A 113,886-nucleotide genomic window follows, 5' to 3' on the forward strand; every position below is an offset into this window, starting at 1 on the left:
GACTTCACCGCGAGCGTGCCCCAGGGCAGCATCACTGGGCTGATCGGTCCCAACGGCGCGGGCAAGACCACCTGCTTCAACATGGTCACGGGTTTTTACCGTCCCTCCGAGGGCCAGGTCTTCTTCGAGGGCAAGGAACTCACCGGCATGAATCCGCATCAGGTCTGCCGGGCCGGCATTGCCCGCACCTTTCAGAATATCCGCCTTTTCGGCAACGAGACGGCGCTGGAAAACGTCATGATCGGCAGTTTCGTGCGTCAGCGCACAGGCTGGATCCAGTCCGTGCTCATGACTCCGGCGTCGCTTCGGGAAGAAAAGGAGATCCGCAAGAAATCCATGGAACTCCTCGAAATCGTCGGGCTTGGAGACATTGCCGCTGAAAAGGCCAACAGCCTGCCTTACGGTGCGCAGCGCCGCCTCGAGATCGCTCGCGCCCTGGCCACCGGGCCTCGCTTCCTGCTGCTCGACGAGCCTGCGGCGGGCATGAACCCCCAGGAGTCCATGGAACTCATGGACTTCATCCGCACCATCCGGACCCGCTTCGACCTGACCATCCTGCTCATCGAGCACGACATGAAAGTGGTCATGGGCGTGTGCGAGCACATGTGGGTTCTGGACTACGGTGTGACCATCGCCGAGGGCGGTCCGGAATCCATCCAGTCCAATCCCAAGGTCATTGAAGCCTATCTGGGTGAGGAGTACGTGAAATATGCTTAAGATCAGTGACTTGCATGTATATTATGGGGGCATTCATGCCCTCAAGGGCATTTCCCTCGATGTGCCCACGGGCCAGATTGTGACCCTTATCGGAGCCAATGGCGCGGGCAAGAGCAGCACGCTTCGGGCCATCTCCGGGCTGATCAAGAACAAGAAGGGCACCATCACCTACAACGATCGCGACATCACCACCCTTGATCCGGTGGAGATCGTCAAGGGTGGGATCGTCATGTCTCCGGAAGGGCGGCGCATCTTCCCGCACCTCTCGGTGACCGAGAACCTGTATCTGGGGGCTTACAGCCGCAGCGACAAGGACGGGATCGAGCGGGACAAGGAGTGGGTCTTCGACCTATTCCCGCGCATGCGTGAACGCCAGAACCAGAAGGGCGGCACCCTGTCCGGCGGCGAACAGCAGATGCTGGCCGTGGGCAGGGCGCTGATGAGCGCTCCCGACGTGGTCATGCTCGACGAACCCTCTCTGGGTCTGGCTCCGCTCCTGGTCAAGGATGTTTTTGAGATCATCAAGATCATCAACGCCCAGGGCAAGACCGTCGTTCTGGTCGAACAGAACGCCTTCGCGGCCCTCAAGGTTGCCCACTACGCCTATGTGCTTGAAACCGGGGCCATTGTCCTGCAGGGGTCCGGCGAGGAACTGCTCAGTGACGATCGTGTCATCCAGGCCTATCTTGGTGGCTGACGTCAATGCCGTGCGGCGGCAATGATCCCAAAAGGAACATGTGCGCGGCCAGCCTTCAGAACGAACACGAACCCTCCCACTCTTATGAGTCGGAGGGTTTTTTCATGTGGACCGTGTGTCGATTTGCGCCAGCAAGGTACAAGCGCATCGAGCCAAACCCAGGTGAATCCTGGTTTCCCGCATGGTCAAATTGGACTTCTCATGACGGGCGCAACCGGGTATGGTGCGACATTGACGCATTTTCAGGCAAAGGCTTGCCTGCCGGAAGGATGATCCATCCGATGATCGAGGCGACCGCGACACATCCATCGTTCCGGTCCGCATTATCACGAATGTAACGGGAGACAATGGTATGTTCAAAATAGTCAAACGAGAGGAAATGGCCGGGGGCACGGTCATCCTGAATGAGATAGACGCGCCGCGCATTGCCGCCAAGGCTCGACCGGGCCAGTTTCTTATCTTGAAGGCCAACGAGGACGGCGAGCGCATCCCGCTGACCATGGCCGAGACCGATCCGGTCAAGGGCACCGTCACGGTCATCTACATGGTGGTCGGCAAGAGTACCGAGCTTTTTTCCCGGCTTCAGGTCGGGGATTCCTTCCAGAACGTCATCGGACCCCTGGGCCAGCCGACGCACATCGAGGGTGGCAAGAACGTCGTCTGCGTCGGCGGCGGGACAGGGGTGGCGGTGCTGCATCCCATTGCCCGCGGCATGAAGGACGCCGGCTGCAAGGTGACATCCATCATAGGGGCCCGCAACAAGGATCTGCTTATTCTGGAAGACAAGATGCGCCAAGCCTCCCATGACCTGCACGTCTGCACCGACGACGGCAGCCACGGACGCAAGGGCTTCGTGACCGAAGTGTTGCGGGAACTCCTGGAGCAGGGCGGGATCGACCAGGTGGTGGCCATCGGCCCCGTGCCGATGATGAAGTTCGTCTCGCTTCTGACCAAGGAATTCGGTGTCCCGACCCTGGTCAGCCTCAACCCGATCATGATCGATGGCACCGGCATGTGCGGCGGGTGCCGGGTTTCCGTCGGCGGAGAGACAAAATTCGGCTGTGTGGACGGCCCGGAGTTCGACGGCCACAAGGTGGATTTCGATGAATTGATCCTGCGTCTGCAGGCCTACACGGAACAGGAGAAGCTTAGTCGGCACCTGTGCAAATGCGAAGGAGAGCGCTAGATGGAGGGTACGAACAAGAAGTCACGTCTGGCCATGCCGGAGCAGGAACCCAAGGTCCGGGCCAGGAATTTTGAGGAAGTGCCCTTGGGCTACACTCCGGAGATGGCCATTGCCGAGGCGGGCCGCTGCCTGCAGTGCAAGAACCCGCTCTGTGTCCAGGGATGCCCGGTGGGCGTCGACATCCCCGGTTTCATAAAACACATCGCGGACGGGAAGTTCGATCTGGCCATCGGCAAGATCTGGGAGCGCAACAGCCTCCCGGCAGTCTGCGGCCGGGTCTGCCCGCAGGAGATCCAGTGCGAGGGCAACTGCATCCTGGGCCGCAAGGGCGAGGCCGTGGCCATCGGCAATCTGGAGCGTTTTGCCGCGGACTGGGAGCGTGCCCATCATGTCTGCGAACTGCCCTCCCGTGAAAAGGCCACGGGCAAGAAGGTCGCCGTGGTCGGCTCCGGCCCCTCGGGCCTGACCGTGGCCGGAGACCTGATCCTCAAGGGACACGAGGTCACCATTTTCGAGGCTTTTCACAAGCCCGGCGGCGTGCTGGTCTACGGCATCCCCGAGTTCCGGCTGCCCAAGGACATCGTCGCCTCGGAGGTGTCATGCCTTCAGGCTCAGGGTGTGAAAATCGAGTGTGACGTGGTCGTGGGGCGCACCGAGACGGTGGACGAACTCTTCGAGCTGGGCTTTGACGCCGTATATCTGGGAGTGGGCGCGGGCCTGCCCCGGTTCATGAACATTCCCGGCGAGAATCTGGTCGGGGTGCTTTCGGCCAACGAATACTTGACCCGGGCCAATCTGATGAAAGCCTACCTTTTCCCGAAAGTGGACACGCCCATCCCCCAGGGGCGGCATGTGGTGGTGCTGGGCGCCGGCAACGTGGCCATGGATAGTGCCCGCACGGCCATGCGCCTGGGCGCGGAGAAGGTCAGCATCGTCTATCGTCGCTCAAGGGCGGAGATGCCGGCCCGGAGCGCGGAAATTCATCACGCCGAAGAGGAGGGGCTCAATTTTGAGTTGCTGTCCAATCCGGTGCGCTATCTTGGAGACGAAAAAGGACGCCTGACGGGCATCGAATGCGTGCGCATGGAACTGGGCGAGCCTGATTCGTCGGGACGCAGACGTCCGGTGACCGTCCCCGGTTCGGAGTTTGTCATCGAGTGCGATCTGGCCATAGTGGCCATCGGTTCCGGGGCAAATCCGCTGCTGACACGCTCGACCCCCGACCTGCCCCTGGGCAAATCCGGGTACATCCTTGCCAATCCGGAAACCGGCAAGACCGGCAAGAAGGCCGTCTGGGCCGGAGGCGACATCGTCACCGGGGCGGCCACCGTAATCCTGGCCATGGGCGCGGGACGTAAGGCCGCGGATTCGATCCACGAATACTTGACCTGGGGCTGGTAGAATCATCCTTTTCAGATAAGACACCCTTCACGACCTCGAAAAGCTGCTCCCGGCAGGCGCCACAACGGATGTTTCCGCCTTGTGTCCGTCTGCCGGGAGCAGCTTTGTTTCATCAGTTCGCCATCTCCCTTGGAATATCACATACGCCAGACTCGTAGCTTTGGATTGTTGCATGCAGGACGAAAAATTGGGGCTGCACACCCGGCAACGATTCAGCAAACGATGCCTGGCTCAGTCAGACAGCCGACGCGCCTCAAGACCATGACGCCCCCGACCTTGAGGTCTTGGTGGGCGGTGTTTTTGTTTCGGTTGGTTGTGGGAAGACCGTTTTGTGCTGGTTTGGGAAGGCTTGAGGAGATGTGTGCGGTACGCGGTCCGGGGTCGCCATGGCCTTGAGTCGCGCCGGAACTCCTTCGCTGGCCTCGTAGAGCTGAATCGTTGCATGCAGGACGAAAAATTGGGGCAGCGCATTCGGCAACGATTCAGCAAACGATGCCTGGCTCAGTCAGACAGCCGACGCGCCTCAAGACCATGACGCCCCCGGACCTTGAGGTCTTGGTGGGCGGTGTTTTTGTTTCGGTTGGTCAGGGGGGGGATTGTTTTGTGCTGGTTTGGCGAGGCATCAGGAGTTGTGTGCGGTACGCGGTTCCGGGTTGAGATGGTCTTCAGGTGTTGGGCGGATTTTTTTTGCTGTGCCCGCTTGGTGGGTGAAGTGGGCGCCTTGAGCCATGGGTGGCACATGAAGCGCAGTGGGTCTGAATTATTTTCATTTTTACGCGGGGAATACAGTGTTCTGGTGATCAATATTCAGCTGAGAGGGAAAAATTTATTTTGAGAGTGGAATTTGTCTGAAAAATCGGACATATTTCAGGGGCAAGAAAGGTCATTTTTTTATGTACTGCTGAAGTTTCTGCAAATATTACGTTCGTAAAATTTATATATAATGGTAATATTATGATTTTTTTTAAAACAATTTTTTGATTTTTGTACTTGATTAAATTGTAATCAAAATAATTGTACGTTTTGATAAATTTATCACGAACAAAACTGGTTGTGCGAACAGTTTGGAAAGCGGATTTTTTTTGTTCATTTATGAAAAAAAAGGGCAATTTATTCATAAATTCTTGCAGTAAAGCATCTCAAAGAGTACTTCCGTCCAAACTAATTTAACCGTTGGAGGGTATTTGGAATGTTGAAACTGAAGACCATTCTTGCGTTTGCGGTGGGTGCGGTTTTTCTTTGTGCTGCGTCCGCCATCGCTGCTCCCATCGTCATCAAATTCTCCCACGTTGTTGCCGAAGATACCCCCAAGGGAATCATGGCCAACAAATTCCGCGATCTTGTGGCTGAGCGCCTGGGCGACAAGGTCGTGGTCGAAGTCTACCCCAACTCCCAGCTCTTCGGTGACGGCAAGGAACTTGAAGCCCTTCTTCTGGGTGACGTGCACCTGCTGGCTCCGGCCCTGTCCAAATTTCAGAAATACACTCCCTTGCTGCAGATCTACGATCTGCCCTTCCTGTTCAAGGACATGGCCGCCATCGACAAGTTTCAGCAGGGCCCCCAGGGCCGGGCGCTGCTAACGTCCATGAAGGACAAGGGCATCATCGGACTTGAATACCTGCACAACGGTTTGAAGCAGATTTCCGCCAACGACCCCATTCATGGTCCTGGCGACGCCAAGAACAAGAAATTCAGAATCATGACCTCAGACGTTCTGGCCGCCCAGTTTGAAGCCGTCGGCGCCATGCCGCTTAAAAAGCCCTTCGCCGAAGTCTTCACCCTGCTTCAGACCCGGGCCATCGACGGTCAGGAAAATTCCTGGTCGAACATTTATTCCCAGAAGTTTTACGAAGTGCAGCCCTACATCACCGAGACCAATCACGGCATCCTGGACTATCTCGTCATCAGTTCCACGGAATTCTGGGATGGCCTGCCGGCCGATGTGCGCCCCGTGCTTGAAGAATGCCTGAAAGAATCCATCGTTGCCGGCAACGCCGCAGCCGCTCGGAAGGATCTGAACGACAAGCAGAGAATCATCGACTCCAAGCGCAGCGAGATCATTACGTTGACCGAAGAAGAACGCGCCGCCTGGGTCGAAGCCATGAAACCGGTCTGGAAGAAGTTCGAGGACGCAGTGGGCAAGGAAAACCTCGAAGCAGCCATCGCCGCCAACAACTAGTCCCGTCAGATCATGAATACACTTATCAACAAAGTGGAGGAGGGGATCATTTCCCTCCTCCTTGCTTCCATGACGCTGCTTGTTTTCATGGAAGTGCTCATGCGGTTCGGGTTCAACGTGGGCATCCACTGGGCCCAGGAATTGACCCTGCTGCTGTCGGGCTGGATGGTCATGTTCGGGGTTTCCTATGGCATCAAGGTAGGGTCGCACATCGGTGTCGACGCCTTGGTCAGGCTGTTTTCGGTAAATGTGCGCAGGGCCATCTCCATTGTGGCCATTCTGCTGTGCCTGCTCTATTGCGGGCTTTTTCTCGTGGGCAGTTGGACCTATCTTGGGAAGCTCAAAAGCATAGGAATCCACCTTGAGGACATTCCCGTCCCCAAATGGATCGCCAACAGCATCCTCTTTGGTGGCATGGTCATGCTCGCCATCCGTCTTTTGGATCTCCTCTGGGCGGTCATCCGAGGCAAACAGGAAGGGTTCAAGCTTCTGGATGAGGCCAAGGAGAGCATGTATCTGGCGCAAAAAGAGGGTACTTCCCTGGATGGAGACGACGAATGACAACTGCGGCACTGTTCACCCTGCTCTTCCTCTTTATTGCCACGGGGATGCCCATCGCCATTGCGCTGGGTCTTTCGAGCATCACGACCATCCTGTTCTTTTCCCACGATTCCCTGGCGTCCATAGCCTTGAAGCTTTTTGAATCGGTTTCCGAACACTATACCCTGCTGGCCATTCCGTTTTTCATTCTGTCCTCCCAGTTTTTATCCACGGGAGGCGTGGCCAAGCGTCTCATCAATTTCGCCCTCGACTGCATCGGGCACGTCAAGGGCGGCCTGGCCATGGCCTCGGTCCTGGCCTGTATGCTCTTTGCCGCCGTATCCGGGTCTTCACCGGCCACGGTGGCCGCCATCGGCAGCATCGTCATCGGCGGCATGGTCCGTTCGGGCTATCCCGAATCCTTTGCGGCCGGAGTCATCTGCAATGCCGGAACGCTCGGCATTCTCATTCCGCCGTCCATCGTCATGCTCGTATATGCGGCGGCGACCCAGGAGTCGGCGGCACGTCTGTTCATGGCCGGATTCATTCCCGGCATCTGCCTGGGGCTGCTGCTCATGATCGCTATCTACATCGTGGCCCGGATCAAGAATTATCCGGCTCTGGCCTGGCCCGGATTCAGGCAGGTTTTCAGGTCCGGTTTCACGGCCATGGGCGGATTGATGCTGGTCGTCATCGTGCTTGGATCCATCTACGGCGGCATCTGCAGCCCTACGGAAGCGGCGGCCATTTCGGCCGTGTACGCCTACTGGATCGCCGTCTTCGTCTATCGCGACATGGGGCCGCTCAAGGAAGTGCCCCTGCGCAAGGTGGACGAGCCCCTGTCCTCGGCCCTGTTTCGCGGGTTGTGGCAGACTTTCGTGGCCATTCCCAAATCCTGGGTCCATCCGGAAGTGCGCCACGTGGTCCTGGATGCGGCGAAGGTCAGCATCATGCTGCTCTTCATCATCGGCAACGCCATGCTCTTCGCCCACGTGCTGACCACGGAGCGGATTCCGCATCTCATCGCCGAGACCATTGTCGGCTGGGGATTGCCGGCCTGGGGTTTCCTGATCGTCGTCAACATCCTGCTGCTTGTGGCGGGTAATTTCATGGAGCCTTCGGCCATCACCATGATCATGATCCCGATCCTGTTTCCCATCGCGGTCAAGCTTGGCATCGATCCCATTCATCTTGGCGTCATCTGCGTGGTCAACATGGAGATCGGACTGATCACTCCGCCGGTCGGGCTCAACCTCTTTGTCACGGCCGGCATCACCAAGCGCGATCTGACCTGGGTCGTGCGCGCGGCGCTGCCGTGGCTCATGATTCTGCTCTTCTTCCTCATCCTCATAACGTACATTCCGCAGATATCCCTGTGGCTGCCCGAGTACATCGACAAACTCAAAGGGTATTGAGGCGGGTGTCGGAAAAAAAGGTTTTGCAACCGGGCTTCGTGAGAAGCCCGGTTTTTTTATGCATTCCTAGTCGGGCGGGGAGCATCAGGCGGACTGGTGGCAGGTGTCGCTTCATCCAGCTTGCGCAATTTTTTCTGGCAGGCGGGGCAGATTCCTTCCAGGCGGATATCGACGTGGCGGATGTCGAGAGAGAGATCGTCCAGGGCGTGGCGGTCCACGGGCAACTGCCGGGCATCAAGGCAGAGGTAGCAGTCGCAGCGGGTGCAGTGGAAGTGCGGGTGCTCGTCTTCGTGGGCGTCTCGCAGGCAGAAGCGCTGGGATTTTTCGCCGAGCCCAAGCCGGTTCAGGACGTTGTGCTCCACCAGCAGGTCCAGGATGCGATACACCGTGACCCGGTTGATATCGTTCTTGGCGCTGATTTTTTCCAGAATTTCCTGAGCGCTGGACGGGTGTGCCGTGTTGCCGACGGCCATGAGCACTTGCAGGCGGTGTTCGGTGCTCTCAAGACCGGCTTCCTTCAAGCGGTTTACGGCCGCCTTTGCGGACATGCGCGCTTTCATGTCCGCCGCCAAAGTGTTTTGCATCCCCAGGCGACGATGTATCCGGCCGTGGCCACGGCGATGATGGACGCTCCGGAGGTCAGGTCCAGATGATAGGATACCGCCAGTCCGCAGAGGCAGAAAAACAGGCTGGCCAGGGTCGCGAGGACCATGGTTTTCCACAGGGAGTTGGTGAAGAGCTCGGCCAGCATGGGCGGGATGGTCAAAAGCGCGATGACCAGAATGAGGCCCGCGACCTGGATGACCATGACCACGGTCACGGCGGTCATGACCTGCATCAGGACGTAGAGCATGCGCACGGGCACGCCCGTGGAACGTGCGAATTCCATGTCGAAGGACAGGGACAAAAAGTCCTTGTACCAGAAAAGGACCACGGCCAGGATGAAGAGATCGAGCAGGAGCATGATCCAGATATCGCTTGCGGGCACCGCCAAAAGGCTGCCGAAGAGGTAGCTCATGAGGTCGACGTTGTAGCCTGGGGTCAGGTCCAATAGAATGATTCCAAAGGCCATGCCCGCGGCCCACATGATGCCGATGATGCCGTCGCTGCGTTCGCTGCGGCCAAAGGAGGCCAGGGCCATGATCAGGGCGGCCAACACCGTGAATCCCACGGCGCAGGGCAGCACCGGAAGCCCCAGGAAAAAGGCCAGGCCCACTCCGCCGTATGCGGTGTGCGCCACCCCTCCAGCCATGAAGACCTGCCGGTTGACGACCACCAGCGAGCCGATGATCCCGCAGGCAAGGCTTGCCAGCACTCCGGCCATAAGGGCGTTTTGCATGAATTCCATGCTCAGCACTGAATTCATATGGAACCCCTTGGCCCGGCCTGGCCGAAGATGGAGGACATTTCCCTGATGTAGGTGTCCAGGGGACAGGATGCGTCGTGAGTGCCGTAGATGAGTTCGAGCATGGATGGCGTGAGTTCCCGGCTTTGGTTCTGGATAAGTGTGCGGTTGACCACGGCCACGCTTGAGATGCGCGTGGAGGCGGAGATGAGGTCGTGACTGACCATGACGATGGTGATGGAGGAACTGAGCGCCGAGAGCAGGTCGAAGAGGCAGACCTTGCCCTGGGGGTCAATGTTTGAGGTGGGCTCGTCAAAGAGCAGAAGAGCCGGGTCCGAGACCAGGGCCCGGGCCACAAGCACGCGCTGCTTCTGACCTCCGGAAAGGGCGTCGAAGCGGCGCGTGGCCAGTTCGGCCATGTCCACCATGCGCAGGGTCTCCATGGCTTTGGCCTTGTCCCTGGCGCGGTATCCGGGCCAACGCCCGGTGGAGAACAGATCCCCCTTGCGGCGCAGCCCGAGCAGGACCACTTCGTGGACAGTTACCGGAAAACTCGGCTGGATGAGCGCGTGTTGCGGCACATAGCCCACGGCGGGCCGCACGGAGAGCGGATCGGCGCCGAGCACCCGCACTGTTCCGGCCTTGGGCGCGAGCAGCCCGAGGATAAGCTTGACGAGGGTGGTCTTGCCTCCGCCGTTGGGCCCGATGACGGCCATGAAGTCGCCGCTTGAGACCTTCAGGTCGACGCTGGAGAGCACTTCCCGATCGTCGTAGGCGAAGCTCACGCCCTGAAGCTCGATGACCGGAGTTCCGGTGCCCGGCAGGGGCCTGAAATGCGGCTCGGGGATGTTCGGATGGCTGTGTCCGGAGCAGGTGGAGCAGGAATGGTCGTGCGTGTTCATGCGCTTCCCGGTTGCTTTGTTGAAGATGCCGGGCCCTCAAGCGGCCCGGTGTCATGATTCGTTTTGATGTCGTTTATTTGAGCGCGTCGGCAAAGGCTCGGGCCGCACTGCGCAGGTTTTCGGCCCAATCCTCGGCCAGGGGGTCGAGACGCACAACCGTGGCCCCGATCTGCTTGGCGATGACGGCGGCGCTTTTCTGCGAAAACTGCGGCTGCACAAAAATAACCTTGGCCCCTGATTCCTTGCCGGCTGCGATGATCCGCGCCAGATCCCTGGGGCTTGGCTCCTTGCCATCCACCTCGATGGATGCCTGGGTCAGCCCGTAGGCCCTGGCAAAATAGCCCCAGGACGGGTGGAAGACAAGGAAGGTGCGATTTTCCTGGGGCAGCGGCTCCAGAATGGACCGGATTTCCCGGTCGAGCTCATCCAACTCCTTGTCGAAGGCGGCGGCATTGGAGGCGTAGAAGGCCGCCCGCTCGGGATCCACAAGGCTGAGCCCGTCGCGGATGTGGGCTACCTGAACCTTGACCAGCGCGGGATCGAGCCAGATGTGCGGATCAAGCGTGCCCTGATCAGCGCCGTGCTCATTGTCGAGATGGTCGTTGTGCCGAGCGCCATGGGCATCATGCGCTTCCGCCTCGTGCCCCTCCCCGGCGTGTTCCCCTTCATGATGATGTTCGTCACCGTCATGGTGCATTTCGCCGTCGTGATGCACTTCGCCATGGTCATGTTCCTCGCTCATGGGGATCTTGTCGATGCCTTTAGCCGTGTGCACGACGGTCATTCCCGGACTGGCGCCCATGATCCGCTCAAGCCAGGTCTGGTCGAAGCTGTCGCCGATGGTGAAGTAGATGCTCGCCCTGGCCAGTTCGGCCATCTGTCTGGGTCTTGGCTCGTAAGCGTGGGGATTGGCTCCGGGTTCGACCATGATCGAAACGGGAACCTCGCCGCCGCTGACCTTGTCAACAAAGTATTTTTGCGGGGTTATGGTCACGAAGGCGGTTGGAGCGGCCTGGGCCGAGACTGCGAGCAAACTCAGCAACACAGTGAACAGGCAAAGATTATTTCTCATTTTTCCTCCATGATTTTGGAAGGATATTTATGCAACAGGATTGCACGAAGTCAAGGTGCATGCAACAAAGTTGCGTGTTCTTGCCGCACTTGTGCATCCACCGATCACGCCGTAGGAGGGGATTGTTCACAGGTCACGACTTTTGGAGGAAGCATGCTTGATTTCATCATCGACGAAACCCGTTGCGTACAGTGCGGAGAATGCGCGGCCGACTGTCCGGTGTCCATCATAGACATGGATGGCGGCTTGCCGCGCATCCCCGAGCACCGGGAGTCGTATTGCATTGGCTGCCAGCACTGCCTGGCCGTCTGTCCCACAGCGGCCCTTTCCATTCTGGGCAAGGATCCCGACAAGAGTGCCCCCGTTTTGCCCCCGTCTCCGGATGCGCTGGAAAATCTGATCAAAAGCCGCCGCTCCGTGCGCCGCTTCCGTCCTGATCGGGTTGAAGAGCATATCCTGGGCAGGCTCATGGACGTGGTCGCCCATGCGCCAACGGGTAAGAATCAGCGCAGGATTCGTTTCACCCTGGTTGACGACCCGCAGGTCATGGAACTGATCCGGACAGGGACCATGGATGGAATCCGCAAGGCCGTGATCGACGACAGCCTGCCCGACGGCATGGAATTCTTCGCCAAGATGGTCGCCCCATACGATCAGGGCAAGGACATCATCTACCGTAAGGCGCCGCACATGATCATCGCTTCCGCTCCCAAGGATTCGGCCGCTCCGGACGCGGATCCGTTCATCGCCCTGTCCTATTTCGAACTGATGGCCCAGAGTCTGGGCCTTGGCACCGTCTGGTGCGGCTTTGCGCGCTGGGCCCTGCAGAGCGTGGTTCCGGAGTTTGGCCGGGCCCTTGGCATTCCGGCCGATCACCGGTCCATGTACGCCATGATGTTCGGCTACCCGGCGGTCAGTTACGCCCGTGCCGTGCAGCGCGATGTCGTGGGCGTGCACAGGGTCGGCCAGGCCGATCTGGAGGGCGGACGGTGAAGCAGCACATTCTGACGGCTCTTGGCGAGCGGGTGGTGGTGGCCGACGGGGCCATGGGCTCGCTGCTGTTCGATCGCGGCGTGGACAGCTCGTCCTGCTACGATGTCCTGAATCTGACCGATCCGGCTTTGGTCCAATCCATCCACAAGGCCTATGCGGGCGCGGGTGCGGAGATCATCGAGACCAACACCTTTGGAGCCAACAGGGTCAAGCTCGGGCGCTTCGACCTGGCGCACAGGGCCCGTGAGATCAATCTGCGCGGCGCGGAATTGGCGCGTAGTCAGGCCGGACCGGGGCGCTGGGTGGCCGGAGCCATGGGCCCGCTGGGACGCATGGGCATTGATCCGATCAGCCAGGAGGAGCTGGAGGATATTTTCAGCGGGCAGGCCTTGGCGCTGGTGGAGGGTGGCGTGGATTTCATCATGCTTGAAACCTTCGCCAGCCTGTCGCTGCTCCTGACCGCCCTGCGCGGGGTCAAGGCCTCGGTATCCGTGCCCGTGGTCGCACAGATGGTCTTTACCCAGCGCGGACGCACTCATTCCGGGCGCACGGCCCGTGAATGCTTCGACGCCCTGATCCGGGCCGGAGCCGACGTGGTGGGGCTCAACTGCGGCATCGGTCCCAAGAACGCCCTGGAGGTGGTGCAGGGGCTGGGCCCCGTGACGGTCCCGCTTTCGGTGCTGCCCAACGCGGGCTTCCCCGAATCCTCGGGCGACCGCCTCATCTACGCGTCCTCTCCGGAGTATTTCGCCCGCCGCACGGCGGCTTGCGCGGCGCATGGGGCACGTCTGTTGGGCGGGTGCTGCGGCACCGCGCCGGAGCACATCGCGGCTCTGGTGCGTGCCCTCGACGCTGGTCCTCCTGAAGCGCGGATCGTTTCCGCATCGCCGGACGAGGTCAATACGCAGACGGCCGCACCGACGCGCCTGTCCCGCCGCCTTGTCGAAGGCAAGGTCATTCTGGTGGAGCTCGACCCGCCCAAGCATCTGGATGTCGAGCCGGTCCTGGCCGCGGCCGAGGCCTTGAGCGCTGCCGGGGTGGACGCCATCACCATCGCCGAAAATCCGCTGGCCGTGCCTCGCCTGTCCAATATCGTGCTGGCAGGTATGGTCCGGGCCAGGACCGGCGTCGAGGTAGTGGTGCACATGACGGGCCGCGACCGCAATCTGGTCGGCATGCAGTCGACCATCATGGGCCTGGCCGCGTCGAATCTGCACAACGTGCTGGCCGTGACCGGCGACCCGCCTTCGGCCGGCAGCGCGGAGCGGGTCTCGGGAGTCTACGACCTGCGTTCCCTGGAACTCATGGCTCTTTTGTCCGGGTTCAACGAAGGGCGCAACCACTACGGGGACTCCATGCGTCTGCCCGTCAATTTCTGCATCGGCGGCGCCTTCAACCCGAACACACGCAACATGGCCCTGCAGGTCGGGCGCATGGAGAAAAAAATGGCGGCCGGGGCGAGCTATTTTCTGACCCAACCCGAGTATTCCAGAGAGCGCGTGGACGAAATCCTGGCCGCGACGGGGCACATTAAAGCGCCCATCGTGCTTGGCATCATGCCGCTGGCCAGCAGCCGCAACGCCGAGTTCCTGCACAACGAGTTTCCCGGCATCGAGATTCCGTCCGAAACCCGTGAGCGCATGGCCCGCGCCGGAGAGCATGGTCAAGAGGAGGGCGTGAACATCGCCTGGGAACTTCTGGAATATGCCTGGCCCCATTTCGCCGGGGTGTACATCATCCCGCCCTTCAACCGCCACGCCATGGCCCTTGAGTTGATGCGACGTCTGGGGCGCTGAAAATGAAAAAAACGGCCGGAATTATTTCCCGGCCGTTTTTTTTGCAATCAAGGACAGCGTCAGCCCCGGGCGTTGCCCTGGCTGACGTAGCGCTCCATGACCCACCCGCGCATGTCTTCCTCCCCGTCCATTTCCACGTAGAACCACCCCGGCGCGCTGCCGAGCACGCGCAATGTCGTGTAGCGGCCGACCTGGGCGATGACGGCCTCGCTCGTGTCCGGGCCGTAGCGGATGTTCAGGAGATCGATGATGACCTCCACCCGGTCCGGCCGGTTTGCGCCGTGACCGCGTATCGGTTCCACGACCTGGTAGCCCGAGGGCACGCGGCGGTAATGGACGTCACCGAAGACATGGTAGGTGATGCCTGCCGAGATGACCATGCGGCTGCCCAGCGGAATGTTCAGCACGACCAGGCCGATCGGCGGGCGCACCAGGATGAAGCCGTTGTTCCAGGGGCGGTAGAACCGGCCGGAATAATAATGATATCTGTCCCGGCCGTGCAGGACTACCGCGTGGCGTGAGGGGATCGTGTGGACAACGTGCTTGACGGTCACGGCCCGGTGGTTGTTTCCGCCATGGCGAATCCGCGTGGAGTGCCTGTCGCTGCCGCCCCGGGACCGGTAATCGTAACGCGTGTCGACCTGCGGCCGTCTTACGTCGTGGCGGTCATCATGCCTGGTTGTCTCGCGGGAGATGACAAGGCTTTTCTGCACCGGGGGTTGCTGTCTCGGGGCGACGGTACGAGAGTGGCGGCGATCCTTGTCCCGGTGTTGATCGGAAGAATCATGCCTGGACCACTCCGGGCCCGTGTGAAGGCGCATCAAGTCGGCCGGAGGAGTCACCGTGCCGAGGCTCACAGATGCCTGTGACTTTGGCGTGTCCCTCAAGGCACGCTGCATTGCCGCAGAATCATTGGACCGGGCCTTGCCCATGTTGTCAGGGCTGCTTTTGCCGCGCGGCGAGCGCTGTTTTGGGCTTGCTCCCTGATCCTGTCTGTCGTGGCCGTTTCGCGTGGCCTTGAAGTCGGCGCGGTTACGGTTGTCCGTGCGGGAATTCTTTTTTCCCACTTTTTGTTCGGCAGAATTTTGAGAATCCAGGGGCAAGCCTTGCGCCCCCTGGACCGGCGCGGCGAAAAAATGAAGACAGAGCAGGGCCGCAAGGAGCGGCAGGCGTGTGTTTTTGAATAAGGTGTTCATGGTTCCTCCCGGGGTTATGGAAGGATTCCGGGGCAAGGGGCGTGCCAAGCCGGGTAGGTGGCGCATTCCGGGAAAAATGTGGCCCCGGGGGGCGCCGGAAAAAGTGATGGGTGGATAAAATTTGTGCGCTTAAGGCCTGCTTGAGCACTCTTTTCACATCTGAAAAAAACGTTCCTATTCAATCCCGAGGCGTTTGAGCTTGTAGATGAGTCCGCGTCTGGTGATGCCGAGCAGCTGGGCCGCGTGGGTGCGGTTGCCCTTGGTTTGTTTCAGGGCGGTGGTGACGGCCTCGATTTCGTGCTGTTCAAGGGTCCTGGGCTGGGCCGGGGCTTCCTGCGGCTCGGCGTTGCGTGATGCCGGAGCTGCCTTGCCCGCGGACTTGCGCACGGCGGGCGGAAGATGTTCGGGCAGGATGACGTCGGTCTGGCTCAGCAGGCGCACATGGGCCATGGCGTTGGCCAGTTCGCGCACGTTGCCCGGCCAGGGGTGGCTTACGAGGACCTGCATTGCCGCGCGCGAGAGTCGTCGTGCTTCGGTCTTGTCCTTGTTCAGGAAGGCGCGCGCCAGGGGCGGAATGTCTTCCGGGCGCTGCCTCAGGGGCGGGATGTCGATGGTGATGACGTTCAGGCGGTAATAGAGATCCTGGCGAAAGCGACCCTCGGCCACGTCGGTTTCAAGGTCATGGTTGGTGGCCGCGATGAGCCTGCAATCGATGAGGGTCTCCTTGTCCGAGCCCACGGGGGTGATGCGTCCCGTTTCCGTGGCCCGCAGCAGGGACGGCTGCAATTCCAGGGGCATGTCGCCGATTTCGTCGAGAAAGAGGGTCCCTTCGTGGGCCTCGCGGAAATACCCGTTGCGCTTGTTCACTGCCCCGGTGAAGGCGCCCCGTTCATGCCCGAACAGCTCGCTGGCCAGAAGGGCCGGGGCGATGGCCGCGCAGTTGACCGGAACCATCGGCTTGTCGCGACGGGCGCTGTTGCGGTGGATGAACTGCGCTACGACCTCCTTGCCGCTGCCGCTTTCGCCGGTCAGAAGGACCGTGGCGTCGCTCGGGGCAACGCGGTAGGCGTCGCGCAGCACGGAACGCATGGCAGGACTTGCGGCCACTATGCCCTCCAAAGATCCGGCGGGGATCTCCGGGTCCGCGTCCGCGCTCACGCCCAGGGTGTCGCGCACGGCCGCCAGAAGTTCGTCCAGATCCACGGGTTTGGCCAGATAGTCCACGGCTCCGAGCTTGAGGGCGTCCACGGCCTCGCGCACGTCGGCGTAGGCAGTGACCAGAAGAAAGGGCAGCTCCGGTTTTTCGGTCCGCACCCGGCGGAGCAGATCGAGCCCGGTCTCTCCGGGCATGCGCACATCGCTGACGATCATGTCCAAGGGCTCATGGCTCAAGAGGTCCAGGGCGTCGGCCGCGTTTTCGGCCTCAAGCACTTCAAGGCCCGCGTCGCGCAGCACGCGGGCATAGAGTTCACGGTAACGGACCTCGTCGTCGACGACCAGAATGGATCTTTTCATGGAGCCTCTCTTGCGGGTTTGATGCCGGAAATGGTCATGGTCGTGCCCTGGCCCCGGGTGGAGGCGGCGCTGATTTTCCAACCATGAGCCTCGACCACGCGTTTGACAATGGCCAGTCCCAGTCCGTGCCCCGTGGGCGATCCGCTGACGTAGGGCTTGAAGATGTCAGGCAGCAGATCGGAGGGGATGCCGCGACCCTGATCCTCCACGGCGAGGAACAGTTTGCGCTCCTGTTTGCCGAGCACGATCCTGACCGTCGTGCCCGCCGGGGAGGCGTGCAGGCTGTTCAGCAGCAGATTGACCAGCACCTGGCGCAGCATGGCTTCGTCGGCGCTGATGGTCGTGGCCTTGACCTGGGTGAGCAGGTCCACGCCGCCCGCGTCGAAGTCGGGCCCAAGGATGTGGACGACTTCCCGGCAGAGTTTGTCGATGCGGACGGGTGCCATACTTGGCTTGCGCTGGCGGGCGAAGTTCATGAAATTTCCCAGGCGGGACGAGGCCTTGTCCACCTCGTCCATGATGTGCCCGAGCATGGTTCGGCTTTCGGCCGGAATGTCATGCCGGGCTTCGATCTGCTGCGCCATGCCCATGATGATGCCGAGCGGGTTCTTGGTCTCGTGGGCCAGTCCGGCGGCGGCCAGTCCGAGTTCTTCCAGATGGGCGCTGCGGATGCGCTCGGCGGCCAGTTCCCCGGCCAGAATGCGGCGGCGTATGCCCGTGATCCAGACGGCCGTGACGGCCAGGATGCAAACAAGGGCGGAGGCGAAGATGGGGCCCTGGCGCTGCCAGAACCAGGATGAGATGAAGTTTTCCGGGTTGCTTCGAAAGCCCAGGTACATGACCGGGTTGCTGCGCGGCCACAGGCCAAGGCCAAGGTTGGTCGATTCAAGCGCTTCGGCCCAGTTGGCGGGGATGTGGGCAGGTTGCAGGGGAGACCACATGACATACATGTCGTCGGTGTCGATTTCGCCCCGGGTGCTGTTGGTCATCAGAAATTCCGGCATCGTCCCGGTCTGGACCAGACGGCCGTGGCGGCCCTGGACCACGACAAAGAGGGTGCGCGAACCGCGAATGACGCTTGAGAGCACTGTCTCGACCTGTTTCCAGTCCGTCAGTTCGCCGTTGCTCATGGATGCGATGACCGCGTTCAGTGTCGCGAAGCTGTCCTGGGCGCGCTGTCGCCGCCACTCCATGGAGCGTTCGGAATATCCCTGCCAGGACGAGAGGGCCCAGACGCTCAGCGCCATGATCAGCACAAGGGCCGTCAAGAGCGGGATGCGGTACAGGCGAGTGTCGTGTTTCATTTTTCCTCCTTGCCGGCTTTTGGCCTAGCAAAGAGTGTGCTGAAGATTAGCCCAGCAGCATCCGGTCCGAAACTTCCGCGTCCGCCTGGCTCTGGAACTTGTCCAGCAGGACCTCGACGGTAAGCTCCTCTTTCTCCTGTCCGCGCACGTCGAAGATGATGCGACCCCGGTGCATCATGATCAGCCGGTTGCCCAGGGTCAGGGCCTGATGCATGTTGTGGGTGACCATGAGCGTGGTCAGGCCGTGTTCGGTGACGATGCTTCGGGTCAGCTCCAGGATCTGCCCGGCTGTCTTGGGATCAAGGGCCGCGGTGTGCTCGTCCAGGAGCAGCAGTTCCGGCCGGACCAGGGTGGCCATGACCATGGTCAAAGCCTGACGCTGTCCGCCGGAGAGCAGGCCTGCCCGGTCCTGGAGGCGGTCTTCAAGTCCCAGTCCCAGTACGCGCAGGTGCTGGCGAAAGGCTTCCCTGTCGGCCGTCTTGACGCCCCGGGACAGGCCGCGCCGCTGGCCCCTTTTTTGGGCCAGGGCCATGTTCTGGGCAATGGAACCGCTGGCGCAGGTGCCCATGAGCGGGTCCTGAAAGACGCGCCCGATGAAGCGGGCGCGCTTGTGTTCGGGCCAGCGGGTCACGTCCGTTCCGGCCATGGAGATGCTCCCGGAATCGAGGGCATGGGTCCCGGCCAGGCAGGACAGGAAGGTCGATTTGCCCGCGCCGTTGGAGCCGATGATGGTGATGAAGTCACCCTGCTCGATATCGATGGACAGGTCCCGGAGACTGTGCACTTCGTTCACGCTGCCCCGATGAAAATACTTGTTGATGGCCTGGACGCGTATCATCGGGTGAACCTCCGCTTGAGCATCGGTGAGGTCAGGGCCGCGATGACCAGAAAGGCGGTGATCAGGTTCAGGTCGCTGGGGGTGAAGGAGAAGCTGCCGAGTCTGGACCCCAGCGCCAGGGCGATGGCGGTGCGGTAGAGGATAGAGCCGACGATGACGGCGATGCAGGCCCGGGCGATGGTCGCCTTGCCGAAGACCGTTTCGCCGAGGATGACCGAGGCCAGCCCCGCGACGATGGTGCCCACGCCCATGTTCACGTCCGCCGCGCCCTGGTTTTGGGCTATGAGCGCGCCGCTGAACGCGACCAGGGCGTTGGAGAGGCCCACGCCGAAAATGATGACGTTGTCCGTGTTCACGCCCAGGGAGGTGATCATCTGCCGGTTGTCGCCGGTGGCCAGCATGGCCTGCCCGTACTCGGTGTGCAGGAACCAGATCAGCCCGGACGTGATGAGGACCGCGACAACAAAAAAGAACACGGGGGTGAGCTGATAGAGCGGCAGCCCCAGGTTTTCGAGGTCCGTCAGCACCGAGGGCGTACCCAGGAGCGCCACGTTGGGGCCGCCCATGATCCTGATATTGATGGAATACAGCGAGATCATGGTCAGGATGGACGCCAGAAGATGCAGTATTTTGAGCTTGGTGTTCAGGATCGCGGTCACCGCTCCGGCCAGAAATCCGGCCGCCGAGGCCAGCGCAAGGGCCAGGTACGGGCTGTATCCGGCGGTGATGGTCACGGCGCTGACCGAAGCCCCCAGAGGCAGGCTGCCGTCAACGGTCAGGTCCGGAAAGTCGAGTATCCGAAAGGTCAGATACACCCCGAGGGCCATGATGCCGTATAAAAAACCCTGTTCCAGGGCTCCGAGAAAGGCGTAGAGGGTCATGATTCGTGTTGGTGCTGGATGTGGATGGAAAAGGGCGCGTCCGCCCGCAGAGCGGGACATACATGGGGGCGGGTGGAAGGACAAGCCCGTGGGGAGTCATGCTTTTGGCCCGGAGAGATCCTAGTCGTACCGGTTGCTGATCGCCAGGAATTCGAGCTGTGTTTCTTCGAACGCATCGACCACGTCCGGATCGAAATGGGCGCCGCGTCCGGCAAGGATGATTTGAAGCGCCTCTTTATGCGGCATGGCGTCCTTGTAGACGCGCTTTGTGACCAGCGCGTCATAGACATCGGCCAGCGCCATGAGCCGGCCTCCAAGGGGGATGGCCTCTGCTTTGAGTCCTTGTGGATAGCCGGAGCCGTCCCATTTTTCATGGTGTGAGAGGGCGATTTCGCGCGCCAGACCCAGGAAGGAACGGTCGCCGCTGTCCGTGCTCTGACGTTCTGCTTCGGCCAGGGTTTCGGCTCCGAGGAGAGTGTGTCGCTGCATCGCCTTGAATTCTTCGCGGGTCAGCGAGTCTGGTTTGAGCAGGATGCTGTCTGCGATGCCGACCTTGCCGATATCATGCAGGGGCGCGGATTTGTAGAGCAGTTCGATGGTATCCCGGTCGAGATATTTTTTGAATTTTGGTTTCCGGGCCAGGACGCGGGCCAGGACGAGGACATACTCGCGGGTGCGCCGGATGTGCCCGCCGGTTTCGGGGTCGCGGGTTTCGGCCAGCGCGGTGAGGCTCATGATGGTGGCGTCCTGGGCGTGCAGCAGCTGCCTGCTGCGGATGCGCAATTCGCGCTCCTCCATGCCATATTTGATGAGGCTTAAAAGAGCCATGTTGCCCAGTAGGATTATTTCCGTGGACAAAGGCGAAATCCAGTAGCCTGGGCCGTTCAGGAGCCAGAGGCTGGCGCTCCACACCCCTGTCGCCCCCACGAGCAGGCCGGCCGCACAAGTCAAGGGACCGGCGGACATCATCAGCAGACTCGACAGGAGGCCTACAGCCGCGATGGCACATGCTTCCGCCCCGATGGCCCAGGCCGGACGGATGAGGGTGTCTTTCTGGAGCAGGTTGTCGAGCAGGGTGGCATGGACTTCGATGCCCGGAAAGACGCGGTCCACGGGAGTGGCGTGATTGTCCCCAAGCCCCGAGGCTGTGGGTCCGACAATGGCCACGCGTCCCTGCAAATCCGGCAGGGGGCCGCCGAGGATGTCGGTCGCGGAGTACGTGGTGAAGGTTCCGCTTGGGCCTCGATATCTGAGCAGCACGTTGCCCTGTGCGTCGATGTGCGTGCGCTTGCGGCCTAACTGGACGAAGTTTCCGTCTGCATCTTGCCCCAGGCCAACGGCGGTTTCGCCCCGGGTCATGACCGTGGCCAGGATCAGGCTTGGCAGCAGTTTGTCTGCGTGCAGCGCAATGAGCGGGGTCCGCCGGATGACTCCGTCGGAGTCGGGCAGGGCGTTGATGAAGCCTGAATTTGTCGCGGCCGCGTTCAGGATCGTCAGGGGGCAGACGGCGGTCTCGGCCGTGTGCAGCGATAATCCGGCAGGTATGGATTGTCCGGAGAGAATCGGATGAACTTCGCAGAAGGGGGCTTTGTCGTGATTGGGGGTAAAGAGCAGCTTGTGACCCAGAACGGTCGGCATTTTCGCCAGAGCTTCCGCCAGCAGACGGTCATGGTCCAGCCTGTTCTGAGGCAAACCTTCAAGATCAATCGAGAATCCTGTTGTTTGGCGCAACTCTTCCTGCACCAGCAGCGGCGAGGTCCTGTCGCGGGCCGAAAGGATCAGGTCCAGGGTCACGATGTCTGCGCCGGCTTCGTGCAGGCGGGTGATCAGGCTTGCAAGCACATGTCGCGGCCAAGGCCATTGACCCAGAGCGGTCAGGGATTTGTCGTCGATGGCAATGAGCACCGGCACAGGACTCGGAGGCCGCTGACTGGTTTGGGACAGCAGTACGTCATAGACCTTGCGCTCGAAATGGGTGAGCAACTCCGGGCGCACGACATGCAGGATCACGACGCAGAGCGTGATGACGCACCCGGTGCCCAGCAGGCGAAGGATGTCCCTGCGGCGGTATCTTTGTCGCTTCATTTATTGACGCCTGGACGTGCGGGTGGTCAGCGTACCAGTACCTCCACGCGACGGTTCCTGGGTTCGGGAGTATCGTCGGCGGTGGGGATGAGGAGATTGCCCTCACCGTGGGAAAACACTTTCATGATGGACGGATCGATTCCCTGCCCGGCCAGGATACCTCGCGCACTTTCAGCACGTTCCAGAGACAGGCGGGCGTTGTCCTCACGCTGTCCGACCGTGTCCGAGTGGCCGTTGATGCGCACATCGCGGGAATTGCGTCGGTTGATGGCTTCAATGATCATGGATGGAACGGGCTTCGATTCGGCGGTCAGTTCCGCTCTGCCGTATTCAAAATAGAGCAGGAAGGCTTCAGGCGGATTGGGCATCGCCTGGAGAATCTGGCCGTACTCCTGCTCGATCTTTTTCTGGTCGAGGGTTTGCAGTGCGCCAGGTGAGGCCGAGGCGTCGCTGACTCTTGTGCTGTGTCCGGCAGCGGAAAGCTGTTGCGTTCCGGTCGGAGTGCTGACCGTTACCTGTCCGACCGAGCCGTCCGGGTCTTCGAGCAGGACTACGGTCGTGCCCTTGGTTGCGCAACCGGCAAAGGCCAGACAAAGGATGAGCAGGAGAGTCCGCGCGATCATTGTTCCACCACCTTGACCAGAAAACGTGTGCCATGAACGGCGATGACCGCATCCGGCGTTTCGATATGAACTTTCTCGGGAGCAAGGCGAGCGATGACTCCGGACATGTAGGCGAAGGATCCTTTGAGCAGACGTATGGCGATGGACAATTTCTCTTCCTGGGGAGCAAAGGCGAAGTCGCTCAGTTCGAGACGGCTGTTTGGACCCAGAGAAAGAATCGTGTCATCTTCAAGCATGATCCCGAGAGTGCTTTGATCCGAGGTAATGACAATGTCTTCTACGTAAAGAATGTCTCCAGTCCTTGCTGGGATGGTATTGCCCGCCCGCACAATTTGTCCGCTTCCCTCGGCGGCCTTGATGAAGCCTGCCACGCCAGGTTCCGCGTAAACCGTGCCTGTGTGCACAACAATGCTCAGGATGAGGAGCATGAAAAGATGCATGGAGTTCTCCGAGGGCTTGGGTTGGACAATAATTTTTTCACAATACGTCACTCTTTGATTTTATTCAAGTAATGTGTGCGAGACCATGCGTATCCCTGTTTTTTTGGGTTGTGATGAAGACCGCTGATGGACCGTGGTCGCGATGACTCATTTGCCGACAATAGTTTCATTTTTGATCATTGGCATGAAATGTTGAATTTTTTGGATTCCAGGCCAAGGGGATGGACTCCTTGCAATGATCCCTCGCCGGGTCTAAAAGCCTTGATCATCCAGCGCCTTGCCCAAGGATCATCCGCAAGATTGTTCCTTGGGGTCCACAGAAGGGGCGCGTGGGCATATATGGTGGGGTGCGGCGACCATAAAGCGGGGTCAACGCGGATGTCCTGCCGTTTTGACCTGCGTACTTTGACAGAAGCTCAACGCTTTGAGTAGGGCAGAGCCCAAATCACATTTGACCGAGGTCTTCATGCCCAAGCCCATTGATGTTCTGCGTACGGTTTTCGGTTACGACGGGTTCGTCGGACCGCAGGAATCCATAATCGAAACCCTGTTGGCCGGGCGCGATGCCGTCGTGCTCATGCCCACCGGCGGGGGAAAATCCCTGTGTTATCAGATTCCCGCCCTGATCCGGCCCGGCACCGCCGTTGTCGTCTCTCCGCTCATCGCGCTCATGCGCGATCAGGTGCAGAGTCTGACTCAAAATGGCGTGCGCGCGGCTTATCTGAACTCCTCGCTTTCGGCGGCCGAGGCCCGGGGGGTCGAGGCCGAGCTGCTGGCCGGGCGGCTGGATCTGATCTATGTCGCCCCGGAACGCCTGTTCCTGGCCGGTTTTCTGGAGCAGCTCGGGCGTATCCCGCTGGCGCTCTTCGCCATCGACGAAGCGCATTGCGTGTCCCAGTGGGGCCACGATTTCAGGCCCGAATACACCCGCCTCGGAATGATCGCCGAGCGTTTCCCCGAGGTCCCGCGTCTGGCCCTGACCGCCACGGCCGACGACTTGACCCGGGCGGACATCATCCGCCAGCTTGGCCTGGAGTCGGCGCGGGTCTTTGCCTCGGGTTTTGATCGGCCGGGTATCCGTTATCTTGTCGCGCTCAAGGACCACCCCGAGCAGCAGCTTGCCGATTTTCTGCGCGCGCAGCCTGCCGGAGATGCGGGCATCGTCTACCGCATGTCCCGTAAGAAGGTCGAGGCCACGGCCGCGAGCCTTGGCAAACAGGGGTTTACGGCCCTGCCTTACCACGCGGGGCTGGATCCGGCCACGCGTGAGCGCAACCAGGAGCGTTTCATGCGCGAGGACGGGGTGATCATGGTCGCCACCGTCGCTTTCGGCATGGGCGTGGACAAGCCGAACGTGCGTTTCGTGGTTCATCTCGATCCTCCCACGAGTCTTGAGGCCTATCATCAGGAAACGGGCCGCGCGGGCCGGGACGGCCTGCCTGCCGTGGCCCTCATGACCTACGGCCTGGGCGACATCGCCATGCTGCGCCGGCTGGTGGCCATGGACGCGGGATCGACCCGCCTTCCCGCCGACACGCAGGAAGGAAGGGGGGAAAGCCGGGTGCGGCACGAACGCCTCAAACAGCAGAAGCTGACCTCTCTGCTCGGATTCTGCGAGACCACCAACTGTCGGCGGCAGGTGCTGTTGCGCTATTTCGGCCAGGAGCTGCCCGAGCCTTGCGGAAACTGCGACATTTGCCTTGACCCCGTCGAGTCCTGGGATGGAACAGTGGCGGCCCAGAAGGCCCTGTCGACCATCTTCCGGGTCCAGGAAGGCTTTGGCGCGGGGCATCTGGCCGACGTGCTGGTCGGCAAGCAGACCAAGGCCGTCGAACGCTGGGGTCACGAGGCGGTCTCGACATTCGGCATCGGCACGGAACTGTCCCGGCCGGAATGGCTCAGCGTCTACCGCCAACTGGTGGCGGCCGGGCTGGCCGACGTGGACATGGAAGGGTATGGGGCCCTGAAGCTCAATGCCCACAGCTGGGAAGTCATGAGGGGCGGACGAACCGTGGCCCTGCGCCGCGATCCGGTTCAGGTCAGGGGAGCGCAAAAGCCCCTAGCGCCCAAGATGGCGGAGGTGTCCTCGCCCGAGGCCCGGGAACTGTGGGAAAGCCTGCGCGCGTTGCGGCTGGAAATTTCCCGCGAACAGGGCGTGCCGCCCTACGCGGTTTTTTCGGACCGGACTCTTTTGGAGATGGTTCGCTACAGGCCGCGGGCTGTTGCGGACCTGCATGGCATCAGTGGAGTGGGGCGGATGAAGCTTGGGGCCTATGGGGAGCGCTTTGTCGAGATCTTGCAACAACACGAGTCCGAACACGGCCGCCCCGAGGACGTGCCCGACGTTCCCGCGCCGCGCGTCCAGAAGACCAAACCTGGAGCGCAGGTGCTGTCCGGCACGGAACAGACCAGCTTGGATCTGTTCCGGGAAGAGGGGGGCGTCGAGGCGGTGGCCGGAGCCAGGGGGCTGAAGCCCGCCACGATCTATGGCCATCTGGTCAAGGCCATCGCCCTGGGACATGTCTCGGCGGCGGAGGTCACGGGCCTGACCCGTGGGCAGCTCTCGCGCATAGAGGACATGATTGGGTCCATGCGGGCGCGCGGCGTGGCCTCTCTTGGCGCGGTGATCGATGCGCTCGATGGGGAATTCAGCTACGAGATCCTGCGTTGCGTCCAGGCCGGGATGCTGAGGGAACAAGCGGAGCAGGCATGAAAATCTATCTTGTCGGCGGGGCGGTGCGCGATCAGGTGCGGGGTCAGGGCCCCGTGGATTTCGATTTCGTGGCCATCGGCGGAGATGAACGCGAACTGCGCAGGCGGGTGCCGGGCCTGACCAGGGTCGGGCAGGGCATCCCGGTTTTCGTGCGTGGGAGCAGCCAGTACACGATCTCGGAGTTTTCGAGCATCGAGGACGACCTGTGTTCCCGCGACCTGACCATAAATGCCCTGGCCAGGGATGATTCCGGCCAGATTGTGGCCCATCCCCTGGCGCTTGCAGACCTGCGCGATAAGATTCTGCGCCCCGTGGCCCCGGCCAATTTTCTGGCCGATCCCTTGCGGGTCATTCGCGCGGCCCGTTTTGCCGCTGCGTTTCCCGATTTCACGGTGCACGAGCGATTGCTGGAGGCCATGCGCGGTGTCGCCCCGGATGCGCTTGGCCGCGTGGCGGCGGAAAGGGTCGGACAGGAGGTTCTCAAAGCCTGCGCCGCACCCGCGCCGGGAAATTTCCTGCGCGTGCTGCAGGCCGGGGACAGGCTTGCGCCGTGGCTGGCCGAATTCACGGACGCGCACTCCATACCGGCCGGTCCTCCGGAGTTTCACGATGCGAGCGTGCTGGAACATACCGCCAGGGTCATGGACAGGTGCGCCGGAGACGGCCTTGGGGTCTGGATGGCGCTGTGCCACGATCTGGGCAAGACCGTGACGCCAGCCGAGCTTCTGCCCCGGCACCACGGGCACGAGGCGGTCGGTCCGGACATGGCGCAAAGCCTGGCCCTGCGCTTGCGCCTTCCGAACCGTCACGGCGCGGCCGGACGGTTGGCAGCGCGCTGGCACATGGCCGCCGGACGCTACGCTGACCTCAAGCCGTCAACCCGGGTGCGCCTGCTGCTGGAACTCGACAAGGCCGGGATCATGAAGAATTTTTTCCGGCTGGTGGCGGCGGATCGTGGCGGCGAGCAGCTGGAACTGGCGCGGCGTGAACTGGCTGTGATCAAGTCCGTTCGTCTGCCGGAAAAACATCGCGACCTGGGTCCAAGGAGCGCGGACATTCTTTTGATGCTGCGTTGCGAGGCGCTCAGCGAGAATTCCAGGGCCGAAGGGGCGAGCGAAGATGGAAGTGCTGGCATGCGGGGGTGAATCCCGGAGGAGGTTTCATGAAGTGGTCTGTTGCAAGCGGCATGGCGGTGATTCTTGTTTTCTGTCTTTTTGCGCTGGGGGGGCATGCTGCTCCGGGGGCGGCGGACGATATCCTGGTCTATGAGCGTCAGGGCTGGATCTGGAGCTGCGATGGCGAAGGCGGGAAGCAGAAGCGCCTGACCCGGGGCGCAAGGCCTGGTGTCAGCCCGGACGGAGGGCAGATCGCCTTTTTCCGGCCAAGCGAGGCCGGGCATGAAGAGATGTCCGACTTGTGGATCATCGCTCCACGGAGCGGTACGGAAAAGAGGATCGCTTCGTCGCTTTTCGCCGCCTCCGCTCCGGTCTGGTCCGTAAAGGGCGCCTGGCTTGCCTTCCTGGCCCGCGACGCCCGCGCGCTCACCAGTCTTGTGGTCATGTCCGCCGACGGTTCGGCAGTGACCACTCCCTTGCGCGAGGACGGCGAGGGCGTGGGATTTCTCTGCGCGCTGTCCGTCACTCCGCAGGACTCCCTGCTGGTGCACGACATGGCCAATGCCTACTGGGTGAACCCTGCCGGCGGGGTGCTCAAAAGCGTTCCGCTGGCGAAGATCATGGGCTCAAGGGCGCAAGGCGTCACCAGCATGGACAGTTTTTCGGTCTGTCCGACGGACCCGACGGTGCTTGTCTTCAGCCACGCGGTTTCCGGCACCCCGCGTTTCGAGAGCATCATGCACGAGCCAAGTTCCGCCCTGTCCCTGCATGACAGCTGGGTCGGCGTGGGCAAGAACATGCAGATCACGCCGCGTGAGATCACGGCCTTTGATCCGGTCTGGTCCATGGACGGCAAGCGAATCTATTTCGTCGGCTACCGGGACACCCTGGCCACCGATGCGGAGCTGTTCCGGATTTTGCGTGTCGACCGTTTCGGTTCGGGGCTCAAGGAATTGGTGTCTGGGGAGAGCGTAAGCGTCGGGTCAGGGTCCGCCGGGCGATGACCATGGCTTTGGTCTTTCTTATCTGATCTTGCGTCTGAAGGCCGCGAAACACAGGAACAGCCCCGCTGCCAGGATGGCGACCTTGCCGAGGTCAAAGCGGGCGTCCTTTTCAAGGGCGTTTACGTAGGGCAGGGCGGGCAGGTAGAAAACGGCGCTTCTGCCCTTGGAGATGCCTGCGCTCATGGCGGTGCCGATGGTCTTGGTGTTGCCGGGGATGACCCGTCCGTCGGGGAGGGTGAATTCAAAGCCCACGGAGTAGCTGTAGCTGTTGGCCACGGGGGCTTGGCGGTCGCCGAGTTCGCGGCGGATGACGGTGATTTCGCCGGACGCCCGGGCGCCGATCACGGGTAGCAGGGGAATTATCACGCCGTAAAGAGTCAGGAGCAGTCCCACGACAAAGACGATGATCCTGGGGAGAAGGGGAGTGTTTTTCGGGGTCTTGGGCATGTCGTTCTGCTGTGAAGTCCAGGACTATTTTTGATATGTCCTCGGCATGGGCAGTCGCCATTTTTCGTAGATCGGGGCCAGCTTGCCCTGATCGGCCAGTCCGCGCATGCCCTCTTCAAAGACCTGGCGCAGCTCCCGGCCGCGCTTGGATGTGGAGAAGACGGGGAAATACTGGCGGAATCCCACGGATTCGATGCGGTAATCATTTTTATCGAGGGGCGTTTTGAGACCCCGCATGGATTCAGTGATGAGGTTGCGGTCGTCGACGTAGAAGTCGGCCCCGCCGCGAACGACCCGCTCCAGGGCTTCGGTTCCGCTGGTGGTTTCGCTGAACTCGATAGGCACCGGGAAATCCTTGGGGCTGTAATACCCGAGCCTCCAGACCAAACGTTTGTTCGTCATGGAAGACACTCCATCCCAGAAGGGGCAGGCGGCCTTGCGGAAGACGGCGTGGAACTCGCCTTCATACATGGGTTCTTTTGCCAGCTCCAGGCCGTCCACGGGGTCCGGCAGGCACGTGTAGATGTCGATCGTGCCTTCGCGGACCATGATGAGCCCTCGCTTGGCCGGCACCTCCAGGTGACGGACCGTATTTCCACCGGGGCCGTAGATGGCGCGCATCAGGTCGTGGTATAGTCCCTGGCCGTCGTCGCTGGTGAAGCCATCCCACAGTGGGGACCCGGTGAGCACCTGGTCGGCGCGAACGGACGCAGGGAACACCAGGAAAACGAGCATGGCAAGGAGGAGCAGGTGCGGGTTTCGGGGGATGATCATGAACAGTGCGTCTACCGCACCATGCGTTCGCGAACAAGAAGAATCTGTCCTTTTATGCGGATTGTCGCCATTGCGGGCTTGCGTCCGCGCTCCCGACGTGATTTGTTTTGCCTCGCCCCAAAAGGGACATATCGGTCCCGGTCGGCGTTGATTTGTTTTGCGCCAAGGTCAAGGCCGCCCTTGTTTCATCATTCAACCGTTGAAGGCTTGCATGCAGGATATTCTGAATCGATCCGGGCAGATAATGGTTTCGCTTCTGGATCTGACCTCCCTGACCGGCGTCGAAACCGAGGCCGATATCGAGGCGCTTTGTTCCCGGGCGTCCGGACCGTGCGGCCAGGTTGCCGCCATCTGCGTTTTTCCCCGTCATCTTCCCTGGGCGAAGGCCGGGCTCAAGCGTAGATCTCTTGAAGGGGTCGGGCTGGCCACCGTGGTGAATTTTCCGGGAGGCGATCTCGACCCCGCTGGGAGCGTGCGCGAGATCGAAGAGGCCCTTGTTCTTGGGGCCACGGAAGTGGATCTTGTCTTTCCTTACCGGGCGTTTCTGGATGGCCGGGAAAAGGAGGTGGCGAAATATCTCGACGCCTGCCGCGGGGCCTGTCCGGTACTGCTCAAGATCATTCTCGAGACCGGAGTGCTGGGGAGCCCGGAGGCGATCCAGGCGGCCTGCAGTCTGGCCGTGGATCACGGCGCGGATTTTTTGAAGACCTCCACGGGCAAGGCCGCGGTCCACGCCACGCCCGAGGCGGCCCGGGTCATGCTCCAGGTTATCGCCCAAAAGGGCACTCCGACAGGCTTCAAGGCTTCGGGCGGATTGCGCACCATGGCCGATGCCCAGGTCTATCTGGATTTGGCGGAGGAGATCATGGGCAAGGACTGGATCGGTCCACATACTTTTCGCTTCGGAGCCAGCAGCCTGCTGGATGATATCCTGGCCCGGACAAACTCGACGGAGAGTGCATGAGGCGGGTCTGCCTGCTTGTGCTTGATTCCCTGGGAGTGGGCGGAGCCTTGGACGCGGCACAATTCAATGACCTTGGTGCGGACACGCTGGGGCACATCGCCACGGCCTGCGCCCAGGGATTGGCCGACGTCGGCCGCAAGGGGCCGCTTCGGCTCCCGACGCTTTCTGACCTGGGACTGGGGCTGGCGGCCGAATTGTCCACGGGAGAGCTTCCTCCCGGCCTTGAGGTGCCCGGACGTATTTTGGGCAGGTATGGATGCGCCTCGGAAATCAGCCGGGGCAAGGACACTCCGAGCGGTCACTTTGAAATGACCGGCGCTCCGGTGTTCCTTGATTGGGGGTACTTCACGCCGGACACGAGCTCCATCCCGAAGGATCTGCTGGACGAGCTGTCGGCCCGCGCCGGTCTGCCCGGAGTGCTGGGCAACTGCAAGGCGTCGGGCATAGAGATCCTGACCCGCCTCGGCGAGGAACATCTGCGCAGCGGCCGGCCCATCGTCTACACATCCGTGGACTCCGTGTTGCAGATCGCGGCCCATGAGGAGGCCTTTGGTCTTGAACGTCTGTACGAGGTCTGCGCCATCGCTCGGGAACTGGCCGACAAATATCGCATCGCCCGGGTTATCGCCCGGCCCTTTATGGGGCGGGATCGCGGCTCCTTTGTGCGGACCGGCAACCGTCGCGATTATTCCATTCCCGCCCCCTCGCCCACCATCCTTGATCTTCTGACGGCGGCTGGAGGAACGGTCTTGTGTGTTGGCAAGGTCGGAGATATTTTCGCCCATCGGGGAGTAGGCAGAAGCATCCGCGCCCATGGCCACGACCGCCTCATGGACGCGACCCTGGCCGCCTGGGATGGCGCCGGGGACCGGACCCTGGTCATGACGAATTTCGTTGATTTTGATTCGGTTCATGGTCATCGTCGGGACGTGGCCGGATATGCCCGCGCGCTCGAGTCCCTGGATGCCCGCTTGCCCGAACTCCTGTCGCGACTCATGCCGGGGGACCTGTGCATTCTGACCGCCGACCACGGCTGCGACCCGACCTGGCCCGGCACGGACCATACCCGGGAGCGGGTGCCTGTTCTGGCGGTGGGTCCGGGGATTGCCCCCGGATGCATGGGCGTCCGTGACTCGCTGAGCGATATCGGGGCCTCGGTGGCGCATTTTTTCGGTATCGACGGAACCGGACATGGCCGGTCGTTTTTTGCTCAAGATGAGCTCTCAAACATTTCCTAAGGAATACTCATGACCCCTGATTGCGGCCAAGGACCGGCCAATTTTGCCGAACGGCTCATGCCCGCGCTGATCAGAATCCTGGTCTGGGGCGGCGTGTTCGCAGTCGTTTTCATCCTGCGTTCCTTCTTTTTGCTTCTCTTTTTGACCTTTGTGTTCGGTTATATCCAGAATCGCGGCGTGAACAGGCTGCAGGGACTGATTCCGAACCGGTCGCTTCGGGTCGTGCTGGTGGCGAGCATATTCCTGGGCGTGCTCATTACCGTGGGAGTGTTCCTGGTGCCCCGGGCCAAGGATCAGACCGTTCTTTTCGTCACCGAACTTCCCCAATATGTGGAGCGCCTGGACCAGGAACTGGGCGTCCTGGGCGAACGCTACCCCATGATCGCCAATGCCATCCCGGAGCTTGGGGCCCTGGCCGATCACTCCTCGCCGAGCCTCGGCAGTTCGAGGGTCGCGGCCCTGCTGCAGCAGATCTTCGGCATGATCGACCATCCCGAAGGGCAGCGCAAGGTCAATCAGCTGCTTGATCTGGTGCGCGGCGTGGGTGGCCGGATCGCGGCCATCGCCTCGGCCTTTCTATTGGCCCTGCTCTTCTCTTTTCTCATAGTTCTCGATCTGCCCCGGCTATCGGCCAGCGTGTGCTCTCTTGAGAATTCCAAGCTCGGTTTCGTTTATCGCGAGGTGGCCGGCAGCATACGGGATTTCGCCATGGTCCTGGGCAAGGCCTTGGAGGCGCAGTTCTTCATCGCCCTGGTCAACGCCGTACTCACGGCCATAGGCGTGTCGTTGCTGGGTCTGGGGTCGGCCATGGCCTTTTTGACGGTCATCGTCTTTTTGTGCAGCTTTATTCCGGTCTTGGGCGTTTTCATCAGTTCGGTGCCCATCTGCCTCATCGCCCTGCAGAGTTCGGGGCTGACCACCATGCTGCTGGCCATCGTCATGATCACGGTGATTCACCTGCTTGAGGGATACGTGCTCAATCCCAGGATCTATGGCTCCTACATGCGCATAAATCCCGTCATCGTGCTCGTCATTCTGACCATCGGGGCCAAGCTGTTCCAGATCTGGGGCCTGGTGCTGGGCGTGCCCATCTGCACCTATATTTTTGGACATGTCATCCAGCACAAGGAAGAGGAGACGCAAGCCCCCCTTGAGTGTGCCCGGGAAGACATGCCGGATTGAAATCGGGTCAGCCGTGCGCGTTCGCTACAGCCTGTGCAAAAATGCAGCGGACGACGCATGACTGGTAAATATCGACGGAGCCAAGAGTGGAAAATGCACTGCACATCGTGATTGTCGAGGAGCCCTGTCTGTCGCGCAATGTTCTGGTCAAGGCGCTCGGGAGTTGGGGCTATTCGTGTGAGGTTGTCGAGGACGAGGACGGGGCCTGGAAAGCTGCCCTGGCCGCGACTGTTCCGGTGCTGATTCTGGCGGACTGGCATTCGGACTTCATGGGCTGTGACGAGTTTTTCTGGCGGGTGCGTAACGAGCAGGCCTTGCAGGGTGCGTATCTGCTGGGCGGAATCCCGCGCGGGGCCGTGGGGGCGATCCGCCAGTGCATCTCTTCCGGAGCCGACGATTACGTCTATCGTCCCTATGACCTCGACGAAGTGCGCGTGCGGCTGCATCTGGCATCCAAGGTCATGGGCCTGTCACCGGCAGGGGACGTTTTTCCGGACTGATCCCCTCCCGTTCCCTTTTTCACCTTGTGGCGAAATCAGCCGGCCCTGGGCCAGCGGATTTCGCCTCTTTTTTTCAGAGCGTCGTGGACCAGAAGAGGGCGTTTTTCTGGATCGCCATGTTCATCTCGGGCTGTACGAATTCCCGGGGACCTTCGACAAAAGGCAGGTATTCGATGCTTGCCTCGCCTGCGCGCAATGATCCGCCCTGGATTTTGGGAAACAGGTTCTTGCGTGCCGGAGCCAGGCGACCAAGAACCACGGGCAGGGCCTGGAACGCCTCTTCCCTTGGCAGGGTCACGGGATGCAGGGGCGTGCGGGGCAGGACTTCAAGCGCCGGAGCCTCGGGCTGGTACAGGCTGACCTGGGCGCTCAGGTTCAGGAAAAGTCCGGGCCTGATCTTGAAGGCCGGGACTCGAAAGGAAAATGCCGTCGATTCCATCCAGGGCAAAAGGGCGCGGGGCAGGTTGGTCAGACGGATCAGGTCGGCCCAGGTCTGGAGCCTGAATCCCTTGGCCCGGACGCTCAGATTCCAGAAGGGCAGGTAGATGTCCGGTTTCTCCTGCGTGTGCAGAAAATGAGGGGTGATGGGCTGGCCTCCCTCGGGGCCGGGCTCCCATGCCGTGTCGCAGTGCGGGCAGGTCTGCACCAGGCTCTGGCGGTCCCCGATCAGGTCCCATCCGCATTTGGGGCACAGGGTCGAGCTGAATTTGAGCTTGCCGGGAGCCTTTTGCGCCTCGGCCGGGTCGATACAGGCTGGCCCCAGATGCTCGCCGGTGATCGCGTCCACAAGCTCGTGGCTTTGAAAGACGGGTTGGTAGACAAGCGAGAGATTGTCGCCCACGCAGGCCGTGAGTTTGGGTCCCCGCTGGGCGGGCAGGCCGGGGAGGGCGCGCAGAAGCCGGGACTTGAAATCAACGCTTGGGATGGTCGGGGGCAGGAAGAGGCCTTCCGTAGCCGGTTCCACGAAGGACAGCTCCATGGCCTGGGCGCGCAGCCCAAGAGAGGGCGGCAGGGCAGGGTTGGTCACGGCCAGGAGATTCGAATCGAGAATCTTGTGCTGCGTGTTTTGCGGCCCAAGCACAAAGGCGTTGCCCCTGAACCGCCAGTACGGGACATGAATGAGCGTGCCAGGATGGCTGATGCGCGGCTTCAGGCGGTATTCGAAGGGGCCACTGGAGTGGATGAACAGGCGGACCTGACAAAACGGACAGGAAAAAATCCTGTCCGTTTCCTCAAGCGCCACCGGCGCGCCGCATTGCGGGCATTGATGGGAAAGATGGCCGGTCATGGTCAGGCCATGCGCTCCCCGCAATGGTTGCAGAACGTGGATGAGGCCAGATTTTCCTGACCGCAGGACGGGCATTTTGCCGTTTCGCGGACGCTGCCCGCCTGTCTGCCGCAACGGGGACAGAAGCGCGTGCCAGGAGCCAGGTTTTTCCCGCACCCCTTGCACTGTTCGAAAACAACCAGCTGGTGTCCGCAGGAGGGGCAGAACTTGTCGTCCTGGCGGATGGGCTGGCTGCATTCCGGGCATTTGAGGCCGTCTGGCTGCGCGGTCGGCGCCGTGGCGGACTGCCCTGCCATCTGCATGGCCTGGGCCATGAGCGAGGGCATCATGAAGCCCACCCCGAGGCCCATGGACTCGCCCGCGCTGCCGGGGTTCGCGGCCGCCTTTTCCATGGCGGACGCAGCCTTGAGCTGCATCAGCTTGTTCATGTCGTCGAACATGCCGAGCTTGGTCTTGTCGTCCATGGCCTTCTGGACTTCGGGCGGCGGCGTGATGGCGTTGATGAAGAGCTGGTTGAGCGACAGCCCGAAATGGCGGAAATCATCCTGCAGCCGTTCGCGCAGGCCTGCGGACCACGCTTCGTAACGGCTGGGCAGGTTCAGGATGGTGTCCATGTTTTCGCCCAGGTAATCGTTGAACCTGGAGACGATGACCTTGCCCAGATAGTCGCTTAAGTCCGTCACGGAAAAAGAGCCCATGGTGCCCACCAGGGAGTTGATGAAGAGCAGGGGCTGCACGATCTGGATGTTGAACATGCCGTAGGCGCGCAGGCGGATCAGTCCGAGCTCCGAGTCCTTGAAGGCCACCGGCTCCCGGGTGCCCCATTTGAGATTGGGGAAGACCTTGGTGTTGACCATGTAGGCTTCCGCCCGCAGCGGGCTCTCAAGCCCCCAGGGGATGCCCATGATCTTGTTCAGGATGGGGATGTTGGCGGTCTTCAGGGTGTGCCTGCCCGGACCGAAGACATGCACTGCCTTGCCGTTGTAGAAGAAGATGCCGGCCTGGGATTCGCGCACGACCATCTGCGCGCCGTACTTGATTTCGCCGGAGCCCTCCTTTGGAAATCGCTGCGCGAATTCCTGCCCGCTGTCGTCAAACCACTCGATGAGCTCAAGAAAGAAAAGATTGTCGACGCCCATGTATCCTCCTGAATGTCCCGGAAATTTGTCGTCAGGAACCATAGGACGATTCACTTGCAATTACAACTTGGGGCCCTTAGTGAACAAGGCTTGTCACACGAAATGGAGGGGATCCCATGCACCGCAGCAAGGAAATCATGGCCGCTCGCGATATCGAGCGCACACTTGACCGTCTCGCCTGTCAGATTCTGGAACAGATCACGGACCACGAGTCCATTGCCCTGGTCGGCATCCAGCGGCGTGGCGCGGACCTCGCATGCAGGCTGTGCGGCCTCCTGTCGGAACGCACCCGGCGGAAAATTCCCTGTGGTGAACTGGACATCAACCTGTACAGGGATGACTGGACCTCTTCCACGGCCACTCCGAACATCAACGCCACGCGCATCGATTTTTCCGTGGAGGACAAGACCATAATCCTCATCGACGATGTGCTCTTCACCGGGCGGACCATCCGCTGCGCCCTGGAGGCCATTCTGGATTTCGGCAGACCCGAGGCCGTGAAGCTTCTCGTGCTGGTCGACCGCGGGCATCGCGAACTGCCCATTCAGGCCGATTTTATCGGCAAGAGCGTGCCCACCGAGCGGGATCAGCAGATAAATGTGTTCCTGCAGGAGCGCGACGGAAAGGATCAGGTCGTGCTGAGCTGAGCTCTTTTCACGTCAAAAAAGAGAAAGGCCGCCTCCCCGTTGGGGAAAGCGGCCTTTTTTTCATGTGGGGCCAAGTGGATCAGAGCAGTCCCTTCTCGGTCAGGAACCCGCGCAGGACCTCGGCGTTGGCCGGGCTCATGGGGGTCAGGGGCAGACGCATCTCAAGGTTGATGCGGCCCATGAGAGAGAGGGACGTCTTGACCGGAATGGGGTTGGTTTCAATGAACATCATGCGTGAGAACGACGCCAGCAGGAAGTGCATCTCGCGCGCCGTGGGCAGGTCGGCCGCGAACCAGGCCGAACACAGGGCGCTCATCTTGTCCGGAAGAATGTTCGAGACCACCGAGATGACTCCGCATCCGCCCACGGACAAAAGCGGCAGCACGGTGAAATCATCGCCGGAGAGCACCTGGAAGTCGGGACCGCAGAATTCCAGAACCTGGGAAACCTGATTCAGATCTCCCGTGGCTTCCTTGATGCCGACCACGTCGGGGATGTCCTTGTTCAGCCTGGCCACGGTGTGCGGAAGCATGTTGACGCTGGTGCGACCGGGGACGTTGTAGAGGATGAAGGGCATGGACACTTCTTCGGCGATGCGCTTGAAGTGCTGGTAAAGACCTTCCTGGGTCGGCTTGTTGTAGTAGGGCGTGATCAGCAGCGCGCCGTCGGCGCCTGCTTCCTTGGCAAATCGGGTCAGTTCCACCGCCTCGGCAGTGTTGTTCGATCCGGCTCCGGCCAGGACCGGCACCCGGCCCTTGACCTGGTCCACGCAAATTCGGATCACCCGCTTGTGTTCGTCGTGGCTCATGGTGGCGGACTCTCCGGTGGTGCCGCAGGGCACTACGCCGTTGATCCCGCTCTGAATCTGCCATTCGATCAGTTGTCGATAGGCTTCCTCGTCAAGCTGGCCGTTTGAAAACGGGGTGACCAGGGCTGTAAACGCTCCTTTGAATTGCATCGTTTCCTCCCGGATTGGGGCTGTGGTTTATAAGCTGGCCGTCTTGCGCCTTAAAGGCCCAGGGCGGCGGGGCAGAACTCGCCCTTGTAGACGAGCTGGGCTTTGCCGCGCAGGAAAATGTCCGAGCCCTGAACCTTGATTCCGAGCACCTCGGATCCCGAGGTGGTCACCCGGGCCTCGGCATCGCAGAGATTCAGCGCGTGGGCCACGGCCACGGAAGCGGCGGCGCCGGTTCCGCAGGCGTAGGTCTCGCTTTCCACGCCACGCTCATAGGTGCGCAGCAGGAGCTCCTGGCGGCTTAAGATCTGAATGAAGTTGGCGTTGGTCCCGGCCGGGGCGAAGCGGTCGTGATAGCGGACCTTGGCTCCAAGATCCTTTACGTCGAGATTCTTGACGTCGTCGGTGACGATGACCGTATGCGGAACGCCGGTGTTGGCGAAATGGGCCGTGAAGGTCTCACCGCCAAGATCGAGGGTGAAGTCAAGGGCCATGTCCCGAGCCGGGGTCAGCTGCACTTCGACCTCGCCCGCTTCGGGGAACACCTGGGCGTGCACGGTGCCGGCGTCGGTGAGCATGAGGTGTTCGGCCGGGGCCATGCCCAGCTTGTGGGCCAGCAGGGTGGCGCAGCGCGAGCCGTTGCCGCACATCTCGGCGCGGGAGCCGTCGGCATTGAAAAAGTGCCAGCGCGTCGCGGCCTGGCCGGAGTCGTCGATTTCCAGAAATATGATGCCGTCCGCACCGATGCTGAAGGCGTGCGGGCACAGCGCCTTGGCCCAGCGGGGCATTTCGGCGGGGGATATGGTCTTGGCGCGGTTGTCGATGACGATGAAATCGTTGCCGCTGCCTTGCATCTTGTAAAAAAATTGGGTCGGACCCGTGAAAATGGACATGCGTGTTCCTTCAGATATAATTTATTATGCGTGTCAAATTATGGGGAATTGCGCCAAAATGCAAGGAATTGGCTAGGGATTGAAGATGGCGTTGATTTCCGGGTCCGATGCGACCTCGCCGCCAAGTGGCGCGGACGCCGTCAAAACCGTCGTTTGCGGTTCCCAGATGATCTTGGTGCCGGGCTTGGGCAGACTCGGGATGGTCACGGCGAGGATGCTTCTGCCCTTGGTGAAGGCCCGCACCCAGAGCAGCGAATTTTCGCGCATGTAGAGGCCGGCATAGCCCGGACCGGGGCCCGATCCGAGAATGATGTCGAAAGCCGCGCCGTGACGGTCGATGAAATCCTGTTCCCGGTTCGCGCCCCAGGTGCTGACTCCGATGATCAGGTTGTACTTGCCGTCCTTGCGCACGGACTCGGCCAAAGCGGCGGCCTTGTTCTCGATTTCGGCGTCGTGCAGTCCGCTGTCGGGGAAAAGGACGAAGGCCAGGCTGCCGCCTTGGACTTTACGGGTGACCAGTTGCGGTTCGTTGAACGGTCCGACCCACTGACCGGCTTCGAGACCGGCGTGTTCAAAGGCGACGGCGTCGTTGGGCGCGCGAAGTTTGATATCGTAGCCAAGCAGGTCGTACGCCTTTTTGAGCTGCGTGATGACCGAAGGATGCCTGTCCCTCTCCAGACCGAAGGGGGAAAACTCGTATCCGCCGCTGACCATGACGGTGTCCGCGTTCTCGCGCGCGGTTTTGAAATAGGTGGCCCGCCGGGCCAACCCCCCGTAGGTTTTACCCCCTCAACTGGGACACGGGGCGAATTCGCCCAGGCTGTTCGCGGAAAATATGATTGTCGTCTCGGCTCCGGCCAGGGGGGGCGCGAAAAGGCCCAGGGCCACAATGATCCAGAGTGCGGCGCGGATGCTTTTTTTCATGAAAGCCTCTTTAGATCAGGGGTTTGAGAATTGGGCTGCGGGAGATGAGATCTTTTAGTCTGATGCGGCGTTCCATGATTTTCTTGGCGATCTCGCGAATGTCCTGCGCCGCCTGACAGGTGGGGGCGAATTTCAGGAGCGGAACCTGATGGCGAACGGATTCCGTGACCATGGGGTCGCGGTGAACCACGCCGAGCAGGCTGATGGGCAGGCTCAGGAAATGTTCGCAGGCCTGGGCCAGGCGGTTGAAGGCGTTTTTGGCCTCCTTTTGCGATTCGGCCATGTTCACGATGACCTGGAAATTTCTGATCTGGCGCTGGGTGCAGAGCACCTTGATCAGGGCATAGCTGTCCGTGAGGGATGTGGGTTCGGGGGTGATGACCACGATCCGTTCCTGGGGCATGGCCGCGAACGAGAGCACCGTCGGACTGATGCCCGCGCCCAGATCGAGGATCAGGAAGTCGTAGCGCCGGAACAGGGCGTCGAGCTTGCCCAGCAGCAGACTCTGGACGTCATCGTCCATTTCCACCAGTTCGGCCACGCCCGAGGCCGAAGGGAGCAGGACAAGACCGTCTCCCGCCAGGGGAATGACCACGTTTTCGGCCGAGGCGTCGCCGAGCAGGTCCTGCAGGTTTTTTTCAGGAGAAAGGCCAAGGAGCACGTCCAGGTTGGCCAGTCCGAGGTCGGCGTCCAGCAGGACGAGAGTGTTGCCGAGTTCATGTAGGGCAAGACAGAGATTCAGGGCGAGATTGGTTTTGCCCACGCCGCCTTTGCCGCTGGCGACTGAGATGCTGAGTGTCGTGTTGGTTTCGGTCATGTCGGTCCTTGTTCTACTCCGCGCTTGAAGATGGATCGGAGAATGAGGAAAAAAGAAAGCGTTTTTCGTTCTGGTGCACCAGCGACTGTTCCTCTCCGTGGACGAGGTCCAGGATGGGCGAGGTCTCGATCCTGTTTTTTCCGGCCCGTTTGGCGCGGTACAGGGCCTTGTCCGCCTCGGCCAGAAGTTTTACCGGGTCGGGCGTGAGTTTGCCCCTGTAGCTCGCCACGCCCATGGACATGGTCATGGTGAACTGTGTGTCGCCACAGATGATTCTGGTGTCCTGAATGACCGCCTGGACGCGCTCCAGGAGCTTCAGGGCCCGTGCCTGTCCCGTGCCCGGAAGCAGAAGTGCGAACTCCTCGCCGCCGATGCGGGCCGCCGTATCAATCATTCTCATTTCGGTAAGCAAGATCGACGCCACGGCTTTTAGAACATCGTCTCCGCAGGGATGCCCGTAAATGTCGTTGACGGCCTTGAAGTTGTCCAGATCCATGATGCACAGCGTCAGGGGCGTCTTGAAGCGCGAGGAGCGTTCCACCTCCATGGCCATGGCCTGGTCGAATCCCCGGCGATTGGCCAGGCCGGTCAATGCATCCTGGCCCTGCAGGACGGTCAGATGCTCGATGTGCTTCTTGAGTCCGACCAGCGCCGGAAATTTGTCGCCCTGCAGGGGCAGGACGACCCACTGTTCAAGTTTTTTCTGACGCAGCCGTTCGGTCCAGGACGGGTCGGAGCCGATCAGCCGGACCAGGGCCGCCACTTCGGAGCTTGCCTGAGGCAAGCGCAGTTCCTTTTCCAGGGTCTCCAGCTCTTCCAGCAACGCTTCGTCGGGGGGGAGATTATGATTTGCCATGCAGATACAGGAGATAGTTGTGAATGAATGCGTCAATGTTGCCGTCGAGGACCGCGTCGACATTGCTTGTGTCCGTGCCTGTGCGATGGTCCTTGACCAGGCGGTAGGGCTGCAGGGTGTAGGTCCTGATCTGGGAGCCGAACGCGATGGCTCCCTTGGCGATATACTCGGCCTGCCGCTCGCTCGCTATTTTTTGCAGTTCAAGCTCGTAAAGGCGGGCTTTCAGGACTTTCATGGCCGCCTCCTTGTTCTTGTGCTGGGACTTTTCGTTCTGGCACTGGGCCACCAGGCCCGTTGGGATGTGCGTCACGCGCACTGCCGAATCCGTCGTGTTCACGGACTGACCTCCCGGTCCGCTGGAACGGAAGATGTCGACCCGGATGTCCTCGTCGCGGATCTCGATTTCGATGTCCTGGCCCGCGTCGGGGTAGACGTCGACGGAGGCGAAGGAGGTGTGCCGACGACCGCTGGAATCGAAGGGCGAGATGCGGATCAGGCGGTGGGTTCCCTTCTCGCCCTTGAGCTGGCCATATGCGTAAGGGCCGTGAATGTGCAGAGTCACGCTCTTGATGCCCGCCTCGTCGCCGGGCAGAAGATCCAGAAGCTCGACCTTGAAACCCGTCCGCTCGGCGAAACGGCGATACATGCGCAGCAGCATCTCGGCCCAGTCCTGGGACTCGGTCCCGCCCGCGCCGGGATGAATTTCGAGGATGGCCTCGCTTACATCCTCGGGATCGCTCAGCAGGGTTCGCATCTGGGCGGCCTCCAGCTTGGCGCTCAATTCCTCAAGGGCTTCGTCCAGGGCATGCAGCATCTCTTCGGTCTGCTCCGAGGCGGCCATCTCGACCCATTCCAGGGCGTTGTCACGGGCTTGCAGAAGGGCTTCCCATTCGTCAACACGGCTTTCAAGCTGGGTTTTTTCCTGGAGTACCGGGGTCAGCAGTTCGGGTTTGTCCCAGGCTCCCGGCGAGGACAGTTGTTTTTCAATTTCGTTGAGGCGTTCCTTGCTCCTGCGCAAGTCAAAGCCGCCTCCAGAAGTCGCTGAAGCGTTCGTCCAGTTGCGCGGCCCTGGCCTTGAGTTCTGAATATTGCAGCATGATGTTCTCGTTTATGTGTGTATTTTTAGACCTGTCCGCCATAACATCCAAAGAAAGGCGATCGTCAGGATGGGAAAGGCCATGTGAATCAAATAAAAATGTTCGTGGTAAAAGGTCTTCTCTGTCAAGAGCGGTATGGCCGGATCATGCGCGATACTGGTCGAGAAGAGTGTCGTTGGTCCGCGCAGGCTTCCATCAGGGCCGATGAAGGCGCTCACGCCGGAGTTGGTGGAGCGGATGATGGCCCGGTTCTGTTCCACGGCGCGCAGCACGGAGAGATGCAGGTGTTGCCACGGCGCCGACGAGTGGCCGAACCAGGCGTCGTTGCTGATGTTGACCAGCACGTTGGCCCCACGCTCGACCTGCTTTTGGGCCAGTTCCGGAAAGATTGCTTCGTAGCAGATCAAAAGGCCCATTGCCAGCGGGCCGGACTGGAGCGGTTCGGTGTTGCGGCCGGGCCTGAATTCGAACTGCCCCGGGACCAGCTTGGTGATGAAGGGCAGCCATTTGCCCAGGGGCACGTATTCGCCGAAGGGTACGAGGTGCTCCTTGTCGTAGGCGGCCAGGGGTTCCCCGTTTGCGCCCAGAAGATAGGCGCGATTGTGCAGGACATACGGGGGCGCGTCCGGTTCCATCGGGATGGAGTAGGCCGGGGCTCCGGCCAGGACCGGCACCTGCATCCGCGCCACGCCCAGGCGCATGTTCGTGGTCAGGTCGGACGGGTCCTGGAAATAGAAGGGCATGGCTGTTTCCGGCCACACGACAAGGTCCGGCGCGTTTTCGGCGACGGCCTTGAACGAAAGGTCCAGATAGGTTTTAAGGATGTCCGCCTGCATGCCCACATCCCATTTGAGGCCCTGATCGATGTTGCCCTGGATCATGGACACCGAAGCCGTGGCCTCGGGATTACGGGGGCTGGACGTCAACCCGGGCAGCAGGCACAGGCCGATCAGGGGGAGTATGGCCATGCGTGCGGCACTATTGCCGATGAGAAGGCTATGGCTCACGCACACAATCAGCCCGGATATCCCGAAGCCGCCCACCCAGGCGGCCAGACCCAGGGTAGTAGGCCAGGGGGCCAGGGCCTGGGCCAGGGGCAGCCAGGAAAAGCCGGTCAGGAAGTGGTTGCGAACCAGTTCCAGACTGGCCCACAGCAGCCCAAGGGTGAGCATGGCCAGGGGCTGGAATATCTGGGGTTTGATCAGGTGCACGCCCATGCAGAAGACCCCTGCGTAAGCGGCGAGCAGGGCTCCGACCAGGACCGGGCAGGGCAGGGCCAACACCCATGGCAATCCGCCGTGGTCGTGCACGGGTATCGCCAGCCAGTAAAGGCTGGCGGCATATCCGGGCAGCGCTGTCAGGAACCCGTTTTTGAAGGCCTGAGCATGGCTTTTGGCCCAGAGCGCGGACAGGATGAGCGCGGCGGGCAGCAGCAGTATGGCCATGGGAAAGTGCAGGAGCGGATTGGCAAAGCCGAACCAGGTCCCAATGAACGCCATGCCCATGGGACCGAAACGGTTCAAGAGAGAATCATGACACTGGCTTTGAGACGATGACCCATTGGATTTGTTTGACATCTGCTTCCTTGATGAGAAACGTGTAACCCTGCAACTCCAGGGATTCGTCGGTCTCGGGAACGCGGCCGAGCTGTTCGCTGATGTAACCGCCCACGGTTTCAACCTGTTCGGATTCCAACAGGATGCCGCATTCCTCGTGCAAGTCTTCAAGGATGGTTCGTCCGGAAACCAGATACGTGCCTTCATCCATGGGCTGGATATCCTCGGGGCGTATGGGATCGTATTCGTCCTCGATGTCGCCGACGATTTCTTCCAAGACGTCTTCGAGGGTGACCAGCCCCGCCGTTCCGCCGTACTCGTCCAGAACGATGGCCATGTGCTGTTTGTTGCTCTGGAAATCCAGCAGAATGTTTTTGACGTTCTTGGTTTCCGGAATGAAATATGGCGGCCGCAGGACGGACGCCAGGTCCGTCGGGGCCTCTTCGTCGCCTACAAAAAAGCGCAGCAGCTCCTTGCAGTGCAGCACGCCTACAATCTGATCCTTGGTTTCCTTGTAAATGGGCAGGCGTGAGTGCCCGCTTTCAAAGAACTTTCTGGCGACTTCCGTGATTGTTTCGTCGATTTCGGCACAGACAATGTCCGTGCGGGGGATCATGATTTCGTATGCTTGTTTGTCATCAAGCTGCAGAACGTTCAAAAGCATGGACATTTCGTCGTTCTGCAGTTCACCGCCGTCTTTGGCTTCTTGTATGGCTTCTTCCAGATGGCATTCGCCCCTGCGTGAAAAAAAGCGTCTCAGTGTAGTCCAAAGTCGACTGTCAGGGCCCTCATCCATAGATACGTTGTCCTCCAATGGAAGGTTTGCAGGTTGAAAAACGATTGTTCATCTAAACAATTTCCCGTTCCCGGTAAAGCTCCAGGTGGCGCTTGAAAACCCAGGTGACCAAGTCGTCGATGCCGCGGTCGGGATCGATCTTGACCCAGTCGATGGTTTCAGCGCCATCGGTCGAGCAGCATTCCACGAATTCGTAGCCGAGCATCATGACGCCCTGCTCGGGGTCCTGGACCTTGGTGCGCAGTCTGGCCGCCATGAAGTACGGCGGAAATTCCATTTGATCGGTCTGCTCAAGCTCCAGTCGCATGAACAGGACCGGATTCCTGGCCACGAAATCATCCAATCCGTCGTAGAGGTGCGGATCAAAGGACAGCTTGATGCCGCCACCGGAAAGGTCAAGCACCTTCAGCCCGACAGGGACGTCCCGGGTATAGACGGCCAGGGGGGCGGGCCAGTTTTTGGGGTCTGTCTCGAAGTGGAAACTGCCGTCCTCGGTTGCCGGCCAGATGCGAAAATCCTTTATGTCTCTGGGCGGAAGTTCCAGCCGCAGATGCCTGCGTTTCTGGCCAAGTTCGACCTTGGGAGGCAGGCCGAGGATTACATAGGAGATATCGCCTTTCTTCCAGACGCCGACCACCGGGGCCACGAAGGTGTAGTAATAGGGCTGTTTGTTCTCCCGGGGAATGCGGAAATAGCAGACCATGAGCTTGCCGATCCATGCGTCTGACGGGTTCACGCCAAGGGGCATCTCCAGGGTGATGCCCGTGTCCGCCAATTCGAAAAGCGTGCACGAGATGGTCTGGCGGGATGTGGCTATGGGATGGAAGCTCATGTCGATGCGGCTGCGCAGGACCATGGCCTGTTCCAGAATGGAGGAGATGTCCTTGGGTATGACGGTGGACCCGGACTGCCGGTTCCAGGGCGCCCCTCCGCCGAGGCGTTTCCAGATGATGTAGACCAGAATGGCCGCCCCGACCAGGATTGCCGTGGTCACGATGCGGCTTTCTTCAGGCTGATGTCCGCCGGAATTGAAGAAGGCCAGGGATATCTGCCGCAGCGGGTTTTCCGAGGCCTGAATTGAAAACAGGTCGATCATCTTCTGTCTCGCTCAAGGTTGTTCCGGTCGGTGAATGGCGGCCTATGCGCATACTGGGGCGTCCGGCGAATGTTTTGCGGTGGCCAAAGGAGGATCATGCTCCGGCGCACCGTTGCGCGCCCCTTTTTTCTTGCAGTTGCACAGGCCCTTTTGCATGGCCGGATATGCGAAAAAAAGCAAGAATTGAAGCAACAAGGGGCGGACTCGAAAGAATGTGTCCGCTTGCGATGGGAGGGCGCGCGGGCGCAAAAGCATCCTAGAGCAGGGCAGGCATTGCTCCGGGAGTGCTTCGGTCCAGCGCTCCGGTTTCAAGAAGTTCGTTCAGTTCCTCCACAAGTCTGGCCTTGTCGCGGGGCAATCGGCCGGCGAGGGGCAGGATGTTTGAGCTGTGGTCGGCCCGGAACACGGTTCGCGCAAGCTCCAGGTTCAGGAGAATGTCGCGCAGCTCGTGCACGGACTGCTCTTCGGTGAGTTCCGTGAAACTCCCGTCCGCGATGCGGCGCGCAAGGGCCGTGCCCGCAATGGGGACCAGGCGCAGGCAGGACAGGAGGGACGGCTGCATCGCGTTCAGCGCCTCCGCGGTCTGCCGGGCATGCAGCGCGGACAGCTCCCGGCCGCCGAGGCCGATGAGGACCATGACCGAGACGGTCAGCCCGGCGTTTTGGGCGCGCAGGCAGCCGTCGATCATTTCGCGGACCGTGCCGCCCTTGGCCATGCGGCGCAGGACTTCGCCGGAACCGCTTTCAAGGCCGAGATACAGCGTATGCAGGCCGTTTTGGCGCAGGCGCTCAAGCTCGGCATCGCTCTTGCCCGCCAGGGCCTGCCCGGAGGCATAGCAGTTGACCCTTGAAAGTCTTGGAAAGGCCGCGTGCGCCGTCTCCAGAATAGTTTCCAGTATCGTGGCGGGCAGGGCCAGCACATCGCCGTCGGCCAGAAAAATCCGTCGGGTACCCGGGTCCCGCGCGGCGGCCAGGGCGATGCTCCGGCTCACGGCCGCCTGGTCGTGCACGCGGTAGGCAACGCCCCTGTACATGGCGCAGAAAGCGCAGGAATTGTGCGGGCAGCCGTCGGCCACGCGGATGAGCGCGCTTCTTGCTTCGGCGGGAGGCCTGAACATGGTGTGTCCGTTTTGGGTCATGCCTGCCGCGCCGTCGGCATTGAGCGCAGGAACCGCTCCAGATCCTGGCGCGAGATGGGTTTGGCCAGATGCCCGTTCATTCCCGCGGCCATGAAACGCTCGGTGTCGGAAGGGAACGCATGGGCGGTCATGGCAACGATGGGCGTCTCCCCACCCTCGGATTTGGGCCAGGACCGAATGATGCGGGTCGCTTCCAATCCATCCATTTCCGGCATCTGGATGTCCATGAGCACCAGATCGAAAAACTCGCTGCGCATGTATTCAAGCACCTTCAGCCCGGTTGTGGCCAGGGTGGGTGTGTGCCGCATGCCCTCCAGGAACTTCATGGCGATGGTGCTGTTGACGGGATTGTCTTCGGCCACGAGCACCTTGAGAGGAGCCATGGGCTGTGCGTCGTCCGGTTGCGGCGCCGGAGTGTTTCTGAGCGCGAGCGGCGGCGCGGGTTGCAACGGCAGGCAGACGGCAAAAAGCGACCCGCTCGGGCTTGATTCAAAGGCAAGGGAGCCGCCCAACAACACGACCAGATGTTGCGTGATGCTGAGGCCAAGGCCCGACCCCTCGAATTTGCGGGTCTGAGTCGAGTCGGCCTGCGCAAAGGGCGCGAACAGGCCGGTCTGAGCCTTGTCGGGGATGCCCACCCCCGTATCCTCCACCTCGATGAAGATGCGGTGCTCTCCGGGTTTGACGGGAGTCAGGCTTGAGACGCGAATCTCGACCTTGCCGCGCAGGGTGAATTTGACCGCGTTGCCGATGAGATTGGTCAGGATCTGCCGGATGCGCACCGTGTCCCCGAACAGGGCCGTGGGGACGGTTTCATCGACAGTGCCGCGCAACGCAAGCCCCCGGTCCAGAACCACGGCCTGAAAGCTGTCCGTCAAATCCTCCATGAGTTCGCGGATGTCGAAGGGCTCGTGCATGACGGGCATGCGGGAGGCCTCCAGCCGGGACAGGTCCAGAATGTCGTTCAGAAGCCGGAGCAGGCTGCGGGAGGAACGCATGGCCGTTTGCAGATACTGCTGGATGACGGCCGGATCGGAGTTGTCCATGGCCAGCTGGAGCATGCCCATGACTCCGTTCATGGGCGTGCGGATTTCGTGACTCATGTTGGCCAGGAATTGTGTCTTGGCCAGGGTCGCGCTTTCGGCCTGTTCCTTGGCCTGGGAAAGTCTCGATTCGGCGATGCGCCGTTCTTCGACCTCCTCGCTCAGTTTGGTGAAGGCCTCCAGCAGTCCGCGTCGCATTTTCTCCAGCGAAGCGGTGACCTGATCAAGTTCGTCGTTTCGAAATTTTTTACCCAGGGCGATGGGTTGCTCAAGGTTAACGGGAGAGATGTCCCGGACCTGGGCGGCCAGGGAGTGCAGGTGCATGCCCACCTGGCGATGGAAAAGAAAAAGCAGGGCCGAGACCAGAACCAGGGCGACAATGACCTCGCCCATGAGGAGGTCCAGAAATTCGCGGCCAACCTGGGCCCTGATCCCGTCGAGGGACGCGACCAGCACGAGTTTGCCAAGCGCATAGGGCTGATCATTGAAGGAAAAGGTGAGCTCGAATTCACGCCTTATGGATCTCTTGGCATCGACGCGGCCGGCCTCGGCGATGGTCTTGCCGGATTGGACAATGGCTGCATGCACGAAGTTCGGCCGCGCGACGAGCCCTTGTAGCTGGATGTCCAGCAGCGTTGTGTCGAGCTGCCACAGGCTCGCGGAGATGCTCTTGAGATCGCCGGATGCGACCTGATTCATCGATCCGTGCACGGCCGCGATGTTGCTCTTGTATTTGAAATGAAGCTGGGCGGCGGCCAGGATGGTGCTGGCCGCCAGGCTCAAGAGCCCCATGGAGATGATCAGGCGCAGGCTGAGACTGCGGCGGGTAGAAAACATGAAAATCCTTGGAGTGGTGCTCCAGTGAGGGATAACGGCGATAACGGGGTCCTTGCCGCGTGCGCTGTTTCAAGGGAAGGCGAACGCTAGCGTTTCATGTTTTTTTTGACAAGAGCGCAATTTTTGCCCGGGTCTCTCTTTTGCCAAGAGGGCTGTGTGCTGGTAAGGCTGCTGGTCATGAAACACGGCATGCGCCTTGGCGACTATCTCGACCTGGAATGGTTCCTGGAAAAGGACAGGATCCTGGACCCCGGAGAAATCCTGGACCGGGATCGTAAAATCGGGCTGGCGGCCCAGGCAGGCGCCCTGCCTCCAAAGCTGCAAGGCGCATACTGGCTGGAACGTCGCCGGGACGGCAGCTCCGGAGGGCTGCCCTCGCGTTCGCTTTGCTCGGTCCTGATCGCGCTGCGTCTGCTGTTCGGCTTCGGCGGCCTTTTGGCTGGCATATCCCTGGTGCGGGCGCTGCTCCTTTATTCGGGAATCGAGCCGGTCAATGTCTCGGTTTTTTTGCTGTTGGCCGTCTTGCCCCAGGCCGGGCTCAGCCTGCTGGCCGCCGGGCTGCTGGTGTGCAGAGGGCTGCGCCGGACCGAATTTCGCATCCCGCTGCGTCCCCTGTTCGATCTTGTCTGGCGCCGGCCCGGCAGCCTTTCGCCCCAGGCCGGATTTGTCCGCGCGCTCATCCTGCGCCGAGGCTGGCCGGCCCGGATGCTGGGTTGGGAGAGCTTGCGGCTCCTGCATCTGGGCGGCTTCTGCCTGGCCTTCGGTTCCCTGGCCGCTTTGGCCGTCAGCGTCGCGGTCACGGATCTGGCGTTTGGCTGGCAGTCCACCCTGCGGATCGGAGCGCAGGGCATGCACACACTGGTCACGGCCCTGTCCGCCCCGTGGTCCTGGCTGCCCGAGCCGTGGGGCCTGACGCCGACGCTGCTTCAGATCGAGGGCAGCCGCATCGTCCTGAAGGACGGCATCCAGGCCCTGGCCAGCGCGGATCTCGTGGCCTGGTGGCCGTTTCTGTGCATGTGCCTGCTGGTCTATGCCCTGCTGCCCAGATTCATTCTGCTGGCGTCGGCCCACTGGATGCTGCGCCGCGCGGAGCGCCGCTTTGTCCATCCCGACCTCGGGCGCATCGTCGATCGCATGCAGGCGCCGTTGCTCGGCTCGGCCAGGGCCGGGGAAATCCCGGCCGCCCCCTTGCACCTTGGCGTCAGCGCGGCTGCGGGCACGGAGCAATCCGAACTGCAGGGTCAGGCCGGGATCGGTTGCGTGCTGCTCTTGCCGCCGGAGCTTGTGGGGCGGATCAGGGATGATCTGCTTTCCGGTTTGACACGGCGGGTCTGCGGCTATCCCCCCGGGCGCGTGATTCCCGTCAGCCTGGACATGGATGGAATCCGGCAGATGCTGGACGATTGCGCCGGAATCGACTGGGCCGGAGGTTTTGAGCGCTACGTGGTGCTCATCGAGGCCTGGCAGCCGCCCATCCGTGAAAATCTGCTGGCCCTGACGCTGCTTGGTCAGGAAAACGGCCGCGGCCGGAATCTGATCCTTGTTCTCTGCGGCCGGCCCTCCGGAGGAGACTGGATGACCGCCCCCGATGCCGCCGCGCGGGAGGTCTGGTCCGATGCAGTGGCGCGCCTGGCCCCGTTGCGTGTTGACATTTTTGGAGCAAGCACATGAATTCCATGCCCGTTTTTGCCGTCATAGGTCATCCTAACGAAGGAAAATCCTCGGTGGTGGCCACCCTGGTCGAAAACGACCGCATTCGCATCAGCCCACGTCCGGGCGAGACCATGGAGTCCATGACCTATCCGGTCAGCATCGACGGAAAAGACGTCATCGCCTTCGTGGACACCCCGGGTTTTCAGAACCCGGTGCAGACCCTGGGCTGGATGCGAAAGTTCCGGGGATCGGAAAGCGAGGTCTTCGAGGCGTTCCTGGCCGAGTTCAGGGACGATCCGGGCATGGCTCACGAGTGCGAATTGCTGACCCCTGTGCGCGACGGAGCCGGGATCATCTATGTGCTCGACGCCTCCCGGCCCCTGCGGCAGGTCGACAAGGCCGAGATGGAGATTCTGCGCCTGACTGGCAGGCCACGCATGGCCATCCTCAACTGCAAGACCGGGGAGGAGCAGTTTCTGGAGGAATGGAAGACCGAGCTGCGCAGGCATTTCAACATGGTGCGGACCTTCAACGCCCTGCGCGCCACCTTTGCCGAGCGCATGCGTCTGCTTGAAAGCCTGCGCGCGCTCGAACAGGACTGGGAGGACGCGCTGGGTCTGGTGGTGGATGTCTTCGCGCGTGACTGGCGGCGCAGGAACGCGGAGTGCGCGGCCCTGGTCTGCGATTTTCTGCGGCGGGTGCTTGGCATGGCCGAGACGGCGCACCTCGCCGACCCAGGCCGCAAGGCCGAAGTTGAGGCCCGTCTGGTTTCACGTCTGGAGGAGCGGATCAGACAGGAGGAGGAAACGCTGCACGAACAGGTCTGTCTGCAATTCCGCCATGACCGGCGCTCCTTTGTGCTGCCGGAACAGTCGGTGCTGCGGCAGGATCTGTTTTCCCGCACCACCTGGACCGTCCTGGGCCTCAGCAAGGGCAAACTCGTGGCCGCGGCCGTGGCCGCCGGAGGAGCGGCGGGGGTTGCGCTGGACCTGGCGACGCTTGGCAGCAGCCTGGGGCTTTTCGCCGCCGTGGGTGGAGCCACCGCCGGACTCGCGGCCCTGTTTCAGGGCGAGCGGCTGGTGCGGGGCAAGGTGCTGGGGCTGGGCATCGGGCAGCGCAGCGTGCAGGTCGGTCCCCTGGACACGGTGCAGTGGGTGTTCGTTTTGCTGGATCGTTTCCTGCTGCACTATTGGTACGTGATTCACTGGTCCCACGCCTGGCGGGGCGAAGACTTTCTGCCGGCCCTCGTCGACGAGGGTGGCAAGCAGGGCTTCACCAGCACATGGAGCAGGGAGGCGCGCGGTCTTTGCGCGGAGTTCTTCAAGGTCGCCACCGCGGGAGACGACTCAAGGGCCATGGAACTTGAAGCGGACCTGCGTCGTTTTCTGGAGGAGGAGCTGGAGCGAATGTCCAGGCTTTAGGGCGATTTGGTCCGTCCGGCAGGCCGGAGCGTGGAGTGTGTCATTTCCTGCTCGCCGCCCACAGGTGCAGCGACAGGACGAAGGTGGCGGCGGTCTCGAAGCGCAGGATGCTCGGACCCAGACTGACCGGGGTGAAGCCGTGATCCAGGAAGATGCGCGCCTCCCTGTCGTCCAGGCCTCCCTCGGGTCCCAGAACCGCCACGCTGCCCCGCGAATCCATCAGTGTGTCCGGGTCCATGAGGCGCGCGTCCTCTTTTTCCCAGCACAGCACCCTCGATCCCATGTCCCCGGCGGCCTGGGCCACGTCGAGAGGTCCCCTGAAGGTCCGGATGCCCGGCAGCCAGACGGCCCCGCATTGCTTGGCCGCCGCCGCGAGTTGCCGGTCCCATCCCTGTTTTCCTTCATCCGGGATATCCCCTTGCGATCTGGCCGCCTGCCAGAACCAGACGGCCGAAGCCCCTAGTTCCACGGCCTTTTCCAGCAGAAATCCGCGCCGCAGCCCTTTGGACCAGCCCACAGCCAGGGTCAGGGGCGAGGCCGGTTCAGGTACAGCGTGTTCCTCGATGAGGTTCAGGCCCGCGTCCCGTTTGTCCAGCCGATCGATGCGAAAAAGCCCCCAGCGTCCCCGTCCGTTGAAGAGGCGGATCGTTTCTCCGGCCTTGGCGCGCAGCACGCGGGTCAGGTGGTGGAACTCCTCCCCATCGAGCAGAAAAGGCTCCCGCCACAGGGCGGGAGCCAGATAAAAGGAGTTGAGGCGCGACATCTAGGCCAGTTTCCTGCGGGCAGTGCCGGCAGTGTAGAAGGGCATGTCCGCGCGTGCGGCTTCAAGGGTGGTGCGCGGTCCCTTGACCGTGAAGGTTTCGGCGTCGGCCATGTCCGCGCGGACAAAGGCCATTGCTACGCAGTAGCCGAGGCTTGGCGCGATGGAGCCGCTGGTGACCGTGCCGACCCTGGTCTCGCCGACGTAGACCTCGTCGTGATGGCGGGCGCTGCGGCGGCCGTCGATGCGCAGGCCGATCAGTTTCTCGCGCACATTGCCGAGCCCGGATTTGCCGATGTACTCCGCTTCGCTCTTGAGCATGCCTCCGTAGCCAGCCTCCACCGGGGTGTGCTGCGTGTCCAGGTCCTGGCCGTAGAGGGGCAGCCCGACCTCAAGGCGCAGGGTGTCGCGTGCGCCAAGGCCCGCCGGGCGGACGGTTTCGTCGGCCATGAGCTTTTCCCACAGCACCTCGGCCTTGCTCCAGGGCAGGTAGAATTCGCAGCCAAGCTCGCCCGTGTAGCCCGTGCGGCTGACAATGAGCCTGAATCCTTCAAACTCCACTTCGCGGAAGGCGAAGTAGCCAAGGCTCGTCCAGTCACCGGGCATGACGCGGGCCAGCACGTCGAATGATTCCGGACCCTGCAGGTCGATCTTGGCTATGTCGAAGCTCTGGTCGATCAGGGTCAGGCTTGCCGGAAGGTGGCTTTTTATCCATGCGAAATCGGACTCGATGCATGCTCCGTTGACCACGAGCATGTATTTTTCCGTGTCCAGCCGGTAGACGATGAGGTCGTCGAGCACGCCGCCTGTTTCATTGAGGAGGAAACCGTAGCGGCACTTCCCCGGGGCCAGGGTGGCCAGGTTGTGGGTCACCACGGTGGCCAGCGCTTCGGTCGCGCCGTCGCCTTCAAGCAGGAATTCTCCCATGTGGGAGATGTCGAAGATGGACGCGTTGGTTCTGGTGTGCTTGTGTTCCTCAAGGATGCCGACATATTGGACAGGCATGTCCCAGCCCGCGAAAGGGACCATTCTGGCCCCGTTGTTCTTGTGCCAGGCATGAAGGGGGGTGGTCAGCAATTCGGACATAGGTGTTTCCCGCTGTTATAGGGTGATGGGTTTACGCTTCGGTCTTTGTCTTGCGTATGGCTTTGAGTTCGTCAACCAGGGAGACCAGTCTTCGATACAGCTTTCTGATCGTGACGCCGTTTTGGGTCAGTTGGTCTTCTTTTGGCGTCATGTAGGTCTTGATCAGATAGCGGTCGTTGAGCATGGCTTCGGAAAAAAAGATGGCCTTGGAGACCAGTGGGTCGAAATAATTGGCGAATTCAAATTTCAGGTCGGCCAGGATGCCGGTGCTCAGGCGCAGCATCTCAAGATAGGAGATCTTTTTCCCCTTGTGGATGCGGTTCTTCAGGTCCTCCAGTTCTTTGATCTCCCTGGCCTGCTTGATGTAACTGTACGTGGTCCAGACTTCCTGATGGAGTTCGTGGTGCTCGCCGAATTCCTCGGCCAGCGCGGGGTCGGTCAGGTATCCGTCCAGCACGCGCACGATCTCGGCGTAGAATTCATCGGAATACCCGATCATGCGCCGCTGATGCTTGCTCAGCCACGAGTGCAGGAACTTGAGGCGCTTCTCGTGGGTCTCGGTGTTTTCGATGATGTCGTTCTTCTTGTAGACCACCCGGCCCAGAAACTCCCCGCGCACGATGTCGTTGAGCTTGAGGCTCATGGTATAGGTGTCCTTGAGCAGGTTGACAGAGGTGCAGACCTGGCCCGTGAGGGGATGGATGATCTCCTGCCGCCAGACGGACAGGGCGCGGTCCTGGCGGACGTTGTTGATGTCGAACTTGTGCTGCCGGTACACCACCCGCAGGATGACCGTGCGTCGCTTGCGGTCGAAGAAATAGCCTTCCTTGTCCAGGTGATCGATCACATCCAGGCCGCGAATTTCCACGGGAACCAGGGCTATCTTTTCCACTCGCGGGTAGGGGTGTCCGGACTGCGTGCTGAAAATGGAGGTCAGGGTCCGGTCCGACTGGCCCAGGGCCTTGATCAGGAAATTCTCTCCCATCTTGTGCAGACGTCTGGCGAAAATGGCGGCCGAGGTCTTGCGCTCCGAAGAGATGGGGTAGCCGTATAGCTCCATGAGAAACTGGTACACGAACTCGCGGTTGTTTTCGTAAAGCAGGTTGTCGTTGGACTTGAATTTGCGGCTCCTGAGTCCGAAACGCTTGAGCTCCGTGTCCAGATCCGAGGGCAGGGACGCGTAAATCCCGGACAGGTAGAATTGGCCGTCGCGGTCCAGCGAGAGGACGTGGGCGCGGTCCATGCGGCTCAGGAATCCGACAAGCAGGGAATAGGAGGAGATGTCCGAGATCTGGTGGTCTTTTGTCGCCTCCTTGAACTCCTCGCGCATCTCTTTTGGCATGTGGGCCAGAAAGCAGGCCAGGTTTTTGTCGTGCAGCGAGGTCTCAAGCACGCAACTTTCTCCGAGCACCCGGCTGTCAGGGTCGCGGCAGGTGTGCAGCAGGTCGAACTGGAAAATTTCGTTGAAGTAGTCCAGAGAGCGCCCGAAGGCGACCATGGAGAAGCCCGGCAGCTCCGGGAATTCGGTCAGGGACGGCTCGAACGAAGGCAGGAGATCTCGTGCGTCGACCACGGGATAACCCTTGATCTCGGCGTATGGTTTGAGCAGACAGAACTTGATGTGGATGAAATCCAGGAAGCGCCGCAGCTCATCCAGGTCGCGCAATGGAGATTTCGGCAGCAGATGCCCGCTTTTCAGGGTCTTGAAGGTCGGGATCTTGGAGAACGCGTTTTGCCATTTCATGCTGGTGCCAACTATCTCATTGTGTTTGTTACGGTTGTGTGTAGACTATTTTTCATGTTTTGCGTTGCCAGTAAACAGGATTTTCAGCTCGTGCCACCGGCCCCTCCGGTGGTTGAAGAGCGTTCTCATTCCCTGTATGTTCGAATCTTTGCCTTGATGCGTGTTTCGAACCATAGGCGCGCCGTGAGAGTGTCCATCCCATGACCATGAAATACCCTTCCCTGGACAGATTGCTGGAGAGCATCGGCAGCGTTTTTGACGCCTATTCGGTGGTTCTCTTTTGCCGCAATTCCGCCGGGACATTCGATTTGATCACCTCCTTCAGTCTTGGGGACTCCATCCGCAAAGGCGCGAAGATCGAGCAGGGGCAAGGACTGGTGGGCTGGATTCTCAAGAACGATTCGCCGCTTGTCGTCGAGAAGTTCGACGAGAAGAACACCTTCCTTGGCTACTATGGCGCGGAGCAGGACGAGCAGATCAAGGTTTTCGTGGGCTGCCCCCTGCCCGGTGGACTGGGGGCCCTGTGCATGGACAGCAAGAAGACCTATGCCTTCACGTCCAAGGACCAGCGCCTGCTGTCCCTCTTCGCCCTGGTCGTGGCCGCCATCATGGACGATGTGGGCGAGGGCGGGGTCTCGAATCGCGAGCAGGCCTTGTATCGCGTGCTGCAACAGGTCTACGCCCTGCGCGAGGCGCATCCCAAATGGACGGATTTCCTGAACCGCTATCTGGCGCTTCTGGCTGGGGCCAGCGGTTACGAATACGCTTTTCTCGTGGTCAGCGACGAGTGGGGGAACAACTACCTCCTTGAAGGCAGCAACAAGCCCTTCATGCCCGAGAATTTCACTGCCAGGCAGTCGTTCAGCACGGGCAGCGGGCTTCTGGGCTGGGTCTTCAAGAAGAATCAGCCTGTCTTTTTTGGCGACGGCAAGAGCGAGCTTGGCCGCACGCCCCTTTTTGGCCGCGACATCCCGGGCCCGGTTTTGAACACCCTCATGGCTTTCCCCCTCAAGGTGCATACCCGTTGCCGGGGCGTACTGGTCTTCGGGGATCGCGAAAGCCGGGTCATCAGTAATGAAATCCGGGCCTTTGCCAACATGGCCGCGGATTATTTGGCTCTTTTTCTGGAGAATCTGTATCTGAGGAACAAGGTCAGGCGTTTTGCCCCGCCCAGCGTAACCGACCCGGGCGACGCCACCGATTTCGACAATTCCGATTATCACCCTTAAGTCAGGCAGGGCGAATATGTTTTTCAGCAAGCTTTTCGGTTTTCTCGGTAAAAATCTGGCCATGGACCTCGGCACGGCCAACACGCTCCTGTATTCTCCCAAGGACGGGATCGTGCTCAACGAACCTTCGGTGGTGGCCCTCGACATCCGCAACGACGCCATTCTGGCCGTGGGCCGGGAGGCCAAGGAATATCTGGGCCGCACCCCGGAGCGGATTCGCGCCGTGCGCCCTCTGAAGGATGGCGTCATCGCCGACTTCGAGGTCACCAAGGCCATGATCGCCTACTTCATCAAGAAGGTCATTACCGGCATGCGTATCGTCAAGCCGCGCATGGTCATCTGCGTGCCAGCGGGGATAACCCAGGTGGAGAAGAGGGCGGTGATCGAGTCGGCGCTGCAGGCCGGAGCGCGAGAGGTCAAACTCATCGAGGAGCCCATGGCCGCGGCCATCGGCGCGGGCCTGCCCATCCACGAACCCAGAGGCAACATGGTGGTCGATATCGGCGGGGGGACCACGGAGGTGGCGGTCATTTCACTTTCCGCCGTGGCCTATTCCGAATCCGTGCGCATTGCCGGGGACGAGATCAACGATGCCATCCAGCGCTACGTGCAGGATGAATTTCAGCTTTTGATCGGTGAGAACATGGCCGAGGCGGCCAAGATCCACATCGCTTCGGCCGTGCCCCTGCCCGAGCCTTTGCAGTACCGGGTGGCGGGAAAGAACCTGGTCGACGGCAACCCCAAGTCCATCATCCTGAACGACTACGTGCGCGAGGCCATCAAGGAGCCCGTCGCGGCCATAGTCGCGGCCGTGCGCAGAGCCCTTGAGAAGACCCCGCCCGAGCTGGTCGCGGACATCGCCACCAACGGCCTGCTTCTGGCCGGAGGCGGGGCGCTCCTGAAGGGCCTGGACAAACTCATCACGCAGCAGAGTTCGCTCATGGTGCATATCGACGACGACCCCCTGACTACGGTGGTGCGCGGGACGGGGCGTTCCCTTGAGGACGAGGCGTGTTATTCGAAGGTCTATATCAACTAGCGGCGTCCGGACGAAGCAGGCGTGCGTTCCATACGGTCAGCAGCGTCGGGGAGAGCTGGTCCGGGTAGGATGTGGCCAGGGCGCCGAGCTCGTCCGGGTCCACGGCCATGAAGGAGAGGTCCTGAAGCAGATGCCGGGCGGCCTGGCTTGAAAGTCCGGCGCAAAAGACCTCCACGATCTCGTTGCCCGTTCCCGCCCCTTCGGTCAGCGTTCGCGCATGCCGCAGATTTCCGGTCAGATCGGCCGTGACGGGGGGCAGATGCCGCTCGGCGGCCTCCTCGGCGGCCTCCGTGGCCATGATGTGCCCGCTTCCCACGATGTCCCAGCGCCCCGGATACAGAGGGTGGCTTTTGCTCAGCCTGCGCAGCAAGAGGCGGCCCTTTGCATCCGTCAGCAAGAGCAGAAAACCCCTGTGCCTGAGTCCCTGCAGATGGACCTGCTCCGAAGCCATGATGGCCAGGGGCAGGTTGTTTTCGTCCACGACGTGGATTTTTTCCTGGCCTGTTTCCAAAAACATGAATTCCCGCGCTGGTAAGAGGTGGAGATGGTTGAAAAGGGTCTTGAGCTGCGCTTGCTTGAGCCTCGGGATGCATCGGCGCTTGCCGCCCTGGAGGCCCGGGTTTTTGCCGACGCCTGGGACGCGGAGCATTTCAGAGAGCTTCTTGGGCAGGATCGCTTTTTGGCCGTGGGCGCCTTTGACCCTGACGGACTGTGCGCATATCTGACGGCATACAGTGTGGCGGGAGAGCTTGAAATAGTCAACGTGGCTGTGGCTCCCGCGCTGCGCGGTCAGGGCATTGGCCGGTCGGTGCTGCATTTTTTTCTGGAGCAGGGGCGCCTGGGCGGCGCCCGGCGCGCGGTTCTTGAGGTTCGCGCCGGAAATGTCGCGGCCCGGGGCCTTTACGGGAGCTGCGGTTTTGTGCAGGTGGGGGTGCGCAGGGCATATTACGCCGACAGCGGCGAGGATGCCCTGGTGCTGGAGTGGACGCCGTGCCCCGGCTCGTGAAAGATCCGCACGCCAGTTTTCGTGCCCTGGCTCCGGACGGGGAACTGGGCCTGCAAGGGCTGGCCGATGAGGCCGCCGCGCGTGGGATTCCGGTCATCGGGCCGGTCATGGGCGGGCTGCTTGCGCTGCTGTGCCGGATCATGGGAGCCGTGCGCGTCCTTGAACTGGGCGCGGCCGTGGGCTATTCCACGACGTTTCTGGCCCGGGCCGTGCGGGATACGGGCGGGATTGTCCTGGGCGTGGACATGCACGAGGCCCATTGCCGCGAGGCGCGGGCCAATCTCGCGTCCTTCGGATTGGAGGAGAGCTGCGCCCTGCTGTGCGCCGACGCCCGCGCCCTGCCTTTCGGTGCTGCGGGCTTCGATCTGGTCTTTCTGGATGTGGACCAGCGCTACTACGCGGAGCTTGAACCCGTCTGCCATCGCCTGCTTCGTCCCGGAGGGCTGCTGGTCGCGGACAACACCGCCTTTGCCGACGCCCAGGCCTTCAACGTCCTGATCCGGGACGGCAGGCGCTGGGACGCGGTCAACATTTACGCATTCTTACCGAATCATGCGCCGGAGCAGGACGGAATCTGCCTGGCGCGCAAGAAACAAACAGGAGACTCAAGAAATGATAGTAATGGAAACTTCCAAGGGTACGCTGAAGATTGAACTGTTCGCGGACAAGGCCCCCCTGACCTGCGAGAATTTTCTCAATTATGTGCGCGAGGGCTTTTACGACGGAACGATCTTCCATCGCGTCATCCCCAATTTCATGATCCAGGGCGGCGGGATGACCGAGACCATGAGCGAAAAGAAGACCGGCGATCCGATCAAGAACGAGGCCGACAACGGCATCAAGAACCAGCGTGGCACCCTGGCCATGGCCCGCACCCAGGCCGTGGATAGCGCGACTTCCCAGTTTTTCATCAATCTGCGCGACAACGCGTTCCTGGATCACGGCTCGCGAGATTTCGGCTACGCCGTGTTCGCGCGGGTGGTCGAGGGGATCGAAGTCATGGACGCGATCGCGGGCGTGCCCACGGGCAGCTTCGGCTTTCATCAGGACGTGCCCAAGGAGCCGGTCATCATCACCCGGGTCAGCGTGGAGGAATAGGCGTTGGTGCGGCTGGCGAGAGCCTTCCCCTTCTCCTCGGGGCATGTTCAGACGCTTTTTCCGCCGTTGTTCCGCCCCATGGCGGACGCGTGCTACGAGCGGGAGCGTCTTGAAACCTCGGACGGCGACTTCGTGGACCTGGACTGGTCCCGGGGGGATGGGAGCCGCGGTCTTGTCTTCATCATGCATGGCCTTGAGGGGCACTCCAGGCGCAAATACGTGCTGGGCATGGTCAAGGCCGCTCGGGAGCATGGGCTTGACGCCGTGGCCATGAACTTCAGGGGGTGCAGCGGGGAGCCGAACCGCAAGGTCTCCATGTATCATTCGGGCTGGACCCGCGACCTGCACGAGGCCCTGCTCATGATCGAGGCCCTGGGTCGCTACAGCTGTGTGCACCTGGTCGGATTCAGCCTTGGCGGAAACGTCATCCTCAAGTATCTCGGAGAGGACCCGTCTATCATTCCGGAGTTCGTGCGCGGGGCCGTGGCCATTTCCGTGCCCTGCGATCTGGAGGATTCTGCCCGGGCCCTGGCCCGTCCGCAGTGCGCGCTCTACACCCGCTACCTGCTTGACCAGCTGCGAAAGAAGATTATCGAGAAGGGTCGGCTTTTTCCCGGAGCCCTCGACCTCAAAGGAGTGGAGAAGCTGCGCACCTTTCGCCAGTTTGACGACCGCTTCACGGCCCCGCTGCATGGTTTCCGCGATGCGCTCGACTACTGGCGACGTTCCAGTTCGCGGCAGTACCTGGCTGGAATCGACCGACGGACATGCATCATCAACGCCGCCAACGATCCTTTTCTGGGGCCGCGCTGCTATCCCGCCGAGGAGGTCCGGGCCAACGACCGCCTGACCCTGCTCACGCCCCCGACCGGCGGCCATGTGGGTTTCGTGGGTTCGGGCCGGGGCGGGATGTACTGGTCGGAGTGGATGGCCATGAGCTTCCTGCTGGAGCAGGGCGCTTCGCAAGTGCAGAAATGAGGCGCAAGGTTTCGTAGCTGATTGCAGATGTGCGGGATTTTGCACGGCAAGCCGGAACACAAATTTTTTTTCCTTGCCGATCAACGGATTGACTCTGGCATGATCGATGCTTTTTGCAGGTTGTCAACAAGACACGGAGGTCTCTCATGAAATATGCAATTCGACTCCTTACCATCATGTTCGTGTTTGTGGCTTCGGCCACCATGGCCGCGCAGCTGCCGGACTTCACGGAGCTCGCGGAAAAATCGGGTCAGGCGGTGGTCAATATCAGCACCGTCAAGATCGTCAAAAATCAGCGCAACATGCAGCAGTTTTTCCGGCAGGGTCCGCAGGGTCAGCACCCGTTCGGAGATTTCTTCGACCAGTTCGAGCGCTTTTTCGGGGAGCAGGGGCAAGGCGTTCCGCGCGAACAGCGCTCGCTGGGATCGGGCTTTGTCTTCTCCGCTGACGGGTACATAGTCACCAACAACCATGTCATCGAAGGCGCGGATTCCATCAAGGTCAACCTGCAGGTCGACAAGAACGGCGACCGCTCCTACGACGCCGAGGTCATCGGCACGGACAAGGAGACGGACCTGGCGCTTCTGAAGATAAAGGCCGACAAGCCGTTGCCGTTCCTGACCTTCGGGGATTCCGACGCGCTCAGGGTCGGGCAGTGGGTCATGGCCATAGGCAACCCCTTCGGACTTGACCACACCGTCACGGCCGGAATCGTCAGCGCCAAGGGTCGCACCATCGGCGCCGGTCCCTACGACAATTTCATCCAGACCGACGCCTCCATCAACCCCGGCAACAGCGGCGGACCGCTCATCGACATGGACGGCCAAGTCATCGGCATCAATACGGCCATAGTGGCTTCGGGGCAGGGCATCGGCTTTGCCATTCCCAGTCGCCTGGCCCGTCAGGTGATCGAGCAACTCAAGGAACACAAGATCGTGAAACGGGGCTGGCTCGGCGTGTCCATCCAGGACGTGGACGAGAATTCCGCCAAGGCCCTGGGGCTTGAAGCGGTTCGCGGCGCCCTTGTCTCGTCGGTGACCGCCGGAGATCCGGCGGAAAAGGCCGGGATAAAGGCCGGAGACGTGATTGTCGCCGTGGATGGCGTGCCCGTGGCCGACGCCGGCGATTTGACCCGCAAGATCGGTGATCTCCTGCCCGGCGTGAAGATCGATCTCTCGGTCTGGCGCGAGGGAAAGACCGTCAAGATTCCTCTGGTTCTGGGCGATCGCAGCGCGGAAAAGGTGGCCCAGGGAAGACCCGGCGCTCCGGGCAGCCAGGGCGAGGATGTCCTTGGACTGAGCGTTCGGCCCGTGACTGAAGCCGAAGCAAAGGCACTGGAGCTCGAGCAGGCTCGGGGGCTTCTTGTCGTCGAAGTGAGCGAGGATTCCAAGGCTGCGCAAAACGATTTGAGCGCCGGCGACGTGATCCTCGAAGCCAACGGCAAGATGGTGAACACGGTCAAGGCATTGCGGGACGTGATCGAGGGCGACGGCAAGGAGAAGGGCGTTGTCATGCTGCTGATCAAGCGTCAGGGACGCAACGTCTTCCGCACCGTGCCCCTGCCCTAGAAACGCGACGGGAAGCACATAAGGATGAGCACGCAAGGATGAGCATGGTCTGGAAGCTTCGCGCCGGTTGCAAGGTCAACCTCTATCTGGACATCGTCGGGGTGCGGGAAGACGGCTATCATGAGATCGAGAGCCTCTTTTACCCGCTCCCCGCGCCTTGCGACATTCTGGACGTGCGCCTGTCTGGCGGACAGGGCCTGCGCCTGTCCTGCTCCGCTTCGGACCTTGGCGCCGAGGAGAACATCCTGTCCAGGGCATACCAGAAGTTTGCCGACGTCACAGGTTTTGCTCCGGGCGTGTCGGTGCACCTGCACAAGAACATTCCCATGGGTGCGGGCCTGGGAGGCGGCAGCAGCGATGCTGCCGCCTTTCTTTCCTGGCTCAACGCGCGGGCCGGTGAACACGCCCTGGCCAGGGGCGAATTGGCCAGGCTGGCTCTGATGCTGGGGGCCGACGTGCCTTTTTTCCTGGGCAACGTACCGGCCTGGGTCACAGGGATCGGCGAGAAGCTCGAACCGGTGGCCTGCGACCTGGCCGACTACACACTGCTGGTGGTCTGTCCCGCCGTACACGTCAACACCAAATGGGCCTACAGGCGATGGGACGAGATGCGCGCAAACGGAAGCGTGCGTCCAAGAAAAGAGTTGACACCCGAAAACAGCCCTATTATGAGTCTTTGCTTCACGAAACCGCCCAAGCTTTGGAATGGATTTGAAGAAGTCGTTTTTCATGAATTTCCAACGCTTTACGAGGTTAAAAAGCAAATACTGAATCACTTTCCGGACGCATGCGTCATGAGTGGAAGCGGTTCTAGTTTTGTGGCTCTTTTTTCTTCCGTGGAGTGTGCAAGCCGATGTGCCGGCGACATGCGGGCCATGGGGCACGCATGTCACGCAAGCAGGTCCGGTGAGCCTCTGGGTTTTGATTCGTGAAGGTTGGGGGTTGGGCTGCGGGTCTGCAAACCCGACGCTCTTTTTCTTTTACTAAAGGAAGCCACGGGCCTAAAAAACCGGGCGACCTATGTTGGGGCGTCGCCAAGCTGGCAAGGCAACGGATTTTGGTTCCGTCATCCGGAGGTTCGAATCCTCCCGCCCCAGCCATTTTTTTATCCAAGGACAGATTATGCCACGCATGGGCGAGCTGAAAATCGTCACGGGAACCGCCAATCCGGCTTTGGCTGCCCGCATTTGTGATCATCTGGGCTGCAAGTTGACCCATTCTCTGGTCGACAAGTTCAGCGACGGAGAGATCCGCGTCGAAATGGGCGACAACGTTCGGGGTGACGACGTGTATGTGGTGCAATCCACCTGCGCTCCAGTCAATCATAACCTGATGGAGCTCTGCCTGATGCTCGACGCCCTGAAGCGCGCCAGCGCGGGCCGGGTCACGGCGGTGGTGCCATATTTCGGCTACGCCCGTCAGGACCGAAAGGTCGTGCCCCGCGCGCCGATCAGCGCCAAACTGGTGGCTGACTTCATCACGGTGGCCGGCGTGGACCGCGTTCTGACCATCGACCTGCATTCCGGCCAGATCCAGGGCTTCTTCAACAAGCCCGTGGACAACCTCTATGCCGCTCAGGTTCTGCTTGAATATATCCGCAAGCTCGGCGATAATCTGATTATCGTTTCGCCCGATGCGGGCGGCACGGAGCGGGCCAGGGCTTACGCCAAACGCCTTGGTGTCGGGCTGGCCATCGTGGACAAACGCCGTGAAGGGCCGAACAAGGCCCACGCCATGCAGCTCATTGGCGACGTCAAGGGCAAGATCGCGGTTGTCCTTGATGACATGATCGATACAGCGGGCACCATGACCGAGGCCGGGAACATGCTGGCCGAAAACGGTGCCGAGGATGTCGTTGCCTGCGCCTCCCACGCGGTCCTGTCCGGGCCTGCCGTGGAACGTCTGAACAACTCGGCGTTTTCGCAGGTCATCGTGACCGACACCATCCCGCTCAATGCCCAGGCTCTGAGCAGTGACAAGTTCAAGGTAATTTCCGTTGGCAGTCTTATTGCCAAGGCTATACATAATATCCATTCCGAATCTTCCGTCAGTGTTCTGTTCAGCTGAACCCGGACAGACAACAGATTGATTTTTTAGTTGATGAATAAAGGAGAAAAGCATGTCTGAAGTCGCAAGTTTGCAGTTAACGCCTCGTGAGGAAAGGGGAAAAGGCCCTTGCTCCCGTATGCGTTCCAATGGTTTGGTTCCCGGCGTGTTCTACAACTCTAAGGGTGAAAATATCTCCTTTTCCGTAGACAACCTGGCTTTGGGCAAGGCTTTCGAAAAGGTTCGCTACTCAAAGATGATTGAGCTGCAGATCGAAGTTGACGGTCAAGTGCAGAAGCGCAACGCCCTGTTCAAGAAGCTCGTGAAGCACCCGGTCAAGCGTCGCTATGACCACGTGGACTTCATTGGTATCGAGCTCGACAAGGAAGTGCAGGTCACCATTCCCGTCGAGACCGTCGGCCGCGCCAAGGGCGTCGTGCTGGGCGGCAAGCTGGAGATCCTGCAGGAGCGTGTCATGGTGCGCTGTCTGCCGACTGCCATCCCTGATTCCGTTGTCATCAACGTGACCGAGCTTGAAATCGGGGGCAAGGTGCTTGTCGATCAGCTCGTTCTGCCCGAAGGGGTCAAGGCTGTTTACGAGCGCAACTTCCCCGTTGTCGCGATTCAGACCGCCCGTGGCGCCAAGGCCGGCGAAGAAGAAGAATAGTTCGACATTCCCGGGGGCCCTGCCTTGGCAGGGCCCTCTTTTCTTTTTCGACCACCCTCTTTTCTGACGGTTCCCCATGACATATGACGGCCTGATAGTAGGTCTGGGCAATCCGGGTACAAAGTACGCCCGGACCCGGCACAATTTCGGTTTCATGCTCGCGGATCACCTCCTTGAGTACTGGGACGGTCAGCCCGGAACTGTCTGCACCGCCCGCAGCGCGCGTCTCAACGCGCAGCTTTGGGAGGTCAGCGAGGATTACGGCGCCCGGCGCTGGATTGTCGTCAAGCCGCTGACCTTCATGAATCTGAGCGGTCAGGTGGTGGGAGAGCTCAGCAGAAAAAACGGGATCCCGGCGGATCGGATACTCGTCGCCCACGACGAGCTCGACCTGACCTTGGGTACGGTTCGTCTCAAGTTTTCCGGTGGGCTGGCCGGTCACAATGGGCTCAAATCCGTGGCCGCGCATCTTGGCACCCGCGATTTCGCTCGGATACGTCTGGGTATCGGCCGTCCGGAGGGCAGCGAGGCCATGGCCGATTACGTGCTGCGTTCCTTCATGCCCGCCGAATGGGAGCTGGTCGCGAGGACCCTCGATGTCGCGCGTGACGCGGTCGTGCATTATTGCCGTGAAGGTCTGACAGCGGCCACGAGCCGTCTTCATACCCGCTGAAGCCAGTTGTCTGTTCCAGCTCCTAGTGGACGCCGTCTTGATTTTGATCTATAGTCATCTTCCTTTGCAGTTCGATTACGTATTTCTGGAGGTCACTTGTGTTTTCAGTTGATGAACTTGTCGTCTATCCCGCTCAGGGGGTCGGTAAGGTCGAAAGGATTGAGACCCAGGAGATCGGCGGCGTTGCCACTGAACTGATCATCGTGCGTATATTGAGTAATAACGTCACCTTGATGGTTCCAGTGAAGAACGCTCGAAATGTCGGACTGCGTGGTGTCTATTCTCCTGAGCAGGCGGAGGAGATTCGTGTCTACCTCCAGGACAGGAGCGACTTTACAGGCTATTCCGGTCAGAACTGGAATCGCCGCTATCGCGAATATTCGGAAAAACTCAAAAGCAGCGACTTGCGCGATGTCGCATACGTGCTGAAAGAACTCATCCTCATCGGCAAGGACAAGGAACTCTCCTTTGGAGAGCGGCGTTTGCTGGAGCAGGCCATGGGCCTGATCTCTCTTGAGCTGTCGTTTGCCTTGAAGCAGGATCAGGCTGAAGTGAAGAAGTCCATTGAAGACTTGTTTGCCGACATTCTGCATGCCAAGGACGCAGAAAGCGAGGTCGAGGTTGATTAGGGGCCATTGGCCCCTTGTTTTTTATTCTGCGATCAGCTAAATATTCAATTCATTCCTGCCTGACACTACAAGTCCGCAAGCAGATGTTCATAATTTCCTTATTGATCCCTTGAAGGGCTTCATATTCATATCAGAGTACTCCTATATTCCAATATTATTTTTCGAATTTTGCATTGTACATGCTTTTTTCTTTTTGGTCTGTTCCATTTCTGCGGTCTCAGGTCCCAGCCATTTCATTGTTATGAGGGTTTGTTATGAATCTTTCTGAGTTGAAAACCAAGTCCATGTCCGAACTTATGGACATTGCCGGCGAGTATCAGATTGAAAATATGAGCGGTCTGCGTAAGCAGGAGCTTATTTTCGCCCTGCTTCAGGCCTGCGCTTCCCAAAACGGTTCCATTTTCGGCGAAGGCGTGCTTGAAATCCTGCCTGACGGATTTGGTTTTCTGCGTTCGCCCATGTACAGCTACATGCCGGGCCCTGACGATATTTACGTTTCGCCTTCACAGATCAGGCGCTTTGGATTGCGTACCGGTGATGTCATTTCCGGGCAGATCCGTCCGCCCAAGGAAGGGGAGCGCTATTTCGCGCTGCTGCGGGTCAAGGAGATCTGTTTCCGCGAACCCGAAGAAGCCAAGCGCATCGTTCTTTTCGACAACCTCACCCCCATTTATCCCGACGAGCAGTTCCGCCTGGAAAACGGCGACAAGAACTACTCCGCCCGCATCCTCGATCTCATGACTCCCATAGGCAAGGGGCAGCGCGCTCTCATCGTGGCCCCCCCGCGTACCGGCAAGACCATGCTCATGCAGGCCATCGCCAACTCCATCAGCGTCAACCATCCCGATGCCTACCTCATCGTCCTTTTGATCGACGAACGCCCCGAGGAAGTCACGGACATGGAGCGCACGGTCAGGGCCGAGGTCATCAGTTCGACCTTTGACGAGCCGCCGCAACGGCACGTGCAGGTGGCCGAGATGGTGCTCGAAAAGGCCAAGCGTCTTGTCGAGCGCAAGGTCGACGTGGTGGTCCTGCTTGATTCCATCACCCGCCTGGGCCGAGCCTACAACGCGACCACGCCCTCTTCGGGACGTGTACTGTCCGGCGGCCTTGACGCCAACGCCCTGCAACGCCCCAAGCGCTTTTTTGGCGCGGCCCGCAACATCGAGGAGGGCGGCAGCCTGACCATCATCTCCACCGCTCTTGTCGACACCGGCTCGCGCATGGACGAGGTCATCTTCGAGGAGTTCAAGGGCACGGGCAACTCGGATATCTATCTTGATCGCCATCTTTCCGACAAGCGCGTCTTCCCGGCCATCGATCTCAACCGTTCCGGAACACGCAAGGAAGAGCTGCTGCTTGCCCCCGATGTCCTGAACAAGGTCTGGATTCTGCGACGCATCATGGCCTCCATGAATTCCGTGGACAGCATGGATTTTCTGCTGGACAAAATGCGCGGAACCAAGAGCAACAAGGATTTTCTGGACATGATGAATTCCTGATCAGGAGGTTGAATGGCTGCCCTGCCACGCATGGAATGTCCTCGCGACGATGATTTTGCTTTGTGGCTCGATCTGCTTGCGATCGAGCCTTCCGAACAGCTCCTCGATGCCTTGGGCGATTTTCTGCAGGAATACCTGCGCAGCTCAGGCCTGAAGGCTTATGTCATGGGGTTGTCCGGCGGGATCGATTCATCCTTCCTCGCGGCCTTGCTGCATCATCGCCGCATCCCATATCTGGGTTTTTGCCTGCCCATCGCGACAAATACCCCCGAGGAGACCGCGCGAGGCTTGAGCGTGGCCCAGGCTTACGGTAATCCTCCCAAGGGCGCTTCCTTCGCTCATCTTCAGGATTTCACCGCGCTGTACCAACAGATTTCACGCACCTTCGCGGACATCTGCCCCGGTTCCTCTCCCGTGGCCGAAGGCAACCTGAAGGCCCGCACCCGCATGCTCTTTCTCTACCACATGGCCCAGATTCACGGCGGATGCGTCCTTTCCACGGATCAGCTCGATGAACTTCTGACCGGGTTTTGGACCCTGCATGGCGACGTGGGAGATGTCAGCCCCATTCAGCTCGTGCCCAAAAGCGTCGAATACGACCTGGCCCGCATGCTCTGTGCGCGCCTGGATGATCCCGCGCCTCTGCAGGCAGCCATCGAAGCCGTGCCCACGGACGGGCTCGGCATCAGCCGTTCCGATCTGGATCAGCTCGGGGCCGAGTCCTATGCCCAGGTCGAAGACATCTTCCGGGAGTATTTCCAGCTGCGGCTCAAGGAGCGCGACAGCGAGCTTTCCGGGGACGATGCGCAGCGCCGGGAAGAGCTTGAGCAAACGGGTCCCGTGCGTCGCTTTCTGCTCAGCGGCTTCAAAAGAGGCGGCGCGGTACTCGTGGACCCGAGGAGGGCCGTGTCGTGACCTGTGTCCGGGGCATACGCTTGCGGGTTCTCGTTCTTGCCTGCCTGATCGCCCTGGTCTTTCCCCCATCGGCCATTTCAAGTTTCGGCGAATTCACCATCCGCGACGAGATTGAGCTTGCCCGCAAGTTCGATCTGGTTATCGAGACTCGCTTTCCCGTGATCCAAGACACCCGGATCATCGGTTACGTGCAGTCGCTGGTCGACCGTCTGGTCGCGGCCATGCCTCCCCAGCCTTTTCCCATCAAGACGACCGTGGTCAGGAATTCCGCCCTGAACGCCTTTGCTTCGGCAGCAGGGCACATCACGATTTTCACGGGCCTGATCGCCAACATGGACAACGAGGACGAACTGGCCAGCGTCATCGCCCATGAGCTGGCGCACGTCTCCGAACGGCATATCGCCAAGTCCATCGAGAAGAGCCAGCTGGTCGGGGCCGGTTCCCTGCTCGGAATCCTGGCCGGCGTGCTGGTCGGTTCCCAGGGGGGAGGAGATGGCGCCGGGGCCCTGGTGCTCGGATCCGTGGCCGGGGCCAAGGCCATGCAGCTCAAATACACGCGTGAAAACGAGAAGGATGCGGATCAGTACGGCCTCGGTTATCTCGTTGATGCCGGGTTTGCACCGGCGGGAATGACCACCGCCTTCAACAAGATCCGTAAATTGCAGTGGCTTGGCGGCGGTGGGGATGTACCCTCGTATCTGTCCACGCATCCGGGCATGGACGATCGCGTGGTCTACATGCAGGAGCGCATTGCCCGGTTGCCCGCCAACGTGCGAAACCGCGCCTCGGACAACGAGGCTTTTCAGCGCGTCAAGCTGCTGGTCCAGGCCTGGTACACGGATCCCAACACCGCCAAGGCCATTTTCACGTCCACCGGAAAATCGACGTGCCTCTTTGTGCTTGGCGAGGCCATCGCCCTCAGCAGGTTGCAACAGATCGAGGCGGCCAGGGTCCGTTTTGAAGAGGCCCTGGCATGCAATGCCCATGACCCTTTGTGGATGCGTGAATACGGACGCTTTTCCTTCGAATACGGGGACCTCGCCACCGCTGCGAAATATCTTCAGGAAGTCGTCCTGCGTGATCCGAACGATCTCTTTGCCCTCTTTTTCTATGCGCGGGCCGTGGCTGAGCAGGGGAATCATGCGGCCAGCGTTTCTGCCATGGAGCGGGTGCTCAAGGCCGTTCCCCGCGATGCCGAGGTTCTGGAATATCTCGCCCGCTATCAGGCAGCCATGGGGCGCGCTTTCGAAGCGCACTTGAATTTCGCCAAGTCTTTTGCATACAAGAGAAAATTCAGTAAGTATAATTTTCATCTGCAAAAGTCCGAGGCATTGGCCCAGACTCCCCCGCAGCAGGAGCAGCTTCGCAAGGTGCGCGAGGAGATAGCCGAGTTTCGGGAGATTCTGGGGATCTAGTCCGCTTTGGCCTTGTATTTCAGGCTTTGCCGGTGTAGCCAGACCGCAAGTTTTCGCGATAATTCGTAATGGAGGAACACCATGTTTTTTGAAAATCTCGCCCATGCCATGGGACAGGCCCCTGCGGCCGGAGGTCAGCCCGGCAATCCGCTGATGACCTTCATGCCCCTTATCTTGATGTTCGTGATCTTTTATTTTCTGCTTATCCGCCCGCAGCAGAAAAAACAGAAAGAGCACAAACAGATGCTTGAGAATCTGACCCGCGGCGATCGTGTGGTCACCGCCGGTGGATTGCATGGCCGCGTGGTCGAGGCCAAGGAAGATGTCCTGACCATTGATCTCGGCAATGACATGCACGTGCAGGTCGGTCGCGGTTTCATATCGGGTCTCATCCCCGCCGAGGGCGGCAGCAAGCCCAAGGACAAGAAAAAGTAGCCTTTTCATACGGCATACGATAAGGCAGGCCTGTTTCCGTAACCGGGAACAGGCCTTGTTTTGTATGCGTGACCGGGGCTTTGGGCCTCGGTTGCTGATTGAGATTTTGGCAACATTCAACCTGTTTGATTTGGATAAGGATGATGCTCATGGGTAGTTTGCGCTGGAGGGCATTGCTTGCCGCGTTCGTGATTTTTTTGGCCCTGATACATGTTCTGCCCTCAATTCCATCGGTTCGGAATTCATCGCTGGGGGCGCTGCTTCCTTCCGATGAAATCGGCCTCGGACTTGACCTCAAAGGCGGAATTCATCTGACTCTGGGTGTGGATCTTGATGCCGCTTTGGGCAATGCCATCACCAGCATTGGGCAGGACCTGCGCCTTGAAGCCCGGGAAAAGAAAATTCCGGTCCTGCGCCCGCGTCTGCTGGACAGTCGAAGGCTCGAATTCACGTTGCTCAAGCAGGAGCAGAAGACGGAACTGGATGCACTGCTGGCCGCCCGCTTCGGCAGCATGGAAATCATATCCACCGAGGATGGCGGTAACGGGCAGCTGCGCTATGTGCTGGGCGCCACCCCTGAGTATGTGAAGTATCTCCAGGACCTGACCATGGATCAGGCCCTTAAGACCATCCGCAACCGCATCGACCAGTTCGGAGTGGCCGAGCCCGACATCCGCAAGCAGCAGGGCAATCGCATCATTGTTCAGCTGCCGGGTCTTGACGATCCCAAGCGGGCCATCAACATCATCGGCCGCACCGCGCATCTGGAATTCAAGCTGGTCGACGACGCCGCCGACGTGCAGGCCGCCGTGGCCGGAACGGTTCCTGCCGAGAGCGAGCTTGCCTATTTGCAGGACAAACGGGGCGCCTCGGAAGTCAAGACGCCCATCGTGCTCAAATCCGAGGTCGTGCTCACCGGCGAGTACATCACCGACGCCAACGTGCAGTTCGATTCCTACGGGCAGGCATATGTCGGCATGAATTTCAACGCGCGCGGAGCCCGCATCTTCGAAGAGGTCACCGGCGCGAACATCAAGAAGCGTCTGGCCATCGTGCTCGACGGCACGGTTCATTCCGCGCCGGTCATCCAGGACCGCATCGGCGGCGGCCGCGCATCCATCACCGGGCAGTTCACCACCGAAGAGGCCCATGATCTGGCCGTAGTGCTCCGGGCCGGTTCCCTGCCCGCTCCGGTGAACATTCTCGAAGAGCGATCGGTCGGACCTTCCCTTGGACAGGAATCCATCGACAAAGGCATGATGGCCGCATTGATCGGCGGTTTGATGGTGGTTGTCTTCATGTCGATCTACTATCGCCGGGCCGGACTGATCGCGGCCTTCGAGATCATCCTCGACATTTGCCTCATCCTGGCCGGCCTTGTGGCATTCGGCGCCACGCTGACCCTGCCCGGCATCGCGGGCATCATCCTGACGCTGGGCATGGCGGTTGACGCCAACGTGCTCATCTACGAGCGCATCCGTGAAGAGCTCCGGCACGGCGAGTCCGTGGCCGCAGCCATCAACAACGGCTTCAGCCGGGCGACCCAGACCATCGTCGACTCCAACGTGACCACGATCATTGCCGCGGTCATCCTGTACCAGTTCGGCACCGGCCCTGTGCGCGGCTTTGCCGTCACCCTGACGCTCGGCATCCTGGCGTCCATGTTCACGGCCATTTTCGTGTCCCGTATCTTCTTCGACTCCTGGCTGGCCAGACGTCAGCCCGGCACCCAACCGAGCATTTAAGGAGCAGACCATGTCCTTTGAAATTATCAAACGCGATACGAACATCGACTTTGTCGGGATGCGTAAGTACGCGTATGTCCTTTCCGCCGTGCTGCTTCTGACCGGGTTCCTGTCCCTGCTCGTCAAGGGCGGCCCGCAATACGGCATCGATTTCGCCGGCGGCTTCAACGTCCAGGTCAAGTTCAGTCAGTCCGTTGAACTGGACAAGATCCGCATGGCTCTTGACAGCCCTGCCCTGACCGGTCTGGTGGTCCAGGATTTTGGCGACGCCGGGGATCACGAGGTCCTGCTGCGAGCGTCCTTTTCCGAGCAGACCGCCAATCAGGTCCGTGAAGCCGTGAACACCGGACTTGAGTCCGCCTTCCCCGGGGTGACCCATGAAATTCAGCGTCTTGAGATGGTCGGCCCCAAGGTGGGCGCCGATCTGCGTGAGAAAGCCCTGGAGGCTATTTTCTACGCGGTTCTGCTCATAGCCACCTATATCTCCGGACGTTTCGAGCAGAAGTGGATGGTCGCCGGACTCATGGCCGCCGGCCTGGCTTCGGTTGTCTACGTGCTTGATTTTCTCAATGCGCCCACGAGCCTGTCGGTCATCGTCGCGACCGTCGCGGCCCTGGTGCTGTGCGTCGTCTTGCGCCTCAAGTACGCTCTTGGAGCCATTGTCGCCCTTATCCACGACGTCATGATTCCGCTGGGGCTATTTTCCCTGCTGAACAAGGATGTCGATCTGACCATCATCGCGGCGCTCCTGACCATTGTCGGTTACTCCCTGAACGATACCATCATCATCTACGACCGTATCCGTGAGAACATCCGGGCCAAGGTTTCGCCTTCCCTTGACGTTGTTATCAACAAGTCGGTCAACCAGACCATGTCCCGTACGCTCATCACCGCAGGCACGACCTTCGTGGCCGTGTTCTCCCTGTATGTCTTCGGTGGCGGCGTGATTCATGATTTTGCCCTGACCATGCTCGTTGGCGTCGTGGCGGGCACCTATTCGTCCGTATTCGTGGGTGCTCCGATTCTGGCCTTCTTCAAGCCCCGCATCGATGTCGATGAGCATCCCGCACCTGCCACTGCCTGAAGTACGGTTCTTTCCTGACATTCATTAAGGCGCTCTTCGGGGCGCCTTTTTTTATCGTGATTGCGGACCATTGGGTTGTCCTTGCATCTCGGACCGCAAGGTGCCGTGCATTGCAGGATCTAGTATTGTGAAATTAGTAACGAATCAAAGAGGTTTGGAGGGGTGTTTTGAGAGAAAGTTTGGTGAAAAATGTGACAAAAGGAGCAAGGCGGGCCACGAAAAATCTTAGTTTGCCATTATCCTTGAAACAGTGGTAGGCGAAATGATCTTTTCAAGATGAGCCGAGTCTGGTGGTGAAGTCCGATAACTACTCGGAAATTTTCAGCTTAGTGTCATTTTTTAAATGGGAGAAAAGGGAGGATTTATGTCTAAACGTTTTCGTGTTCTGGTTTTGTCCGCTCTCTTTGTACTTGTGAGCGTTGTCGGCCCCCTCTGGGCTCAGCAGGAAGCTGCCGCGCCTGCGGCCGCTCAGACGGAAGTAGCCGCTCAGGCCGCTGCCGCCCCTGAAGCTCCCAAGGCTGCCGTCACCGGTTCCAAATTGGAAAAGGCCATTGCCATGGCTCCCGTGGGAACCGAAGCCGGTCAGATCGATACAGCCAAGCCCGCCGGTTTTCTCGGCATCCCCGGAGCTCCCCAGATCAATCCGATCATGGCGCTGCTCTGGGCGGTGTGGGTAGGCTGGATTTTCTCCACTGTCGGCGCGTTCGGCGGCGTCATGGCCGGTGTCGGCCACGTTACCGTTTTTGGCCTGGGCGCCTACGCCAAGGGCTTCAAGACCTCCGCTCCCGACCTGAACAAGACCGTTACCGACTCCATCCGTGCTTCCAACCAGTTCCTTGTCGGTCTGTCCGCACTCATTTCCGCCATCAACTATGGCAAGATGGGCCGCCTTGTTCTGCCTTTGGGCCTGGCGCTGGGCGCCGGCTCCCTGCTCGGCGCATGGGGTTCCGCGACCCTGTCGGCCGGCAAGGTTTCCTTCTCAGCCTACCAGGGCTGGTTCGGTTTCTTCGTATTGGCTCTTGGATGCTACCTGCTGTGGGAAACCTCTCCTGCCGGTCAGTCCAAAAAGGTCAAGGCCAAGCAGGCCGCACAGGCTTTTGAAGCCGCTGTCAAGGCTCAGCGCACCGGCGGCGGCCCCGCTCCGACCGGCGTCAAGATCCTCGGCATCACCTTCTCCAAGGTTCAGTTCACGTTCTGCGGTGTCGAGTTCAGCTTCAATCCCGTGCTGCCCGTGGTCGGCGGTATTGTCATCTCCGCCCTGGCGGCCTTCCTGGGTGTCGGCGGCGGCTTCCTGCTGGTGCCTTTCCTGACCAGCATCACCCAGCTGCCCATGTACCTGGCTGCCGGCACTTCCGCCTTGGCCGTTCTGGTCAGCATGGTCACCAGTATCCTGACCCTCATGACCAAGGGCACCCCGGTTGATTGGGTTCTCATCGGTACGGAAATGGTCGGCGTCGCCATCGGCTCCATCGTCGGTCCGCATACTTCCAAGTATTTTTCCGACAAGCTGCTCAAGCGCATTTTCATCGTTCTTGCTTTCTATGTAGGCATTGACTATGTTTTGAAGGGTTTCTTTAACGTACGCGTCATCGAAATTCTGTTCGGCTAGGCGCCACTTGTACAAACGAACACACCCAATGGCCCCGGCTTTGTCGGGGCCATTTTTGTTGCATGGAAACACTACGAAATATTCTTTTGATGATGGACCCCATGTTCATTTGGGGATTTCGCCTCTTCGATCACCCCTGGGGCGGTTTTTTGACGGGTCTTGCCGTGCTGAGTCTTCTCTGTGTGATCACGGGGGATTTCACATCGCATTTGGCCCGCAGGCTCAATCGCAAGGTGTACGGCAAGTACCGCGATGAAATGGTCCGCCAGCACAACCTCTCCGTCGAGGCGTTGAAACATTCCGACAAGGATGCGTACAAGGCCGTCAACAGGCAGGCTCACGAAGCATTCGGGAAGTATTTTTTCAGCCAGGCCGGAGCGTTCACCCTGTCCATCTGGCCGCTTCCTTTCGCCATGGCCTGGCTGGACATCCGTTTTGGCGGCATTCCGATCACGTTGCCTTTTGCGGTACCGGGCGTCGGAGACAGCGTCTTTTATCCGTTTTTCTTTTTTCCCATATACATTGCCTTGCGGATTTCTTACGGGAAAATTATGCGCCGCTTTCCGTTCTATCGGCGCATACTGGACTGGAGCAAGCACGGCAACGAAACGCAGATGGTTCCCTTCATGGATTTGCTCAAGCCTTCGACCGGGGTTGCCCCCGGTAACCCCGAAGAGGATGGGCGCCCATCCGGCGGGCCTGAGGATACACCCCGAAAATGACCGCGCCGTTTGGCGGCATCGTTTCGGGCCTGGCCGCGCGTTCGCGGAAGAGGCGCCTGACGGATTTGGCAAGGGGAGGTAGATGATGCGACAGTCAGGACTTTTTTCGCACTGGAGTTTCGAGTCGTTCGCACCCGGATCGATTCCCCGGCCCAAATACAATGCCTTTCACCGGATACATCGTCAGACCAGCACCTGCCTTGAATTTCTGGCCCACTTCGAGGACCTGTCCATGGGCGGGGCAGTGGTGGACTGGTGTCGTGTTTCGGGGTTGGCGAATCAGCTGTGCTCCGCCATTCGCGATCTTGTGGACCAGTTGCAGGTGATGAACCCCGTGGAGTTCATGGACGCCCACGACTGGGTCGCGAAATTGAGCTTTTATACCCGCCTGTCCACTGAACACGCGGCCACGTCCGCCAATCCCCCGTATCTGCTGACGCTGGATTCGCCGCAAGGCAAAGCCTCCTTCTCCTGGATTTCAAAGCGTCTCGACCCATTGGACCCTGGCCCGGTTCTCGTGCTCACGCCGTCTTTGTTTCAGTATTTCATTGAGGCCAACGACATGCGTCATGATCTGGACGAGTTGTTGCGCCAGTTGGATCTGATGGATGAGCCCGCCACCGAAGATTTGGGCAGGAGCGCCCGTGAGCTGATACGCGGAGGATCGTTGCCGCACCGGTTGCTCACCGAGATGGAGATCGCGGCCGTGGAACTCGCTCCGGGCGGCAGGTTTCTCGAATTGCGCGTGTTTGCCGGCAGCGGCGACGATGCCGTCATGATCGGCAAGGTCGGAGGAGTGCGGCCCACCGAGTTCATCACGGCGTGGCTTGAAGCCACGGCCTGCAAGTTTTCGCCCTCGGCGCTCGCCCTGCGCCTCTCCAAGGGGCTTGCCGACGAGGAACATCCGCTCACAGTGGCCGTTTTTCCGGTCGATACGGCCTCGGAATCACGGAACTGCGCCCTTTGGGATGGCGTTCCCGATTCGGCGGCCCTGGTCGCGCGTCTGGATCAGATTCTGCCTCGCGTCACCAGGTTGCACGTTTTCAAGGATCAGGGCGAGGCCTTGCGCCCTGAGCATTGCCGCTCCCTGCACGATCTGATCTGCCTGTGCATGGAACGGGGGCTGGCCCAGATTTTTGCCTTTGCCGGGGAACCTGCCCGGGGCCTGGCCGGAATCAAGCAGCTTCGACTTGAAATTCCCGTGGTCATCAACATCTTCAATCTGGGCGGCGGGCTTTTTCCGTCGGCGGCGGAGCGGGCCGTCATCTCAACGGAGGATGTCCGTTCCATCCCTGCCTGGTCGTTGCTTCTGGGGCTGGTCTGTCCTGCGGTGTCCTGGTCCGGCGCGCGTCACGAAGAGACCCCGTCGGTGCCGCATTACAGCAGCTACGCGGTTCTTTCCCAGTTCTTCATGCACTGCACCTTGCGGCTTGAGCAGAACCTGTATGTCGCGGAATGTTCGTGCGAGGATGGCGTGGAGAAGTACGTGCGCTTTCGTTTCAAGGGCGGGACGGGAACCAGGGCGCAACGGCGGAGCAGGCTCGGGATCATGCGCCTCATCCTTGAAAGGGAAGGGTTCACGGTCACCTCGCGCGGAGATTATCTTGTGGCCCTGCGCAGCGGCGAGGAAGATGTCCTGCTGCAGCGCAACCTGGTTTGCCTTGGCCTTTTGACAGCCTGGGTGCAGTCTTCGGGAGTGGAAGTCCTGGGGGGCATGTCACCCGAGCAGGGACGCGACCTTTTTCGGGAGCTGTTCACCGATTTTCTTTTTGATCCAAGCTAGGGCCCTGCCGGGTCTGACTTCGGCCGCGATCAGCCGGGCCTGCTAGTTCTTTCGGAAATGGCAGCCCCGGCTGTTTTTGTTGCGCAAGGCCGCCGTGGTCACGATGTAGGCGGTCTGGCAGCCGTGGAAGAGATCCACCGACTCCTTGCAGATGCGGATTGATTTGTAGAAGGAGTGCAGCCGCTTGTTCAGGTTGCGCAGGTCTTCGAAGGCCCGCTCCAGGCGCGGGGTGGTGCGCATGATGCCCATGTAGTTCCACATGGTGTGCCTGATGGTCGCCCAGTCCTGGTTGATGAGCGCCGGGTCCTCCATTTCGGTCCTGCCGGAGGTGATCCAGTCGGCGATGGAATCCTGGAGCCGCTGGCACAACTGGCATGATCCTTCATAGCGTTCATGGATGTCTTCCGCCGCGTTCATGCCCCACAAAAGCCCTTCCAGAAGTGATGTCGAGGCCAGACGGTTGGCCCCGTGCACGCCCGTGCAGGCGATTTCGCCGGCGGCATAGAGCCCGTCGAGGGTGCTTCGGCCCCTGTTGTCGACCAGTACCCCTCCGCAGGAATAATGCGCGGCGGGCACTACCGGGATGGGATCCTTGGACATGTCCACGCCGACTTGCTTGCACTTCTCGTAAATTGTCGGGAAGCGTTTGCGCAGGTTCTGATCCACGTAGTTGGCGGCGTCCAGAAATACGCAGTCCTCTCCGGTCTTGAGCAGTTCGTCGACGATGGCCCGGGTCACGATGTCGCGGGGGGCCAGTTCCATGCGCTCGTCATAGCGGGCCATGAAACGCTCGCCCTTGGCGTTGAAGAGACGGGCCCCTTCGCCGCGAACGGCTTCGGAGATGAGAAATTTGCGATCCGCGCGGTGGAAAAGCGAAGTGGGATGAAACTGGATGTATTCCAGATTCATGACCGTCGCGCCCGCTCGGTGGGCCATGGCCATGCCGGACCCGATGGAGGACGAGGTGTTGGTCGTGTGCAGGAATATCTGTCCCAGCCCGCCGGTGCACAGGACCGTGTAATCGGCCAGGATGGTGTTGGGTTCGTTGGTCTCCGAATTGAAGACGTAGGCTCCGACGCACTGGTTGTTCAACTGGTAGCGGAATTCCAGTTTGGTGGAGTGGTGGCGCGTGGCCAGAAGGTCGATGGCCGTCCGGTTGTAGAGGGTGCGGATATTGGGGTGGATCAGCACTTCGCGGACCAGGCTGTCCTGGATTGCGCGCCCGGTGTAGTCGGCGCAGGTCAGGATGCGATGCACCGCGTGGCCGCCTTCCTTGGTCAGGTACCAGTCTCCCTGTTCCGTGCGGTCGAAGGGCACCTGCACGCGCTCGAAGAGGATTTTTTCCACTGCCTTCGGGCCGTCCTCGCACAGGTGGCGTACGGCCGGTTCGTAGTTGTACTCCCACCCGGCGGTGCCGATGTCCTTGGCCAACTTTTCAGGAGAGTCCTCGTTGCTGCTGTAGACGATGCCGCCCTGTGCCAGGGCTGTATTGCCGTTGTCCAGAGAGGGGCCCGAAGAGAGCAGGGTCACTTCGTGTCCCTTGTCGGCCAGGCAGATGGCTGCGGTGCAGCCTGCGATTCCCGAGCCGATGACCAGGACTTCGGTTTTCATGCGGGTGGGTGTTGTCATGGCGAATTTCCTAACTGCAGGCGGTCAGCATGCGCTCAAGGGCGATGCGGGCGGGCCGGGCTATGTGTTCCTCGACCCGAACCGGCAGGGCGGTATCGAGCTCCTGCAACATGCGGGCGAGGTTTGTTTCGTTGACCTTGGCCATGTTCGAGCACAGGGCCCTGCGCAACGGCCGGATGGTCTTGTCGGGATGTCTGGCCGCCAGACGGTTGACCAGGCTCCATTCTGTTCCGACATACACGGTGCTGCCGCTTTTCGCTTCGGCCACAGCCTTGATGAGGAAGGTGGTCGAGCCGGCTCCGTCGGCCATGGACACGACTTCAGGGTCGCATTCCGGGTGCACGAAGATCAGGGCATGGGGCTCGCTTGCGCGGATGGCCGTCACCTGTCCGGCATTGAATTTGGCGTGGACGGCGCACAGGCCCGGCCACAGGTACAGTTTGCGTGTAGGGTCGGCCGCGGGCACGAAGCGCCCCTGACCCCGAATGTCGAGCCGCTCGATCTCGCTTTCGGACAGGCCGAGGATGCGGGCCGTGTTGCGGCCGAGGTTGGCGTCGGGCAGAAAGAGGACTCCGTCCCCCTGGGCAAGGGCCCAGCGCAGCATGGTCGGGGCGTTGGCCGAGGTGCATACGCTGCCGCCATGGTTGCCGCAGACGGCCTTCACGGCGGCGGACGAGTTGACGTAGGTCAGGGGGATGATGCGCGCCCCGTCGCGGTTGAGTCGCGCCAGGACCTCTTCGGCCAGGAGGGCCGGAACCATCTCGGCCATGACGCAACTGGCTCCAGGGTCGGGGATGTGCACCTTCTGTTCGGGCCTGGCCAGGATGGCTGCCGTTTCGGCCATGAAATGCACCCCGCAGAACACGATGTGCCGCGCCTCAAGGCCGTCGATGTGCCTGGCCAGTTCCAGGGAATCTCCCAGGATGTCGGCGTGCCGGACAACCTCGTCGGCCTGGTAATGGTGGGCGAGGATGCACAGCTCTTTGCCGAGCCTGTCCCTGATGGCGGAAATTTTCTGGTTCATGCATTCTCCCGGGAGCTTTGTGTCAGGCGCATGGAGAAGTCCGCGACGGTGGCGGAGTGGGTGATGGCGCCGGTTGAGATGAACGTCGGCCGCAGTTCGGCCAGGGGGCGGATGGTCGCCAGGGTGACATTGCCGCTGATCTCCGATTCGATGTGGGGCGGGATGAGCCGCAGCGCCTCGGCCGCGGTGTCCACGGGCATGTTGTCGAGCATGATGCGCTGGGGCGAGAGACTCACGGCCTCGCGCACGTGTTCGAGCGTGCGGCATTCCACTTCCAGGGGAGGGCAGACGTCGTAGGCTTTTCTGAGCGCGCACACGGCGGCGGTGATGGAACCCGCCTGATCGATGTGATTATCCTTGAGCATGAGCATTTCCTCAAGGTTGGCCCTGTGGTTGTGCCCCCCGCCCATGCGTACCGCGTATTTTTCCAGATAGCGTTGGCCGGGGGTGGTCTTGCGGGTATCGAGCACCCGCACTCCGGTTCCTTCCACAGCCTGCACGAAGCGGCTGGTTGCGTTGGCCACGCCGGAGAGATGGCAGATGAAATTCATGATGACCCGCTCAGCCTTGAGCAAGATGGGTGCCGAACCTCGGATGCGGGCAACCTCCTGTCCGCGCGCGACAGCGTCCGCGTCCGAGGCGAGCAGGGTCACGACGGGCCTTGGGCCGCGCATGCACTCAAAGACGATGTCGATGAGCGGCAGGCCCGCGACCAGGGTCTCTTCCTTGGCCACGATGGATGCTTCCAGCTGTGAGGCGGGCGGGAACAGGGCTTCGGAGGTCAGATCGCGTCCGTCTTCCTCCAGGGCGAGGTCCACGAGGCGGTGCAGCAGGGCCAGTCGGTCGTCGTTGAAATAGAGAGAAAACATGCCGGATTCCTTGCGCAGGAGGGTGATTGGTTTGGCTGTTGACTAGGAAAAGGACCACCCGTCGTCAAGCCGTAACTGGGCCATCCGCGGGTTGCGCTTGCAGGTGCTGCGTGTCATGTTGGCGCATGCGTTGTATCCAAAAGAACCAGTCGCTTAAAGCGCCTGTGAACGGAGAATGAAATGACCTGCATCGAGCCGCTCCTGGCGAAGGTGACAAAACAAGCCTCACCCAGGTTGCTGAGTAACGGCTTCGTCTGCTGGCTGGTGCATTCGCAGCCTCTGCCAGTCAGTTTTCTTCAGACCCTGACTGATATCGGCGGCTGGTCTCTGGCGGAGGAAACATCGCAGACCCTGTGGTTTTTTCCTTCCTCCGAAGTCATGCTCGGGCTGGCCAGACTCTACAACTGGGCCAGGCTTCATCCCATGGCCACGAGCGTGACCGTCTTCGAGGGCAGCCTCATCGTCGATGATAAGCTTGGCCAATCCCTCAAGGTCAAGTCCGAACTGCACTCCCTCTGCGTCGAATTCCCCAAGAGACTCGTTGTCCGCGTCAGCGCGCGCATGCGGGAACTCGGACGAACCCTGACCGGCCTGGCCTTCAAGCACGTGCAGAGCCCGGACGGTCTTTTGGGGGACTGGTTCGAGCTGGAAGGCAGCGAGCAGGTCAGCGTATCCTACAAGTTGAACTGGCTTTGGGTCATCCGTCCTCAGGGCTCCCGGCAGGACAAGACCTTCACCAAGGGTTGGCGGGCCTACTTCGACCGGCTGGAAGCGATCTTCCAGCAGTACAAGGTCTCCTATCTGCTGGCGGAGGATCTGAACCTGGTTCTGCGAGTGACTTCGCCGCGCGTCATGGGCGCCCTGACCTCGGAACTGCTGAGCATGATCGACGACAAGGAGAAGCCGGCCTGGCCTTGCAAATACATGGCCGTCGAGATGGGCGACCAGCCCTTCACTCCAGAATTTGCGAGCAAGGTCCGTTATGTCGTGGACTCCCTTGAGTCCAATGCCCTGCATCTGCCCCTGGCCACGATTTTCCAGATAGCCGACTCCAGGATCGCGCCGGTGGATTCACGCGCTTCCATGGACAATTCCAAGCTGTCCGACCTGTTTCAGGTTCGTTTCCATTCCAGCAAGTGCGGGCGGCGGCGCGGCAGCCTGAATGTTTTTCTGCCTACGAGCCTGATTTCCGGTGGCGAGAGCCCCTGTTTCTATTGCGGACTGCGTTCGCACCAGCCGCGAAAATGCCCCTCGAGGATGCTGCAGTCCGGAAACGTGCAGGTCACGGACATGACCCGCTTTGCCCGCCTGGATCTTGACGCTCTGCCCGGAATCCTGGCCGGGATTGAAAAGCAGGTCGCCCCCGACGTCATTCGCGGTCTGAACATGTTGCTGGGGGAAAAGACCGATCCGGGGCTGGTCGTCCGGTCCATGTTCGAGGTCGACATGATCTGCCAGCTGCGCATGATGGCTTCCGTCTGGCGCGCCAAGGGCAAGGAATGGCCGCGAGGGATAGAAGAGCAGCGGCCCCAAAGCGAGGCGCAACTCTGGGAGGCCTTGGAGGCTTTGCGCACGGGGAGTCTGGAGCGGGCCATGGAAAAGGTCGATCATGTCGTGCTCAGTTCGCCCAAGAATTATCAGCCACGGGTGCTCCTTGGTTTCATGGCCATGGAGCGCGATGAGTTCAAGCGTGCCATGGGCTTCTGGGAGGAGGCCGAGAGCCTGGCCTATACCAGTCTGCAGCGCTCCTACATCCAGCTTCTTCAGGGCCGCCTGCGGGAGGTCTCGGGCGACTACCCCGAAGCCATCCGCCTTTACGGCCGGGCGCTCGGGGAATCCCCCCGGTTCAGTCAGGCCCGCTACAGGCAGGCCGTCTGCCTGATCAAGTCAGGATATCTCAACGAAGCCCAGGCGCTCATCCGTGAGCTGATCAAGGACAATCCCGACTACTTCAGCACCGTGCTGCTCGACACCGAGCTGGAGGGCGGGCGTTCCCATCTGTTGAGCGACCTGTGGGAGATCTGGGATGATGCAAGGGCCCGTTCCCATGAGATCATCGGCGCGGTGGAGCACCTGCCGGACCTGCTGGACAAGTGGTTGCCTTCCGACCACGACGCCTACAACATGTTCCATGTGCGCATCGAGGATTTGAACAGCTATGCCGGGGTCAACAACTACGTCTCCATGGCCAAGCTGCTGCGCGGCACCATCGCCATCCGAGCGGACATCCAGGCCCGGGTCAAGAAGGACATCAAGGAGCTCGCCAACCGCCGTTCGGCCATTCGCGAGCGGCTCAAGAAGATTCAGCGTGAGGCGTCCTGGTTCCCCTTTCCGTCGATGCTCGGGTCTTTCACCAAGCTCTTCAATGCATGCGGCGAGGGAGTGAGTCTCATCGGCCATCTTGACCTCTACGTTCCCGACAAATTCAGGCAGGGGCACGAGGCCATGCGCCAGGCCGAACAGAACCTGGACAAGCTCGAAAAGAAGCTGCTCTTTCTTCAGGGCGTGCGAAACGGCATCCTTTTCCTGCTACTGTCCGGCAAATATCTGCTCATCTTCGAGATCATCGCCTTGCTTTTGGCCGGAGGCGTGTCCCTGGGACTTTACTATCTGGCTCCGGATCAGGTCATCCTGGGGCGGAACCTGCGACAGGAACGATGGCTGATCCTCAACATCACGCTCATCTTTTTTTCCTTTCTCGCCTTCGTCGCCACGGCCATCAAGGCCGCGTCGAACTTCGAGACCTACAAGAACGAGATCCTGGACAAGGGGGACTGATGCCCCGCGCCCCGCATGCAGCGGTCGCCCCGACGGCGGCCCGAACCCCCGTGTTTTTGGCACGCCTTTTGTTCATTGCCTAGAATGCATACTCTGGTCATCAATTTGACCCGCTTCGGCGATCTGCTGCAGACTCAGCCTGTCTTCAGCGGATTGCGACGGCGGGGCGACAGCGCGGGGCTGGTCTGCCTGGACTCCTTCAAGGGCGCGGCGGGCCTGCTGCGCGATGTGGATCAGGTCCGGGCCCTGCCCGGGGCGCGTCTTCTGGCCCAACTGGATCGGGGCTGGCCTCTGGCCATGGAGGAACTTGTCTCCTGGCTGGATCAGTGGCGACAGACTCCCTTTGACCGGATGGTCAACCTCACGCCGACCCTTTCCGCACGGCTGCTGTCCCGCGCCATGCATGACGGGCAGGTGGAGGGTTTTGGCCTCGATAGCCATGGTTTTGGCGAGTACTCCACGCACTGGGCGACTTTTCTGCAGGCGGCCTCCGCCCATCGCGGGTGCAGCCCCTTCAACCTGGTCGACCTGTTTCAGCGTGTGGCCGGTCTTGATCCGGGAGAATTCAGATTGAAGACGCCCGAGGCTCCCGCGCTGGCGGCGGCGGATGAACTGCTTGGCGGCACGGGGCGGCGGGTGGCCTTTCAGCTTGGGGCCAGCCAGGACTACAGACGCTGGCCCGTGGCCTCCTTCGTGCGCGCCGGGAGCGTGCTGTGGTCAAGGACCGGGCGCATGCCCGTGCTCCTGGGAACGGCGTCGGAGAGCCATCTGGCGCGGGAATTCATGGACCTGGCCGACTACCCCTGCACGGACCTGACCGGCCGGACCGATCTTTCGACGCTGGCGGCGGTGCTGAAGCGCATGGATCTGCTGCTGACCAACGACACGGGCACCATGCACCTGGCGGCGGGCCTTGGCGTGCCGGTGGCGGCGATCTTCCTGGCCACGGCCCAGCCTTTCGACACCGGGCCCTATCTGGAGGGCAGCCTGAGCCTGGAGCCCGATCTGCCCTGTCATCCGTGCTCCTTCGGGGAGAAATGCCCCCATGGACTGATCTGCCGCGATTCCATCGAGGGCGAGGCCGTCGGGGACATGCTGGTCGGGTATCCTGATGGGCAAGCCTTGAGCGTCGCGCCCGGTTTCAAGGGACGGATCTGGCAGGCTCGGCGTGATGAGTCCGGATTCATGGATCTTTTTTCCGTGTCCGGCCACGAGGGCCAGGATCGCAGCCGCTGGATCAGGATTCAGCGCGAGGTCTATCGTCAATTTCTTGACCAGAAGCCCGGTGCGGGAAATTTTTCCTGGCCCGGGCCGGGTTCCGATTTCCGCGATGCCCTGGTGCGCGATCTTGAACACGCCGCCCTCATGTTGACCCTGGTCGAAGAGCAGGGCCGGATTCTGGCGCTCCGTCCGGATGCGCCAATGAAACCGAAATTTCTCGTCAACTGTCAGAATTTAGAGGATTTTTTTTCGCGCAACCCCTCGCTTGGGATACTTGCTCCCATGTGGCGCTTCCAGTCCAGGGCCGAGTCCGTGAGCATGGCGGCTTTTCTTGAATTGTGCGCTAGGTACCGTGGTCTGCTCGATGTTTTCAGGCATCGGCTTGCGCTGGCATGAATGTTGATTAGTCCGGGACATACGGCAAAATTATTCCCAGTAGGCGGAGGACAGGAAAATGATCATTATAGACGGCCAGCAGAGCCCACTTGAGGTTCGTCAATTCGAAAATCTTGAACAGATCATCGAAAAAGTCATGGAAGACATACGCATGAACAGTCGTATCGTGACCGATGTCCTGGTCAACGACGAGGCTTTTTCGGAGATTTACCCTCATCAGGCCGAGGACATGGACGCCTCGCATATCAATCGGGTGGAAATTGTTTCCGTGCCCACCACTGAAATGGCCCAGGACATCACCCGCGAATTGTACAAGGTCGTGACCCTGATGGGCAAGGCCGGGCGGCAGGTGGCGGATTTCTTCCGTCAGGCGGATGATGATCAGGCCCTGGAGCTTTATGGCGACCTGCTGGAAGTGAACCGCGATTTTTTGAACATGGTCGGCGTGCTTCGCAATGAATTCGCCACGGACACCTCCGCCGAATTCGAAGCGTCGCTGTCGGATCTTTCGTCTCTTTTTTCGGAGATGATCGAGATTCAGGAGAACGAGGATTGGATTCTGCTCGCGGATCTGCTCGAGTACGAATACCTGCCCGTGGTCGAGAAGACCAAGAACATGGTCGCCCGCTTGCGCGAGTCGGTCAGGGTTTCGGCCAGGAAGGAACAGAATGGCTGAATCACGCGACACCTACGATCACATCATGGCGCTTGGCCAGGAAGAGCTGGGGCTGATCGCGAGCCAGGATGCCGATCGTCTCGGGACGGCGGTTCGGGAACGGGAGACAGCCATCATGGCCTTCATGAACTGCGACATGGGCGAGCAGGACAAGGTTTTCCTGGAAAAGCTCAAAAGCATCCAGGACATGAACACGCACCTGCGCCATGAGGCCAGGGCCCTGCATCAGTCTTTGAAGGAAGAGCTTTTGAAGGTGCGTCAGGAAAACAAGCGCATCGGGGGGTACCGAAACGGCGCCCTGATAACGCCCCTGGGCCGCCACGCATTGAGTCGCAAGGGTTGAACCGGGTGCCGCTCCAGTGCCGGAGCGGCTACCTGATCCAGATGACGCCCACCTGACGGCCGGTGATTTTGTCACGGCGGTAGGAAAAGAACTCCGGGGACGAGGCCGTGCACAGGTCCAGCGCAAAGATGTTGCCGGAGGGAATGCCCGCCTCGATGAGCTGCTCGCGGGTCAGGCTCCACAGATCCATGCAGCGCGTGGCCGGGTTGAAGCAGGATGAGAATCCCGGGCCCCATTCGGTCTCGAAATTGACAAATTCGCTCCTGCCCGGGCCAAGGCTCGGGCCGCGCACGGCCATGATCCCGGAAGGATCAAGGCCGTAGGCGGCGCAGAAGTTGCGCACTCCGGCGGCGGGAAAGTTGACGGCGTTGCCTCTCCACCCGCAGTGCAGGGCGGCAACGTGCCGTCCGGCGGCGTCCGCCAGCAGAATGGGCTGACAGTCCGCGGTCTTGATGACCAGTCCGTGCCCGGGCCGGTCCGTGCCCAGCCCGTCCCCCTCCAGTCTTGCCCCTTCAAAGCAATCATCCTCCAGATTCATGTGCATGGTCTGTCCGTGCACCTGCCTCAGTTCCTGCCAGACTTGAAAGCCCAGGGCCGTGCGCAGTTCCGCCCTGTTGGCCAGGACGGCCTTCTCATCGTCTCCGACCTCAAGCGACATGTTGGACTCGGCGTAGGCGCCCGTGCCGTGACCGCCCTGCCGGGTGGTGAAGACGCAGCCCACATTGTCAAGGCCAGGGAAGTGAAAGTCGATATATTTCAAAGACATGACTGTGTCTCCGCAAGGATGTGCAGGATGGATTCAGGGGTGACGATCATTTCCACCGGCCTGTCCCATGGCTCGACCGGAATGCTGTCCAGGACCTGGAAGGCGTAGGCCGGACCCACCAGCAGGGGGGCGTGGCCGAGGGAGGGCAGAAAGCGGTCGTAATAGCCGCCTCCGAAGCCGAGGCGGTATCCGCGCCGGTCGAAAGCCAAGGCCGGAAGAATGATGACCTCGGGCCGTGGGACCGGAACCAGCCGGGCCCGATCGGCCCGAGGTTCGATCAGGCCGAAGCAGCCGGGGCCCAGTTCCTCGCGGGAGGTTACGCTGTACGCGTCCATTATGCCGGGGGCGTTGTCGCGGCAGCCGGGCAGAAGGACTTCGCTGCCGCGCGCCCAGAAATGGTCCAGCAGGGGCCACGTATCGACTTCGCCCCGGGCCGGAAGATAAAGCATGACGCTGGAGGCGAGGCGGATGCGCTCCAGGGAAAGCAGGTTGTCCCGGATGCGGGCGCTGTCTTCCTGCACCAGGTTCAGGGGCAGATTCTGACGTTGTCTGCGCAGGGCAATTCGCAGAAGGTTTTTGCTGGACTCTTGCATGACGTGAGGCGCTCCTTTACCATGCCGTGAAAACACGACATTTACTCAAAGAGGGGATGACAGGCAAATGGCAAACCGCTTTTGGATAGTTTTTGGGGACATTCACGAACGCATCGGGGCCGTGGAGCGGATTGACGATCTCGGCCGCGCCGACGGAGTTTTTCTGTCCGGGGATCTGACCAATCTGGGCACGCGCGATGGCGCCGGGCACATCGTGTCCGCCGTGGCCGCGATCAATCCGCGCATCCATGCCCAGATCGGGAACATGGACACGCCGGCCGTGGATCGGGTGCTCACCGAACAGGGCATCAACGTTCACGGCCAGGTCGTGGACCTGGGCGGCGGGATCTGTCTGGCCGCCGTGGGCTATTCCACTCCCACGCCCTTCGGCACTCCTTCCGAGGTTGACGAAAGCCAGATCTGCCAGTGGATCCACGACGTGCTGGAGCGTGCCGGAGCCTTCGAGCACGTCATTCTCATGGTACACACCCCGCCGCGCGCGGAAGTGGTCGACAAGCTGCCTTCGGGAGCCCATGTCGGCAGTCCGGGGGTGCGTGCGCTGATCGAGAAGTACCAGCCTGCCATCGTCGTCACCGGCCATATCCACGAAGGGGCCGGCGAGGAGATGATCGCCCGGTCACACGTGCTGAATCCCGGAGCCTTTGCCCAGGGCGGGTATGTGCGCATCGACGAGACTCCGTCGGGCCTTGTGGCGGTCTTGCGGAGCGTGGCATGATCCTGCGCATGTATTCCTGGAACGTGAACGGATTCCGGGCCGTCCTTGGCAAGGGCTTCCGCGACTGGCTCGACCGGGCCGCACCCGACGTGCTCGGTCTGCAGGAGGTCAAGGCCGAGGAGGACCAGGTCGGCGGGGATCGTCTCTTTGACGGCTATCACTGCTACTGGAACGCCGCGCGCAGCAAGAAGGGCTATTCCGGCACGGCCTGCTACAGCCGCCCTGAGCCCCTGGCCGTGCACCGGGGCCTGCCCGATGCGCGTTTTCAGGGCGAGGGCCGGGTCATCCGCCTTGAGTTCGAGAAATTTCATTTTTTCAACATCTATTTTCCCAACGGCCAGATGAGCCAGGATCGCCTCGATTTCAAGATGGGATTCTACGACGCTTTTCTGGAGCACGCCCAGGAGCTAAGGCGGGAGAAGCCTATCGTGGTCTGCGGGGATTTCAACACCGCCCACCGCGAGATCGATCTGAAGAATCCCAAGGCCAACGAGAAGACGTCCGGTTTTTTGCCCATCGAGCGGGCCTGGCTGGACCGTTTCGTGGCCCACGGTTATGTGGACACGTTTCGCCACTGTCACGGAGACGTGGAGGATGCCTACTCGTGGTGGACGTACCGCTTCGGGGCCAGATCGAGAAACGTGGGGTGGCGCATCGATTATTTTTTCGTCTCCGAGGAACTTCGCGGCGCGGTCAGGGATGCTTGGATCGACGCCGATGTGCCCGGGTCCGACCATTGCCCTGTAGGGCTGGCGCTTGAATTGCCGTAATAATAATGGGGAACTCTTATGAGAAGGATGGACGCTGGTGAGTAAGCGCGACGAGATCCTGGCGGCGGCCCAGTCCCTTTTTGCCGAATACGGCTACGCCGGAACGACCATGCGCATGATCGCCGAGCGTGCGGGAGTGGCGTTTGGACTTGTGTCCCATTATTTCGGAAACAAGGAAAAGCTGTTTCTGGTGGCCGGTCACGAGATGATCGACGCCATGCTGCTGGGCATCAGACGGGACGCGGAGGCGGCGCAAAACGGATTGCAGGCTGTGGATATTTTCGTGAATTCCTACCTCTCCTATACCCTGGCCAACCGGGCGACCTTTCCCACCCTCATACGCTGCTCGCCTTTCAGCGACGACAATCCGCATCTGGATCGCCACAAGATCGGCGCGAAATTCGAGGAATTGATCAGGGAAATCGAGGTGAATCTGGCGCGAGGCATCGCCGACGGAACCATCGCCCAGGTTCCGGTCAAAGACTGCGCGCTCATGATCTACGCGGCCATGGTCGGGGCGGTTCGCACGGTTTTTCTGAGCCCCTTCGGAGATCCGGGACTTTTCGAGGAGACCCGCAGGTTCATTCTGCGGTCGCTGCGCCGTAGTGATAAAATGGAGGTGTAAGCCCTTTTCGGCTCGATGGTGGCGGATCGGGCGTGTCGCCAAGTCTTTGCCAAGCTCAGGCGTTTTTCAATGATCCGCCGAAAAATTCCCTCACAGAACTGAAATTGCAGATGATTGCGTCCCACATGCGCAGAGCGTCTTCTCTGGCCTCGATTCGGCAGGACATTTTGATCTGTATGTGCGGTTTTTGCGGGTCCCCGCCTGCGCCTTCATACTCCCAGCAGGCCGTTAGCCTGGGGACATCGGGACAGTCCTTGTCCTTGGGTTGGAGGATGTAAATCTCCTCCAAGCCTTTCAATCCGGCCAGGACGTTTTCTCGTGAGCGCAGAATTTTCAGTTCGATCCGGTACTTGCTGGTCACCGGTTTGACGGCTTCAGTGATGCGGGGCGGGTCACAGGGATGAGCGAAAAGATGGGCGTCAAAGCGAAGGCGAATCCTGTGCAATGATTCGGACGGCGGACGTTCCAGGCTCATGCCGGCTTGTTCGCTCCATGTTTTCAAGCCTTCGACTCTCCCTGCGGAGAAAAAAAAGCCGGTTGGCGAAACAATCTCGTTGCCGTGATGATACTTTCTGAAAAGGTTCAGGATCGGCCCGTTTACGGTGAGGCATGGTCCGCACGTGTCGAAGGGCCGGTTTTCTGTCAGACACAGGATAACTTCCGGCATGCCTATATAGACTTCAAGGTTGTGATCGGCCCTGCTGCCGTTGCAACAGCGCAACATGGACGGAAATCCGAAGAGGTCGCTGACATCCGTTTCGTCCCATCTCTCACGGACAGACAGCCCCTTGATTTCGTTTGCCATGCCTGCTTTCGTCCCGAGCGATTCCTTGAGCGCGTCCAGGTTGCGCTTATTTAGTCCGGGTTTCCAGGGAATCTCCTCGACGGCTATGCCGTTGACTTTAAACCAAGTCGCGGAAAGCTCCATGCTTTCGTGTACGGGTAATACGAACCGTCCCACTGGGCGCAAGATCACGGGGCAAGGCGGGAGTTTCGCATCGGGGGCGACAGTGTCGGTAACCATGAAATGGAACCCTCCCAAAAAAAGATTGGCAAGCAGGATCTGCAAAGATGTCACTGCAAAACCGGACAATGTGAATTTTGTCCCGATTTTAAGGTAAAATCAATCTTTGTAATGGTAGGATTTTCTGTATTCTGCCGTTAGCGACGCACTTTCGGCATACCGAAAAGGTACTTCCGCCTAGAAATTGAAGACTTTCGCTTCCGCGGCCAAGTCGATCAGGTGTGGTCCCCCGTCCAGAGCCATGTTGGCGTAGAACCGCGCTTCGTCCACGCCCCTGTTTCTCGCGCACGGCGTGCAGATTCCGATTTCGATTTCCTCTTCGACAAGATAGGGCAGATAGTCTCCCGGACAGTCGCCGGTCAGGGTCTTCTGGCCCGTGTCCCTGGACATGTCCGCCCAGAGCACTCCTCCGTCGATGAAGAACAGGTTGACATGGTGCCCTTTGGAGTGGGCGATGCGAGCGAACTGAAAACAGCGGGTCGCCGCCTCGTTATCGTCCTTGCCGAGAATAAACAGGAATTTGGCCATTTCATCCTCCCGTGTTACGAATGCGCTTCACTAGAATGCTTCATTCGTAAAATCAATGCATTCTGAGAAGGACCTCTTGGAAAATATACGCGAATACGTGCGTTGTTCTGTATCTTGGCCGCGCTCGGTCAATATTCCAGCTTTCCCTCTCTTGGAGAAATGTCAAAAAACGGATACGTGAATTTCATGTCCATGAACAGCCACAATACGGAAAAAAAGCTGCCGTTTCGTCCGGTAGCCCTCGGCATTCCTGAGCGTCTTATGCCCGTGGTCCTCGATTGCGCGCGGCAACTGGAAGGGGAGGGGGTACGCGGCAAGGCCCTGCGCCGTCTTTTCGTCCGCCTGGCGCAGGATCCGAAGTCGTTCGCGGACCATCCGGTCCTGGGCGGCCTGGCCGGGATGCTTGGCGGCGAGTCGTCGCCGGGCGCGGCCTTTTCCGTGACGGAGGTTCCCTGGCGGGCCTGGGGCGAGGATCTCGACCCCAAGGCGGTGCAGCAGCTTCGTGACGGATGCGGCTTGCCGGTGGCCGTGAGCGGGGCGCTCATGCCCGACGCCCATGTCGGTTACGGCCTGCCCATTGGCGGCGTGCTGGCCGTGACGGAAGCGGTCATCCCCTACGGCGTCGGCATGGACATCGCCTGCCGGATGAAGATGAGCGTTTTTGCGGTTTCCCCGGATCTGGTCGATACGAACGGCGACGAGCTGGCGCGGGCCATCGAGCAGGAAACCTGCTTCGGGGTCGGCGGTCAGTTCAAGGTCCGCAAGGATCATGCGGTCATGCACGAGGACTGGGGCTTTTCCCCCGTGCCGCGGCGGATGCACGACACGGCCTGGGCCCAGCTCGGGACCAGCGGCTCGGGCAATCATTTCGTCGAATGGGGCGTACTGGATGTGCCCAGGGCCATGCCGGGCCTGCCCGAGGGCACGTATCTGGCACTCATGTCCCACAGCGGCAGTCGCGGCACCGGCGGGGAAGTGGCCAAGTACTACAGCGCGCTGGCCAGACGCCTGCATCCGGAGTTGCCGCGCGCCCTTGGGCATCTGGCCTGGCTGGGGCTGGATACGGACGAAGGGCGGGAATACTGGGCCGCCATGGAGCTCATGGGTCGGTACAGCGCGGCCAACCATGCTCTCATCCATGCCGCCGTGGCCGGGCGTCTTGGTCTGACGCCGCTTTTCGGCATCGAGAATCATCACAATTTCGCCTGGCGGGAGATTCACGACGGGCGTGAGGTCATCGTGCACCGCAAGGGCGCGACCCCGGCCGGGCGGGATGTTTTCGGAATCATTCCCGGAACCATGGTCGATCCGGCCGTTGTGGTCGAGGGGCTGGGCAACCCGATGTCCCTGTGCTCGGCGGCCCACGGTGCGGGCCGGGTCATGAGCCGCAAGGAGGCCCTTGCGCGCTTTCGCAGGTCCGATCTGGAGCATGTCCTCAAGGAGCGGAGGGTGCGGCTCCTGTCGGGCGGGCTCGACGAGGTGCCCATGGCCTACAAGGACATACGGGAAGTCATGGCCGCGCAGGCCGATCTGGTGCGTATTCGCGGAACTTTTTTACCGCGCATCGTGAAAATGGCGAAATAAGGAGAAAAGCATGGCCCTTGTCGTTCAGAAATACGGAGGCAGCAGCGTGGCCACCCCGGACAAGATCCGGGATCTGGCGCGGCGCATCGTGGCCAGGCACGAGAGCGGCGACAAGGTGGTCGTTGTGGTATCGGCCATGGGCAAGAGCACCGACGCGCTGGTCGGTCAGGCCCGGGAGCTGGCCCAAAACCCCGACCCGCGCGAAATGGACATGCTCGTCTCGGCCGGGGAACGCATCTCCATCGCCATGATGAGCATTGCCATAAACGGCATCAGGCCTGGCCTTGCAGTGTCTTTCACCGGTTCGCAGATCGGGCTGATCACCGACTGCAATCACGGGGACGCCAGGGTTCTGGAGATAAAGGGCGATCGTCTGCGCGAGGCTCTGGATCAGGGCCGCGTGGTTGTCGTGGCCGGATTTCAGGGCGTGTCCACGGCCAGGGAGATCACCACCCTTGGCCGGGGCGGCTCGGACACCACGGCCGTGGCGGTGGCGGCGGCCCTTTCGGCCGACGTGTGCGAGATATATTCGGATGTGGACGGGGTCTACACTTCGGACCCGCGTCTTGCGCCCTCGGCCCGTCGTCTGGACACCGTGGACTACGAGACCATGCTTGAGATGTCCGCCGCCGGGGCCAAGGTCCTGAAGGACGACGCCGTGGAGTATGCCCGTCGTCTGGGGGTGCGCATCGCCGCCGGGTCCAGCAGTTCCGGGCTCATCGGCACCATCGTTTCCAACGGGAACCTGAACCGCGATACCCTGCAGGCCATGGTCTATCATGACCGCCTGCGCTGGATCGCCTGTGAAGCGGGCGTGCCCCTGCCTCCGGACTGCCGGTTGTGTCAGTCCGTGGAGGGTCTGCGTGTCGTCATCGTGGACGAAAAACATGCCGGAGCCCTGGAAGGGGTCCCGTGCGTGAGCCTGTCACTCATCGGTTCGCGGGTGGCGGCGCAGCGCGACCGTGTCAGCGCGGTGCTGGCGCGTCTGGAAGAGTCCGGGAACCGCGTGCTGGCCATCAGCAGCACGGCCACTAAGTATGAGATTTTTCTGGAAGACGCGGTGCCGCAGCCCGTGGTGGCCGCGATCCACGACATGCTTTTCGCGTAGAGCGCGGCGATGGGCGATGAAACCCCCGTGTCTGGAGACGGCGCGGGGGTTTTCTGGTTCCTAGTGGCAGATCCACAAGGTCGTGGATTCGAGTTGTTTGAGCAGGTTCATGCTGACCGAACCCAGAAGGTGCAGGGTTCTGCTTTCTCCCCGACCCGTGCGCCCCGTGGCCAGGACTCCGTATCCGCCTTCCCGGGCCACGCTCAGGATGGTGTCCGTGATGCTGGTGCATTTTACAATCTTCTGATGAATGCGGCGTCCGGCAACGCCGTTTTCTTCGAGCATGCGCCGGGCCTGGGCCAAGGCGTCCTCCGGGACTGCCGGGGATGAGCCGCAGGCCACGTGCAGCAAGGTGATCTCGTGTTCGGGGGCGTTGGCGAGCATGAAGCCGACATGGTCGGCGCAGCGCAGGCTGGCGGGAGAGCCGTCGGTGCAGAGCAGCACGCTTGGAGCGGGTTTTTCGTCACTGCGACAGATCCACAGGGGGATTTCCATGGGCGTAGTGAATATCTGTTTGCTCACGCTTTCGTCGATAAGCTCTTCCAGGCGGGACAAGCCCCTGCGGCCCAGTGCGATGGCGTCATAGATGCCGGCGATGCCTTCCTGAATGATGTCCTTGGCCGTGCCGAGCTGTTTGAAGGTGATTTTCTTGTGGATGTTGGCCCGGGGGAAATGCTTGTTCACAAGCAGTTCTTCGGCCCTGTCGAGGGCAGTCTGGGCCAGGCTTTTGGTCTGGGTTTCCCTGCGGCTCAGGTTCCCGTAATCCTGGATTATCTCCGCCTCGGTCAGCCCTGCCTTGGGATTCGGGGCGACGTAGAGGAGGGTCAACTGCGGGTATTCGGCGGTGGCAAAGAAGCCGGCAACGAATCGTACGGCCTGCAAGGAGCTGAAGTCATCACTTACGGTCAACAGAATATGTCTGTCCATGTGGCTATCCTCGTGCGGTGGGTTTCAATATGTTGTGATGTAGAGCAAAGCACGGGGGCTTGCAATCGCGGGAGACTTTATTCGCTTCATTCCTGTGACGCTGCCTCGATTTGAACGACCGTCGTCTCGTTGTCCGTGACGCTGAAAGGAGTCAGCCGGACCGTAACGCCGCTGTCCTCGCGCCTGGGTTCAAGCAGAATGTAGTCTCCGGGTTGCATGGCGCAGGTCAGGCCGTCCCGGGTTTTTTCCCAGGGCAGGTCATCGAGGGTGCGCAGGAAGCCTTCATCGATTCCGGCTACGCCGAAATCCTGCAAGGGGCGCAAGTCCTTGCCTCCCGTGACGTGCAGCGCGCCACGGGCCGGCACGGCGGCTTGCATCTCCCAGAATTGCCAATTCACGCCGTCAAAATACTCCACGCCCTTGAAATCAACAGCGCAGCGGGCTGGAACGCCCATGGTGCGCAAGGCTGCCGCGGCCAGCACCGCCTTGTCCGAAGTCGAGGAACAAAAACCGCCTGCAAGGGTTTGACCTGGGGTCAGGGGCGGGCCAAACAGGGTTGCCGGCAGGATGGGCAGGCCGTCGATGCGGGACCGGATGGCCTGCATCTTTTTTTCGAGGGGCAGGCCAATGTACTTTTCGAGCCACGGAAGCAACTGGGCGCGCCATGGTGACCATGGTTCAAGATGAAGCCTGGGGGAGAGCACGAAGCGGGTGAAGATCTCATCGTCATAGGAGAGACTGGCCTTGGCCGAAGCCTCCCTGGCAAAGGTCGCAAGCTCGATGTCGCGGGGCAGGCTGCCGGGTTCGGCTTGCAGCAGGTCCTTGTCGTCGAGGCCGGTCAGCACGGGCACGAGCCAGGGCGTGGATGGACCGGCGGGCTGATCCAGAAGGCGCAGCCAGTGCGGGGTGCTTTCTCCCGCCAGGGCCAGACGTTCGCGCAGCGGCGCTGGCAGGTCGCGCAGAAATGGCTCCCAGCGCTGCTCGCGCTCCTTGCGCAGGCGTTTGAGCCTTGTGCTTGTCGAGATATTGAAAGCGCTTTCAGCGGGGCCGGGATGGGAAAAGCGGATGGATTCGGGGAGTGCGCGGGGAGCGTCGGCCTGGAGCCGAACCCGCGTTTCGTCCATGTCCCGGGTGTCGAGCAGGGTCCAGGCGAGACCGCCGTCGGCGACGCAGGAAACGAAGAAGATCCCGGGGCCGAGGACGACCCTGGCCATGCCGTCGTCGTTGGTGACGGCCTTGGTCACGGGTCTGAGGCCGCCCAGGGAATAGACGCAGAAGAACACGTCGCGGCCCGCATCGGGCTGGTCGTCGGCCAGGCGCACGCTGACCTGGACCGGGGTGCCCCGCGTGTAGGCGGAGGTATTGTCGACGAGGGCGAAGCCGGTACCCATGCGGTACACCGCCGGGTCCTGGGGCTGGCCAAAGACATACGCCACGACCTTGGCCATGCGCGGCGCCTCGGCCGCGAACCAGGTCTGGTTCAGGGTGGAAAACTCAGTCCCGCTTTCCAGGAATTTCCAGCCGTCCCTGGTCCAGGCTTCGACCCAGGCATGGTTGCCGTCGGTGTGCTGCCACCACGGAACCATAGCCTGGCGCACCGGCAGGCCCACGGCGCGGGCCGCTGCCAGAAAGAGGATGTTCGTTTCCTCGCAGCGCCCATATCCGGCGTCGAGGATGGACATCACTCCCAGGTCGCGGCGGGAGGTGGGGCGGTATTGGGCCTTTTGCGCGCACCATTTGCCAACGCGCGCAAGCGCTTCCTCCATGCTCCCGGCCGTGGCGCACAGCGGGGCCAGTTCGGCGAAGAGCATGGCCCGATGAGGCTGGAAGGGCTCCTGGCTGGCGCGGTGCGGCAGGACGTAGTGCAGGAAGGTGTCCCAGGGAACTGTCTTGCCCCAGGGCATGGCATCTCGCGCCAGGAATGCATAGTCCAGGTTTTCGCTCAGCGCGCGGGCGTCCATGGACAGCCTGTCGGCCGGGGGTAGGTTATCCAGCAGAAAGCGCGCGGCCAGGGATTTTTCCGGATCTTCAAGGTACATGTTCTCGAAGGCTTTCAGTTCGTCCGCGTTGGGGTTGGCGGCGTCCGGGATGGAGAACGAGGTCGAGAGGCCCGGTGCCGGTTGGCGTCCGGCGCAGCCTCCGAGAATGACGAGCAGAACGAGGAGCTTGACGAGGGTGGGGAGCTGTAAGGTGTTCATGGAGGACAATGTAGCGGTGGAACCAAGACGCTGTCCAGAACGGGCTTGCGGTCTTGGACCGGTATTTTTGTACGGACGGCGATGCTTCGAGGAGGGAGAAACGGCCTCCGGGAAGGTTCCCGAAGGTCACGATTTTTTCCGGGCAAATCCTGGTGGACTCGTCTGGTCTCGGCAGATAAACAAAGGCGTTTCAAGAGGTTTGATCCCCATTTCTCTAGCATTCTGGAAGCTGCCCTTGTCCACCAACCGAACCATCGCCAAGAACGCATCCATCGTTTCCGGCGCCACCATGCTGAGCCGGGTGCTCGGGCTCGTGCGTGATCTGATCATGGCCTACGCCCTGGGCGCGTCCGTGCTGGCCGACGCGTTTTTCGTGGCCTTTCGTGTCCCCAACCTGCTCCGCAGTCTCTTTGCCGAAGGCTCCCTGACCATGGCCTTCGTGCCTACCTTCGTCAAAATCCGGCAGAGCGAGGGCGACGGGGCGGCCTTCGTGCTGGCCAGATCCATCCAGTTCTGGCTGCTGATCATCCTCGGCCTGCTGACTGTTTTCGTACTGCTCTTCCCCAAGGCCGTGACCCTGCTCATAGCCTCGGGTTTCGCGGCCAAGCGGCCGGAGCTTTTCGAGCTGACCGCGAGTCTGGTCCAGATCTGCTTTCCCTACATCCTGTTCATTTCCGGAGTTGCCCTGTGCATGGGCATCCTGAACAGCATGGGGCATTTTCTCATCCCGGCCCTGGCTCCGTGCATTCTCAACATCGTGCTCATAGCCGCAAGCCTCCTGGCCATAAAGGTCGGCGGGAACGTGGCCGTGTACCTGGCCTGGGGTGTGCTTGTGGCCGGAATCGGACAATGGCTCCTGCAGCAGCCCATCCTGCGCTCCAAGGGTTTTTCCTGGATCGGGCCGGTGGAGCCGACGGGACCGGGCGTGCGGCGCATCGGCACGCTCATGCTGCCCACCATCCTGGGTTCCGCCGTGTACCAGATCAACATCCTGATCAGCACGGGCATGGCCTCCTTTCTGCCCGAGGGATCCGTGTCGTACCTCTATTACGCCGACCGGCTCTTCCAGTTTCCCCTGGGCGTTTTCGGCGTGGCCGTGGGCGTGGCCACCCTGCCTTCGCTGTCCATTCTGGCCGCGCCCGAGAAACGCACGGAGTTCCGGGAAACACTGGCCACCTCCCTGGGCCTGACCCTGTTCGTGAACCTGCCCGCCGCCGCGGGCCTGGCCGGATTGTCGCTGCCCCTGGTGGACCTGCTCTTCGGACGCGGGGAGTTTTCTTCGGCGGCGGTGCACGGCACGGCCATGGCCCTGCTTGGCTACGTGGTCGGCCTGCCCGCCTTTTCGAGCGTGCGCTCCCTGGCCTCGGCCTACTATGCCCTGGGCGACACCAAAACCCCGGTGCGCGTGGCCCTGGGAAGCCTGTGCGTTTTCGTGGTTGCCGGCTACACGGGCATGCAGGTGCTCGGGCACGTGGGCCTGGCCCTGGCCTCGTCCCTGTCGGCCTGGATCAACGTGGTGCTCCTTGGTTTCCTGCTGCGGCGGCATTGCGGAGCCTGGTTCCGGGTGAATCGCGACATGGTCGTCTCGTTCGCCCTGAGTCTGGCCATGCTCGGCGGATGCTGGATGAGCACCCGGCTCGGCCCGATCTGCCTGCTCTTCATCCCCGTCTGGGCGGCCCTGTACATGGGGGCGGCCCTGCTTCTGAACGTAAGCCAGGCGCGGCTTTTCGCCAACGTGCTGGGCAGGCGGTCCTGGCGCAAAAGAGCCTGACTTGAACTGCGCGCGCTTTGACGTTAGGCTTGTCGTTTCCATTCACCACAGAAAAACCGACCAATGAGGACCACATATGATCCGCATCAATGAAAATTATCTCAAGCTCAAGGCTTCCTACCTTTTTGCCGACATCTCCCGGCGCGTGACCGCTTTCCAGCAGGCCAACCCCGACAAGAAGATCATCCGCCTCGGCATCGGCGACGTGACCGAGCCACTGCCCGAAGCGGTCGTGGCGGCCTTTCACAAGGGCGTGGACGAGATGGCCGACGCCGGAACGTTTCGCGGCTATGGCCCGGAGCAGGGCTATGATTTTCTGCGCGACCTGATCGCAAAAGAGGATTTCCAGTCGCGCGGGGCGGACATCTCCGGCGACGAGATCTTTGTCAGCGATGGGGCCAAGTGCGATACCGGCAACATCCAGGAGCTTTTTGCCGGAGACATCCGCATCGCCATCCCCGATCCGGTCTATCCGGTCTACGTCGACACCAACGTCATGGCCGGGCGCACCGGGCAGAACGTGGACGGCCGCTACGAAGGGCTCGTCTATCTTGATGGCACCCGGGAAAACGGCTTCATTCCCGAACTGCCCGGGGAGCCCGTGGACCTCATCTACCTGTGCTACCCCAACAACCCCACCGGCGCGACCATCACCAGGCCCCAGCTCAAGGCCTGGGTGGATTACGCCCGCGAGAACAAGGCGCTCATCCTTTTTGACGCCGCCTACGAGGCCTTCGTCCGCGATCCCGAGCTGCCCAGATCCATCTATGAGATCGAAGGCGCGCGCGAGGTGGCCATCGAGTTCCGCTCCCTGTCCAAGACCGCCGGGTTCACGGGCACGCGTCTGGCCTTCACCGTGGTGCCGAAGACCTGCATGGCCTACGACAGCCAGGGGGGCGCGCACAGCCTGCATGCCATGTGGAACCGCCGCCACACCACCAAGTTCAACGGCGTGTCCTATCCGGTGCAAAGAGCCGCCGCGGCCGTATATTCGCCCGAGGGCAAGGCGCAGTCCAGGGCGCTGGTGGATCACTACTTGAACAACGCGGCCATCATCCGCAAGGAAATGACCGCGCTTGGCTACGACTGCGTCGGCGGCGAGAATTCGCCCTATGTCTGGATCGACGGCAAGATGGGCTCATGGGATTTTTTCGACATGCTCTTAAGCAAGGCCGCCGTGGTCTGCACTCCGGGTGCCGGCTTCGGATCCTGCGGCGAAGGCTACATCCGCATCTCCGCCTTCAACAGTCTGGCCAACGTCCAGGAGGCCATGGAGCGGCTGCGCGCCGTCCTGAAATAGCATGACCACGACGGCCGAGGAACAGGCCCGGCGGAATTTTCCGCGCGGGCTCTCCCAGCCGGAGACGGGTTTTCGTTTTTCCATGGACGCGCTGCTCCTGGCCGCCTTTGCCGGGCGGGAGCAGGTGCGTGGCCGGGTTCTGGACCTGGGGACCGGATGCGGGGTGGTGGGGCTTGGATTGGCCCTTGACCACCCCGATTTTTTTGGGGTCGGCCTGGATCTGAACCCGGACATGCTGCGCCATGCGCGCGAAAATGTCCGCCGCCTGGGTTTTGACGAACGCTTCGCCCTGCTTCGGGCCGACGTGCGCGGGCCGTGGGGCCTTGCGCCTGAAAGCATGGATCTGGTGCTCTCGAATCCGCCGTACCGCGATCCCGGCCGAGGCCGGACTTGCCCGGACGAGAGCAAGACGCTGGCGCGCTTCGAGCACCGGGCCGGGCTTTCGGATTTTGTGCGGGCCGCCGGGTATCTGGTGCGCAACCGCAAGAGTTGCGCCTTCATCCATCTGGCCGAAAGAATTGACGAATTGCTGGACCTGCTGCGCGCTTCCCGGCTTCAGCCCAAGGAACTGCTCTTTGTGCATCAGCGCCATGACAGCACGGCCCGGCTGGTGCTTGTGCGCGCCTTCAAGAACGGCGGGGCGGGCCTTGCGGTGCATCCTCCCCTGATTCTGCATGAGGGCCGGGGCAGCCAGACGCGCCTGACCGCCTCGGCGCTGTCATTCTGCCCACGCCTGGCCTGCAACGCGGACCCCGGAAACAGGAATTCCCGCACAAATGGCGGGAATTCGAAAAAGCCTTGAACCGGACGTGATCCGGAACTTATTTGCTCATGCGGCCGATGATGAAGGAAATGAGGGCCGTGGCGAACAGCAGGCCGAGGACGTAATCCGTGTCCAGGGCTGCCTGCAGGGTGGTGGTGATTTCGACGAAGGTGTCCTTGATGGGATAATGCTCTTCCATGGATGCTCCTGCCTGGATGCTCCTGCCGACATGAACGGGGCCCGTGAACGTGTCCACGGGCCCCGGGGTGATGGCAAGCGGATTTAGTTGAGGTTGTCCCGAACCCAGAAGGTCAGGTTGTATTTTTCGGTCAGTTCCTTTTGCAGTTCGTTCAGTGCGGACTTGTCCATGTCCATGATGCGGATGAAGACTTGGCGGTAGCCCTTCTCGACCTTGTCGTAGGAGGTCAGGATGGAGCTGATGCGGGCTTTGTGTCCGCGAATGCAGTCGAGCACTTCCTTCAGGCTGCCTCGAACGTCGGAAAGTTGGAGGCCGATCTGTATTCCGCCGTGGTAAACGCCTGTGTTGCTCAGAAGTACGCTGTAGACTTCGTTCTGGGTCATGATGCCGACCAGTTCGTCCTTGTCGTTCAGCACGGGCAGGCCGGAAATTTTCTTGTCGTGCATGATGGCCGCGCACTTCACCACCGTGTCCGATTCCCTGATGGTTATGGGATTCGGGGTCATGATGTTTTTGACCTTGATCTCGGAGAGCAGGTAGTAAAGCTCGTGCACGTCAAGGGTCGTGGCCTTGGAGGGGGAGGCTTCCTTCACGTCGCGGTCGCTGAGCATCCCGAGCAGCTTGCCCTTTTCATCGACCACGGGCAGACGGCGGATGCCTTTTTCCTTCATCAGCTTGGCCGCTCTCATCATGGAGGTTTCGGGGTCCACCGTGACAACGTCCTTGGTCATCCATTCCTTTATGATCATGTTATTTCTCCTTGGAGGCGGGTTGCCGCCCTAGATGAGGCAATGTTGCTTTCAAAGCAGTGGAAATTGCATGTAAGTTGTTCATGGAATAATACCTTTTCAGCATTCCGTCAAAGGCTCCGTGCCGAATTGCAGGCAGCTCCGGCATAGATTTCGGGTCTTCGATGAGCCAGGGCCGGGATGTTTCGGCGGATGGCGGTCAGTTCGGCCAGATCGATGCTGCCCAGGGTCAGGCCCTCGCGCATTTCGTCCGCCAGGGTGATTTCGCCGCCGGGAGTGACGAAGAGGGACCGTCCGCCAAAAGGAAAGGCTCCTTGGGTTCCGACCCGGTTGGCGCCCAGCAGATAGCACTGGTTTTCAAGGGCCCGGGCCGTGCAGAGGGTCTGCCAGATGTCCGTGCGCACCCGGGGCCAGGCCGAAGCCAGGAGCATGGCCTGGCTTCCGCCGAGCGCCTGCGCCCGGTAGAGTTCGGGAAAGCGCAGGTCGTAGCATATGGAGAGGCCGAAGCGGATTCCCTCGAAGTCGAAACAGACGATCTCGCCGCCGGGACTGAAGACCCCGGTTTCGTCGGCATCCGTGGCCGTGAAAAGATGGATTTTGCGGTAGGTGGCCAGGATGTCGCCTTTCGGGCCGAAGGCCACCAGCGCATTGGCCAGTCCGTCCGGCCCGGGCAGGCACACGCCGCAGGCCAGGCAGAGTTCATGCTCCCGCGCCAGTTCCGAGAGTTCGTCCCGGACCCTGGGCCACCAGTCGCGGCCGCCGAGCGCGATGGCCGGCATGTCGTAGCCGAGGTCCGATATTTCCGGAAAGAGCAGCAGGCGGCAGGACGCTTCGGCCCCCACCCGGACCGCGGCGCGGATCTTGTCCAGATTGCCGCGCACATCTCCTGGAAGTCCGGACAGTTGAACTGCGGCGATTTTCATGTGATACCCCCCAAGCTGAACACGTCACGAATTCGAATTATGAGGAAACACATGCCCGAGTTGCATCTTGATTGTCCAGCCGGGATCGCCGGCGATATGTTCCTGGCGGCCATGGCCGACCTGGGAGTGGAGCTGGCCCCCTTGCACGCCGCTTTTGCCGGGGCCGGAGTAGATGTCGAAATCGCGGCCCTTGAAGCCCGTGACAAGGGCATACGCGGCAAACGCATGCACATCGCCGCCCCCCATGCCCAGCCCCTGCGGCATCTGGCCGACCTGACGGCCATTGTGCGGGCCTTGCCTTTTTCGGAGAATGTCCGTTCACGCAGCGAGGCCGCCCTTGAGCGTCTGGCCGAGGTCGAGGCGCGGGTGCATGGCTGCGCGGTGGCTGATGTGCACTTTCATGAAGTCGGGGCCGTGGACACGCTGGTCGACGTGGTCGGGGCCTTTTGGGCTCTGGAAGTGCTTGGTGTCGTCCGCGTGACCTGCTCCCGCTTGCCCTGGTTTTCGGGCACGGTGCAGTGCGCGCATGGGCTCATGCCCCTGCCCGCCCCGGCGACGACACTCCTTTTGCAGGGAAAGCCCGTGTACCCGACGGAGCTGGTCGGGGAGCTGATCACCCCCACGGGCGCGCTTCTCCTGGACCGGATGGTCGACGAGTTCACGTCAGGTCCCACTGGATGTCTTGAGCGCTCCGGGCTTGGCCTTGGGACCATGGAGCTGCCCACGGTCAACGGCCTGCGCGTCCTGCTTCTGGCCGGGGACGGGCCGGGGCTGGAGCGGGTCACGGTGCTTGAGACCAATGTCGATCATCTCACGGGGGAGGAGATAGGCGGGGTTTTTAACGTGTTGCTTGATGCCGGGGCGCTGGATGTGCTTTTCCTGCCCGGAGTGATGAAGAAAAACCGGCCCGGGGGACTTTTGCAGGTGCTGTGCAGGCCCGGGGATCTGGCTCGTATCCGCGATCTGACCTTTGCCCAGACCATGACCCTTGGGCTGCGCATGACCGAGACGACCCGCGCCGTGCTGCCCCGCGCCGCGTCCACGCGGCCCACGCCCTGGGGCGATGTGGACGTCAAGGAAACCGTCATCGGAGAGGAAAATTACGCCCGCCCCGAATTTGAGGCCCTGCAGGCCCTGGCCAGACGCACGGGCCGCTCCGTGGCCCAGTTGCGCTACCTGCTGGACAAAGACTGAATGCCGGCCCGGGTGTTGCGGTCCGCGCGGTCCATCCGGTCCATTTCGTCCATCGCTCCGATCCTGATCAGTACCCGCGTCCGGTAAGCAGCCGGTCCAGCTGATTGGAAAATTCCTGCCGATCCCGGGCGCCAAGGGCCGAAGGCCCGCCGGTCATGACCCCGCACCCGCGCATCTCGTCCAGAAAATCGCGCATGGTCAGGCGGCTGCGGATGTTGTCCGGCGTGAACAGTTCGCCCCGTGGACTAAGGCCCAGTCCGCCCTTTTCGATGACCCCCGAAGCCAGCGGGATGTCGGTGGTGATGACCAGGTCTCCGTCGCGGGCCTGCTCCACGATGGCCAGGTCCGCTTTGTCGAAACCCGCGCCGACCTGCACGAAATCGATGAATTCGGATTTGGGCACGGGGAAGCGTGAATTGGCCACCAGGATGAGCCGCACCTTGCGCCGGTCGGCCGCACGGTAGAGGATGTCCTTGATCACCCTGGGGCAGGCGTCGGCATCAACCCAGATGCGCATGGGCGTGTCGATCATGATTCAGCCTTCCTGGCCGTTGTGGGCGTCGGGCAGGTGGGCGCGCAGGAAGATGCCCGGTTCAAGCTCCGGATGGTCGCAATGCAGGAGCAGGCGCAGCCCGCTGTGGGCGGTGCTCAGGTGAAAGCCTTCCTCTTTTTCAACGCCATAGTCCCCGGAGGCCAGCAGCGGGCGGCGCAGGCCGGGGAGCACGATTTCAAGAGGGGCGCCGACCTGAAAGCGGCACTTGACGTCCATGAGCCACAGCCCCGGACGCACGGGTTCGATCAGCTTGGCGACGATATTTTTTTTGAGATTTTTGGGCAGGGCGGGGCGCAGGGTGATGCGCTCGGGGGTGAAGAATCCGGTTGAGAGCGACCGCGTGCCGAGTTGCTGCAATTCCTCAAGATACAGTGCGGGGCGAAACGCGCCCTGTTCCAGATCGTTCAATGCCGTGCGGTAGATGTCCGTGACCTGGGCCAGATAGGACGGCGTCTTCATGCGTCCCTCGATCTTCAGGCTGCTTATGCCCGCTTGCCGGAACCAGCGCAGGTACTTGATCAGACACAGGTCCTGGGCACCCATGATCTGCGTGTACTGCTCGTCCTCGCAGACCTCCCACATGTCCTGGCCCGGGCGCAGGCGTTCTTCCAGACGAACGGCGGTGATCTTGTAGTCGAAGCGGCAGGGGTGCGTGCACAGGCCCAGGTTGCCCGAACGCTGGTTCAGGTGCGCGGACAGCAGGCAGCGACCCGAGATGGCCATGCACATGGCTCCGTGCACGAACACCTCCAGTTCAAGATCACGAACTTTTTGCGCCATGGCCCGGATGCGACCGGCGCCAAGCTCCCTGGCCACATTGACCCTGCGCACGCCCTGATCCCGCCAGAACATGGCCGAGGCGGAGTTGGACGTGTTGGCCTGGGTGGAGAGGTGGATGGGAATGTGCGGAATTCTTTTTCGGGCCATGGCCACGATGCCGGGGTCGGCGATGATGACGCCGTCCACGTTGCAGGCGTCGATCTCTTCCAGATACCGCTCCACGTCGCTCAGGTGCTCTTCCCAGGCCAGCAGGTTCAGTGTGAAGTAGACCTTGGCCCCGTGCCGGTGCGTCTCTTTGACCGCATTTTCAAGTTCGGGGAATGAGAAGCCGTCGCTTTTGGCGCGCAGGCTCAGGGACTGGCCGCCAAGATAGACGGCGTCGGCGCCGTAGCGCAGGGCCGTGGCCAACTTGTCCGGGCTGCCGACAGGGACGAGAAGTTCGGGGGATGGTGTCATGTGTTACGAGCAGGTTGGAAATTGAAAACCGAGTTTTTGACGTGCTTCCTTCATGCGCCGCACCAGCTCGTAGGAGGGGCGCAGGCCGCCCTTGCCCCGGCCCAGGGCGATGCCCCGCTTGTTGTCGCCATGAAAGTCCGAGCCCGCGCTCGGGAGCAGGTCCAGCTTGTTGCACAGGCCTGCGTAAAAATTTGTCTGGGCCTGGGTGTGCATGGAATAAAAGACTTCCATGCCGTCGAGGCCGAAATCCTTGAGCTCGCGCAGCACGTTCTCCACCTCGTCTTTTTCGAGCTTCAACGTGCAGGGATGGGCCAGGATGACCGTGGCCTGTTCGTCTTTAAGAAGCTCGATGGCCTCGCGGGGGCGGAGTTTTTCCTTGGGTGCGTAGCCCTTGGTGCCGGGCCGCAGCCAGTTCAGGAACGCATCCTGGAAATTGATCGCGAAGCCTTTTTGCACCAGCAGTTGCGCGAAATGGGGACGACCTATGGAACCGCCAGTGGTGATATCCTCCAGTTCGGTGTGGGTGATGTCCACACCGTAGGAGTTCAGGTTGGCGATGATGTTTTCGTTGCGCGCCGTGCGCAGGTCGCTCAGGCGGTCCAAGGTGGCTTGCAGGCGCGGCGGGTGCTGGGGCAGCCACAGGCCCAGCAGATGCATGCTGCCGCGTTCGAATTCAACGCTCAGTTCGCACCCCCCGATGACTTCCAGGCCGAGTTCGCGTCCTGCGGCGCAGGCTTCGGGCAGCCCCATGACCGTGTCGTGGTCGGTCAGGGCGATGGCCTTGAGGCGTGCGGCAACGGCCGCGGCGACGAGCTCCGAGGGACTTAAAGTGCCATCGGACGCGGTGGAGTGGGTGTGAAGATCTATTTCCGGCATAAGCTCATGGGTACGGCAGGGGCCGGGGGATGACAAGGGTGTTTGCCAGGCCGGATCCGGCGACAAAAAAACGGCACGCGTTGAATTGCGCGTGCCGGGAATTCTCGACAGGGGGGATTATTTGAAGCGGTAGGTGATTCTGCCGCGAGTCAGGTCATAGGGAGAAAGCTCCAGCTTGACCCTGTCACCGGGCAGGATGCGGATGTAGAACTTGCGCATCTTTCCTGAGATGTGTCCAAGCACCTGATGGCCATTTTCCAGACGAACCAGAAACATGGCATTGGGCATGGCTTCCTCGACGACACCTTCAACTTCGATAGACTCTTCCTTGGCCATATAAAACGGATACCTTCTCTGTTTACAGTAGTTTTTTGTTTAAAGACAGAGTTCCTTACCCGCTTGATTGACAAATGACAAGGGCGGATATCCCGTTGCAATGGACACCGCTACGCGCAGGGCGCGGGATGCGCCTTGTCCGAGGGGATTTTTCGGGGCTGGACTCCAAAGTGCGGGGAATATTTTTCCTCGAAAGATGAACCTGTTTGCGCTATGGGAAGGTACGAAACCAGCTTTGCTTTGCGCCTGACACCTCTGTCCACAAGGATCGGTTCCCCGTGGCTCCCAGGAAATCTCTCTCCAAGCGTCTCTCCCTTTCTTTGGGACTGCTGAGCACGGTCATCATCCTTGCCGTTTCGACGCTGGTCTTCCTTTTTCTTTCGTGGCGGGTGGGCAACCAGATGCGTGAACGGGCCGAGAGCACCATCACATTTCTGGCTCAGGCCCTTGAAGCCCCGCTCTGGGCCCTTGACCGGGAAAGTGCGGCGGCGGTGGCAAAGGCCACGAGCATGGACGTGCACGTCGGCCTGCTGGAGTTGCGGGATGCCCGGGATGAAGTGTGGTTTGCCCACGGCACCGGCCAGGCGCTTTTCATCATCCGCGAGGCCGAGATCAGGCACGATGGGCAGGTCATCGGTTTCATCCGCCTGGGCCTGGAGGATTCCGCCCGGCAAAGGACCCTGGTCGGCATCGGTCTGGCAGGCGGCGGCATCGCCCTGCTTGTCATCGTGGCGCAGTATTGCCTGGGCAGGCGCCTCATGCGCCACTATTTTCAGACGCCTTTCGCGGCCCTTGATTCCCTGGTCGGGGCCTATGCGCGGGGAGAGTATACCCAGACCGACCCCGGGGTCTATTACACGGAGTTCGAGCCGCTGGTGCGTGGGTTTCTGGACATGGGACGCACCATCCAGCGGCAGGTCAGCGCCCTGGCCGAGAGCGAGGAGAAGTACCGGGTGATTTTCGATCATTCTCCCGTGGGAATTTTTCGTACCACCCTGGACGGGAAGCTGCTGGAAGGCAACGCCGCGCTGCGCGGCATGTTCGGCTATTCTTCCCGCGAGGATTACCTTGCCTCCAGCGGACTTCGGGTCGAGTCGGTCTATGCGGAGCCTTCGGCTCGCGAGGCATATTTGCGAGCGCTGCTGTCTTCCGAAGGTGCTTTGAGCATGGAGGTGGAGTTCGTGCGCAAGGACGGCTCGCACTTCGAGGGCGTCCTGACCGCTTCGATTCAGCAGGACGCACAAGGCCGTCCGCTGTTCTTGAACGGCGTGGTCGAGGATGTCAGTGCTCGCAAGCAGGCCGAACGCGAGCTTGCCCTGGAGCGGATGCTGACCCAGGCCATCTTCGAGAGCGTGCCCGGACTTTTGTTTTTGTACGACAGCAAGGGCAGGCTCGTGCGCTGGAACAGGGCGCACGAATCGATGACCGGATTCTCGGCCGACGAGATGCTGGGGCGCAGTATTCTCGACTGGTTTGGCGGGCGGGAGCCCCATGCCTCCAATATTCGGGCCGCACTTGAAAGGGGCCTCAAGGATGGGATGGCCACGGTCGAGGCCGAAATGCTCACCAGGGACGGGCGAGCCGTTCCCTTCTATTTTTCCGGAGTGGCCGTGGTCATCGACGGAAAAACCTATCTGACGGGCATCGGCATCGACATTACGGAGCGCAAGCAGGCCGAAGAGCGACTGCGACAGTCGGAAGAGAAATTTTCGCAGCTGTTCAGGCTTTCGCCCGATGTCATCATTCTCATGAACCTGGCCGAGGGGCGGATCATCGACGTCAACGAAGCCTTTTCCCGGCTGACGGGCTTCGCCCATCATGAGGCCGTGGGCAAGACCGCGTTTGAGCTTGGGCTCTATGCCGATCCGGCCATGCGCGAGGTTGTGCGGCGGCGCATGCAGCAGAGCGGACAGATCGACAACATCGATTTTTCCCTGGGATGCAAGGGTGGAAAAGCGATTTCGTGCGTGCTTTCAAGCCAGCTTCTGACGGTTGATGACGAGAAATGCGTTCTGGCCGTGCTGCATGATGTCACGGAGTTCAAGCATATGCAGGAACTCATGATCCAGAGCGAAAAGATGATTTCCGTGGGCGGGATCGCGGCAGGCGTGGCCCATGAGATCAACAATCCGCTCGGCATCATCATGGTCAGCAGCCAGAACCTCGTGCAGAGAAGCCGGCCGGATTTTCCCAAGAACATCGAGGCGGCCCAAGGTATCGGCCTCGATATGGATTTGTTCGATCGGTATATGCGAATCCGGGGGCTCTACGATTTTATCCGCAATATCCAGGATGCTTCCGTGAGAGCCGCGGACATCATCCGGCACATGCTTGATTTTAGTCGCCGCAGCGAATCAAAGCGCAGCCTTTGCGATCTGCGCGCCGTCATCGAACGGGCCATGCTGTTGGCGGACAAGGACTACGACCTGAAGAAGAGTTATGATTTCAATCGGATAGAAATTGTATGGGAGTGCGCTGATAATTTTCCCGCCGTCAGGTGCACGGAGACCGAAATCGAGCAGGTGTTTTTGAACCTGCTGCGCAATGCGGCCCAGGCCATGGCTTCGGCCCGGCCGGAGGTGGTGAGGCCGCGCATCGTGGTGCGCATGAAGACCGAGGCGGATCATGTGGTGCTGGAAGTGGAAGACAACGGCCCGGGCATGCCGCCCGAAGTGCAGCGCCGGGCCTTCGAGCCGTTCTTCACCACAAAGCCGCCGGGAGTGGGCACGGGGCTCGGCCTTTCCGTGTCCTATTTCATCATCACCCGTGGCCACGATGGCAGGATGCGTTTGGAGTCCCGCCCAGGCGAAGGCACGCGCTTCATCATCGAACTCCCGGTCCTTGGGTCCGGCCGTAAAAAAAAGGGCGAGTGCATCCACGAATCATGATCATCGACGATGAGGAACACATCCGCTTTTCTCATGGTTGATGGTCAACGCGTCATGTTCCGCAGAATGTCCGGTAATCGGCGTCAAGCGGAGCCGGATTGCGGTAGCGCGCGTGTTCGGGCCGGTCCTCGAAGGGGGTGGACAGGGCGTCCAGAAGTCGCTTCATGGGCTCAAGGTCGTTTTTCAGGGTTGCCGCTTCCAGCGCTTCCTCCACGCGGCGGTTGCGCGGGATGACGGCCGGGTTGTGCGCGCGCATGAGAATGCGCGACTCCTCGGGTGTCTCGTGCTGTCGGGCCAGCCGCGCTTCCCAGCGCTCTCGCCAGCGCATGAAACCGATGTCGCGGTAAAATGAACCATCCGGAGTCTCTTCCGTGAGCCCGCGCAGCGTCAGGGTATAGTCCGCGCCGCCTTCCTGCATGAGCTTCAGCAGCTCCTGGGTCAGGGACGCGTCCTCGTCCTCGGCTGTGAACAGGCCAAGTTTGTCCCGCATGCCTTCAATCCAGTGTCGCCGGAACATCGCCGGAAATTCCTCCAGGGTCTCCTGGGCCAGCACCGTGGCCTTTTCCTCACGCTCATGCAGCAGCGGGAGCAGGGTTTCGGCCAGGCGTGTCAGGTTCCATTGGGCAATGGAGGGCTGGTTGCCGTAGGCATAGCGTCCGTCGCGATCAATGGAGCTGAATACGGTGGCCGGGTCGTATGCGTCCATGAACGCGCATGGGCCGTAGTCGATGCTTTCTCCGCACAGGGCCATGTTGTCGGTGTTCATGACTCCGTGGATGAAGCCGACATGCAGCCAGCTGGTCACGAGCCGGGCCTGGCCCTCCATGACCGCGCGCAGCAGTTCGAGGAAGGGGTTCCTGGCCTCGGCAAGTTCCGGGTAATGTCGGCGGATGGTGTATTCGGCCAGGATGCGCAGGTCCTCGGTCTTGCCGCGCGCCGCAAGGTATTCAAAGGTGCCCACGCGGATGTGGCTGCTCGCCACGCGGGTCAGGACGGCTCCCGCCAGGGTTGTTTCGCGGTGTACGGGTTCGCCGGTGGTGGCCACGGCGAGGCTGCGCGTGGTCGGGATTCCAAGGGCGTGCATGGCCTCGCTGATGACGTATTCGCGGAGCATGGGCCCAAGGGCCGCGCGTCCATCGCCCCGGCGGGAAAATGGGGTCTGGCCCGAGCCCTTGAGCTGGATGTCGAAGCGCTCGCCCCTGGCGGTGACATGTTCGCCAAGGAGAATGGCGCGGCCGTCGCCGAGCATGGTGAAATGTCCGAACTGATGCCCCGCGTAGGCCTGGGCAATGGGGTCCGCTCCTGCGGGGAGGCTGTTTCCGGCAAAAACGGCGGCCCCTTCCGGACCGTCGAGGCTGTCCGCATCAAGGCCCAGGGACGACGCCAGTTCGCGGTTCAGGAGGGCAAGGCCCGGCTTTTTTACCGCAATGGGCTTTTGACGCACGAAAAGTGATTCGGGCAGACGGGTGTAGGTATTGTCGAAATTCCAGCCTTGTCCGGCGAGTGGATTTTGATCTTGAGAAGACATGGCGCTCCAGTGGGGTTGGATGCAAAAAAGGGATGCTCTTGAGAGTGATTACTGTTTTTGTATTCGAACCGCAATGACGGCATGGCGATACCAATCGGCAGGGCTTTCGAGAGATCGCTTTCGGGACGGCGGAGTTCGGGAGGAAGAGGCCGGAGGATGGCAGTCGGGGCGTAAACCGGCTGTCCAGTCTGTTTCGGGCTGGAGCGTGCCTAGCGCCATTGGTGTGACGATGCCTCTGCCTTTATGACTACGATGCGGGTCGTTCTAGTCGAAACAGAATTCGAGGGTGAACTTTCCAGCCTGACAGGAGAAGGGGATGGCGATGGCCCGCGCCGAGGTCCGGTATGATATGGAGTGGTTGTCTCCCATGATGACCGACGGTGTGGAGCCTTGCAGCTTAAAGCCCAGATCGACCAGCCCGACCCGTGCATGGCCGGAGATCATGTTCGTGATTTCGCCCATGGCGTCCTGCACGTCCTGCACGACATCCTCGATGGCGTCGCCGAGCATTTGCCGGACTATGTAAACGGCCGTGTTCTTGTCGAAAGAGATGCAGAAAGTCCCTTTTTTGTCGCCGGTGATGCCGATCAACGCGGAAACACAGCCGCAGGCAATCTTGTCTTTTTTCACATAGGGCGGGCCAGCCACGACCTCAAGAGCCGCAGTGGCGGAGAGTACATGCTTGGTTGCGCTTATGAAAGGTTTGGCCAAATCGGGGCTCATTGAACACTCCTTGGGTGGTTTGAGAATAGAAAGCGCTTTTTGCAGGATGCATCGCGTTCTATTTCAACCAAAGGTCCTTTTTCACTTTTGTGCAAAAACAAATGCTGTAGTTGTTAAATCTAAAGTCTTAATACTGGTGAATGTCAATAGGTCTATGTGTAAGACATTTGAAATGTAACACGCCAAGTCACGATGCAGGATAAATCTTTGTCATACGTCGTTCCGGTTCGTTGCTAAATTCTTTGAAGTTCGTGATTGGCCGATTTGAACGCAACGACGTCAAGCGAATTTTTGTATGCGGTCCCTCGCGTTCGTCCATGTCGTGCAAGCCGGATGTTCGCGATGTCGTCCATTCCGGCATGCAGCGGGGCTTGCGCATGGAAGCGGTTTGACTATCAAGCCTCGGACGCTGTAAGAAGCGGTTACTTTTCCCAAAGGATTGCTCCGTCTGACAGATGTCGCCGGTGTGCGCCGGGAAGTAGCGGAGCTTGTGACCGTAATCTCATGGAGGCTTGAAGCATGAATCGACAAAAATGGTTTTTCAACACGCGCGTGTGCTGGCCGATTCTGGTCGCTTATCTCTTTATCGCTTTCATTCCGTCCAACGCCGATGCCTTTCTGGCGCAAAGCCGCCTGTCTTCGGGCGAGATCGTGTCCGAGCGCAGCGCCGACATCGCTTCCATCCAGAGCGCCCTGGAGAACAAGGTCGTGACCCAGCGGCTGGCTGACTACGGCCTGACTCCGGAAGAGGTGGACGCCAAGCTCGGTTCGCTTTCCGACGAGCAGCTGCATCAGCTGGCCGGTCTCTCCGGCGACGTGGGCGGCGGCATTCTCGGGGCGGTCATCGCGGTCCTGCTGGTCATTTTGCTGGTCGTGCTCATCCTGCACATAAGCGACAAGCGCATTGTCATCAGCTAGAGCGCTTTGCCCGCTGCTCCTGATTCTGGTGTTCTCCTGTGCGGGGTGTATGCAGCGCCCCGCCTTTCAGCCGGTTCAGGACTCTTTTCCCCGTGCGGTGCGCCTACAGGTTCCGTTCGTTCCCCAGACCAAGGTCAATGACTGCGGACCGGCGGCCCTGGCCTCGGTGCTGGCTTTTCACGGCAGGAATGTTGCGCTGGATGAAGTGACGCGCCGCGTCTTCACCCCGGGCCTTGAGCGATCGCTGCTTCCCGACATGGAGAACCATGCCCGGTCCCTGGGTTTCACGACCCGATCCGGGCGCGGCGACCTGGACATGGTCCGCGCAATGATCGACTCTGGAGGGCCGGTCATCCTCATGCTCGACATGGGCACGAAGATGTTCAGCCAGGGGCATTACGTGGTTGTCTATGGATACGATTCCGCCGGGCTGCTCATGCACATTGGAACCAGCGGGGACATGTTCCTGCCCGACCGCGAGCTGCTCGACCGCTGGGAACGCATGAACCGACTATATCTGTTTCTGGAGTGAACCGTGCGCCTTGCATGCTGTCTTGTCCTTTGCTTCGCCTTTGCCCTGGGCGGCTGCGCCACGCCCAGGATTGTCGTGCTCTCCGATCCGCTGGATGCCAGGGAGCACAATGATCTGGGGGCCTCCTACGAGGCCTCCGGAGAACTTGATCTGGCCCTCGGGGCCTACGAAACCGCGGCCGCCAGGGACCGCTCCTGGGATCAGCCGCTCATCAATCTGGGCAACGTGCACGCGGCCCTGGGTGATTGGAAAGAAGCCGCGGCCAGTTACCGGCAGGCCCTGAAGCGAAATCCAGAAAATCCTGAAGCCATGAACAATCTGGCCTTTGCCCAGACAAATCTGGGGCAGGAGCGGGACGCTCTGAAATGGTCCGCCCAGGCTCTGAAGATCGAGCCCGGCAACGTGCTTTTCAAGAGCACCCGGGCGCTGGTCCTGTCCCGAACTGGCGAGAAAGCCGAGGCTTTGAGGCTTTTGGACGAGGCCGTGCGGGATTTGCCGGGCGAGGACCCGCTACGCGAAGAAATAATCGCCCTGCGCCACCGGATCGCAGGGTTCGCACCTTGAAAGATCCCGCCGTTGACCTTGGGTTTGGAACCGACTAAGCACCACGACAGAAGTTAGGGGTGGCTCGCATGAGTCTGAGATTATACC

At 60.9% G+C, this 113,886-nt stretch carries 106 protein-coding genes, 1 tRNA gene and 1 riboswitch (2 of these 108 running past the window's edge); of the genes, 58 read left to right on the forward strand and 49 right to left on the reverse strand.

Annotation, left to right across the window (positions count from 1 at the left end):
• The 7 genes from H4684_RS00545 to H4684_RS00575 all read left to right on the forward strand — a co-directional run.
• Positions 1–717, forward strand: partial view of an ABC transporter ATP-binding protein gene (locus H4684_RS00545; protein ID WP_092188285.1) — the 3' portion only. 63 nt of this gene lie to the left of the window's left edge; the window shows 717 of its 780 coding nt (coding positions 64–780); the start codon falls outside the window, past its left edge; its stop codon occupies positions 715–717.
• A complete protein-coding gene (locus H4684_RS00550) occupies positions 710–1,414 on the forward strand; it encodes an ABC transporter ATP-binding protein (RefSeq protein ID WP_092188283.1) in 705 nt (234 codons plus the stop codon). The genes H4684_RS00545 and H4684_RS00550 overlap by 8 nt, the downstream gene beginning before the upstream one ends.
• 352 nt (positions 1,415–1,766) lie before the next feature.
• Positions 1,767–2,600, forward strand: coding sequence for a sulfide/dihydroorotate dehydrogenase-like FAD/NAD-binding protein (locus tag H4684_RS00555; RefSeq protein WP_092188281.1), 834 nt, complete (start codon positions 1,767–1,769; stop codon positions 2,598–2,600).
• Positions 2,601–4,001 carry an NADPH-dependent glutamate synthase gene (gene gltA / locus H4684_RS00560; protein ID WP_192622491.1) on the forward strand — a complete coding sequence of 467 codons (1,401 nt, stop codon included), beginning with the start codon at positions 2,601–2,603 and terminating at the stop codon, positions 3,999–4,001. It begins immediately after the preceding gene.
• A 1,189-nt stretch (positions 4,002–5,190) separates the two neighbouring features.
• Complete coding sequence (locus tag H4684_RS00565; protein ID WP_092188275.1) at positions 5,191–6,180, forward strand: TRAP transporter substrate-binding protein; 990 nt, start codon at positions 5,191–5,193, stop codon at positions 6,178–6,180.
• Positions 6,181–6,192: 12 nt separating this feature from the next.
• Positions 6,193–6,741, forward strand: a complete 549-nt coding sequence (locus tag H4684_RS00570) for a TRAP transporter small permease (RefSeq protein ID WP_092188273.1) — start codon at positions 6,193–6,195, stop codon at positions 6,739–6,741.
• Positions 6,738–8,135 (forward strand): TRAP transporter large permease, encoded by a 1,398-nt coding sequence (locus H4684_RS00575; RefSeq protein ID WP_192622492.1) that lies wholly within the window; start codon positions 6,738–6,740, stop codon positions 8,133–8,135. Before H4684_RS00570 ends, H4684_RS00575 begins: the two co-directional genes overlap by 4 nt.
• A gap of 56 nt (positions 8,136–8,191) precedes the next feature.
• Here H4684_RS00575 and H4684_RS00580 read toward each other — a convergent pair whose 3' ends face one another.
• The 4 genes from H4684_RS00580 to H4684_RS00595 form a co-directional block, all read right to left on the reverse strand.
• Positions 8,192–8,695: a Fur family transcriptional regulator gene (locus H4684_RS00580; protein WP_192622493.1), complete on the reverse strand. Its 504-nt coding sequence runs from the start codon at positions 8,693–8,695 to the stop codon at positions 8,192–8,194.
• Complete coding sequence (locus H4684_RS00585) at positions 8,692–9,501, reverse strand: metal ABC transporter permease (RefSeq protein WP_192622494.1); 810 nt, start codon at positions 9,499–9,501, stop codon at positions 8,692–8,694. The genes H4684_RS00580 and H4684_RS00585 overlap by 4 nt, the downstream gene beginning before the upstream one ends.
• Positions 9,498–10,382, reverse strand: a complete 885-nt coding sequence (locus H4684_RS00590; RefSeq protein ID WP_192622495.1) for a metal ABC transporter ATP-binding protein — start codon at positions 10,380–10,382, stop codon at positions 9,498–9,500. The genes H4684_RS00585 and H4684_RS00590 overlap by 4 nt, the downstream gene beginning before the upstream one ends.
• Before the next feature lie 73 nt (positions 10,383–10,455).
• Complete coding sequence (locus tag H4684_RS00595) at positions 10,456–11,454, reverse strand: metal ABC transporter solute-binding protein, Zn/Mn family (RefSeq protein WP_192622496.1); 999 nt, start codon at positions 11,452–11,454, stop codon at positions 10,456–10,458.
• Positions 11,455–11,607: 153 nt separating this feature from the next.
• Here H4684_RS00595 and H4684_RS00600 point away from each other — a divergent pair, with 153 nt between their 5' ends.
• The gene (locus H4684_RS00600; protein WP_192622497.1) at positions 11,608–12,447 is read left to right on the forward strand and encodes a nitroreductase family protein; all 840 of its coding nucleotides are present in this window, start codon (positions 11,608–11,610) and stop codon (positions 12,445–12,447) included.
• On the forward strand, positions 12,444–14,243 hold the full coding sequence (locus H4684_RS00605) for a bifunctional homocysteine S-methyltransferase/methylenetetrahydrofolate reductase (RefSeq protein ID WP_192622498.1): 1,800 nt from the start codon (positions 12,444–12,446) through the stop codon (positions 14,241–14,243). Before H4684_RS00600 ends, H4684_RS00605 begins: the two co-directional genes overlap by 4 nt.
• Before the next feature lie 59 nt (positions 14,244–14,302).
• Here H4684_RS00605 and H4684_RS00610 read toward each other — a convergent pair whose 3' ends face one another.
• The 8 genes from H4684_RS00610 to H4684_RS00645 all read right to left on the reverse strand — a co-directional run bounded on the left by H4684_RS00610 (position 14,303) and on the right by H4684_RS00645 (position 23,125).
• On the reverse strand, positions 14,303–15,439 hold the full coding sequence (locus H4684_RS00610; RefSeq protein WP_192622499.1) for a DUF6515 family protein: 1,137 nt from the start codon (positions 15,437–15,439) through the stop codon (positions 14,303–14,305).
• Between the two features lie 174 nt (positions 15,440–15,613).
• Positions 15,614–16,954: a sigma-54-dependent transcriptional regulator gene (locus H4684_RS00615; protein ID WP_192622500.1), complete on the reverse strand. Its 1,341-nt coding sequence runs from the start codon at positions 16,952–16,954 to the stop codon at positions 15,614–15,616.
• Positions 16,951–18,258: a sensor histidine kinase gene (locus tag H4684_RS00620; RefSeq protein ID WP_192622501.1), complete on the reverse strand. Its 1,308-nt coding sequence runs from the start codon at positions 18,256–18,258 to the stop codon at positions 16,951–16,953. The genes H4684_RS00615 and H4684_RS00620 overlap by 4 nt, the downstream gene beginning before the upstream one ends.
• A gap of 46 nt (positions 18,259–18,304) precedes the next feature.
• A complete protein-coding gene (locus H4684_RS00625; RefSeq protein ID WP_092188251.1) occupies positions 18,305–19,096 on the reverse strand; it encodes an ABC transporter ATP-binding protein in 792 nt (263 codons plus the stop codon).
• Positions 19,093–19,977, reverse strand: a complete 885-nt coding sequence (locus H4684_RS00630) for an ABC transporter permease (RefSeq protein ID WP_092188249.1) — start codon at positions 19,975–19,977, stop codon at positions 19,093–19,095. The genes H4684_RS00625 and H4684_RS00630 overlap by 4 nt, the downstream gene beginning before the upstream one ends.
• A gap of 120 nt (positions 19,978–20,097) precedes the next feature.
• Positions 20,098–22,062, reverse strand: coding sequence for a CHASE2 domain-containing protein (locus tag H4684_RS00635; RefSeq protein ID WP_192622502.1), 1,965 nt, complete (start codon positions 22,060–22,062; stop codon positions 20,098–20,100).
• A gap of 26 nt (positions 22,063–22,088) precedes the next feature.
• Complete coding sequence (locus tag H4684_RS00640; RefSeq protein ID WP_092188245.1) at positions 22,089–22,685, reverse strand: OmpA family protein; 597 nt, start codon at positions 22,683–22,685, stop codon at positions 22,089–22,091.
• Positions 22,682–23,125: a FecR family protein gene (locus H4684_RS00645; RefSeq protein WP_092188243.1), complete on the reverse strand. Its 444-nt coding sequence runs from the start codon at positions 23,123–23,125 to the stop codon at positions 22,682–22,684. The genes H4684_RS00640 and H4684_RS00645 overlap by 4 nt, the downstream gene beginning before the upstream one ends.
• Before the next feature lie 466 nt (positions 23,126–23,591).
• Here H4684_RS00645 and recQ point away from each other — a divergent pair, with 466 nt between their 5' ends.
• From recQ to H4684_RS00660, 3 genes are read left to right on the forward strand one after another with little or no spacing between them, the layout of a single operon-like run.
• On the forward strand, positions 23,592–25,838 hold the full coding sequence (gene recQ, locus H4684_RS00650) for a DNA helicase RecQ (RefSeq protein WP_192622503.1): 2,247 nt from the start codon (positions 23,592–23,594) through the stop codon (positions 25,836–25,838).
• Positions 25,835–26,983: a tRNA nucleotidyltransferase gene (locus H4684_RS00655; RefSeq protein WP_192622504.1), complete on the forward strand. Its 1,149-nt coding sequence runs from the start codon at positions 25,835–25,837 to the stop codon at positions 26,981–26,983. Before recQ ends, H4684_RS00655 begins: the two co-directional genes overlap by 4 nt.
• A 17-nt stretch (positions 26,984–27,000) precedes the next feature.
• Positions 27,001–27,957, forward strand: coding sequence for a TolB-like translocation protein (locus H4684_RS00660; RefSeq protein ID WP_192622505.1), 957 nt, complete (start codon positions 27,001–27,003; stop codon positions 27,955–27,957).
• An 18-nt stretch (positions 27,958–27,975) separates the two neighbouring features.
• On the opposite strand, the gene H4684_RS00665 is transcribed toward H4684_RS00660, so the two are convergent.
• Complete coding sequence (locus tag H4684_RS00665) at positions 27,976–28,404, reverse strand: hypothetical protein (protein WP_192622506.1); 429 nt, start codon at positions 28,402–28,404, stop codon at positions 27,976–27,978.
• Positions 28,405–28,428: 24 nt separating this feature from the next.
• Positions 28,429–29,178 (reverse strand): substrate-binding periplasmic protein, encoded by a 750-nt coding sequence (locus H4684_RS00670; RefSeq protein WP_192622507.1) that lies wholly within the window; start codon positions 29,176–29,178, stop codon positions 28,429–28,431.
• Positions 29,179–29,389: 211 nt separating this feature from the next.
• Here H4684_RS00670 and deoC point away from each other — a divergent pair, with 211 nt between their 5' ends.
• From deoC to H4684_RS00690, 4 genes are all read left to right on the forward strand, one after another.
• The gene (gene deoC, locus H4684_RS00675) at positions 29,390–30,142 is read left to right on the forward strand and encodes a deoxyribose-phosphate aldolase (RefSeq protein WP_192622508.1); all 753 of its coding nucleotides are present in this window, start codon (positions 29,390–29,392) and stop codon (positions 30,140–30,142) included.
• Positions 30,139–31,380 carry a phosphopentomutase gene (locus H4684_RS00680; RefSeq protein WP_092188229.1) on the forward strand — a complete coding sequence of 414 codons (1,242 nt, stop codon included), beginning with the start codon at positions 30,139–30,141 and terminating at the stop codon, positions 31,378–31,380. Before deoC ends, H4684_RS00680 begins: the two co-directional genes overlap by 4 nt.
• Positions 31,381–31,389: 9 nt before the next feature.
• A complete protein-coding gene (locus H4684_RS00685; protein ID WP_192622509.1) occupies positions 31,390–32,562 on the forward strand; it encodes an AI-2E family transporter in 1,173 nt (390 codons plus the stop codon).
• 86 nt (positions 32,563–32,648) lie between these two features.
• Complete coding sequence (locus H4684_RS00690) at positions 32,649–33,062, forward strand: response regulator transcription factor (protein ID WP_092188226.1); 414 nt, start codon at positions 32,649–32,651, stop codon at positions 33,060–33,062.
• A 73-nt stretch (positions 33,063–33,135) separates the two neighbouring features.
• Here the strand turns inward: H4684_RS00690 and H4684_RS00695 are convergent, their stop codons facing one another.
• Both H4684_RS00695 and H4684_RS00700 read right to left on the reverse strand, forming a co-directional pair.
• Complete coding sequence (locus H4684_RS00695; RefSeq protein ID WP_143077804.1) at positions 33,136–34,350, reverse strand: hypothetical protein; 1,215 nt, start codon at positions 34,348–34,350, stop codon at positions 33,136–33,138.
• A gap of 2 nt (positions 34,351–34,352) precedes the next feature.
• On the reverse strand, positions 34,353–35,489 hold the full coding sequence (locus tag H4684_RS00700; RefSeq protein WP_092188222.1) for an SPFH domain-containing protein: 1,137 nt from the start codon (positions 35,487–35,489) through the stop codon (positions 34,353–34,355).
• 116 nt (positions 35,490–35,605) lie between these two features.
• Between H4684_RS00700 and pyrR the strand changes: the two genes are divergently transcribed.
• Entirely contained in the window at positions 35,606–36,136 is a 531-nt protein-coding gene (gene pyrR, locus H4684_RS00705) for a bifunctional pyr operon transcriptional regulator/uracil phosphoribosyltransferase PyrR (RefSeq protein ID WP_192622510.1), read from the forward strand.
• A gap of 79 nt (positions 36,137–36,215) precedes the next feature.
• On the opposite strand, the gene dapA is transcribed toward pyrR, so the two are convergent.
• The 11 genes from dapA to H4684_RS00760 all read right to left on the reverse strand — a co-directional run bounded on the left by dapA (position 36,216) and on the right by H4684_RS00760 (position 48,144).
• Positions 36,216–37,094 carry a 4-hydroxy-tetrahydrodipicolinate synthase gene (dapA, locus tag H4684_RS00710; RefSeq protein ID WP_192622511.1) on the reverse strand — a complete coding sequence of 293 codons (879 nt, stop codon included), beginning with the start codon at positions 37,092–37,094 and terminating at the stop codon, positions 36,216–36,218.
• A gap of 50 nt (positions 37,095–37,144) precedes the next feature.
• Complete coding sequence (gene dapF / locus H4684_RS00715) at positions 37,145–37,984, reverse strand: diaminopimelate epimerase (protein WP_192622512.1); 840 nt, start codon at positions 37,982–37,984, stop codon at positions 37,145–37,147.
• A gap of 72 nt (positions 37,985–38,056) precedes the next feature.
• The gene (locus H4684_RS00720; RefSeq protein ID WP_420705124.1) at positions 38,057–38,908 is read right to left on the reverse strand and encodes a UshA-like (seleno)protein family 2; all 852 of its coding nucleotides are present in this window, start codon (positions 38,906–38,908) and stop codon (positions 38,057–38,059) included.
• Between the two features lie 10 nt (positions 38,909–38,918).
• On the reverse strand, positions 38,919–39,725 hold the full coding sequence (locus H4684_RS00725) for a MinD/ParA family protein (protein WP_092188213.1): 807 nt from the start codon (positions 39,723–39,725) through the stop codon (positions 38,919–38,921).
• A 13-nt stretch (positions 39,726–39,738) separates the two neighbouring features.
• Positions 39,739–40,581 carry a GGDEF domain-containing protein gene (locus tag H4684_RS00730; RefSeq protein WP_161948996.1) on the reverse strand — a complete coding sequence of 281 codons (843 nt, stop codon included), beginning with the start codon at positions 40,579–40,581 and terminating at the stop codon, positions 39,739–39,741.
• Positions 40,568–41,678, reverse strand: a protein-coding gene (prfB, locus tag H4684_RS00735) for a peptide chain release factor 2 (protein ID WP_192622514.1) whose coding sequence is annotated in 2 segments (ribosomal slippage) — positions 40,568–41,602 and positions 41,604–41,678 — 1,110 coding nt in all. Because the reading frame shifts where the segments join, the coding sequence is not laid out codon by codon here. The genes H4684_RS00730 and prfB overlap by 14 nt, the downstream gene beginning before the upstream one ends.
• Positions 41,679–41,689: 11 nt before the next feature.
• The gene (gene lnt / locus H4684_RS00740; protein WP_192622515.1) at positions 41,690–43,201 is read right to left on the reverse strand and encodes an apolipoprotein N-acyltransferase; all 1,512 of its coding nucleotides are present in this window, start codon (positions 43,199–43,201) and stop codon (positions 41,690–41,692) included.
• A gap of 7 nt (positions 43,202–43,208) precedes the next feature.
• Positions 43,209–43,898 carry a hemolysin family protein gene (locus H4684_RS00745; RefSeq protein ID WP_225940159.1) on the reverse strand — a complete coding sequence of 230 codons (690 nt, stop codon included), beginning with the start codon at positions 43,896–43,898 and terminating at the stop codon, positions 43,209–43,211.
• A gap of 184 nt (positions 43,899–44,082) precedes the next feature.
• Positions 44,083–45,126, reverse strand: coding sequence for a PilZ domain-containing protein (locus H4684_RS00750; protein ID WP_092188204.1), 1,044 nt, complete (start codon positions 45,124–45,126; stop codon positions 44,083–44,085).
• A 256-nt stretch (positions 45,127–45,382) separates the two neighbouring features.
• The gene (locus tag H4684_RS00755; protein WP_192622516.1) at positions 45,383–46,264 is read right to left on the reverse strand and encodes a radical SAM protein; all 882 of its coding nucleotides are present in this window, start codon (positions 46,262–46,264) and stop codon (positions 45,383–45,385) included.
• The gene (locus tag H4684_RS00760; RefSeq protein ID WP_192622517.1) at positions 46,261–48,144 is read right to left on the reverse strand and encodes an ATP-binding protein; all 1,884 of its coding nucleotides are present in this window, start codon (positions 48,142–48,144) and stop codon (positions 46,261–46,263) included. Before H4684_RS00760 ends, H4684_RS00755 begins: the two co-directional genes overlap by 4 nt.
• 156 nt (positions 48,145–48,300) lie before the next feature.
• On the opposite strand from H4684_RS00760, the gene H4684_RS00765 reads away from it, so the two are divergent.
• Both H4684_RS00765 and H4684_RS00770 read left to right on the forward strand, forming a co-directional pair.
• Positions 48,301–49,815, forward strand: coding sequence for a DUF2868 domain-containing protein (locus H4684_RS00765; RefSeq protein WP_161948994.1), 1,515 nt, complete (start codon positions 48,301–48,303; stop codon positions 49,813–49,815).
• Positions 49,812–51,218: a GTPase/DUF3482 domain-containing protein gene (locus H4684_RS00770; RefSeq protein WP_092188194.1), complete on the forward strand. Its 1,407-nt coding sequence runs from the start codon at positions 49,812–49,814 to the stop codon at positions 51,216–51,218. The genes H4684_RS00765 and H4684_RS00770 overlap by 4 nt, the downstream gene beginning before the upstream one ends.
• 40 nt (positions 51,219–51,258) lie before the next feature.
• On the opposite strand, the gene H4684_RS00775 is transcribed toward H4684_RS00770, so the two are convergent.
• The 3 genes from H4684_RS00775 to H4684_RS00785 are packed head-to-tail and all read right to left on the reverse strand — an operon-like array spanning position 51,259 to position 54,808.
• Entirely contained in the window at positions 51,259–51,981 is a 723-nt protein-coding gene (locus H4684_RS00775; protein ID WP_092188192.1) for a 16S rRNA (uracil(1498)-N(3))-methyltransferase, read from the reverse strand.
• A complete protein-coding gene (gene gcvT, locus H4684_RS00780) occupies positions 51,982–53,064 on the reverse strand; it encodes a glycine cleavage system aminomethyltransferase GcvT (RefSeq protein WP_092188190.1) in 1,083 nt (360 codons plus the stop codon).
• A 31-nt stretch (positions 53,065–53,095) separates the two neighbouring features.
• Positions 53,096–54,808: a hypothetical protein gene (locus H4684_RS00785; protein WP_092188188.1), complete on the reverse strand. Its 1,713-nt coding sequence runs from the start codon at positions 54,806–54,808 to the stop codon at positions 53,096–53,098.
• 200 nt (positions 54,809–55,008) lie between these two features.
• Between H4684_RS00785 and H4684_RS00790 the strand changes: the two genes are divergently transcribed.
• Positions 55,009–56,037 (forward strand): GAF domain-containing protein, encoded by a 1,029-nt coding sequence (locus H4684_RS00790; protein WP_192622518.1) that lies wholly within the window; start codon positions 55,009–55,011, stop codon positions 56,035–56,037.
• A gap of 16 nt (positions 56,038–56,053) precedes the next feature.
• The gene (gene mreB, locus H4684_RS00795) at positions 56,054–57,076 is read left to right on the forward strand and encodes a rod shape-determining protein (protein ID WP_192622519.1); all 1,023 of its coding nucleotides are present in this window, start codon (positions 56,054–56,056) and stop codon (positions 57,074–57,076) included.
• On the opposite strand, the gene H4684_RS00800 is transcribed toward mreB, so the two are convergent.
• Positions 57,069–57,593, reverse strand: a complete 525-nt coding sequence (locus H4684_RS00800; protein WP_192622520.1) for an NUDIX hydrolase — start codon at positions 57,591–57,593, stop codon at positions 57,069–57,071. The genes mreB and H4684_RS00800 overlap by 8 nt on opposite strands.
• 27 nt (positions 57,594–57,620) lie before the next feature.
• On the opposite strand from H4684_RS00800, the gene rimI reads away from it, so the two are divergent.
• The 20 genes from rimI (at position 57,621) to H4684_RS00900 (ending at position 76,951) form a co-directional block, all read left to right on the forward strand.
• The gene (rimI, locus tag H4684_RS00805) at positions 57,621–58,082 is read left to right on the forward strand and encodes a ribosomal protein S18-alanine N-acetyltransferase (RefSeq protein WP_092188180.1); all 462 of its coding nucleotides are present in this window, start codon (positions 57,621–57,623) and stop codon (positions 58,080–58,082) included.
• Entirely contained in the window at positions 58,079–58,735 is a 657-nt protein-coding gene (locus tag H4684_RS00810) for an O-methyltransferase (protein ID WP_192622521.1), read from the forward strand. Before rimI ends, H4684_RS00810 begins: the two co-directional genes overlap by 4 nt.
• A complete protein-coding gene (locus H4684_RS00815; RefSeq protein WP_092372828.1) occupies positions 58,695–59,180 on the forward strand; it encodes a peptidylprolyl isomerase in 486 nt (161 codons plus the stop codon). Before H4684_RS00810 ends, H4684_RS00815 begins: the two co-directional genes overlap by 41 nt.
• A 6-nt stretch (positions 59,181–59,186) precedes the next feature.
• Positions 59,187–60,158, forward strand: coding sequence for a YheT family hydrolase (locus H4684_RS00820; RefSeq protein ID WP_318779600.1), 972 nt, complete (start codon positions 59,187–59,189; stop codon positions 60,156–60,158).
• Between the two features lie 146 nt (positions 60,159–60,304).
• Entirely contained in the window at positions 60,305–61,726 is a 1,422-nt protein-coding gene (locus H4684_RS00825) for a DegQ family serine endoprotease (RefSeq protein ID WP_192622522.1), read from the forward strand.
• Positions 61,727–61,764: 38 nt separating this feature from the next.
• Positions 61,765–62,658 carry a 4-(cytidine 5'-diphospho)-2-C-methyl-D-erythritol kinase gene (gene ispE / locus H4684_RS00830; protein ID WP_192622523.1) on the forward strand — a complete coding sequence of 298 codons (894 nt, stop codon included), beginning with the start codon at positions 61,765–61,767 and terminating at the stop codon, positions 62,656–62,658.
• A gap of 92 nt (positions 62,659–62,750) precedes the next feature.
• Positions 62,751–62,826, forward strand: a tRNA-Gln gene (locus H4684_RS00835).
• 22 nt (positions 62,827–62,848) lie between these two features.
• On the forward strand, positions 62,849–63,793 hold the full coding sequence (locus H4684_RS00840; protein ID WP_015772896.1) for a ribose-phosphate diphosphokinase: 945 nt from the start codon (positions 62,849–62,851) through the stop codon (positions 63,791–63,793).
• A gap of 52 nt (positions 63,794–63,845) precedes the next feature.
• Positions 63,846–64,439, forward strand: a complete 594-nt coding sequence (locus H4684_RS00845; RefSeq protein ID WP_092188168.1) for a 50S ribosomal protein L25 — start codon at positions 63,846–63,848, stop codon at positions 64,437–64,439.
• A gap of 76 nt (positions 64,440–64,515) precedes the next feature.
• The gene (pth, locus tag H4684_RS00850; protein ID WP_192622524.1) at positions 64,516–65,112 is read left to right on the forward strand and encodes an aminoacyl-tRNA hydrolase; all 597 of its coding nucleotides are present in this window, start codon (positions 64,516–64,518) and stop codon (positions 65,110–65,112) included.
• Between the two features lie 98 nt (positions 65,113–65,210).
• On the forward strand, positions 65,211–65,741 hold the full coding sequence (locus H4684_RS00855) for a CarD family transcriptional regulator (protein ID WP_092188164.1): 531 nt from the start codon (positions 65,211–65,213) through the stop codon (positions 65,739–65,741).
• Between the two features lie 254 nt (positions 65,742–65,995).
• Positions 65,996–67,243, forward strand: a complete 1,248-nt coding sequence (gene rho / locus H4684_RS00860; RefSeq protein ID WP_092188162.1) for a transcription termination factor Rho — start codon at positions 65,996–65,998, stop codon at positions 67,241–67,243.
• 12 nt (positions 67,244–67,255) lie between these two features.
• Positions 67,256–68,158: an NAD(+) synthase gene (nadE, locus tag H4684_RS00865; protein WP_192622525.1), complete on the forward strand. Its 903-nt coding sequence runs from the start codon at positions 67,256–67,258 to the stop codon at positions 68,156–68,158.
• The gene (locus tag H4684_RS00870) at positions 68,155–69,573 is read left to right on the forward strand and encodes a beta-barrel assembly-enhancing protease (protein WP_192622526.1); all 1,419 of its coding nucleotides are present in this window, start codon (positions 68,155–68,157) and stop codon (positions 69,571–69,573) included. The genes nadE and H4684_RS00870 overlap by 4 nt, the downstream gene beginning before the upstream one ends.
• A gap of 81 nt (positions 69,574–69,654) precedes the next feature.
• Positions 69,655–70,008, forward strand: coding sequence for a preprotein translocase subunit YajC (gene yajC / locus H4684_RS00875; protein WP_092188156.1), 354 nt, complete (start codon positions 69,655–69,657; stop codon positions 70,006–70,008).
• A gap of 149 nt (positions 70,009–70,157) precedes the next feature.
• Positions 70,158–71,753 (forward strand): protein translocase subunit SecD, encoded by a 1,596-nt coding sequence (gene secD, locus H4684_RS00880; protein WP_192622527.1) that lies wholly within the window; start codon positions 70,158–70,160, stop codon positions 71,751–71,753.
• Positions 71,754–71,763: 10 nt separating this feature from the next.
• Positions 71,764–72,837, forward strand: coding sequence for a protein translocase subunit SecF (secF, locus tag H4684_RS00885; RefSeq protein ID WP_192622528.1), 1,074 nt, complete (start codon positions 71,764–71,766; stop codon positions 72,835–72,837).
• 364 nt (positions 72,838–73,201) lie between these two features.
• Positions 73,202–74,446, forward strand: coding sequence for a sulfite exporter TauE/SafE family protein (locus tag H4684_RS00890; RefSeq protein ID WP_092188150.1), 1,245 nt, complete (start codon positions 73,202–73,204; stop codon positions 74,444–74,446).
• 62 nt (positions 74,447–74,508) lie between these two features.
• Complete coding sequence (locus tag H4684_RS00895) at positions 74,509–75,168, forward strand: hypothetical protein (protein WP_143077801.1); 660 nt, start codon at positions 74,509–74,511, stop codon at positions 75,166–75,168.
• An 82-nt stretch (positions 75,169–75,250) separates the two neighbouring features.
• Positions 75,251–76,951, forward strand: coding sequence for a hypothetical protein (locus H4684_RS00900; RefSeq protein ID WP_092188146.1), 1,701 nt, complete (start codon positions 75,251–75,253; stop codon positions 76,949–76,951).
• A gap of 42 nt (positions 76,952–76,993) precedes the next feature.
• Here the strand turns inward: H4684_RS00900 and nadB are convergent, their stop codons facing one another.
• Genes nadB through nadC form a run of 3 tightly spaced genes read right to left on the reverse strand, consistent with a single transcriptional unit; the run spans position 76,994 to position 80,473 of the window.
• Complete coding sequence (gene nadB / locus H4684_RS00905) at positions 76,994–78,580, reverse strand: L-aspartate oxidase (RefSeq protein WP_092188144.1); 1,587 nt, start codon at positions 78,578–78,580, stop codon at positions 76,994–76,996.
• A gap of 10 nt (positions 78,581–78,590) precedes the next feature.
• On the reverse strand, positions 78,591–79,604 hold the full coding sequence (gene nadA / locus H4684_RS00910) for a quinolinate synthase NadA (RefSeq protein WP_092188142.1): 1,014 nt from the start codon (positions 79,602–79,604) through the stop codon (positions 78,591–78,593).
• Positions 79,601–80,473, reverse strand: a complete 873-nt coding sequence (gene nadC, locus H4684_RS00915) for a carboxylating nicotinate-nucleotide diphosphorylase (RefSeq protein ID WP_192622529.1) — start codon at positions 80,471–80,473, stop codon at positions 79,601–79,603. The genes nadA and nadC overlap by 4 nt, the downstream gene beginning before the upstream one ends.
• Positions 80,474–80,653: 180 nt before the next feature.
• Here nadC and H4684_RS00920 point away from each other — a divergent pair, with 180 nt between their 5' ends.
• The 4 genes from H4684_RS00920 (at position 80,654) to H4684_RS00935 (ending at position 85,887) form a co-directional block, all read left to right on the forward strand.
• A complete protein-coding gene (locus H4684_RS00920) occupies positions 80,654–83,251 on the forward strand; it encodes a tetratricopeptide repeat protein (protein WP_192622530.1) in 2,598 nt (865 codons plus the stop codon).
• Between the two features lie 84 nt (positions 83,252–83,335).
• Complete coding sequence (locus H4684_RS00925) at positions 83,336–84,868, forward strand: glycosyltransferase family 9 protein (RefSeq protein ID WP_192622531.1); 1,533 nt, start codon at positions 83,336–83,338, stop codon at positions 84,866–84,868.
• A 58-nt stretch (positions 84,869–84,926) separates the two neighbouring features.
• Positions 84,927–85,544: a hypothetical protein gene (locus H4684_RS00930; protein ID WP_092188134.1), complete on the forward strand. Its 618-nt coding sequence runs from the start codon at positions 84,927–84,929 to the stop codon at positions 85,542–85,544.
• The gene (locus tag H4684_RS00935; protein WP_092188132.1) at positions 85,537–85,887 is read left to right on the forward strand and encodes a hypothetical protein; all 351 of its coding nucleotides are present in this window, start codon (positions 85,537–85,539) and stop codon (positions 85,885–85,887) included. Before H4684_RS00930 ends, H4684_RS00935 begins: the two co-directional genes overlap by 8 nt.
• A gap of 28 nt (positions 85,888–85,915) precedes the next feature.
• On the opposite strand, the gene H4684_RS00940 is transcribed toward H4684_RS00935, so the two are convergent.
• Complete coding sequence (locus tag H4684_RS00940; RefSeq protein WP_092188130.1) at positions 85,916–86,653, reverse strand: polyphenol oxidase family protein; 738 nt, start codon at positions 86,651–86,653, stop codon at positions 85,916–85,918.
• Entirely contained in the window at positions 86,644–87,246 is a 603-nt protein-coding gene (locus tag H4684_RS00945; protein ID WP_192622532.1) for a 5-formyltetrahydrofolate cyclo-ligase, read from the reverse strand. The genes H4684_RS00940 and H4684_RS00945 overlap by 10 nt, the downstream gene beginning before the upstream one ends.
• Positions 87,247–87,313: 67 nt before the next feature.
• Between H4684_RS00945 and H4684_RS00950 the strand changes: the two genes are divergently transcribed.
• Genes H4684_RS00950 through H4684_RS00960 form a run of 3 tightly spaced genes read left to right on the forward strand, consistent with a single transcriptional unit; the run spans position 87,314 to position 89,377 of the window.
• Positions 87,314–87,982 carry a metallophosphoesterase family protein gene (locus H4684_RS00950; RefSeq protein WP_092188126.1) on the forward strand — a complete coding sequence of 223 codons (669 nt, stop codon included), beginning with the start codon at positions 87,314–87,316 and terminating at the stop codon, positions 87,980–87,982.
• Entirely contained in the window at positions 87,979–88,752 is a 774-nt protein-coding gene (locus H4684_RS00955; protein WP_092188124.1) for an exodeoxyribonuclease III, read from the forward strand. The genes H4684_RS00950 and H4684_RS00955 overlap by 4 nt, the downstream gene beginning before the upstream one ends.
• Before the next feature lie 37 nt (positions 88,753–88,789).
• The gene (locus H4684_RS00960; RefSeq protein WP_192622533.1) at positions 88,790–89,377 is read left to right on the forward strand and encodes a TetR/AcrR family transcriptional regulator; all 588 of its coding nucleotides are present in this window, start codon (positions 88,790–88,792) and stop codon (positions 89,375–89,377) included.
• A gap of 55 nt (positions 89,378–89,432) precedes the next feature.
• Here H4684_RS00960 and H4684_RS00965 read toward each other — a convergent pair whose 3' ends face one another.
• Complete coding sequence (locus H4684_RS00965) at positions 89,433–90,401, reverse strand: hypothetical protein (protein WP_192622534.1); 969 nt, start codon at positions 90,399–90,401, stop codon at positions 89,433–89,435.
• Positions 90,402–90,578: 177 nt separating this feature from the next.
• Positions 90,579–90,929 carry a DsrE family protein gene (locus H4684_RS00970; protein ID WP_092188118.1) on the reverse strand — a complete coding sequence of 117 codons (351 nt, stop codon included), beginning with the start codon at positions 90,927–90,929 and terminating at the stop codon, positions 90,579–90,581.
• Between the two features lie 159 nt (positions 90,930–91,088).
• Between H4684_RS00970 and H4684_RS00975 the strand changes: the two genes are divergently transcribed.
• Together H4684_RS00975 and H4684_RS00980 are read left to right on the forward strand one after the other, a co-directional pair.
• Positions 91,089–92,513, forward strand: coding sequence for an RtcB family protein (locus tag H4684_RS00975; RefSeq protein WP_192622535.1), 1,425 nt, complete (start codon positions 91,089–91,091; stop codon positions 92,511–92,513).
• A 10-nt stretch (positions 92,514–92,523) separates the two neighbouring features.
• Positions 92,524–93,621 (forward strand): aspartate kinase, encoded by a 1,098-nt coding sequence (locus H4684_RS00980; RefSeq protein ID WP_092188113.1) that lies wholly within the window; start codon positions 92,524–92,526, stop codon positions 93,619–93,621.
• A gap of 60 nt (positions 93,622–93,681) precedes the next feature.
• Here H4684_RS00980 and H4684_RS00985 read toward each other — a convergent pair whose 3' ends face one another.
• Complete coding sequence (locus H4684_RS00985; protein WP_092188111.1) at positions 93,682–94,548, reverse strand: universal stress protein; 867 nt, start codon at positions 94,546–94,548, stop codon at positions 93,682–93,684.
• An 86-nt stretch (positions 94,549–94,634) separates the two neighbouring features.
• On the reverse strand, positions 94,635–96,746 hold the full coding sequence (locus H4684_RS00990) for a transglutaminase domain-containing protein (RefSeq protein ID WP_192622536.1): 2,112 nt from the start codon (positions 96,744–96,746) through the stop codon (positions 94,635–94,637).
• Between the two features lie 235 nt (positions 96,747–96,981).
• On the opposite strand from H4684_RS00990, the gene murJ reads away from it, so the two are divergent.
• The 3 genes from murJ (at position 96,982) to H4684_RS01005 (ending at position 100,619) form a co-directional block, all read left to right on the forward strand.
• Entirely contained in the window at positions 96,982–98,517 is a 1,536-nt protein-coding gene (gene murJ / locus H4684_RS00995) for a murein biosynthesis integral membrane protein MurJ (RefSeq protein WP_092188107.1), read from the forward strand.
• A 76-nt stretch (positions 98,518–98,593) separates the two neighbouring features.
• Positions 98,594–99,817: an LL-diaminopimelate aminotransferase gene (locus tag H4684_RS01000; RefSeq protein ID WP_092188105.1), complete on the forward strand. Its 1,224-nt coding sequence runs from the start codon at positions 98,594–98,596 to the stop codon at positions 99,815–99,817.
• A gap of 1 nt (position 99,818) precedes the next feature.
• On the forward strand, positions 99,819–100,619 hold the full coding sequence (locus H4684_RS01005) for a tRNA1(Val) (adenine(37)-N6)-methyltransferase (RefSeq protein ID WP_092188103.1): 801 nt from the start codon (positions 99,819–99,821) through the stop codon (positions 100,617–100,619).
• A 19-nt stretch (positions 100,620–100,638) separates the two neighbouring features.
• On the opposite strand, the gene H4684_RS01010 is transcribed toward H4684_RS01005, so the two are convergent.
• The 3 genes from H4684_RS01010 to H4684_RS01020 form a co-directional block, all read right to left on the reverse strand.
• Positions 100,639–100,779: a hypothetical protein gene (locus H4684_RS01010; protein WP_153304597.1), complete on the reverse strand. Its 141-nt coding sequence runs from the start codon at positions 100,777–100,779 to the stop codon at positions 100,639–100,641.
• 83 nt (positions 100,780–100,862) lie between these two features.
• Positions 100,863–101,528, reverse strand: a complete 666-nt coding sequence (locus H4684_RS01015; protein ID WP_192622537.1) for a CBS and ACT domain-containing protein — start codon at positions 101,526–101,528, stop codon at positions 100,863–100,865.
• Between the two features lie 110 nt (positions 101,529–101,638).
• Positions 101,639–102,451, reverse strand: coding sequence for a carbon-nitrogen hydrolase family protein (locus H4684_RS01020; RefSeq protein ID WP_192622538.1), 813 nt, complete (start codon positions 102,449–102,451; stop codon positions 101,639–101,641).
• Between the two features lie 51 nt (positions 102,452–102,502).
• On the opposite strand from H4684_RS01020, the gene larC reads away from it, so the two are divergent.
• Positions 102,503–103,645: a nickel pincer cofactor biosynthesis protein LarC gene (gene larC, locus H4684_RS01025; RefSeq protein ID WP_192622539.1), complete on the forward strand. Its 1,143-nt coding sequence runs from the start codon at positions 102,503–102,505 to the stop codon at positions 103,643–103,645.
• A gap of 67 nt (positions 103,646–103,712) precedes the next feature.
• On the opposite strand, the gene H4684_RS01030 is transcribed toward larC, so the two are convergent.
• From H4684_RS01030 to infA, 4 genes are all read right to left on the reverse strand, one after another.
• A complete protein-coding gene (locus H4684_RS01030; protein ID WP_225940160.1) occupies positions 103,713–104,177 on the reverse strand; it encodes a YaiI/YqxD family protein in 465 nt (154 codons plus the stop codon).
• 3 nt (positions 104,178–104,180) lie between these two features.
• Positions 104,181–105,434: a peptidase U32 family protein gene (locus tag H4684_RS01035; protein ID WP_092188095.1), complete on the reverse strand. Its 1,254-nt coding sequence runs from the start codon at positions 105,432–105,434 to the stop codon at positions 104,181–104,183.
• A 3-nt stretch (positions 105,435–105,437) separates the two neighbouring features.
• Positions 105,438–106,310, reverse strand: coding sequence for a PHP domain-containing protein (locus H4684_RS01040; RefSeq protein WP_192622540.1), 873 nt, complete (start codon positions 106,308–106,310; stop codon positions 105,438–105,440).
• A gap of 117 nt (positions 106,311–106,427) precedes the next feature.
• A complete protein-coding gene (gene infA / locus H4684_RS01045; protein WP_015772936.1) occupies positions 106,428–106,646 on the reverse strand; it encodes a translation initiation factor IF-1 in 219 nt (72 codons plus the stop codon).
• A 278-nt stretch (positions 106,647–106,924) separates the two neighbouring features.
• Between infA and H4684_RS01050 the strand changes: the two genes are divergently transcribed.
• On the forward strand, positions 106,925–109,534 hold the full coding sequence (locus H4684_RS01050; RefSeq protein ID WP_192622541.1) for a PAS domain-containing sensor histidine kinase: 2,610 nt from the start codon (positions 106,925–106,927) through the stop codon (positions 109,532–109,534).
• Between the two features lie 52 nt (positions 109,535–109,586).
• Here the strand turns inward: H4684_RS01050 and H4684_RS01055 are convergent, their stop codons facing one another.
• Both H4684_RS01055 and H4684_RS01060 read right to left on the reverse strand, forming a co-directional pair.
• The gene (locus H4684_RS01055) at positions 109,587–111,062 is read right to left on the reverse strand and encodes a protein adenylyltransferase SelO (RefSeq protein ID WP_192622542.1); all 1,476 of its coding nucleotides are present in this window, start codon (positions 111,060–111,062) and stop codon (positions 109,587–109,589) included.
• Positions 111,063–111,326: 264 nt separating this feature from the next.
• Entirely contained in the window at positions 111,327–111,785 is a 459-nt protein-coding gene (locus H4684_RS01060; RefSeq protein ID WP_192622543.1) for a chemotaxis protein CheX, read from the reverse strand.
• A 519-nt stretch (positions 111,786–112,304) separates the two neighbouring features.
• Here H4684_RS01060 and H4684_RS01065 point away from each other — a divergent pair.
• From H4684_RS01065 to H4684_RS01075, 3 genes are read left to right on the forward strand one after another with little or no spacing between them, the layout of a single operon-like run.
• The gene (locus tag H4684_RS01065; RefSeq protein WP_092188085.1) at positions 112,305–112,703 is read left to right on the forward strand and encodes a PA2779 family protein; all 399 of its coding nucleotides are present in this window, start codon (positions 112,305–112,307) and stop codon (positions 112,701–112,703) included.
• A 49-nt stretch (positions 112,704–112,752) separates the two neighbouring features.
• Positions 112,753–113,235 carry a cysteine peptidase family C39 domain-containing protein gene (locus H4684_RS01070; protein ID WP_192622544.1) on the forward strand — a complete coding sequence of 161 codons (483 nt, stop codon included), beginning with the start codon at positions 112,753–112,755 and terminating at the stop codon, positions 113,233–113,235.
• Between the two features lie 3 nt (positions 113,236–113,238).
• A complete protein-coding gene (locus H4684_RS01075) occupies positions 113,239–113,799 on the forward strand; it encodes a tetratricopeptide repeat protein (RefSeq protein ID WP_192622545.1) in 561 nt (186 codons plus the stop codon).
• A gap of 45 nt (positions 113,800–113,844) precedes the next feature.
• Positions 113,845–113,886: riboswitch (TPP riboswitch) on the forward strand; it runs 52 nt beyond the window's last position.

It is taken from the genome of Desulfomicrobium macestii, assembly GCF_014873765.1.
Classification (GTDB): Bacteria; Desulfobacterota; Desulfovibrionia; order Desulfovibrionales; family Desulfomicrobiaceae; genus Desulfomicrobium; species Desulfomicrobium macestii.

Bases quoted from the DNA above. Each gene is read 5' to 3' on its own strand.
- H4684_RS00550 (WP_092188283.1), top strand. From the start codon at position 710: ATGCTTAAGATCAGTGACTTGCATGTATATTATGGGGGCATTCATGCC.
- H4684_RS00555 (WP_092188281.1), top strand. From the start codon at position 1,767: ATGTTCAAAATAGTCAAACGAGAGGAAATGGCCGGGGGCACGGTCATC.
- gltA (WP_192622491.1), top strand. From the start codon at position 2,601: ATGGAGGGTACGAACAAGAAGTCACGTCTGGCCATGCCGGAGCAGGAA.
- H4684_RS00565 (WP_092188275.1), top strand. From the start codon at position 5,191: ATGTTGAAACTGAAGACCATTCTTGCGTTTGCGGTGGGTGCGGTTTTT.
- H4684_RS00570 (WP_092188273.1), top strand. From the start codon at position 6,193: ATGAATACACTTATCAACAAAGTGGAGGAGGGGATCATTTCCCTCCTC.
- H4684_RS00575 (WP_192622492.1), top strand. From the start codon at position 6,738: ATGACAACTGCGGCACTGTTCACCCTGCTCTTCCTCTTTATTGCCACG.
- H4684_RS00580 (WP_192622493.1), bottom strand. From the start codon at position 8,695: ATGAAAGCGCGCATGTCCGCAAAGGCGGCCGTAAACCGCTTGAAGGAA.
- H4684_RS00585 (WP_192622494.1), bottom strand. From the start codon at position 9,501: ATGAATTCAGTGCTGAGCATGGAATTCATGCAAAACGCCCTTATGGCC.
- H4684_RS00590 (WP_192622495.1), bottom strand. From the start codon at position 10,382: ATGAACACGCACGACCATTCCTGCTCCACCTGCTCCGGACACAGCCAT.
- H4684_RS00595 (WP_192622496.1), bottom strand. From the start codon at position 11,454: ATGAGAAATAATCTTTGCCTGTTCACTGTGTTGCTGAGTTTGCTCGCA.
- H4684_RS00600 (WP_192622497.1), top strand. From the start codon at position 11,608: ATGCTTGATTTCATCATCGACGAAACCCGTTGCGTACAGTGCGGAGAA.
- H4684_RS00610 (WP_192622499.1), bottom strand. From the start codon at position 15,439: ATGAACACCTTATTCAAAAACACACGCCTGCCGCTCCTTGCGGCCCTG.
- H4684_RS00615 (WP_192622500.1), bottom strand. From the start codon at position 16,954: ATGAAAAGATCCATTCTGGTCGTCGACGACGAGGTCCGTTACCGTGAA.
- H4684_RS00620 (WP_192622501.1), bottom strand. From the start codon at position 18,258: ATGAAACACGACACTCGCCTGTACCGCATCCCGCTCTTGACGGCCCTT.
- H4684_RS00625 (WP_092188251.1), bottom strand. From the start codon at position 19,096: ATGATACGCGTCCAGGCCATCAACAAGTATTTTCATCGGGGCAGCGTG.
- H4684_RS00630 (WP_092188249.1), bottom strand. From the start codon at position 19,977: ATGACCCTCTACGCCTTTCTCGGAGCCCTGGAACAGGGTTTTTTATAC.
- H4684_RS00635 (WP_192622502.1), bottom strand. From the start codon at position 22,062: ATGAAGCGACAAAGATACCGCCGCAGGGACATCCTTCGCCTGCTGGGC.
- H4684_RS00640 (WP_092188245.1), bottom strand. From the start codon at position 22,685: ATGATCGCGCGGACTCTCCTGCTCATCCTTTGTCTGGCCTTTGCCGGT.
- H4684_RS00645 (WP_092188243.1), bottom strand. From the start codon at position 23,125: ATGCATCTTTTCATGCTCCTCATCCTGAGCATTGTTGTGCACACAGGC.
- recQ (WP_192622503.1), top strand. From the start codon at position 23,592: ATGCCCAAGCCCATTGATGTTCTGCGTACGGTTTTCGGTTACGACGGG.
- H4684_RS00655 (WP_192622504.1), top strand. From the start codon at position 25,835: ATGAAAATCTATCTTGTCGGCGGGGCGGTGCGCGATCAGGTGCGGGGT.
- H4684_RS00660 (WP_192622505.1), top strand. From the start codon at position 27,001: ATGAAGTGGTCTGTTGCAAGCGGCATGGCGGTGATTCTTGTTTTCTGT.
- H4684_RS00665 (WP_192622506.1), bottom strand. From the start codon at position 28,404: ATGCCCAAGACCCCGAAAAACACTCCCCTTCTCCCCAGGATCATCGTC.
- H4684_RS00670 (WP_192622507.1), bottom strand. From the start codon at position 29,178: ATGATCATCCCCCGAAACCCGCACCTGCTCCTCCTTGCCATGCTCGTT.
- deoC (WP_192622508.1), top strand. From the start codon at position 29,390: ATGCAGGATATTCTGAATCGATCCGGGCAGATAATGGTTTCGCTTCTG.
- H4684_RS00680 (WP_092188229.1), top strand. From the start codon at position 30,139: ATGAGGCGGGTCTGCCTGCTTGTGCTTGATTCCCTGGGAGTGGGCGGA.
- H4684_RS00685 (WP_192622509.1), top strand. From the start codon at position 31,390: ATGACCCCTGATTGCGGCCAAGGACCGGCCAATTTTGCCGAACGGCTC.
- H4684_RS00695 (WP_143077804.1), bottom strand. From the start codon at position 34,350: ATGACCGGCCATCTTTCCCATCAATGCCCGCAATGCGGCGCGCCGGTG.
- H4684_RS00700 (WP_092188222.1), bottom strand. From the start codon at position 35,489: ATGGGCGTCGACAATCTTTTCTTTCTTGAGCTCATCGAGTGGTTTGAC.
- pyrR (WP_192622510.1), top strand. From the start codon at position 35,606: ATGCACCGCAGCAAGGAAATCATGGCCGCTCGCGATATCGAGCGCACA.
- dapA (WP_192622511.1), bottom strand. From the start codon at position 37,094: ATGCAATTCAAAGGAGCGTTTACAGCCCTGGTCACCCCGTTTTCAAAC.
- dapF (WP_192622512.1), bottom strand. From the start codon at position 37,984: ATGTCCATTTTCACGGGTCCGACCCAATTTTTTTACAAGATGCAAGGC.
- H4684_RS00725 (WP_092188213.1), bottom strand. From the start codon at position 39,725: ATGACCGAAACCAACACGACACTCAGCATCTCAGTCGCCAGCGGCAAA.
- H4684_RS00730 (WP_161948996.1), bottom strand. From the start codon at position 40,581: ATGGCAAATCATAATCTCCCCCCCGACGAAGCGTTGCTGGAAGAGCTG.
- H4684_RS00745 (WP_225940159.1), bottom strand. From the start codon at position 43,898: ATGCTTTTGAACGTTCTGCAGCTTGATGACAAACAAGCATACGAAATC.
- H4684_RS00750 (WP_092188204.1), bottom strand. From the start codon at position 45,126: ATGATCGACCTGTTTTCAATTCAGGCCTCGGAAAACCCGCTGCGGCAG.
- H4684_RS00755 (WP_192622516.1), bottom strand. From the start codon at position 46,264: ATGACCCAAAACGGACACACCATGTTCAGGCCTCCCGCCGAAGCAAGA.
- H4684_RS00760 (WP_192622517.1), bottom strand. From the start codon at position 48,144: ATGTTTTCTACCCGCCGCAGTCTCAGCCTGCGCCTGATCATCTCCATG.
- H4684_RS00770 (WP_092188194.1), top strand. From the start codon at position 49,812: ATGAATTCCATGCCCGTTTTTGCCGTCATAGGTCATCCTAACGAAGGA.
- H4684_RS00775 (WP_092188192.1), bottom strand. From the start codon at position 51,981: ATGTCGCGCCTCAACTCCTTTTATCTGGCTCCCGCCCTGTGGCGGGAG.
- gcvT (WP_092188190.1), bottom strand. From the start codon at position 53,064: ATGTCCGAATTGCTGACCACCCCCCTTCATGCCTGGCACAAGAACAAC.
- H4684_RS00785 (WP_092188188.1), bottom strand. From the start codon at position 54,808: ATGAAATGGCAAAACGCGTTCTCCAAGATCCCGACCTTCAAGACCCTG.
- H4684_RS00790 (WP_192622518.1), top strand. From the start codon at position 55,009: ATGACCATGAAATACCCTTCCCTGGACAGATTGCTGGAGAGCATCGGC.
- mreB (WP_192622519.1), top strand. From the start codon at position 56,054: ATGTTTTTCAGCAAGCTTTTCGGTTTTCTCGGTAAAAATCTGGCCATG.
- H4684_RS00800 (WP_192622520.1), bottom strand. From the start codon at position 57,593: ATGTTTTTGGAAACAGGCCAGGAAAAAATCCACGTCGTGGACGAAAAC.
- rimI (WP_092188180.1), top strand. From the start codon at position 57,621: ATGGTTGAAAAGGGTCTTGAGCTGCGCTTGCTTGAGCCTCGGGATGCA.
- H4684_RS00815 (WP_092372828.1), top strand. From the start codon at position 58,695: ATGATAGTAATGGAAACTTCCAAGGGTACGCTGAAGATTGAACTGTTC.
- H4684_RS00825 (WP_192622522.1), top strand. From the start codon at position 60,305: ATGAAATATGCAATTCGACTCCTTACCATCATGTTCGTGTTTGTGGCT.
- ispE (WP_192622523.1), top strand. From the start codon at position 61,765: ATGAGCATGGTCTGGAAGCTTCGCGCCGGTTGCAAGGTCAACCTCTAT.
- H4684_RS00840 (WP_015772896.1), top strand. From the start codon at position 62,849: ATGCCACGCATGGGCGAGCTGAAAATCGTCACGGGAACCGCCAATCCG.
- H4684_RS00845 (WP_092188168.1), top strand. From the start codon at position 63,846: ATGTCTGAAGTCGCAAGTTTGCAGTTAACGCCTCGTGAGGAAAGGGGA.
- pth (WP_192622524.1), top strand. From the start codon at position 64,516: ATGACATATGACGGCCTGATAGTAGGTCTGGGCAATCCGGGTACAAAG.
- rho (WP_092188162.1), top strand. From the start codon at position 65,996: ATGAATCTTTCTGAGTTGAAAACCAAGTCCATGTCCGAACTTATGGAC.
- nadE (WP_192622525.1), top strand. From the start codon at position 67,256: ATGGCTGCCCTGCCACGCATGGAATGTCCTCGCGACGATGATTTTGCT.
- yajC (WP_092188156.1), top strand. From the start codon at position 69,655: ATGTTTTTTGAAAATCTCGCCCATGCCATGGGACAGGCCCCTGCGGCC.
- secD (WP_192622527.1), top strand. From the start codon at position 70,158: ATGGGTAGTTTGCGCTGGAGGGCATTGCTTGCCGCGTTCGTGATTTTT.
- secF (WP_192622528.1), top strand. From the start codon at position 71,764: ATGTCCTTTGAAATTATCAAACGCGATACGAACATCGACTTTGTCGGG.
- H4684_RS00890 (WP_092188150.1), top strand. From the start codon at position 73,202: ATGTCTAAACGTTTTCGTGTTCTGGTTTTGTCCGCTCTCTTTGTACTT.
- H4684_RS00895 (WP_143077801.1), top strand. From the start codon at position 74,509: ATGGAAACACTACGAAATATTCTTTTGATGATGGACCCCATGTTCATT.
- H4684_RS00900 (WP_092188146.1), top strand. From the start codon at position 75,251: ATGATGCGACAGTCAGGACTTTTTTCGCACTGGAGTTTCGAGTCGTTC.
- nadB (WP_092188144.1), bottom strand. From the start codon at position 78,580: ATGACAACACCCACCCGCATGAAAACCGAAGTCCTGGTCATCGGCTCG.
- nadA (WP_092188142.1), bottom strand. From the start codon at position 79,604: ATGAACCAGAAAATTTCCGCCATCAGGGACAGGCTCGGCAAAGAGCTG.
- nadC (WP_192622529.1), bottom strand. From the start codon at position 80,473: ATGTTTTCTCTCTATTTCAACGACGACCGACTGGCCCTGCTGCACCGC.
- H4684_RS00920 (WP_192622530.1), top strand. From the start codon at position 80,654: ATGACCTGCATCGAGCCGCTCCTGGCGAAGGTGACAAAACAAGCCTCA.
- H4684_RS00925 (WP_192622531.1), top strand. From the start codon at position 83,336: ATGCATACTCTGGTCATCAATTTGACCCGCTTCGGCGATCTGCTGCAG.
- H4684_RS00930 (WP_092188134.1), top strand. From the start codon at position 84,927: ATGATCATTATAGACGGCCAGCAGAGCCCACTTGAGGTTCGTCAATTC.
- H4684_RS00935 (WP_092188132.1), top strand. From the start codon at position 85,537: ATGGCTGAATCACGCGACACCTACGATCACATCATGGCGCTTGGCCAG.
- H4684_RS00940 (WP_092188130.1), bottom strand. From the start codon at position 86,653: ATGTCTTTGAAATATATCGACTTTCACTTCCCTGGCCTTGACAATGTG.
- H4684_RS00945 (WP_192622532.1), bottom strand. From the start codon at position 87,246: ATGCAAGAGTCCAGCAAAAACCTTCTGCGAATTGCCCTGCGCAGACAA.
- H4684_RS00950 (WP_092188126.1), top strand. From the start codon at position 87,314: ATGGCAAACCGCTTTTGGATAGTTTTTGGGGACATTCACGAACGCATC.
- H4684_RS00955 (WP_092188124.1), top strand. From the start codon at position 87,979: ATGATCCTGCGCATGTATTCCTGGAACGTGAACGGATTCCGGGCCGTC.
- H4684_RS00965 (WP_192622534.1), bottom strand. From the start codon at position 90,401: ATGGTTACCGACACTGTCGCCCCCGATGCGAAACTCCCGCCTTGCCCC.
- H4684_RS00970 (WP_092188118.1), bottom strand. From the start codon at position 90,929: ATGGCCAAATTCCTGTTTATTCTCGGCAAGGACGATAACGAGGCGGCG.
- H4684_RS00975 (WP_192622535.1), top strand. From the start codon at position 91,089: ATGTCAAAAAACGGATACGTGAATTTCATGTCCATGAACAGCCACAAT.
- H4684_RS00980 (WP_092188113.1), top strand. From the start codon at position 92,524: ATGGCCCTTGTCGTTCAGAAATACGGAGGCAGCAGCGTGGCCACCCCG.
- H4684_RS00985 (WP_092188111.1), bottom strand. From the start codon at position 94,548: ATGGACAGACATATTCTGTTGACCGTAAGTGATGACTTCAGCTCCTTG.
- H4684_RS00990 (WP_192622536.1), bottom strand. From the start codon at position 96,746: ATGAACACCTTACAGCTCCCCACCCTCGTCAAGCTCCTCGTTCTGCTC.
- H4684_RS01000 (WP_092188105.1), top strand. From the start codon at position 98,594: ATGATCCGCATCAATGAAAATTATCTCAAGCTCAAGGCTTCCTACCTT.
- H4684_RS01005 (WP_092188103.1), top strand. From the start codon at position 99,819: ATGACCACGACGGCCGAGGAACAGGCCCGGCGGAATTTTCCGCGCGGG.
- H4684_RS01010 (WP_153304597.1), bottom strand. From the start codon at position 100,779: ATGGAAGAGCATTATCCCATCAAGGACACCTTCGTCGAAATCACCACC.
- H4684_RS01015 (WP_192622537.1), bottom strand. From the start codon at position 101,528: ATGATCATAAAGGAATGGATGACCAAGGACGTTGTCACGGTGGACCCC.
- H4684_RS01020 (WP_192622538.1), bottom strand. From the start codon at position 102,451: ATGAAAATCGCCGCAGTTCAACTGTCCGGACTTCCAGGAGATGTGCGC.
- larC (WP_192622539.1), top strand. From the start codon at position 102,503: ATGCCCGAGTTGCATCTTGATTGTCCAGCCGGGATCGCCGGCGATATG.
- H4684_RS01030 (WP_225940160.1), bottom strand. From the start codon at position 104,177: ATGATCGACACGCCCATGCGCATCTGGGTTGATGCCGACGCCTGCCCC.
- H4684_RS01035 (WP_092188095.1), bottom strand. From the start codon at position 105,434: ATGACACCATCCCCCGAACTTCTCGTCCCTGTCGGCAGCCCGGACAAG.
- H4684_RS01040 (WP_192622540.1), bottom strand. From the start codon at position 106,310: ATGCCGGAAATAGATCTTCACACCCACTCCACCGCGTCCGATGGCACT.
- infA (WP_015772936.1), bottom strand. From the start codon at position 106,646: ATGGCCAAGGAAGAGTCTATCGAAGTTGAAGGTGTCGTCGAGGAAGCC.
- H4684_RS01055 (WP_192622542.1), bottom strand. From the start codon at position 111,062: ATGTCTTCTCAAGATCAAAATCCACTCGCCGGACAAGGCTGGAATTTC.
- H4684_RS01060 (WP_192622543.1), bottom strand. From the start codon at position 111,785: ATGAGCCCCGATTTGGCCAAACCTTTCATAAGCGCAACCAAGCATGTA.
- H4684_RS01065 (WP_092188085.1), top strand. From the start codon at position 112,305: ATGAATCGACAAAAATGGTTTTTCAACACGCGCGTGTGCTGGCCGATT.
- H4684_RS01070 (WP_192622544.1), top strand. From the start codon at position 112,753: ATGCAGCGCCCCGCCTTTCAGCCGGTTCAGGACTCTTTTCCCCGTGCG.